This is a genomic window from Paenibacillus glycanilyticus NBRC 16618 (assembly GCF_004000805.1).
Lineage (GTDB): Bacteria > Bacillota > Bacilli > Paenibacillales > Paenibacillaceae > Pristimantibacillus > Pristimantibacillus glycanilyticus.
The window spans coordinates 1-103,132 of the sequence record NZ_BILY01000022.1; the positions used below are offsets into that span (position 1 = coordinate 1).

A 103,132-nucleotide genomic window follows, 5' to 3' on the forward strand; every position below is an offset into this window, starting at 1 on the left:
GGCGGGCGGAGTGACGATATTGCGGTATGACCCGGACAAGCCGTACTGCGAAGCCAATGTCCGGACGAACCGCGATCTGATCGTAACGGCTACCCGCATCCGCGGCGAGATCGTGGCAACCTGCACCTGCCCGGACTTTGACCCCGAAGATAAATATTGCGAACATGTCGCAGCCATGCTGCTGCATCTGTTGGAGCTGCCCGAACTGCCCGAAGAAGCGATGAACCTGGCCCGCATCTCGGCAAGCGACCAGCTGCTGTCGTCAAGCATATTGGACTTATTCGGCAGCCGCGAACGGGGACAGTCAACGCTTCTTGGCAGTACGCGTTATGTAAGAGACACCCGCATCCCCGTTGAAGTTCAGTTCACCTGCGTGATCTTCTCGAGCGGTTACCGGAACTACCGGATCGGAATCGAGCTGCGCACGGGACTTGGAAGACTGTACGTGGTGCCGGATATCCGCGCATTTATAGAAGGAATCGCTTTGAACGTTACTCGCACCTTCTCCAAGCAGTTTACGTTTCATCCCGCTGAACACCGTTTCCGTAACGAGGATTACGCTTTGCTGGGCGAATTGGCCCGAATCAGCAGAAACGAAGCGCTGTATCAGGAAGAGGCCGCGCCTTCTGGCGGGAAAGCGCGCGGAAAGCAAAACAACCGGATGCTGATGATCCCTCCTGCGGATTGGCCAACCGTGCTGCCTTTGCTTACTGCCTGCCCTTCCGTGCTGATTGATCAGGAAGGTACCGTTACCGCCGGCCTGCAAATAGACGAGGAGGCCTCCCCCGTCCGGTTCGAATTCGGCGAGCAGGACGAGAGCGGCTTTCAGCTAAATGTTGAAGGCTTGGACAAGATTACCGTTCTAACCGCCTACAACATGGTATTAAGCGAAGGCCGGATGAAGCAGCTTCCCGAAGCCTCATGCAAACAGCTGGCCGATTTCAAAAATATGCTGGACGCCTCGCACCGGCAGCATGTCGTCATCTCGCCGGAACAGATCGAGCCTTTTATGGAGAAGGTTGTCCCGGAGCTGATGAAGCTTGGAAAGGTTCAGGTAACCCGAAGCGTCTCGGAAAAAATCGTGCAAACTCCCCTGCAGGCAAGACTCTATCTGGACCGGATTCGGGAACGGCTGCTCGCCGAGCTGGAGTTTCAATACGGGGATATCAAGATTAACCCGCTGGCGGCCCATACGGACTATAAGACCGAGGACCGGATTCTTCTCCGGGACGGAGACAAGGAAAATCAGATCCTCGATATCATGGAGCAGAGCGGCTTCATTACAACGGAGCTTGGCTACTACATGCAGGATGAGGAAAGCGAATACGAGTTTCTGAGACATACCATTCCGAAGCTGGAAAAGCTGCTGCAGGTTCATGCTACCTCGGCCGTTAAGACACGGATCGTTGTCCCCAATACTCCGCCATTGCTGAAGGTTGAAGTGGACGAGAGGACCAACTGGCTGGAATTCAAGTTCGAGCTGACCGGCATTTCCGACGACGAGATCCGAAGCGTGCTTCGCTCTATCGTGGAGAAGCGCCGATACCACCGGCTCCAGGAAGGCGCGCTGCTGCCGCTCGAAGGCAAGGAATACGAGGCCATTACGAGGATTATTAACGAGACGGGCTTCCTCCGTACGGACCTGAATCAATCCGTCTTCCGTATCCCCGTGGCGCGCGGACTCCATCTGGGGGATTTCGAGAATGAAGGAAGAACGATTCAGCTCGGCAAATCGCTGCGCAAGCTTCTCGCTCATATCCGCAACCCGGATCACCTGGAATTTGAAATACCGTCTACCCTGCGGCATGTGCTGAGGGATTATCAGGCCTACGGCTTCCAATGGATGAAGACGCTGGCCCATTACCGGTTCGGGGGCATTCTGGCTGACGATATGGGACTTGGCAAAACGATTCAAAGCATCGCGTTCCTTCTCTCCTGTCTTCCGGAGATCCGGGAAATGGAGCAGCCTGCCATTATCGTTACGCCGGCATCCCTCATGTACAACTGGCTAAGCGAGCTGAAGAAGTTTGCTCCAGAGATCCGAGTCGTCATCGCGGACGGAACAAGACCGGAAAGAGCGGCCAAGCTGAGGTCTCTGAAAGGAATCGACGTCGTTATCACGTCGTACCCGCTGCTCCGCAGGGATGTCGAGCTGTACGTAAAACGCTTCTATCATACGGTTATCTTGGACGAAGCGCAGGCATTCAAAAATCATGCGACTCAAACCGCGCAGGCCGTAAAAGCCTTGCAGGCCAAGAACCGGTTCGGGTTAACCGGTACTCCGCTTGAGAACAGAGTCGAGGAGCTATGGTCCATTTTTGGCGCCGTGTTCCCCGAGCTGTTCCCTGCCCGCAAGGTTTTCTCCGACCTGCCGAGAGAAAACATCGCGCGCCGCGCGCGCCCTTTCCTGCTTCGCCGCCTGAAATCCGACGTGCTGAAGGAGCTGCCGGACAAAATCGAGACCCTCCAGGCCACCAGTCTGCTGCCGGAGCAGAAGAAGCTGTACGTCTCGTATTTGGCCAAGCTGCGTACGGAAACCGTCAAGCATCTGGATAATGACCGGAGCTTCCAGCAGAACCGAATCAAGATACTGGCAGGACTAACGCGGCTGCGTCAAATCTGCTGCCATCCCGCCCTCTTCATTACCGATTACGAAGGCAGCTCCGCCAAGTTCGAGCAGCTGTTCGAAATCGTGGAGGAATGCCGCAGCACCGGCAAACGGATGCTGATCTTCTCGCAGTTCACCGAGATGCTGGGTCTCATCAGCAAAGAACTGGTCCGCCAAGGCATCTCTTATTTCTACCTCGACGGCAGTACCAAAGCCGCGGAACGGGTAGAGCTGTGCAACCGGTTCAACGACGGGGAGAAGGACATCTTCCTCGCATCGCTTAAAGCGGGCGGAACAGGACTTAACTTGACCGGTGCCGATACCGTAATTTTGTATGATTTGTGGTGGAACCCTGCCGTTGAGCAGCAAGCAGCCGACCGGGCGCACCGGATTGGTCAGACCAAGGTCGTTCAGGTCATCCGGCTGGCCGCCCACGGCACGGTTGAAGATAAGATGTACGCGCTGCAGGAACGGAAGAAAAATATGATCGACGACATTATCCGGCCCGGCGAAGAGCAGCTGTCTTCGCTTACCGATGCGGATATCCGCGAGATATTGGCGATTGGCGCCGATGAGCGGGATTTGTAAGAGGAAATGCAATAGACAAAAAAAATGCGGCTGTGCAAATGGGGTCAGACCCAGCCTAAGCACAGCCGTTTTTTATATTCCGACATGACTACCTTAAATGCCGCGTAAGTTAAAAAAGCCGTTATAACGGCAAAATTTCTTTTGATTGAAGAATCGCCAGCTTGATCCGGTCCTGGGCGCTTTGCTGCAGCCGTTCCGCAATCTCTGGCGTCTCCCGGTAGACCGGAGGATGATGAACCGCGCGGAAATGAATCGGCACAAGAACATGAGCCTGCAGAACAACAGCCGCAGCTACCGCCTGCTCCGGAGTTAGCGTAATAGGCTGGCCGCTTGGGATCATACCCGGAAATTCCACAACGGCGCCATTTACCGGTAGGCAAGCAGCATCGAACGGTCCATACGCTTTGCTGAGCTTCCACCAGTAGCCATGCCATAACGTGTCGCCGCTATGAATCAGCTTCTTCCCTCCACCCTCCACAATCCAGGAAACTTGCGGATCGCCAAAACCGTCTACGGAAAAGCCAGCCGTAATCGTTAATTCGCCAACTTCTATCTGCTGCCCTAAGCTAACGCCTTGAATATTGGTCAATGGCGTATCGGTCATATGCCGTACGGATTCCTGCGGAACGTAGACCGGAATAGATGCGCCGTAGTAAGCGGCGATAGCTTTTGGATCAAAGTGATCCTCATGATGATGCGTAACGAAAACGGCATCCGCATGGCCGAATTCGTCCAATGGAAACAGTTCTTCATGGGATGAACCAAACTTGGCGGGAAAATGATACATCGGGTCAATGGCAATCGATGTTTCGCCGCTTAATACGCGAATACCCGCCCATGGCAACTTTTGAAGAAACATAAACGCATCATCCTTTATTTTTTAATGGGTACCCGAAGGTTCCGCCAATATCATAATAGGATCTGGATTTTATTGTCAATTCCGACCAAAGGGGGAAATTTCAATGATTTCTTTAGACCAAAAGGTTGGCAGGCTAAGAGATCAGGAGTTTAACTATTACATAAGCGGCAACGAGAACAAGGAAACGATCGTCATGCTGCATGCCGCTTTTGCTGACCACACCTTGTTCCAGGAGCAAATCCCTGATCTGATCGGGCATTACCGGCTGATCACTCTCGACATGCCCGGACACGGTATTCGAGCGGGAACGAAATCCAAGCTTACCATGCCAGACATGCCGGACATCATCAGCCGCATTCTCGCGGACAACCGGATCGCTTCCTGCCATCTGCTTGGCGTCTCGCTTGGCTCGCTGGTCGCGCAGGCTTTTGCGGAGAGATATCCCGGGCAGGCACGGTCCGTCATTATCGTTGGAGGTTACTCCATTCATAAAGCGAATAAGCGCGTCCGCAAAGAACAGCAAGCCGAAGGGCTCAGATGGATTGGATATCTGCTATTCTCCATGCCCAAATTCAAGCAGCATGTCTTGAATGCCTCTTGCGCTACCGAGCAAGGGCGCATCTTGTTTGACCAGGGAATCCGGCACTTCCGGCGCCAATCCTTTCAGGCGATGAGCGGCATGGGCTCCTTTTACACGGAGAAAACCGAACCCATGCCTTATCCGATGCTGCTCATTATCGGAGAGCATGACCGGAAGCTGGCCCACGATGCCGCGGAGGAACTTCATCGGTTGGAGCCGCAATCACAGCTTGTGACCCTTCCGGCTGCGGGTCATTGCGCCAATGCGGATGAGCCGGAAGCTTTTAACCGGACCGTCCGGCATTATTTGTCTAACGTTAATCGCTGACCGTCGGCAGGAATCAGAACCTGACCAAGCAATCCTTCCGTGCTTAACGCTTCCGCGAGAATGTCTCTTGTCACCAGACAATGATTGATCGTATCCATATGAACGGCAACCACCTTCGCAGACGGTGCGTAACGGCATACCCGGATGACATCCTGCGCATTCATCGTGATGGGATCGCCAACGGCAAATTGCGCCCCGCCCGCGTTCACGACCGCGACATCCGGATTGAAAGCATCCAATGCATGCTTCACTTCGTCGCACCAGATCGTATCGCCCGCGATATAAAGAGTGGGTTCGCCTTCCGCTTGAAGAACAAAACCGGACACCTGCCCCATTTTTTGGCCGATCTCTCCCGTCCCATGCCGGCCGCTTGTTCTTGAGATCGTAATGCCCTTATAGATGGCGGACTGGCCGATTTCCATTACGTTAGAAAAATGCTGTCCCGTGATCGCCGCGAAGTCTCCCGGTTGACAGAACAACGGAGTCGACGTCGGCAGCGCCTCTATTGCGGCGGCATCCCAATGGTCGGGATGGAGGTGGCTGACGAGAATAACATCGGGCTGCAGCAGTTTTTCCATGGGAAAAGGCAGCGGAACAAGCGGATTCCGCCGGTCGTTCGTTGCATTCATAATCGGCGGGTTTACGCCGGCATCGCTAAACATCGGATCAACAAGTAACTGTACTCCCGCATAGTCCAGCCACAACGTGGCATGCCTGATAAGCTGAATGTTCATATTTGTATCCCTCATTTCTAATCGTGTCTGATACAATTATAAAATAAGCCGCATCGCGCACGAATAACCTCGTGAAACGATATAGCCGCTTTTATTTTCATAATGAAAGGATTTCTTCCGACATGCTAAGCTCATACGGAATTGACGATATCGACAGACAAATATTAAGCTGCCTGATTGCGGATGCCAGCCAGTCCCACAAGTCCATTGGAGAGCAGGTGCATATGACCGGGCAGGCCGTAGGCGCCCGCGTCCGCAAGCTTCAGGACCTCGGCATTATTGAAGGCACAACGGTCAATTGGAATCCCGAGAAAATCGGCTTGACCGTCCATGCCTTTGTCACCGTCTTTTTGGCATCCAATACGGCGCATCAGGCGTTCCAGCAATTCGCGGGCAGCAGCAATCAGGTTGTCGAGATTCACCGCGTCAGCGGCGAAGGCTGCTATTGGATGCGCGTGCGCGTCGGCTCGCAGCTGGAGCTGACGAGTTTTCTCGACGAACTGCTTGGCTACGGCAACTATAAGGTAAGCTTGTCTATTGGGCAGATGAAATAAAGAAAGGAGCCGCGTATCGCTACGCGGCTCCTTTGCTTTATTCCAGTACGCTTTTGTAACGGTCCGGCCGATAGCCTGCTTTTTCCGCCATGATAGCGGCAAGCTCGTTGCCTTGCTCCCGCAGGTCATCCATGTACAGATCCGCTTCAACACGGCCTCTGGACATAATGAGCGCACGGTCGATAACCGTCTCGATCTCGTCAAGATGATGGGTAACGATCAGAATCGTCTCATCCCCCTTCAGATTGCCGATCATCAGCTTCAGGAAGTCCCGCCGCGTAAACATATCTTTGCCGAGGAAAGGCTCATCCATCAGAAAGTATTTGGCGCCTTTCGCCATCCCCGCACTGATCTCCAGCTTGGATTTCTGGCCTCTCGAGAAGGTCCGAATTCGCTTGTCGGGCTCCAGCTCGTAAAATTTCAGCAGCTTATGATAATACGCAAGGTCAAATTGCGGGTAAAAGGCGGAGAGAAATTCCGCATATTGAACCGGTGTCAACTTCGGAATGTAGCTTCCCTCTTCGGTTATATACGCAAGCTGCTCATACTGCTCCTCTACAGGACGGCCGTTCAGCAAAATATCCCGATGCTGGACCTCGCCCAGCCCCATAATCGCTTTGAGCAGCGTCGTTTTCCCGCTTCCGTTCTCGCCCAATACGCCAACAATTTCGCCGCTCGGAATGGTCAAATCCCGAATATGCAGGATAGGTCTGGCATCGCCGAACGTTTTCTCCACGTACTTTAATTCAAGCATAGCTATTCCCCCTTTCCCCGCTCAAGCTTCAGATGGTCGAATAAACGATAGTCGTAGAGTTGTAGATCATAAGACTCTCCTTCCGGCCAGTTAAAGGTATTAACCAGGTCGTCGTTCAAATCCGACACCAACTCGCCTTCATACAGAAGCTGATTTGCCTCATACACTCTTATCATTAAATGAATCGGCAGGTAGCCTTCAAACCGATCCTCTGGTCTAGGTTCCGTAAACGTATAAACCAGATACAGCCTTCCGTCCAGGTATTGCATGTTCATTCGGCTGCGATAATAATCCTTCCAGGTGCTTGCATAGTCCAGATTGGTTGCATCCGCCAGCTGCATGCCATTGTGAAAATCGATACTCCATACCGTTTTGCGATAAAAGGTATCATAATCCGTTTGAACGGAATTGTTCTGAAAGACAAGATTCAGCACCTTATCATTGGTAAAGGCCTCGTATTGATCCGAATACGAGCTGCCCGATGGATCAAGCCTGATATTGCCAAGCATCTTCCCGCTTACCGGATCGTAACCTCTGACAACGACATGCCCGTTCTCCTTTAATATAAGCGCAAGCTTGTCGCCCGCTGCCGCAAGTCCAAGCACGGCAAGGGAGGCACCCTCTTTATTCTGGTCCAGACTAAATTCCGTCACCGTCCGGGTCGTTCCATCTTCTGCAAAAGAAAGCTCGTAAATGCCGTTTGTGCCCGTGCTGTCCGCCGCAGTTGGCACGGTAAAATACAGATGATCTCCAACCTTTGCGAGTCCGTATTCCAGTGGATTGACATAATTGCCATCCGCATTCGCTTTCGCAATTTTCGTATAGACAAGCGAGGACTGGCCGTTATTCTTAACATTCAACACGTTCTTGTCGGTATACAAGACGTAAAACGCGCCTTCTCCGTGCACCTCGTACTCCAGATTGTCTATCCTTTTTTTGCCTCCGTTGACGTATTTGTAATGATCCGGAAGAAGTAACGGAGGATCGTACACTTCGGTATGCTTCGTTAATTTCCCCTTGTTTATCTCAAACGCCGCGCTCGTATACTGATCGCTAATATCTCCGGAGATTCTAATCGGGTCAATTGCCGACCGGTCGCCAAAATGATCTTTTATATACAAGGTCCCCGCATTCTGGTTGGCATGGTTCAGCCAGGAAAAGAACCCAATCAGCAGGATGGCAATTATGCCTGTGGGAATCGCAAGATGACGGGAAAGCTTCCGAACAATCATCATCGTATATCCCTCCTTATTCCGCTGGCCGGATACGAATATGATCAAATTCCCTATTATACGTCGGATCATAGCTGTAACTGGTTGAAAGATGCGCGACCCGGTTGCTGTCCTGGTTCCGGTCCGTTACAAGCTCGCCTTCATATTGAAGCCTCGCTGCCTTGTAGACCCTTATCATCAGGTGTTTGGGGCGGGCCATATCAAACAAGATATCGTTTTGATCCTTTGTTTCCGTTGACAAATAGATGACATACAGCTTGCCGTCTATATAGTGAATGCTTTTCATATTGCGCAGGTTGGACTCCATATCGTCCGGGTAGCTGACGGCTGTTTCGTCCAGCAGCTTTACTCCGTCCGCAAGATCAAAGCTCCATATCGTTTTGCGCACTTGTCCTTGGTCGGGACTGCTCATAAACGCCAGGCTTAGCCTGCCGCTGTCGGAATCCGAATACGCTTCATAGGATTCATAGAACGAACGGCCATGAGCCTTATCGGATCCCGAAATGGAAAAGCCGCTTACGGCCGCTTCCCCTACCTGCTCTCCGCTCTTGCTGTCGTAGCTCCGGATCACCAGCTTATGATCTTCCTCCAGCACTAATGCTAGCTTGTCGCCAACCGCTTCGAGTCCAAGCACCTGTATCTCAGAGGAGCCGTCACCTTTGTTTTTATCAAGACTGAAGGTAGCCAAGGCCTCCGATGCCGGCAATTCCCCCCGATAATCCCTGCCGTCAATAAAGTTTAATCGATAGATTCCGCTTGTACCGGCATAGCTGTTTGTCGAGGGAACGACGAAATAGTACTGGTCTCCAATGTTGGCCAGCCCGTATTCAAGCCGGTTCGTGTAAGTAGCGCCATTGCCCTTTCTCGGCTGCTTGTTCTCGTCATACTCGGTTATATTCGGATGTACCGATGCTTGCCAGTAGGATCCTGGGTCCTCGGGGTCTCTGGCCGTTATCGAGTCCGGCGAAAAGACGTTGTCAAATTTCCACTTCCCTTTTAACTTATCGGGCTGCGTGCTGTTGTACCAAACCGCCCGCGGCGGATCAAACAGCTTCGTATTCGTCGTTACCTCTCCATTAACCAGATTAAACCGGGTACTGTGAAAGCCGTCTCCGAGTTCACCGCTGATGGACACATCCGACAACGCTTCTTGGTCTCCCTCATGATCCTTTAAATAAAAAACTCCGTTATCCTTGTCCGCATGAACCAGCATGTATTGCGACGCGATCAGAAAGAGCGCCAGAATGAAAATCGGAAGGGCCGCATGGCGCGATATTGTTTTGTCTAAACGCAACATCAGGCGATAACCCCTCTCCGGACCAGCCTCATGCTATGCCAGATGAAGAAACCGCTCAAGAGAAACAGGGCTATGCTATACGCATACAGCTTTGCCATTGTCCAATCCAAATCCGGCGCGGCAATCTGAGCGTTCAGAATATGCCTCATGATCCACCCCGCGGCAATGACGAGAATGATGTACCAATGCCGTCTGCCCCGTTCGCACAGGAACGCATAATAGAGTCCGGTTGCCAGGCTTACAAGCATGCTGACCGAAGCCACCCAGCCGCTGATGCTAATGGGCAATAAAACCTTCAGGAAGTTGGATCGGATAAAAGCGAGGAACAACCCGTTATGCATCACGAACCTGCCATCCGCATAGCTGCCGATATGACTCGCATACGCCGAGTACCCCCAGCGGATCGCCAGCAAATGCCCCGCAAAAAGCAGCAGCAGCCCGATCGTAAAAGATATCAGATTGCTCCAATAAAACGCCTCGCGCTTTACCGGAAGGGTCAAGTACGTATAGATGCTTTTGCTTCCCCAATAAGCATTGTACTGCTTCACGAGAAAATAAACGCAGAACACGGCAATAAACGCGAACAACGCCGTCTTGCAGCCGGTTGTAGCATACAAGCTCTCGAATCTTGGATGAACGGAATTTTCGTTTAATTTCTCCACCGCGGATTGCAGCAGAAGATACGGCGTCACGATCATCCCCGCCGTCAGAATCAACAAAACGGGCAGCATGGACGCGAATTGAATATTAAGCAGCCGGTACAAACCTTTCATTTGCCAGCACCTCCTGTATTAATCGACTAATACAATGACTCTATAAAAAACTTACTCCCACAACTCCGTTAGAAGCTCCACGGTTTTCTTGAACGAGAGATTCGCTTCCTTGGCTTCCGCGATAAACGCCGCCACCATTTCCTTGGTCAGCTCGGTTTCGATCCGGCCGTATATCTCATCGTCCAGATAAATCACGCTTCCCGTAGTGCTGCTCGTTCGGACGTAGCCTTCATCCTCCATCAGCTTAAACGCCTTCTGAACGGTGTTCGGATTAATGTTCAGCTGCATCGCGATATCCCTTCTCGAAGGAAGCTTATCGCCGGATACGGCCCATTTTAGCAAAATACGCCGTTTCACATGCAGGGCAATCTGCATATAGACCGGCATTTTATTATTCAACTGCAAATCCTGAAACGTCAGCAATACCCTCACCTGCCTCCTGCTATGACTGTATTATGGCAGTAATACAATGAGTTGACAAGGGGCACTTGGAGGTTATCTTCCTCATTGCAGTATTTTCGAGACATTTGTTACTATTAAACTAAAAACAGATAAAGGAATAGATCATGATGTCTTCAACTTCTCTGGAAACGGTCGCTTATCGTGAAATTCGGGGGCGGATTATGCGCGCGGAATATATGCCCGGCTCCATGTTATCGGAAAATGAGCTTGCCGGACTGCTTGGCATGAGCCGGACCCCTATCCGTGCAGCCATCTCCCTGCTGGAGCGGGAAGGCCTTGTGGGAACCTTTCGCGGGCGGGGGGTCATGGTTAAGGAAGTGTCCGCCCATGATTTCAGCGAAATGTATGAAGTTCTAGTCTCTATGCAGCTGTTCGCGCTGGACACGGCCTTAAAGCGCCAGCTTGCTTTCGATGTGGATACGATGCGCCAATTACTCGAGCAGCAGCAGTTGGCATTGGAACAAAGCGATTACTACGGTTATTACAACCATACCCTTCTGTTCACCGAAGCGATTCTCCGGACGATTCATAACGAGAGCATGCTGCAAATTATGGAGCTGTACCGCGGGCGGTATGTCTTCCATACCGTTGCCTATCGCAAAAAATATCCGCAATACCAGCCAAGCCGCTCCGTTCAAACGAACCGCCGGATTTACGAAGCGGTTAAGAACGGTGATATCGCAGCGGCCAAGGCCGCCGTCACGGAGCAATACGCCGATGTCCATGAGCAGTTCATCCTCGGCGGACTGATGAGATAGACGCGTAAACCGGAAGCCTTAACGGCCTCCGGTTTTTTTATTTCTTTTACAAATATTCAACCTTTCGATTACACACAACAAATTGCTTATCGGCATATGGTATTATTTTTCGATTATGAAGAAACCCTTGGTAATCGTTACTTAGTAGAAAAGCATTAATTCTATTAAATATTTTTGTGAGATATTACCTAAACTGGTTCCTTCTTGCGAACCGTTTATATATACTTGATTTATAATTTCTCTGCCCTTTGCGTGACCACTATCTGTAGGAGGGTACATATGGAGAGGACTTTTTCGATTTCCCGCTACCCCGATGTAAAGGCCGTGACAAGCCAGCTGGACCGGCTCATTGATCAGCCGATTTATTCGATTATACCCGCTGCTTTGAAGAAATACGAAGAGGATTATTTTGAAGCGAAATGCGCGAAATCGAAAGAGATGATAGACGTTGCCAAGGAGATTATACCCGGCGGCGTCCAGCATAACCTGGCCTTTAACTATCCGTTCCCCCTTGTATTTACGAAAGCCGAAGGCGCTTACCTCTATGATGCCGACGGCAACCGTTATTATGATTTTCTCCAGGCCGGCGGCCCGACGGTGCTCGGAAGCAACCCGCCCGAGGTGCGCCGGAAGGTCATCGAGCTGCTGAACGATTGCGGCCCCTCCACCGGACTTTTCCACGAATACGAATATAAACTAGGCAAAAAAATTGCCGACAGCATCGACTCCGTCGAAATGTTCCGCATGCTGGGCTCCGGCACGGAAGCCTGCATGGCGGCTATCCGCGTGGCGCGTCTGGCAACCAAGAAGAAAAAGATTATCAAGATGGGCGGCGCTTATCATGGCTGGAGCGACCAGCTGGCCTACGGCATCCGCATCCCCGGCTCCAAATGGACGCAAGCGCAGGGCGTTCCTCGTTATATCTTCAAGCATACCCAGGAGTTTTTCCCGAACGATCTGAAGGATCTGGAACGAAAGCTCCGCTTCAATCAGCTGCGCGGCGGCACGGCAGCCGTCCTGATCGAGCCGGTTGGACCGGAGAGCGGCACAAGGCCGGTTGACCCGGATTTCAATAAAGGCGTGGAGCAGCTCTGCCGCAAATACGGCGCCCTTCTTATTTTCGACGAGGTGGTTACGGCCTTCCGTATCGGAATGTCCGGTGCGCAGGGCTATTACGGGGTATCGCCGGATCTGACGGTCTTCGGCAAAGTCGTTGCCGGAGGTTATCCGGGGGCTGGCGGCCTTGGCGGCAAGAAGGAATACATGAAATATTTGTCCGCGGGCATTGAAGCCGGAAGCAAGCATAAGAAGGCGCTAATCGGCGGTACGATGGCAGCCAATCCGCTCAGCTGCGTAGCCGGCTACTATACGTTATGCGAGATTGAACGGACGAACGCGATCCCGAGATCCGGCCGGATGGCCGACCGGCTGACCGAAGGACTGCAGGCTTTAATCGGCAAATACAAGCTGCCTTTTGTCGCTTTTAACCAAGGCTCGATCTGCCACCTCGAGACGGTAGGCACGATGCATTTTTCCATCAACTGGTCGAAGCCTTGGCAAATTCCGAAGGTATTGTCGGAGACGTCCAAACGGAAAAGAGAGATGGAGCATATGGGCGCGGCCTACATGGCCGAAGGGATCGTAACTCTGGCAGGCAGCCGGCTGTACACCAGCGGGGCTTACACGGAAGAAATGATTGACGACGTCCTTGTCCGCTTTGACCGTATTTTCAGCCATGTAGCCTTATTGGAGGGATAATTAGGATGCCCGTGACAGCTACCGAGGAAGCGAAGCAACGTGTTATCGAAGCCGGAATCAAGCTGATGGAAACCGGTCTGATTGCCCGCACCTGGGGAAACGTAAGCCACCGCATCGAGGGCGGCCGGTTCGTCATTACGCCAAGCGGCCGGGATTACCGCTCGCTAACGCCGGAGGATATCGTTACCGTACAAATCTCCGATTGCAGCTATAGCGGCAATATCAAGCCTTCCTCCGAGAAAGGCGTGCATGCCGAGGTCTACAAACGTTTTCCCAATGCCCATTTCGTCATCCATACTCATCAGGAGTATGCATCCGTCATCAGCGCCTGCAAGGTGGATGCCGTTCCGATTACCGGCGGCATGCTGGCAGGACAGGTATTATGCGGGGCTTACGCGCTCCCGAGTACCAAGAAGCTGCAGCGCAACGTTGCTAAAGCGCTTACTCTTACCACCAACAAAGCGATTATCATGAAAAACCACGGTGCCGTCTGTTACGGCGCCAACGATACCGAAGCCTTCGAAGCGGCCCTGCAGCTGGATCAGGCTTGCCGTCAATATATCGAGGGTACTTACAAAAGCTTGACTGGCGAGCAAGAAGCCGATGCGGCCGCGTTAAGCCGGTTTGCGCTTGGGCTGAGCTACTCTTCCCCGGAACCTGCTTCCCGGATGCTGTATCACAGCAGAAGGACCGAGGATGGTTTCCTGCTGTATGACGATTCCGGCTCCGAGCTCCTTGTCCGGTATGACGAGCTGGATGCCGCCATGTCGGAAGAAGCCTGGGTCTACCAGCAAATCTACCGTACGCATAATCAGATTAACCATATTCGCTGGAGCGGCATTCCGGAGATTACGGCATTGTCCCAGACCGGGCAGCCGCTGAAGCCGCTGCTTGACGACTTTGCCCAGCTGATCGGCACCTCGGCAAGAAACGCTGCGCTCTCCCCTTCCGAGGTAACCGCTGCTCTCAAAAGTTCCTCAGCCGTGCTGATCCGCGGAAAGGGCGCTTTATGCTGCGGCGCTACCTATGACGATGCTCTAGCCGTAGGCATGGTTTTAGAGAAAAACGGCAAGGCCCATATCGGAGCTAAGCTGCTTGGCCAAGTCAAACCTATACATTACCTGGAAAGCCTGTTAATGCGATTGGTGTATTTGAAAAAATATTCGAAGCAGGCTGCAGCGAGCTCCTAGCCGAAAGGTGGAATTGTTATTAAAAGAATCTTCCTCATGAAATGGATCATTCTTTTATCGATCGTCCCGGTTATCGTATCGACCGAAATGATGTGGCTCTCCCTCGCGCCAATCTCGAGCTTGGCGGAAGACTATTACGGCGTTGGCAGCATGTCCGTCACGTTATGCTCCATGAGCTTTATGATCATGTTTATCTTATTCTCCATGCCCGCCTCTTGGGTCATAGACAAATGGGGCTACAAAGCTTCCCTTCTGATCGGCGCAGGTCTGACTGCCGTATTTAGCTTATTGCGCGCCATGTATGCGGAGGATTTTACGCTTGTCCTGATCTTTCAGTTCATTCTGGCGATCGGCCAGCCCTTCCTGCTTAATATCGCTACGAAAGTAGCCTCGGACTGGTTCCCGCTTCGGGAGAGATCAACGGCAGCCGGCATTCTGACGCTTGCCCAGTATATCGGATTTATCGTTCCGATGGCGCTTGCTCCCGCAATCGCGGAAGCTTCCGGCATCCCCGGCCTGTTTATGTGGTTCGCGGCGTTTGCCCTTGCTGCCGCAGGTCTCGCCGCTGCGTTTGTTTTCGTGAAACCTCCCGCATCCCTGCCCAATTCCGCCCCCCGACAAGAGGTATTACGCTTCCAATCGATTGGTCTGCTCATCGAGAACAAAAGCTATTTTCTTATCCTGCTCGTCAGCTTTATCTGCATCGGCATCTTCAACACGATTCTTACCCTGCTGGAAACGATCCTTACTCCCCGGGGATTTACATCCGAGGAAGCCGGACTTGTTGGCGCCGTATTTATTGTCGCCGGGATTATTGGCGCAATTGCTCTGCCGATCCTGTCGGATAGACACCGGATTCGGGCGCCTTTTTTTATCGCGGCCATTACGCTGCTCATTCCTGCCTACTTGGGATTAACCTTTGCAGAACAATTCGTTCCGGTAACCATTATTGCCGGACTTGCGGGCTTCGCCATTATGGGCGTTGCTCCGATCTTGTTCCAGCATGGCTCGGAGCTTGCTTATCCCGTTCGGGAAGGCACTTCGCTTGGCATGATTTTGCTGATGGGGCAGGTTTCCGGCATTGCTTTCGTTTATCTGTTTGAAGTTCTGAACGAAGCACTGGACTCTATCGTCTGGCCGATGCTGCTGTTTGTCGTGCTGACGGTCGCTTTGCTTCCCGTTACGCTGCGCATTCCGGAATCGGCCTACCAGGCCAAGGAGGAAGATACCAATCAGTCCATGTAAAAGGTAAAGGCGGGTGCAGCAAATGAGTGCTTACGTGCTCTCTTACGATATAGGAACCTCCGGTGTCAAAACATGTCTTTACGAACTGTCCCCCTCCGTGTCGATTGTGGCCAGCGCTCTGCATGGCTATGAGCTTACGATTCTGGACAATGGCGGCGCGGAACAGGATCCGGCGGACTGGTGGCAGGCGATGAGGGTAACAACAAGGCAGGTGCTGGAGACGAGCAGCATCCCAGCCTCGCAGATTAGCGGCATCTCTTTTTGCGCCCAAATGCAAGGTCTAGTGCTTGTCGACGAACAAGGCGAGCCGGTCCGCAAAGCAATGAGCTACATGGATACCCGGGCTGCCGAGGAGCACCGCATAGGAATCAGGCATGGCATTCAAATTGCCGGGGCCAATGTATTCAAGCTGCTTAAGTCGCTTGCAATCACCCGCGCCGTTCCGGCCAGCGTCAAGGATCCCGTCTGGAAATACCGGTGGGTGCAGCGGCATGAACCCGAGGTGTTCCGCCGCGTTCACAAGTGGCTGGACGTCAAGGAATATCTGCTCTTCAAATGTACGGGCGAATTTGTCATGACCGAGGACACCGCATATGCTACGCTGCTGTACGACGCGAGAAACAACCGGTTCAGCAAGGAAATGTGCCGGATGTTCGGCGTCCGGAACGAGCATTTTCCAAAGGTAATCCCGTCCACGGCAATGGCCGGATTATTAACCGCCGGGGCTGCCGCGGAGCTCGGGCTTACGGAGGGCACGCCCGTATTCGGCGGAGGAGGCGATGCCTCTCTTATCGGCGTGGGAGCCGGTGCGGTTGCGGAAGGCGATACGCATATTTACCTGGGTACATCCGGCTGGGTATCGACGGTTGTGAACCGTCAGATTATCGATGCGGGCAGCATGATCGCTTCCATTGTAGGAGCAAGGCCGAAGCATTATCATTATTTCTGCGAGCTGGAGACGGCGGGCAAATGCCTGGAATGGGTCAAAAACCATCTGGCCTTGGATGAAATCGGCATCTATTTGGAGAAAAAACAAGTATCCAACTCCCAGGAAACGATGTACCGCAGCCTGTACGATTACATGATGCATGCGATCAAAGACGTGCCCGCGGGCAGCAACGGCGTTATCTTTACGCCTTGGCTGCATGGCAACCGTTGTCCGTTTGAGGACGCGCACGCACGGGGCTTGTTTTTCAATATCAGCATTGAAACGGGGAAAACCGAGCTCATTCATGCCGTGCTGGAAGGCATCTGTTACCATCTCCGGTGGCAGCTCGAAGCGCAAGACCGGAAGATTACGACCTCCCGGGCGATCCGTTTTGTCGGAGGCGGCGCGCTTGCCCCGCTTACCTGCCAGATCCTCGCCGATATTCTGGGACGGACGATCGAGACGGTTGACAGTCCGCAAAATGCCGGCGCCATCGGGGCAGCCATTACCGCGGCCGTTGGACTTGGCATCGTTCCAGATCTGGACGCAGCCAAATCTTTCGTGCGGGTACGAGCCTCCTATACGCCCAATCCCCGGAACAAAGCTATCTATGATACGTACTTCGGGGTATTCAAGTCCTTGTACAGCCGAAATAAAAAAGCATTTGGCATCCTAAATAATCTCAAAGGCGATTCAGATGTTTTTCATGCCTCGCTATGATACAATACTTGAATTGACGGGCTTTACACATTTAGGAGGCTTTAAGAACAACTATGCTTATTATTGGTATCGCTGGCGGCACCGGCTCGGGGAAAACCTCGGTAGCACGCTCCGTTATTGAACGGCTTGGCGAAGATAAGGTCACTTTTATCTCGCAAGATAATTATTACAAGGATCATCCGCATTTGAGTTTTGCCGAGCGCGAAGGCCTGAACTATGATCATCCTCTTGTTTTTGACAACGAGCTCTTAATCGAGCATTTGAAGCAGTTGAAATCCGGGCAGGCGGCCGAAGCTCCGGTCTACGATTTTCCCAACCACTCCCGGTTTAAGGATAAGACGGTTGCGCTCAAACCTTGCAAAATCATCGTTATAGAAGGACTTCATGTGCTGTCCGATGAAAATTTGCGCGCGATGCTCGATATCAAGGTGTTTGTGGACACCGATCCGGATGTCCGCATCCTCCGCCGCGTGCTGCGGGATATTGAAGAGCGCGGCCGTTCCATTCAATCGATTCACGATCAATACTTGAAGACGGTTAAACCGATGCATGAAGCCTTTATCGAGCCGTCCAAAAAATACGCCGACATCATTATTCCCGAAGGCGGACAGAATGAAGTAGGCATTCAGATGCTGTCCATCCTTATGGAGAAATATTTCTAAACATACGAAAGGGCTGTCCCGCTTTGGGACAGCCCTTTTCTACCAGATTGGCATGGACGAAAACATTAAACAAGCTTTTGAGCTTGTACTTTTTTCCGGTAAGACGAGTAATACCAGCCTAACATCACAATCGCTATGATTGGGCATACGAACAGCAGCTGATAGACATGGTTATAGGCGTGCTCCAGCGTAATGCTGCTCATCTTATGGAGCAATAGTCCGCAAATGGCCACCGACAAGGAGCCTCCGAAAAATTGAATGAGCTGCATCATCCCCATGCCGGAGCCGATCAAATGCCTTGGCAAAATGCTGGAGGTCTGGTTATTGAGAGAGGCCAGCGTTGCCGAGAATGCCGGCGAGAACAGCAAATACCCGCACATGATAACAAAAGGCGAGCTTCCTAGAGCCATCATAAACAAAGCCATTACGGCCGTTAAGACCGCTGTCCCGATAAACAGGAACCGTACATTGCCGTACCGGTCCAGCCAGCGCCCGACAAATGGCGTTAATACCGCCGATAGAATAGCACCCGGAGCAATCAGGAAGCCAATCAGCATCTCCGATTTATGGAACAGATTCGCCAGGACAAGCGGCATGAGGAACAGGTTGCCCAGGTTAATGATAAGCAGGCAGAAGCCTACCACAAGCAGCCGGATATAACCGGGCTGGCGGAACACTTCCGGATTCACGAAGGTTCCGTTGCCCTTCGCCTTCCGGATATGGAGCACGTGAATCACAATCGTAATCACGCTGACTAGAAGCCAGATGACGGACTGTTGCGTTACCGCTATCAGTAAGGAAGTTGCATTAATAACGGTCCATGCGGCCCCCCAATAGTCAAAGCTGGCCGGCTGCGGATTTTCCTTCGGCAGCAGCTTCAGCAAGACCGGCAATATAGCGAGCACCAGGCAAGTGACCACAAACAAGCCGTTCCAGCCAAAATATTCGCTGATGACGCCGCCTACAATCGGCCCAAGTCCAAACGCCATTGCGCTGCCGGCCGCGATCATCGAAATCGCCCGGCCTCTTCGTTCAACCGGGATATAGCGGCTGGCTAATACAAGCCCAAGCCCGGCCATTGTCCCCGCTCCCGCCGATTGAAGAATCCGCGCCGTCAGCAGCAGAGCGAAATTATGGGCAAAGATCCCAAGCACCGAAGAAAGACCCAATATAAGCAGCCCAATCGCTACCAGCCTGCGTATGGGAGCGATATCCGACAAGCGGCTGTAAATCACCGTTGATAAGGCATAACCGATCGAATAGCTGGATACGATCCATGAGCCGAGATCCGAAGTAATACCGAGATCGTTAATTATACTTGGCACCGAGACGTTAAACATGGTCGTATTCATGACCACGACAAACAAGCCCAGCATCCACACGGGCATTACGATTCTGTCATTCAAGTTGTCCACCTTGTTTCCCTGCGAAGTTACTTTACTTTGTTCAGTATAACACAAAAAAAGGCGAAGCAAGGTTTCACCCCCGCCGCAAAAAAACGAACAACGTTAAAACGCTATAAAGCTAAAGCATTGGGCATAGCCATTTTTTCATTTACAATTTATAGTAAAGAGTGAAATGTAATCGATTCCATAAACGTGAGGAGGTATGTTATGCCAAAGCTGTTCGTTGCGGAAGAGGAACATCTCCGTCTCAACCATTCAGCTTTACCAATGAATGAATTACCGTATGAAGAAATGAAGCACTTATTTGATCATCTTACAAATTGTCTTTCGGGAGCCATGGAAGAAGTAAAAAATTTGGAGCAGCAGTATTTGAAAATAATCGCTAGCGTTACCTACGGCCTGCCCAAACCAAATGTACATCAGCTGTATTTTTCTTATAAGGAAGCGTTAAAGGCTTTGGAGCAGCAATTTAACCAAGGTTCTAAATTGTATCGCAAGCTAAGCTTGAACCCGCATCGTACGCCAAAACGGAAGGTACAGCAGGCATTGAAAGCAATCGAAGCCTCCTATGCCGATCACGGGATGACTTTGGCCGGAGTCGCCAAGGCTTTGTTTGTCTCCAGCACCTATCTTTCCACGTTGTTCAAACAGGAGCTTGGCGTTAACTTTCTCGATTATGTCCATCAATACCGGATCGAGAAGGCCAAAGCGCTGCTGCAGGCCAGCGATATGAAAATCCATTCCGTTGCCAAGGAAGTCGGGTATTACGACGAGGCTCATTTTACGAAGACGTTCAAGAAATGGACCGGCATGCTGCCTTCGCAATACAAGAAGGACATGGCCGTTATTGGATGAAAAACAAAAAAGGACAAGCCAATTCCGGCTTGTCCTTTGCTCTTATACGCTCGTTAACTGATGGCGCTGACGATAAGCGAGCGGTGTCATCCCCATCTTTTTCTTGAACACCTGGAACAGGTAGTTCGTATTCGTAAAACCATGGTTGACCGCGATGGACTCCACCGTATTCGAGGTCTCGACAAGCTCCTCGCAAATGCGCTGCAGCCGGAAATCCTCCAAATAGCTGCTGAAGGAGCTGACCCCGTATCGGTGAAAGACGCGCTGCAGCTGCCTCGTGCTGATCTGGATCCGGTCCGCAACCTCCTGCAGGGTCAGCGGTCTTGCGTAATTGTCGTAAATATATTGCTGCGCCATCTCAAAGCGATGCGCTTGTATATCCCGCGCCGGAAGCATCTGCTGGCCATCCCGGTCAACGGTTGCTTTGGCGGCGCGCAGCAAGATTTGAATTAAGGACTGGCGGATCGTCGTATAAGCCCCAAGCTCGCCGGATCGCCAAGCCATGTAAGCCTGCAGGAAGCATGTCATGGCATCATGCTGATCCATAAACGGGCGAAGCGGAAAATCGGTCAGCGCCTGAATACAGGCTTCCGACTCTTTATTTTCCCACTCCGAGCCCCATTCTTCCCGTTCCTCTCCGTCCGGCAGACGCGTAATATCTACATGCAGACACAGCTCTTCCATGCCGGAACGGTTATCCGCCGTTTGCTGATGCACAACGCCGGGACCGGTCAAATAAAACATGCCGCTGTTCAGCTTGTAAATATGGTCAATCAAGGTGACCGTTCCTTTGCCGCGCGGCACGAAGTGGAATTCAAACTCCGAATGCTTGTGGAATTTGATCAGCTGTCCGGGCTTAAAGGTGGTCAGATGCCATTTGAGCACCCTGATCCCGTAACGTCCCCATCTGAAATGCAGATCAAGCCGTTCGAGCGCGTCCATCTTTTCTTTCATAATGGCATAAGGATACGGTCTTGCGCTTACCTTGCTGTCTGACTCCACGATCTGCTCCCGTTCATCCATGCCAGTCATCGTATTAGCGGATTTCTTCAATACGTACAGCCCGCTTCTCAGCAACCGAGCGGTTAGATGCTTCCATAAGCGCCGTCAGATCCTGCGCCATGCGGATGTTCTCTGCCGCAACCGTATTGTTCTGGATATGGTCAGCCCATTGCTCGAATGCCTTGATGCGGCCGCTTGCCTTATCCGCTTCCGTCCACTCCGATTCGCCGTTCTTATTGCTGCGGACCAGAATGCGGTCTTCCGGCGTACCGTACAAGAGCGAGCCTTCCGTGCCGTGAATCTCGATCGTGAATGGCGAATGGGCATTTACGAAGCCCGCTTCCACGATACCGATTGCGCCGCCGGCCGTCGTGAGAATGGATACCGCGTTATCCTCTACGTCTTTGCCGGTAACGTAACCGTACGAAGCTTGAACCTGAACCGGCATTTCGCCAAGGAACAGTCTAGTCAAATACATCGGATGGCAGCCAAGGTCGATCAGTGCGCCGCCGCCGCATTGCTCCAGGTTGTAGAAATGCTCAGGAAGCCAGTTTGCGGTTGCGCCGTTATGGGACAAGCGGACGCGAGTCAAGGTAACTTTGCCCAGAATGCCGGATTCCAGCACGTTCTGAATGGAAGGCGTATACCAGTCGTTAAGTCTTGGCAGCGATACGGTCAGCTTCACGCCCGCTTCTTCCACTGCCGCCAGGATCTCGTTAACTTCCTTCGTTGTAAGCGCCAACACTTTTTCCGTAAAGATATGCTTGCCGGCTTGAGCGGCTTTGACCATAACCTCGCGGTGAATATTGGAAGGCGCGTCCACGATCACTCCGTCAATATCTTCGCGGGCGAGGAGTTCATCCAGATTGGAGAAGAAAGGAACGCCCAGCTTGGAAGCTGCTTCTTCGCCTCTAGCCGGAATTTCATCCCATACCGCTACGATTTCCGTATCCGGATGCGCTTGCGCCTCTCTCGTATAATCCCATGCGTGAACATGCCAATAACTTAACATTGCGACTCTAATCATATAACTTCCACTCCTCAGACCGATTATTTGGGATAACTACATATTTGCGACTTATTTCTAAGGTAGCACACCATTTACCAAAGTAAAACTAGAACATAAAGACATTCTGACTATAATTATACGACACAGACAAGAACTTTTTTATAGCCTTATTGACTCTAAATATCGGTCAAACCTATAGTAATGGCATAAACACCTTTTTATATAAATCCAATTAATCGGAGGCTGGACATGAGTAAATTACTGAAGGTTGGCATCATCGGCTGCGGCGGTATCGCGAATGGCAAGCATCTTCCTGCACTCAGCAAGAACAAGAATGTTGAAATCGTTGCCTTTTGCGACGTTGTAGTGGAACGCGCTGAAGAAGCATCCCAAAAATACGGCGCTGAAGGCTCGAAAGTATACGCGGATTACCGCGAGCTGATTGCCGATCCGTCGATCGATGTTGTGCATGTATTAACGCCTAATGACTCGCACTCCTTTATTACGATAGATTCCCTTGAAGCCGGCAAGCATGTTATGTGCGAAAAGCCAATGGCTAAGACGGCTGCTGAAGCAAGAGCTATGCTGGATGCCGCGAAGCGCACGGGCAAAAAGCTGACCATCGGTTACAACAACCGTTTCCGTCCGGACAGCCAAGTCCTCAAAAAGGTTTGCGAGCAAGGCGAGCTGGGCGAAATCTACTATGCACGCGCTCATGCGATCCGTCGCCGCGCGGTTCCGACTTGGGGCGTATTCCTCGACGAAGAGAAACAAGGCGGCGGACCGCTTATCGATATCGGTACTCACGCGCTTGACCTGACGCTGTGGATGATGGACAACTACAAGCCGGTTTCCGTTACGGGCTCCGTATTCCATAAGCTTGGATCGAAAGAAAATGCCGCTAACGCTTGGGGCCCATGGGATCCTGCGAAATTTACGGTAGAAGATTCCGCTGTAGGCTTTATCAAGATGGAGAACGGCGCAACGATCACGCTTGAAGCAAGCTGGGCGCTGAATACGCTTGATATCGACGAAGCAAAATGTACGCTTTGCGGTACGGAAGGCGGCGCGGACATGAAGAACGGCCTTCGCATCAACGGCGAAGAGAACAGCCGTCTGTTCGTTAAAGAAATCGACCTTTCCGCCGGCGGCGTAGCGTTCTATGACGGCGCTTCGGAGCGCGATATCGACGTGGAATGCGCAGCTTGGATCAACGCGATCCTGAACGATACGGATCTGGTTGTAAAAGCCGAGCAAGCTCTTGTCGTAACCGAAATTTTGGAAGCGATTTACGAATCCGCCCGCACTGGCGAGACGGTATACCTCAATCGCGAAAAAGTAGCGAAATAAATATAAAAACGGTTGTGCCTGTTTTCAACAAGCACAACCGTTTTTTTTATACATTGTGAAGCTTATCCGGGTTGCGGACGATAAATAACCGGTGAAGAACACCTTCGCGCTGCTCAAGAAATACGACCGAATCCACGATTCCTTCCTGCCGGAATACGAAGGCGGGTTCTCCGTTTAGCGGCTTTACCTCTACCGTCATATGGCTCGTAATCTGGGATTTGCGGAAAATGCCCAGGAGGAACTGCGCCACGCGCTCCCTTGACTCGATTGGCCGGACAGCCGCCGACGCCTTGCCTCCTCCGTCGGAGATAAGCACGGCATCTTCCGCCAGCATGGACAGCACGGTGTCGACCTCGCCTTCGGATAAGGCCGCTACGAACCGGTTTATCCACGCCTGCTCAATTGTACCGCCAGATTGCAGCTCTTCTTCCGTTATTCCCATCTTTGCTCTAGCCCGGCTCATCAGCTTGCGGCAGTTTTGCTCGCTTTTTCCCGTTAATTCGGCAATAGCGGGATAATCGAACCCAAGCGCTTCGCGCAGAACAAATACGGCCCGTTCCGAAGGCGACAGCCTTTCGAGCAGAGCAAGCATCGCGTAGGACAGCAGGTCATGGCGAACCACTTCCTCCAGTCCGCCATCGTAGTATTGTGCTATTGGCTCAGGCAGCCAAGGACCGACGTATTGCTCCCGGCGAACCCTTGCCGAACGAAGATGATCCAGGCATCGATTCGTTATCATTTTGCACAAATACGCTTTGGGCTCGTGCAGCTTATCCGGGTTCATATTCTGCACCTTCAGGAATACGTCCTGAACCGCATCCTCCGCATCGGCGGCCGAGCCGGTTAACTGGTAAGCAAGGCTGAACAACAAGCCTTTATAACGTTCATACAGCTCAATCATATGACGTCTCCTTATGATTTCAGCATACTCGCGTAATCCCAGACGAAACGTTTGATTTTGTAAGATAAACTTCCCGAAATGATTATATCAAGCCCCCATTTGCGCGTCCATGTCATTCCCCGTCCCGGACCAAGTCCAATCGTAAAGCCATCCATCACCTGTTTATGGCGGGGAGCCTCGCTGCCGGTTTTGTCCGCCGCAATGATTTTGCCTAATCGCTGTGCCTGCGGAATCGCCTCTTTGCAGGTCATTCGGGCGGCTTCACCGTTACCCGGATCCACGATAAACGCGCAATCCCCAATGGCATACACGCCACGGGCATCCTTCACGCGGTAGCATTCGTCCACGATAAGCCTGCCATCCTTCGTTACGGGCAGCCCAATGCTGCGAATAGCCGGATTCGGGACAAGACCCCGCGTCCAAACCGTAAGGCCAACCGGCAGAGCCCCACCGCTTGAGAGCAGGAGATTGCCCTTCTCCTCTCGTACCGCTTTGCAACGATGATGGACGGATACGCCGCATTTCGCCAGCTCCTCCTCCAGCTTGCGGCTTGCCTTCATTGGTCCCTCCCGAAATAAACGATCCTGGGCATTCAGCAGATGGACCCGGATTTCTTGCGGGTTAAGTCCCTGTCTGGCTGCTTCTTCTCTCATGGCGTACACTAACTCCGAGGCCGTCTCAATGCCGGTAATTCCCGCTCCGGCCACGGCTGCCGTGAGCAGGCGACGGCGTTCCTCCACGTTGTTTTCCACCCTTGCAGCCTGCATATTATAGCCCCATGCTTCCCTGATTCGGACGGCCGACTCCATTCCCGTAAGGGATATACCCCCAAGACCGGGCTCCGTCTCACGGGCTACGCTGCCAACCGCAACAACCAGCGTGTCATAAGCAAGCCGTACGGAGTTGCCTTCCGCATCTTCATATTCGAGGATCTTTTCATCCGCATGCACATGCCGTGCTTTTCCTTGCACGTGTTCGGTCACTTCCGGCAAAATTTGCTTCCACGGTACCGTAATCTTGTCAGCCCCTACCGCCGGCTTGAACAAGAGCACCTTGCGCAGATGGTAAGGATTCGGATCCAATAATAGAAGGCGAAGCTTCCGTCCTTCCGCATGAGCGCTATACTGCTTCCAAACCGCTTTTACCGCATGAATTCCCGCATACCCGCCGCCAATGACAACCACTGTCCATTCCGTCATAGATGATCTCTCCTCTAAATGCTTTTGCAAATAGAACGAGGAGAGGTCTTTGTTTGTGACACCGGATTTTATCAATTGCAAAAATAACGTATCCTTCGTCTCAAGCCAACAATTAGCACAAAGTTAACGTTGACGTAAAGATTAATGTGGCGATACGATTGTTTCGTTTACTGCATCCGTTTCAAAGAGACTATACCAATTTATTTAAAGAGAGGGATAACACGAATATGTCTTCAACTGCTAAACCAGCAGCAGCCGCGGCTCCGCTTAAATCCGCCGAGTCCATGTTCAACCAGCCGATCGCCGTATGGGCGATTGCATTCGCAAGCATTATTGCCTTTATGGGCCTTGGTCTGGTAGACCCGATCCTGCCGATGATGAAGGATCAGCTTCACGCGTCCGACAGCGACCTTACGCTTCTCTTTACGAGCTACAATGCCGTCATGGCCGTAGCCATGCTGGTAACCGGCGTTATTTCCTCCAAGCTTGGCACGAAAAAAATGCTGCTTGCCGGTATCGTCCTCATCGCTATATTTTCCGCGCTTGCCGGAAGCGTCGACAATGTCATGTCCATCGTATGGCTGCGCGCCGGCTGGGGTCTTGGCAATGCGTTTTTTGTCGCAACCGCGCTGTCCGCCATTGTCTCCTTGTCCCGCGTTGGCGTTGCCAAATCGATTATTTTGTTTGAGGTTGCCGTAGGTCTAGGCATCTCCGTAGGTCCGCTTCTTGGCGGAGAGCTAGGCGCCATCTCTTGGCGCAGCCCGTTCTACGGCGTCGCCTGCTTAATGATTGTCGCTTTCTGCTTGATCACCTTCATGATGCCGAAGGCCAAAACTCCTGCTGCTCCTGCGGTGAAAAAGAAAGCTTCCATACTCGATCCGTTCCGTGCCTTGAAGCACCGCGCCCTTCTGATCTTTGGCCTTTCCGCGGCACTTTACAACTTCGGATTCTTTACTCTTCTCGTGTATGCCGCGCTGGTGCTTGGCCATCTGCATCATCTGGACGTTCACGGACTTGGTTATGTCTTCCTGGGCTGGGGTCTGCTTCTGGCCTTCACTTCCGTCTTTATGGCTCCTAAGCTGCAAAGACGTTCGGGCACAATCAAATCAATGTGCATTCAGCTTGTTCTCTTCGCTTGCACCTTGTTTGCGATGGGCTATTGGACAACGGAAAAAGCGGTCGTCATCTGCATGGTTATTCTTGCAGGGGCTTTCCTTGGTAACAATAATACCCTTATCACGACAGCCGTTATGAATGCCGCTCCGGTCGAACGGCCAACCGCATCCGCGGCTTACAGCTTCCTTCGCTTCATCGGCGGCGCGCTTGCTCCCTATTACGCGGTCAAATTCGCCGAATGGTTCGATTTCCATGCCCCGTTCTATATCGGCGGCGGCTTTGTTATCCTGGCCGTTATCCTCATTGCGTTCAACCATAAACATCTGAAGCATGTCGACCAGGCCGAAGCGCATTGATAAGTTAATAAAAATTTGGAACAAGCTGACCCGATTTTAACCGGGTTGGCTTGTTTTTTTTCTCGATTGGAAACATTATAGAGATAAGCAAACTTTGGAAAGGAGGTCGCCTCATGAAAAAAATCGTCCTGATCCGCCATGGGCAAAGCGTATGGAATGTCGAGAATCGGTTCACGGGCTGGACCGATGTGGACCTGTCAACGCAAGGTCTGGATGAAGCCCGAGAAGCCGGAGAAATCCTGAAAAAACACGGGTACCTCTTCGACGCCGCCTATACCTCCGTCTTGAAACGCGCCATCCGAACCTTATGGATTATCCTTCACGAGATGGATCTCTTATGGATACCGGAGCAGAAAAGCTGGTTGCTGAACGAACGGCATTACGGCGCGCTGCAAGGGCTGAACAAGGCGGAAACCGCCGCCAAATACGGAGAGGAGCAGGTGCATTTATGGCGCAGATCGGTTGATGTCCGTCCTCCAGCACTCGATGTAACCGACCCGCGATACGTTGCTGCCGACCCTCGTTACATCGGACTCAAGGAAGGCGAGTTTCCGTTAACGGAAAACCTGGAAGACACGGAGGCACGGGTTCTGAAGTATTGGAACGCGGAAATCGCTCCCGCTGTTTCCTCCGGAAAACAGGTTATTATAGCCGCTCACGGGAACACGCTGCGGGCGTTGGTTAAATATTTGGACCAGATACCGCCGGACGGCATTGCAGATCTGAATATCCCGACAGGTATTCCGCTTGTGTACGAGCTGGATGATCAACTGAAGCCGATCCGCCATTACTATCTCGGCTGGGAAGGGCCGTATCCGAACGGCCAGATTCCGACGCATATAGCGCCTGCGACAAGGTGAAACGGCTTCGCCGTCCTTTAGCGGCGGAACGCGTTTCAATCCGGAGAATTCAGAATAAGCAGTTGCATTCCCGTTGTCCATCTTCTACAATAGAATCCAATATTGCGTATAACCTCGGCAATACGGGCCGGGGGTTTCTACCGGGAACCGTAAACTCCCGATTACCAGCATGCTTCTTTCAGCATCGGCGGTAATCGGGAGTTTTTTTATTTTAGTATAAAAAAGGAGAGAATAGCTGTCATGCATACAAAAGACAAACTCACGAAGCGAATCGACGTAGCAGCCAAACGCGCTGCGGCAGATCTTATTATACGAAACGGAAAAATCGTAAACGTGTTTACAGGCAGCATAATGTCCGGCGATATCGCAATCGCGGACGGAGTGATCGCGGGGATCGGCCGGTACACGGAAGGCTCGGAAGTCATTGACGCGGCAGGACAATGGATTATTCCCGGCTTGATTGACGGTCATGTGCATATCGAGAGCTCGATGCTGACGCCGCGCGAATTCGCGAAGGTTGTTCTGCAGCATGGAGTTACGGCCGTTGTAACCGACCCGCATGAAATGGCTAACGTGATGGGCAGCAAAGGGATACAATACATGCTTGACCAATCCGCAGGACTTCCCCTCGACATTTACGTCAATCTTCCGTCCTGCGTACCCTCTACCCCGTTCGAAACAAGCGGCGCAGCCTTAGAAGCGGAAGATCTTCGCCCGTTCTACGCGCACCCGAAAGTACTTGGCCTGGCTGAAGTGATGGACTTTCCCGCACTTGCAGCCGGCAGTCCCGGCATGATCAGCAAATTGGCTGACGCGAACGAGCTTCATGCTCATATCGACGGTCACGCCGCCGGCATTGACCGGGAACAGCTCAATCTCTATATGGCCGCGGGCATCCGCACGGATCATGAAGCGATTGACGCGGAAGAAGCAAGGCACCGGCTCGAGCTGGGCATGTATCTGATGATCCGCGAAGGTACCGTGGCCAAGGACCTGGAGGCGCTCCTTCCTGCCGTTAACGCCGGGAACAGCCGGAGATGTCTGTTCGTAACCGATGATAAACTCATTGACGATCTGCTGGAGGAAGGAAGCGTCGACTACAGCATCCGGCTGGCCGTGAGCAAAGGGCTTGATCCGATTACCGCCATTCAGATGGCGACCCTAAACGCCGCGGAATGCTTTGGTCTGCGCCGGCAAGGCGCCATTGCTCCCGGCTATAAAGCCGATCTTGTGATCGTTGATGATCTGGAGAAAATGGCGATCAGCCAGGTATTTAAGGAAGGCGTATGCGTATTTCGAAGCGGAACTCTTCAGGAGGAGGCCTTTAACGTAAGCGCTGCGCAAGCCTCCCTGGAACCGATGCATTCATCCGATATAAAAGCGGGAATGAAGCCGCTAAGGCCGGATGCACTTGAGCTTCCGCTCGAGTCCGATACCTGCAATGTTATCGGAATCATTCCGAACTCTCTTGTGACCCGGCATTTGAAGGAACAGGTAGCAAGGGATGGGCAGCTGAAGTTCCTTCCTTCAACCGAACGCGACCAGCTTAAGCTCGCCGTCGTTGAACGTCATCACCGGACCGGCAATATCGGGCTTGCGGTTGTAAAGGGCTTTGGCCTCCGCAAAGGCGCGATCGTATCGTCGGTAGCCCATGATTCGCACAATATCATATGCGCAGGCGTAACCGATGAAGACATGCTGCTTGCTATCGGTCATGTGGCTGCGATGAACGGCGGGCTCGCGGTTGTCGCGGACGGTGAAGTTCTTGCTTCCTTATCCCTGCCAGTCGGAGGCCTGCTGTCCGAACAAAGCTATAGCGAAGTGAATCAACAAATGCTTGGCCTCTATGCGGCGCTTCGCACGATTGGCGCACCGGATGACTTCAACCCGTTCCTGACGTTATCCTTCCTGGCACTCCCGGTCATCCCCGAGCTCAAGATAACGGACAAAGGCTTGTTCGAATTCGCGTCAAACCGTCATATCGGAGTTCAAGCCTGATAGCGACACGTCTCCTCTGCTTGCTATAATAAGGTAAGGCATACAGCCTGCAGCACAGCCCTTATTTGTGAAATATTCATTATAAGAGGAGCGAAAATAGATGACTCGTTGGGTAGATCAATATATCCGGAATGAAGAGGAACAAGCCCGGGTATGGCAAGTAGATAAATTGGCGGCTGCTTTCGCGGAAAGAGCAGCCCGGCACGACCGTGAAGGTTCGTTTCCGTTTGATAATTTCGCGGACTTGCGTGAGGCGGGATATTTGAAGCTTACGGTTCCCAAAGTTTACGGCGGAGAAGAAATTTCTCTCTATGAGATGGTCATGCTGCAGGAAAGGCTGGCATACGGCGACGGTTCTACAGCGCTTGCGGTTGGCTGGCATATGGGACAAATGCTGCATCTGCGCACTTCACGAAAATGGCAGGAGCCTGTCTTCGCAGACCTATGCGCGGCCGTTGTCAAAGACGGAGCGATGATCAACACCTTCGCCAGCGAAGCGGCCTCCGGCAGTCCCAGCCGGGGCGGCAGGCCCGAAACAACCGCAACCGCCGTCCCGGGAGGATGGCTTATATCCGGGCGCAAAACCTTTAGTACGTTGTCCCCCATCCTCGACCGGTTTGTCGTAACCGCTTATATTCCGGACGAGGACGGAGTTAGCGATTTCATGGTAAGCCGGGACGAACAAGTCTCCATTATCGAAACATGGGATACGCTTGGCATGCGCGCGACCGGAAGCCACGATGTTGTGCTGGATCAGGTCTTTGTTCCCGCCGATCACCGGCTTACCGGGAAAGGGACGGATGACGGAGGCGGCTGGCTGCTGCATATTCCGGCCTGCTATCTTGGCATCGCGCTAGCTGCGAGAGATTATGCCCTGTCGTTCGCTAACTCCTATAAGCCCGGCCAGATGGATAAGCCGATCTCGTCTATTCCTTCCGTCCAGCATACGATTGGCCAGATGGAGCTTGAGCTTCGCACCGCCCATACGCTGCTCTATTCGATCGCGGAACGCTGGGACCGGGAAACGGAAAACAGGCCAGCTTTGAAAGCTGACCTGGGTCTCGCGAAATACTTGGCAACCAATAATGCCATCAAGATTGTTGATCTGGCCATGCGGATCGTCGGCGGCACCAGCTTATCCCGTCAGCAGCCGCTCGAGCGTTATTACCGTGATGTCCGGGCCGGACTGCATAATCCGCCGATGGACAATGTCGTCATTCAAAATCTGGCTGTGACTGCTTTAAGCGAATTTGAATAAGATTCCCCAAGAGGCGCTAGAACAAATCGGCTTTGCCGAGTTTGAGCGCCTCTTTGTTTCCTTTGATGAAATATTCATGATCCCCGAAACGGCTCATGGCCTGACGGTCAGGCAGCCATACCCATTCATCGATTTCCGTCTGGCAGCGGTGCGCGCGGAAAGCCGCAAGCTTCGCTTTTTTATAGCGGCTTACGTCAATCCGGGCTATCTCCTCCTGCGTATAACCATAAGCCTCGGGATAGGCCAGCGAATCCCCGAACGAAATGAAATACAAGGCTATCGCAAGTCCCGTGCGGGCAAGCGCTTCAATCGTAGCTTTGCCAATTGCGCAATGATCCGGATGCCCGCCCCATTTCTCATGAAAAGTAAGAATGGCATCGGGATTAACTTCCCGTATGAATCCGGCTATGCGGTCCGCCAATTGATCCGGATCCGCGAACTCCACCGTTTTATCGCGAATATCGAAGAAATGCAGATGCTTGACTCCGAGGCATTCGCACGCTTCCCGAAGCTCCTGCTCGCGGGCCGCGGCCATCGTCTCGCGGTTCAAATACGGCGGATTGCCCATTCGCCTGCCCATCTCGCCTCTTGTTGCGCTGACAAGCGTAATCTCCACGCCGCTGTCGGCATACTTCGCTAACGTACCGCCGCAAATAAAAGACTCGTCATCCGGATGGGCAAATACGGCGAGCAGCTTTCTTGGTTCTGTACTCATTCCGCAAACGGCTCCTTTCCGAGGTGCAGCGCAACATTCATTCGACCTCTATCATCGTAGCCGGCCAGCAGCAAGCGTCCTTCCGCATCAAGCTCGTAATGCGTGAGCGCTTCCATTCGCAGCCAGCCAATTTCATCGAATCGCAAAGCGATCCGGAACGGCCCCTCCCCGGCTGTAAAAGCCTGCGTAAGCTTCATCTTGAAGTTCCGCACAAAAACGTAGGATGTTGCTTCGCTATGGACGTAAATCTCTTCCCCAGTAAACGTTCGCAGCAAATCCTCTACTTCTAATGGATTTATCTGATTCATGATCGCCTCTCCCCGGACTCTTCCTTCGATTCCCGCTTCAGCCTTTCCAGACAAGCTTGGCATACGCAGGCTTTTCCCATTAATTCAGACGGAATCTGTTCAAACACCTTTTGCGGAAAAACCTCTTTGCTGCACCAGCATTCCCCGGCCGGCAGTCCTTGCAGATTGCCGCATTGATTGTTCCCCTTGCAGATCGGACATTCGTTTGCCATCGCTTTGTTTCCCTCTCCTTATGAGAAAACCTCTATCGTAAAAAGACTATCCGAGCGTTCCTCCCAAGCTGGAGCTGCGGATAGTCGGGATTCCCATCATTAGCCTTGTGGCTTCGGCTCCGTGCTGATCTGCCATTTGATGCCGAATTTGTCTTCTACCCGGCCAAACAGCGTACCCCAGAACTGCTTCTCCAGAGGCATGATCACCCGTCCGCCTTCCGACAGGTTGGCGAAGGCATGCTGAGCTTCCTCGTCCGTCTTGAAATCGAGATTCAGATCAAAGCTCGTACTGCGTCCCGGAGGCTCGTGCATCGTATCGGCAATGTAGAAGGTAACACCTGCGGCTTGAAAAACCATATGTATGATTTTGTCCTTCATCGATTCGTCCGTACCCGGAGCTTGCCCATACGTCATTTGATCAATGATTTTACCGCCAAGAGCCTGCACGTAAAATCCGGCTTGCGTTTTCGCGTCCTCGGAGTAAAAATACGGTGTGAGCTTTGCCATCTGACTATGCACTTCCTTTGTCGATAATGATCTTGCCCACTTATTCTAACCCACAACTCATTGTTTTTCGAGCAGGTTTACTGAAAAACATTCAAAACCGTGCAGGCGCTAAGCCTGCACGGTTTTGAACATTCCTATTCGTTTTTACAACGCCCTCACGGGCTCCTTCTCGCTCAGCGTTCTAAGATAGTTGGCGATAACCCTGGCCAGCTGCTCGGGAGCTTCGACCAGACTCATATGCGCAACGCCTTCGAACGTATTTTCCTGAATATGCGGATATTCGTAGGTTGTCTTCTGCGTCTCTTTTTCATTGACGGAGAAGGTATCGTCCGGGGATACAACCTCATCCTCCGCGCCGGCGACAAGCAGAATCGGATACTTGGCTTCATGCAGCATCGCGCTTCGGTCCGGCCTCATCATCATGCCTTCAAGCGTATGAATAGCTCCCTTTGCAGACATGTTGAGTCCGGCCTCTTTAACCTTTTCCACCTCATCAGGCATATCTTGCCTCTTGGATTCCTTGAACAGCTTCGGAATCAGCTCGTGTACGTAAGGCTCGATCCCTTCCTTCTGGATGAAGGAGATATCCTGGTACCTTTTCCTCTTCACTTCTTCCGTGTCCGGCAGGGCGGTGGAATGAATCAGTCCGAAACCTGCCAGCTTGTCAGGGTATTTATCCGCAATGGCGAGCGTTACATAGCCGCCTAGAGAATGGCCGAATACAACGGTTTTCTCGATTCCAAGCTTTTCGATCAATGCATTTATATCATCGGCCATCACTTCCATCGTATACACATTGTCTGGTGCCGATGTCTCGCCATGGCCCCTCAGCTGCGGCATAATTACACGGTAGTGATCGGTCAGCAGCGGACAAACATTATGCCAATAATGGGACGATCCGCAAAAACCGTGAAGCAGAATAATCGCTTTTTCGTTTTCCTGTCCACATTCTTCGTATACCATATCGATGCCATTGACATTTACCTTATGCTTATCCATCGATCCCACATCCTTTTCGATTTGAAATGCTATCATGTCATTACTTAACCAGCTATCGATGGGTTGAAACATTATTATCAGACAATTCTGAATTTATTTGCTGAAAACAAAAAACAGCCCTGGAGCGCTTAGCTCCAGAGCTGTTCTTCGCTGCATTACTTCGATACCGTTTTATTGTAGATATCGATTTTCTCCGTAATTTGTTTTGCTGCGCCGTCAAGCGCAGCCTTAACGTCCTTCTTGCCCGTGAACACTTCTTCAATCGCGCCTTCCACCGTCTGACGAGCGTCAGGGAACACGCCCATTACGGCGCCTTGGCTTGCCGTGCTTGGCTTGGAGGCATGAAGCTGGTCAACAGCGGTCTGGAACTGTGGGTATTTCGCCAGGTTATCCTTTACAATCTGCTCGTCGTAAGCTTTTGTCGTAATCGGGAAGTAACCGGTATTGATATGCCATTCCGCTTGCACGGCCGGCTCAGCCAGGTATTTCATGAATTCCCAAGCGGCCTTCTGCTCTTCCGCCGGCTTGTTGTTCAGAATCCAGTTGCTCGCGCCGCCGATGACAACGCCGCCTTCGGAGGAAGCGTCAGGCTTAGGCAGGAAAGCCGTGCCTACTTCGAACTTGCCCGCCGCGCCGTCAACAATGCCGCGCAGCGAAGCCGTCGAGTCCAGCGTCATGGCGATTTGGCCGGCCAGGAACGCTTTTTTCGTGTCATCCGTTTTGCGTCCAAGATTCAGAACCGATTTATTGTCGACCATGCCTTTCCACCAAGTGAGCGTATTTACGGCTGCTTCCTGATTTACGAGCGATTCCGTAGCGGCGCTCTCGCGGCCGTTCCCGTTATTGATAAGGTCCTTGCCTTGATTAGCCAGAAGCTGCTCCATAAACCAGCCGTAGATGGCGAAGGATGCTCCCGTCACGCCGTTCCCGGTCAATTTTTTAGCGTCGGCTGCTACTTCTTCGTATGTCGCAGGCGGCTTGTTTGGATCAAGACCGGCTTTTTCGAACAGGTCCTTGTTGTAGTAAAGAATCGGATTGGAGGTGTTGAAGGGCATGGAGTACTGCTTGCCGTCAAACGTATAGTATTTAGCAATATTCGGCTCCAGCGATGACAAGTCGTACTTCTCTTCGTCGATGAACTGCTGCACCGGCGTAACGGCGCCGGAATCGATCATGAATTTCGAACCGATCTCGTACACCTGGATTAAGGAAGGACCGGACTTCGAATCCATGGAAGCCTTCAGCTTGTTCAAGCTCTCGTCGTAGGTACCCTGGAAGACGCCTTCTACCTTAATATCGGGATGCGAAGCGTTGAAATCGCTGACCAGCTTGTCCACGGCTGTGCCGAGCTCGCCGCTCATGGAATGCCACCAGACTACTTTGACAGGCTCTTTGGCCGGTTCGGTGGATGCTGCGCCCGCATTGGCGCTGGTCTCCGTATTGGAAGCCGAGACGGTAGGCGACGGTTCGTTACCTCCGTTATTCGGATTCGATGCGCAGGCTGATAAAGGCAACACGAGCATAGCCGCCACAGGCAATACCATTTTCCAATTGCGTTTAACCATGGTTTCTTTTCTCTCCCTTGTAATAATGTTTTCTATATGGCAAGTCCGATAGGACAAGTACCCCGTAAGATCAACCCTTCACCGCGCCGGCCGTAATTCCCCGCACAAGCGGCTTCAGGCCGAGTGCCAGCAGGACAAACGACGGAACCAACACAAGCGCTACTCCGCACAGCACCAGATTCCAGCTTGTCAGCTCCTCGAACTGGAGCATCGCAATCCCGATCTGTACCGTTCGCATGGCGTCGCTGCTTGTAACGAGCAGCGGCCACAAGTATTGATTCCATCCGTTCAGGAATACATACACCGCAAGCGATGCGGCAGCCGGGCCGGATAAGGGAAGCACGATGGACAAAAAATGGCGGAAATGCCCGCAGCCGTCGATACGCGCCGCTTCAAAAAGCTCGCGCGGCAGCTGCATGAAGAACTGGCGAAGCAGGAACACGCCAAACGCCGAAGCGGCAAACGGTACGATAAGCCCTTGAAACGAATCGAGCCATCCCCAGCTTTTGACGGTCAAATAATTGGGAATAATCGTAACTTCCCATGGAATCATCATGGTGCTGATAAATAAAGCGAACCAGAACCGGCTGCCGGCGAACCGGATATACACAAATGCGTAAGCGGCCAGCGCCGCCGTCAGCACCTGAAGAACCATAATCGAGACCGCCAGAACAAAGCTGTTGAGAATAAAGCCGAATATCGGCACGGTATCGATGGCGTTCTTCAGCTCCCCCACATAAAGACCGGAAGGAAGAATCTTGGGCGGAAATTGGCTTGCTTCGTCGGGCGTCATGAAGATTTGGGCAAGCAAGTAAAGCAGCGGTGCCAGCACTAACAGCGACAGCAGGACGAGCAGGCCGTAAAGGCTGAATAAGCGGTATGGACTGCGCGGATGACCGAAAGCCTTCACTGGTAATGCACCTTCTTTCCGAGGACTAGAAATTGTACGGTCGTCAGCAGAAGCATCAGAATAAACAGGACGATCGCCAGCGCGCTGCCGGTGCCGAACTGATAGTTGATAAAGGCTTCACGGTAGATGGAGTACACCAGCACATCGGTTGAACCCGCCGGTCCTCCCCTGGTCAAAATATTGATTTGTCCGAATGATTGGAAGGCGCTCATGATCGAGACAACCGCTAGGAAGAAAAGAGTTGGCGACAGCAGCGGAAGCTTGATCGAGAAAAACGTTCTCCACATGGATGCGCCGTCGATTCGCGAGCTGTCCATGATATCGTTATCCAGCCCCTGAATAGCTGCCAGAAGCAGGACGAACGGAAATCCGGAGTTCATCCATACCGTCATAAGAGAGACGGAATCAAGCGCCGCACCCGGATCGGTCAGCCATTGGACTTGTCCGAAGCCGATCTGCCCAAGCAAATAGTTGAGCATGCCTAGCGACGGGTGGTACAGAATCATCCACAGAATGGATGCCGTTCCGACGGAGAGCGCCAGCGGAAGCGAGAAAATAAAGCGGAACAGCTTGCTCCCTTTGCCTGCGGAGTGAACAAGGCTGGCGCATAGCAAGCCGAGGATAAGACCGGCAGGCACTGTCATTAGCGTGAATTTCACCGTGATCCAGAGGCTGTTCCAGAAGGCGGATGATTCCATCATGCGCGAATAATTGTCCCATCCGGCATAGGCAGCCACCCTGCCGCGGGGGTCGGTAAGTTGAAAACTCAGATAAACGGAACGAGCCATCGGATAGAAGAAGAACAGGATGAATATAGCCACGCTTGGCGCCAAAAACAGGTACCCGAGGAGATGCTCCCGCATTCTTCTCAGCATGCCCGCGTTGATCCGGCTGCCAGGCGCTGCCGCGGATGCCGGAGACAAGACCGGCTTGGATTTGTCTGAATAGAGTGACGAATTCATGTGTGGCTACAACCGCCCTTTCAAGAAATTGCTGAACCTGATATGGCTTGGCAAGTCCAAGAATAACCGCCATTTGTAACTCCTATGTCAGCGTTTTATTAAGATTAGGAAATGTGATAACGCTTACTTGAAAATAAACCTGTCTTTCTAAAGATTTTTTTTAGATTTATAATCAATGAGGGACAGGTTAACCGTCCCAACCTATAATGAAGGCAAGCGATAGGGTAATCCATTGGATGTCGTTGGAGCCAGACTGGGAGGGATCTTAAGAATGTCGAGGGAAATCGAGCCAAATATTCATGCAAGCAGCCCCATTGTCATTGGACATAGAGGCGCAGCCGGAGAAGCACCCGAGAATACGCTAGCAAGCTTCAGGCTTGCGGCCGAGCAAGGCAGCCATATGGTAGAGCTGGATATTCACTTGTCGGAGGACGGCAAGCTTATTGTCTGCCATGACGATACGCTGGACCGGACAACGGACGGCTCCGGAGCGATCCGCTTGCTGCATTCGGAAGTCATCCGCAAGGCGGATGCGGGAAGCTGGTTCTCGCCTTCTTTTGCCGGCGAGAAAGTTCCGTTCCTGGAGGAAGTATACGATTTGCTGCCCGAACACATCGAAATCAATGTCGAAGTCAAGGATTCCGCAGGATCCCTTCTCGACCAGGTACTGCTGGATTATCTCCGCGGCGAAGGTCGCCTGGAGCGCACCGTTGTCTCTTCGTTCGACCATAAGCTGCTTCTAAGGCTGAAGCAGGCAGAGCCGGAGCTCCGTATCGGACTGCTCTATGCCGCCGACCTCATTCATCATGCTACGTACGCGGCGCTGCTGGAGACGGAGGTTTGGTCTCTTCATCCCCATCATGGCCATATCGGAGCCCAGGATACCGAGGACGCCCTCGCGGCCGGACTTCAGATCTATCCTTACACTGCCAATCATCCCGCCGAATGGGACAAGCTGATTTCCATTGGCGTAACGGGCATTATTACCGATTTTCCGGGTCTCTTGAACGAGCATCTTAACCGAATTTAACCGCCTGGCATGTCAAACAGCCCGCAGGGATAATCCCTAGCAGGCTGTTTTTTATTTGACTATTAATGAAGTAAAATACTTGACCGACTTTTTGAAGAAGAAGATGTTTCACCTTCCGCTATCATGGTTAAATACCTATCAAGCAAGACAAGCAAGACAGACAAAACAAGCAAGTATCCAATCGAAAGAAAGGTGATTCATATGTTAGGATGGGCTCTACTCTTCTTTATCTTCGCAGTCGTCGCTGGCCTGTTCGGATTTCTGGGCATCGCTTCCGCACTTGCGGGTATTGCGAAAATTCTATTCGTGGTCTTTATCGTCCTCTTTATCGCTTCTCTGATACTGGGACGAAGACGAGCATAACCCGCAAGCATCGTAACACCACCAATTTCATTAAAATCGAGGAGGAATTACAATGACAACTCAAACCATGACGACAAGAGTACACACGGTCAACAACATGCTGGAGGTACAGGAGCAGGTTCACCGCTTCGAACGTGACGGCTATGCGAGAGAGAATATCTTTGTACTGACTCACGATAAGGACCGTACGGAACGCATTGCCAAAAATACCAACGCCGAGCAAATCACCGTAGCGGCGGAGGGCGTCGGAACGGCTATCGCCAACATTTTCCGCTCCACCGGCAATGAGCTTCGCGCCAAGATGAGATCGCTTGGGATCTCGAAGCAATACGCGGAGCATCTGGAAAAAGAGATGGACAGGGATAAAATTCTGGTTATCGCTTGGGGCGGCAAAGAGTATAAGGATGACGATTACGACTCCTCCGTCTACTACTATCCGGAATACCGTTTATAACCGAGCAATCCAAAATCAAAGGCCTACTCCTACGGGTAGGTCTTTGATCTATGGTATAGTGTTAGAAGAATAGAAACAAAGAAAGGAGTGCTCCCGGATGAGTATTATCATTGTTGACGATAACGCGACCAACCAGCTTATCATACAGACCATCCTGAATAAGGCCGGTTATCGGAATCTATTAACGGCCTCGTCAGCCCATGAGCTTTACGATATGCTTGGCACAGGAGGCTCCACTACCTCAGCAGACCTGGATGTCGAGCTCATTCTGATGGATATGATGATGCCGGACATCGACGGAATCGAAGCATGCCGCACGGTATTGCGGGACTGCCGTTACAAAGACATCCCCATCATATTCGTAACCGCGGTTGGCGATTCGAACAAAATGGCCGAAGCACTCGATGCCGGAGCCTGCGATTACGTCATGAAGCCGATCAACCGCATGGAACTGCTTGCCCGCATCCGCTCGGCGATGCGGCTGAAGCAGGAAATCGACCGACACAAAGAACGCGACAAAAATATGAGATATAATCTGGAGCTGGCCAAGCAGGTGCAGCTCAGCGTACTCAGCACGGAGATTGACGATGAGAATATGCGGATTAACGCCGTCTACCAGCCTTCTTCGGAGTTGGCTGGGGATTTCTATAATTGGTATCGGATCGACAAGAACCGATACGGTGTAATCCTTCTGGATATGATGGGCCACGGCATCTCCTCTTCCCTTGTCTGCATGTACATTTCGTCCGTGCTTCGGGATACGATAACGCGCATAAACGATATGGAACAGGTGATGCATGAGCTTAACCGTTACATGAATCAGCTGCATATCAAGGATGAACTGATGAACTACTATTTTACCGCCATTTATTTGGTGCTTGACGCGGAGAACAAAACGATTGAATACGTTAATGCAGGCCATCCCCCGGGAATCGCCTTCCTGGACGGCAAGCCCGCCTTGCTTGAGCCTTGCTGCAGCGCTATCGGTTTATTTAATAAGCTGAAGGTAAGCAAAGGCAGTTTTCAATATGAGCGGGATGCAAGAATCGTCTTGTATACGGACGGATTAACCGACGGTATTGCAGCGTTAACCGGTGAGGAGCCCTCCAACGAAACGTTAATCGATTGGATGGGAAATAATGATCAATTAGATCCATCGGGGCTTGTAGCCGCCATGATCCCGCAGGATAGCGGCACCGTGCAGAAGGACGATATTTGTCTTGTAACCTTGTATACGAAATAATTTTTTACTCCAGCCTGTTTCAACTGCCCACTGCCCGGGTATTTGATAGTAAAGCAAATGACAACGGCTGGAGGGATAACTTATGAAGAATGCATTTATAGCATGTTACCTTGCAGGAGGAATTATCGGCGTCGTGCCGCTTGCTTACATGTCTCTTCCCCATCCCGTGCAAGAGCCGCAGGCAACGACCACGGGAGCAGCTTCCGAATGGGCGACCGTCTCGCATGCGGACTATACGGTATCCGACTTCCGGCTGCAATCCGTCAACGGGCTTTCTCTTTACGATGATAAAATAACCGTCGAACGCATGCTCGGCGAACCGAACCAAATCAACCAAGATGAATGGTTAACGGAGATGGAAACTTACGAATATCCCAATATGGACATCGTATTCCGTGACGGCATCATGGATGAAATCAAGGTAAGCGGCAGCGCAAGCACCATCTGGATCGATGACGAAGAAATCCCTGTCTCGATCGAAGCGTTAATCGACGCGCTCGGCGAACCTGATTATAAGGCAGAGGACGGTATTGTATACGAACGCCGGGAGAATGTCCTGAAGCTGTTTATCAACTACGATACCGGAACTCTTGAATCTATCGCTTATTACCATATCTCCTCCGTCTAACGGAGGACTATCTTAATATAAGGATCGGAGTGGATGAAATGAAGTCTCAGCAATTCCAGATTGAGCAAAAGGAAACAAACGACAGCTATATTTTATCGCTTGGCGGAGAGCTCGACCTATCGGTCGTTACACAGCTTAGAGCCGCGTTGGAGCCGCTGATGGAGCGGACGGACCGCGGTCTCGTGCTTAATCTTCGCGATTTGAAATACATCGACAGCACGGGCATCGGCATTATCGTATCCGTGCTCAAATACCGTGACGGCATTAATGCGCCATTCTCGGTCAAAGATATTCCCCCGTCCATTCAACGTTTGTTTGATTTGACGGGCATATCCGGTTATTTATCGGAAGGGACACAGGGATAATCATGATTAGATTACAAATCCCTTCCCATGCCGATTATATCGATATCGTTAGAGTGTGCCTTTACGGTATTGCGTCCAAGCTGAATTTCTCCTACGAAGACATCGAAGATATGAAGGTCGCGGTATCGGAGGCTTGCACGAATGCCGTGCTGCATGGAGGCTCCGAGAAGGAAGGCGGCAGCCTGATTGACGTTACCTTTCAGCCCTCGGAAGCAGGGATCACGATTACTGTCAAAAATGAGGGCCCTCCATTCGAGCATTCCGAAACCGAAATTGGAACTGGAACTGGCAGCCCTCCCCTGCAAGGGATCGAAATCAGCGAGCTGCCGGTCGGAGGCCTCGGCATTTATTTGATGGAGGCTCTCATGGATGAAGTATCCGTGCAGTCAACTGACAGCAGCACCGAAGTGATTCTAACCAAATACGTCAGTGAATAACAAAGACCGGCGAATGTTCGCCGGTCTTTGTATTTACCTCCATACATTGTTTTTACTAAGGACTATTGCCCGATTAAGACGGAAGAGAGGAATACTCCTTATTCAGCTTTTTTAGAAGAATAACCTATAAACAACAAAACTCCGGCTGCCGGATCTATCATCATCCAACAGCCGGAGCCGTATAAGTCTAATCCTTTTTCACAAACAGCCGCTCGCCGTCTGCAAGCTCCTCGTAATGCTGCTTCCAAGGAGCGATCAGGTATTCCATGCTGCCAAGTCCCAATATGCCCGCCTTGGTTAAGCTCTCATGGAACAGCCGGTGTACGCGGTCCTGCAGCTCGGGATTAAAGTAAATCATCACATTGCGGCATAGGATTACATGAAATTCATTAAACGTACTGTCCGTTGCCAGGTTATGCTGGGCGAACATCACATGCTGCGCCAAGGAAGGGTCAAATATCGCATAATCCCTTTCAACCGTGTAATAAGCGGAGAATTCCTTTGTTCCGCCGGCCTGCAAATAGTTTTTAGTAAACGTCTGCATCCGCTTAAGCGGAAACTTTCCTTCCTTCGCCTGCTCAATGGCGCGCTCGCTCATATCGGTCGCATAAATTCTGGCCTTCTCGAGCAGCCCTTGCTCCTGCAGCAGAATGGCCATGGAATATACTTCTTCGCCAGTTGAACAGCCCGCATGCCAAATCCGGATTTCCGGCAGCTTGTCCAGCAGCGGAACCGCCCGTTCGCGGAATGCCCGGAAAAAGCTTGGATCACGGAACATCTCCGTTACTTTGATGGAGAAATCATTGGTCAGCTTGTGGACATAGTCCGGCTCATGCAAAACCTTTTCCAGCATTCCGGTAACGGTCTGCACGCCGTCCATATACATCCGGTTCCGGATCCGCCGCCTGAGGGAGGATCTTAAGTAATGACGGAAATCATAACCGTATGCACGGAACAGCCCTTCAATCAACAGTTCGATCTCAATGTCTTCCCATTCGTTGGCCGGCAGTTCATCGAGCGTGTGATCCGGTAAATCAAAGTGCTGCTGATTGTCCATTTAGCCCCCCACCTGCTTCGTCAGCCATACCTGCATAAGCGAATACAATTGATCCATCTGCAATGGTTTACTGATGTAATCCGAAGCACCCGCTTCGAGACATTTATCACGGTCGGATTTCATCGCTTTAGCCGTCAGGGCGATAATCGGCATGGCCTGCAGCTCCGGCTGCTTGCGCATCTCCCTCATCGTCTCGTACCCATCCATAAGCGGCATCATAATGTCCATCAGAACAAGATCAAAGTCTTTATTATCTTTCAAAAGATCCATGCACGCCCTGCCGTTGCCCGCAACCGTCACTTGCATCTTCTTGTTCTCCAGCGCGTTAACGAGCGCAAACACATTGCGCGCGTCGTCTTCAACCAGCAGCACCTTCTTCCCTGCAAACACGCAGCCGGCGACATGCTCCTCCGCTGCTTCCTCTCCAGAGGACTGCGTCTGTTCTGGCTGCTCCGTTCCCGTAATCTCAATGGCCGCCGATGCTTCCATTTGAGCCATCTGAATGATATCAACCATTTCTTGACTAAGCAGAGGCAGATAGACGGTAAAGCAGCTGCCTTCCCCAAGCGTACTGTCGAGCTTGATGGACCCGCCCAGCAGCTTCACAAACTCGTTGCAGATGGACAACCCAAGTCCCGTTCCGCCATAAATCCGGTTTGTCTTGCCGTCCACCTGCTGGAAGGCTTCAAAGATCAGCTTCTGCTTGTCCTTAGGAATACCGATACCCGTGTCCGTCACGGAAATCGCCAGCATACCGTCATCCGTATGATCAAATCCTAATCGAACGGAGCCCTTCTCCGTAAACTTGAAGGCGTTGGACAGCAGATTTTTCAAAATCTGCTGCAGGCGCTGGCCATCCGTGTACCATACGGCAGGAAGGTTCTCGGCCATGTCGATCGCAAAGCCAACTCCTCTTTTTTCCGCTATTGGGTTAAAGGTCAGCTTCATAAGCTCCGGAATTTCGGTGAGATTCACTTCGTCCACGGTCAAAATAACTTTCCCCGCTTCAATCTTCGACAGATCCAGAATATCGTCGATGAGCTTGAGCAAATCCGTTCCCGAAGTATGGATAACTTTAGCGTAACCTTCTTCGTCTTCGCTTAAAGTATGGTTCTCATTCTCTGACAGCAGCTGCGATAAAATGAGAATGCTATTGAGCGGCGTGCGAAGCTCATGCGACATGTTCGCAAGGAAATTGGACTTGTACTGCGAGCTTTTCTCCAGCTGCTCGGAGTAATCCTCCAATTCTTCCTTTGCTTTCTCGAGCTCTTTCGTCTTCTGCTCGGCCACCAGATATTGCTCTTCCAGATGTTCGGTTGTCATCCGCATTTCTTCCTGCTGCATCTGCAATTCCTCGGTTAACACCTGAGATTCGCTTAGCAGACGCTCGACCTCCATACGTCCGGCTACATTGTTAACCGCTATGCCGAAGTCTTTCTCAACCTCTTCCATCAGCTTCAGGTGCTGGGTGGTGAATGACTCAAGCGAAGCGAATTCGATAACGGCTTCCAGCCTGTCTTCATACTCAACGGGAACGATTAGTATACTTCGCGGCTCCATCTGAAACAGTCCGGTTGAAATAAGAGGAGCATGGTCCTTCGTCTGATTTATAAGGAAAATGCGTTTTTCAATTGCGCATTGTCCTGCCAGCCCTTCTCCAAATCGGATTTCGGACTTGCCCGCATCCTCCCCGGAGCTGGCGTATGAGGCCAGCTTCTCCAGACGCTGCTGATCGCCTGCTCCTTTCCGGATGTAAAACACGCCGAAAGACGCGTTAACCATCGGTGCGACCTTCGTCAGAAACGTCCGGGCAAGCACCTGCAGGTCGTTAATCCCCTGCGTCATCGTTGCGACCTCTGCAACCTTGGTTTGAATCCAGCTTTTCGCCTCAAGGCTTGCAAGCAGCTCGTTGGTTGCATCCCCAAGATCCTTGATCTCGTCTTTCGAATTAACTTTAATCCGGGTTGCCAGATTGCCGCCGGAAGAAGCGATTTCCTTAATCGTCTCCACGACCTGCTTAATCGTTTTGACAATCGAACCGGACACAAACGACACGATCATAAACGATATAATGGTTGCAGCCAGCAGCAGCAGGTAGATGCCTACGGTAAGAATCCGGTTTTTGTTCTCCAGATCCATAATGTGCAGCTTTGTTGCCTGAACCTCTTGATTGCCGATCGCATCGAATTTGGAACGGAGGCTGTCCATCCGCTGCTTGCCGACGTCATTTTGGAAGAAGGCGATAATATCCGCCTCTCTTCCTTCCCTTTTCATCGCGATTGTCGGCTCTGCCGCTTTGCTGATCCATTCCTGGATGGTCAGCTTGATTTCCTCCAGCTGCTTCTGCGTGCTTGAATTGTCCGCGATGTAAGCATACAGGCTGTTATAATTGGACTCCCACTGCGACTTTCCTTTATCGTAGGGATCCAGGTAGCTTTCATCGCCCGTAATGATATATCCGCGCTGGGCTGTCTCCATGCTGACCGCATCGTATTGAATGGAAGCAATCAGGTTGTGAACCTCGACATCCCGGGTAGTTATCGTTTCAACTTCGTTTTGCAGTGCCTCTATGCGGTCCGTCACCGTTACAATCGAAGCCCCTAAACAAATAAGAATAAGGAAATACCCGATTGCAATCTTGGTTCTAATATTAAATTTGAATGCTCGCAGCATAGAAATCTCCTTCTCTCTTAATCTCTTAAATTAATTATACCATTATATTTACAATCACACGGCTGTTTCATTTACATATTTCTAGGGTATTTAAAAAGAAAAAAAGAGGATGTGATTGTAATGGATATTTTCATTCAGATCATTATTGCCGTCATTACGGTTGCTTTCGTCATCCTGATGTTTTTCCTTATCCAGACCATCAAAGCGTTGACCTCAACCTTGAACGAAGTACGCAATACGGTCGGCGAGCTTCGAACCGACGTCTCCGAGATCAGCGGGGACGTGAAGGAAATGATTCATAACACCACGGAGATGACCCTTGATGTCCGCACGAAGCTCCGCTCGCTAGATGTCGTATTCGCAACCGTGCATGACATCGGCCAGACCCTGCACAGCTTTACAGGCGTCATGAAGGAAACGGCCGCAGGCCTTGTTGCCACTGTCAAAAATAAAGCTCAGCGGGAAGTCTACGATAGCGGAACACCCCGGCCAAGCAATGGAAGGATTACAGGCGCAATAACAGACGGCATTATTTCCTCCTTACGAATTTGGAGAAAACTCAAACAACATTAAGCTATAATAGGATAAGCGGAGAGGAACGGGAACAATGATGAAACCATGGACTAGCTTAACTATACCGGCGAAAGCCGAATATATTGATATCGTGCGGCTGACCCTGTCGGGACTGGCCGCTAAGGAAGGCTTTTCTTACGAAGAAATAGAAGACATGAAGGTAGCCGTTACGGAGGCATGCAGCAACGTTGTCCTGCATGCCTACAACGGAGGGGAATTCGGGATTATTGAGGTCATCTTTGAAGCAGAGGAAGACTCCTTCCAAATCCGGGTCAAGGATTCGGGGAGCAGCTTTCATTACGAGCCGACCGTTATTGCGCATGCTTCCCTGCACGAAAAGCCGTTAATCGACGCGAATGTGGGAGGCCTTGGTCTTTTTCTGATGCAGGCTTTAATGGACCAGGTTGAGGTCCGCTCGGAATTAGGCACCGAGGTGATTCTAACCAAGCGACTTGGTAGGAAAGAGGAGATGGCATGAAATCACAATCATCCTGCCTGAATCAGCAGCAAATTAATGATCTGCTTCAAAGATACAAGGAAATGAGCTGCAACGATGCCGCAACGGCATTGTTGCAGCATTTTGAATCATTGGTCCGGATGGCCGTGTCAAAAATTTCGAGAAACCGCCCCGATCTCTACGAGGATTTGTATCAGGTCGGCCAAATGTCCATGCTGCGGCTGTTCAAGCAGTATGATAGCGACAAGGGCGTTCCATTCGAGGGCTACGCCATGAAAAGCGTCATTGGCCAGCTGAAAAATTATTTGCGCGACAAGTCCTGGTACATACAAGTTCCTCGAAATATGAAGGAAAAAGGCCTGCTCGTCCAAAAAGCCATCGATGAGCTGACGACAAAGCTCGAGCGCTCCCCCAAGATGGACGAGATTGCCGCTTATTTGGGATTATCGGTGGAGGAAACGATCGAAGTCCTGTCTTCCCGCGAATCCTATCAGTATGTCTCGCTTGACACCCCGCTCTCCAGCGAAGGGGACAGTGCGACAATTGGCGATGTCATAAGCGACAACAGCGATAATTACAGCCATGTCGATAACCAGATCGCCCTTAGCGATGCCATGGCGCAGCTCAAGGATGAGGAACGCAAAGTGCTCGTTCTCGTCTATCAGCATGGCCAATCCCAGAGGGAAATCGCGGATCAGCTTGGCGTATCCCAAATGAGCGTATCCCGCTTCCAGAAGCGCGCGCTTGATAAATTAAGACAGCTTCTACATCCGCCGCAAAGCGAAGGAGGCTGAACGAACCGCCCGTCTCGTCAGGAGACGGGCGGTTTTCTTTTGCCAATCCAAGCGCAAAAAAAGAGAGGTTGTCCGATGGACAACCTCTCCCTTCGATCCGCTTCTTAATTCGTTGTGGACCTCATCTTGTCTTTCATATCGTCCTTGGCGGAGCTGAAGGCATCCATGACATGCTCGTTGGATTTCTTCGCCCTATCCGTCAAATCCGACGCCTCTTCCCTTACGCTGGACAGAACATCCTTTGTTTTGTCCTTCGCCGTGGAAGCAAGTTCCTGAGTACGCTGGCTGAGTGCCTGGAACTTATTCGAGATATCCTCCCTCAGCTGCACACCTGTTTTCGGCGCTAGCAGAAGCGCCCCGACAGCACCAACCGCTGTCCCTACAATTGTACCTACCAGCAGACCGCTACCTGTGTTTTCCTTTGGCATAGTTATCTCTCCTTTATTCCGTTCTCGTATTCGAAACCGTATCCGATCTCGTATTATCTATTACACCTCTAGAGGTTAATTGAAACAGCAAAGTTTGCGCCCGTTCTTTTTTTAAAAAACCATTGCATCTTTTAATGTTTATATCATATACTGTTTACATAATAATCAGTGTACAACGTACACAGAAATGAGGCGCTTTGTGAAATCAATGGCGATTGAAGTATCGGGTCTCCGCAAAAGCTTCGGGAAACAATCCGTATTAAGCGGACTTGAACTGTCCGTACCGGCCGGATCCGTCTTTGCCCTGCTTGGTCCTAACGGAGCCGGCAAAACCACTCTCATTCATATTTTGTCTACTTTAATTGCACCGGATGGCGGAAAGGTTCTCGTTGGAGGTTATAATGTGCAGACCGAGCAGGAGCTGGTCAAGCAGCATATAAGCCTCACCGGCCAGTTCGCCGCAGTGGATGAAGTCTTGTCCGCCGAAGAAAATTTGCGCATGATCGGCAGGCTGTCCGGGCTTTCTTCGTCACAGTCCAGAACGCGTACGGAAGAGCTGCTAAAAGCATTTGATCTTGTTGACGCCGCAAAGAAACGGGTAAAAACCTATTCGGGAGGCATGCGCCGGAGGCTTGACCTTGCCATCAGCCTTGTGGTCGACCGCCCCGTTATTTTTCTGGATGAACCAACTACAGGTCTGGATACCGTCAGCCGGCGGGCATTGTGGGATATCATTAGCGAACTGGCGAGTCAAGGCAGAACGATCTTTCTGACTACGCAATATTTGGAGGAGGCCGATCAGCTGGCCGATCAGATCGCCGTCATTAATGGCGGCCGGATCGTGGCGACCGGCAGCGCCGAGCAATTAAAAGCGCGTGTCGGTGGAGAAGTCATCGAATTATTAAACGGCCATGACGAGGTTATTCATACGGTACCTACAACCGGAAGCATTCAGGATATTAGCCGGACGCTGAATGAACTTGTTCATTCGGTTCCGCCCGGGACGCGAGTCAATATCCGCCGGCCTAGCTTGGACGATGTTTTTGTTGCCTTAACAACTAACGGGAAAGAGGTGCTGTAAGTATGATCGCTTCAACTAAACCTGCAAAACCGGCATCGATGCTGACAACCAACCTTGTCTTCATCGGCCGCAGTCTCCGTCACAGCCTGCGTAATACGGAGGCTCTGATGATGGCGATAATGCTCCCTGTTATGCTGATGCTCCTGTTTACTTACGTCTTTGGCGGAGCTATCGATTCCGGCGGGGATTATGTGAATTACGTGGTTCCAGGCATTATTTTGCTCTGCGCGGGGTTCGGCTCTTCAAGCACGGCGGTTGACGTGTCCAACGATATGACCAACGGCATTATCGACCGGTTCCGGACGATGCCGATCAAGAGCCTCAGCGTTGTAACCGGTCATGTCGCCGCCAGCCTCGCCCGCAATTTATTCGCAACGGCCGTTGTTATTGGAGTCGCCTTGCTTGTAGGCTTCCGGCCAAACGCCAGCTTTATCGAGTGGGTGCTGGCGATAGGCGTTATTACCCTGTTTATATTGACCTTCACCTGGTTATTTGCAGCAATCGGCCTGGTAGCGGGAAGTCCGGCGGCAGCAAGCGGATACGGCTTTGCGCTTCTGTTCCTCCCTTATCTGTCCAGCGCCTTTGTGCCAACGGATACGATGCCCTCTTGGCTGCAAGGCGTAGCCAATCATCAGCCGATAACGCCGGTCATCGAGACGATCCGGGGATTGCTGACGGGTACGCCGCTGGATAATAGCGCTTGGTGGGCCGTTGGCTGGTGCCTTTTTATCCTGACCCTTGCGTTCGTCTGGAGCATCTTCTCCTTCCGCAAAAAAGCCGGACGCCGTTAATTGGATTTCCTGAAACAGAAAAAGCCAGCCATCCGATGAATTTTCATCAGATGGCTGGCTTTTTCGCATCTAACCTTTGGAAGCAAGATAATGCTCAATACCGTCCAGAATGCGCTCCAGGCCAAAATCGAAATCATTGCCGATCGGATTATCCGCCGGATTTTCCTCCGTGTATACGCCTGATGCGATAAGCGGCTGCAGGTCCGGATAATGCTCCTTCTTTACGAGTACCTTAAGCGCCTTCGTATAATCGAGTCCGCTGAAAGAACCCGGACTTGCCCCGCCTTCAATCGCCCGGACCATGTCCCTTTGAATCAGACCGGTGGAGCGCGCGTAATTGCTTAACAACAGAACGGTAGACATTTTCTCAAAGTCATTAAGCGGAAGCTTCCGCATCGGCCGCAGGGCCAAATCCACAAACAACAGATTATTAGGCGTTAGGGGCACGCCCGATACCGGGATATCCGCATACCAGGGATGCTTCAGAAATACTTGAATGCAATCCCGTACATACTGCCGCATGCCCTCACGCCAATCCGCGTCTTCGTCCAGCCTATCCGGAAGCTTACAGACCGATTCCTGCATAAGCAGCAGCAAATCATCTTTGCTTTGCACGTAACGGTACAGCGACATCGCCGTAAAACCGAGCGATGACGCAACCCGGCTCATCGAGACAGCCTGAAGTCCTTCCTTATCCGCCAGCTCAACCGCTGCAGCCACAATCTGGTCGATAGAAAGCTCGCGCTTGGGCCCTCTCTGCGATTCCTTCACCAGCCCCCATGCCAATGCAACTCCCCGCGGCAAGGATTTTAATACGTCTTCCTCGTCACCATGCTCCATCCCATTATCCTCCATACCGTTCAAGCCATAATTGTGTACTTAATAAACAGTATATCACAAAAGATGCGCAACAAAAAAACAGCTCCTGTAAAGGAGCTGTTTTTCTAATCCATGCCATGCTCTTCGCGGATCTTGTACAGTCCCCGAAGCAGCAATTCCGCAGGATCGCGGTTGATCAAAAGATGCGTATACAAGAGATGCAGGGAGAAAGCGCAAACATTATTGCCGTCGGAAATCGCCGGGAAACCCGTTTCGAATACAGGTCCTTTCAGCTCTTCGTTCCAGGCAAGGCCTGCATGAACCTTCTCCTCGGGGAATTCGTCTTCAACAGACTTGATGCAATGCGGGATGAGAACTTTATCGATTAAAGCTTTGGCATCATCTTCGCTTGCAGGAGGCTGCGGAAGCGGCTTACCTCCTTCGGTCTTCATCAATTCGTAGAAGAACGAAGCCATCCATTCTGTCGCCTCTTCGTTGCCCGCTTGGAAATTCGCGATTAACTCACGAAGGAAAAAGCCGCAAACGTAATCGCTGCCGGATTCATCCTTCACTTTGTAAACAAACACGGGACCATAAAGCTCTTGGTTCAATACTTGTCCTTGAACATCTTCGAAATGCTGTCTCAAAGCGACAAAGCCGTTGTGCTGGACCGCCTTGACAAGCTCAGCGAATTGCTTCGCTTCTTCCTCTGAATTGCCTTGGATCTCTTCGTTTGTCGTCTCATTATTCATTATTCGCTTCACCCGTAATCATCATATCATTCCGACAAATCATCAGTCTAGTCCAAAAGAAAAACCGCCCCCCAAAGGGACGGTTCATCATTCCTCTTTACTCTACGCCGTATTTCTGACGAAGCTTGGCCAATTGGACAAGAATCGTATCCGAAGGGTCGCGGTTCAATTGCATCATTTTGTACAGATAATGAATCGGGAAAACGCATTTCTCTTCCGGAACATCCTTGAAGCCAAGCTCAAGCACAGGCGTATGGTTCTCATCAAGCCCTCTGTTGCCCGTAATCGTAAGCGGCGCGAATTCCTCGCTGACCGCGCTAAGGCAATGCGGGAACAAAACATCATCGATGAATTGTTCTTCCTTCTGTTCGCTGTCCGGAGGAGGAGGCAGCTCTTTGCCGCCTTTGTTCGTCTTCATCAGCTCGTAGAAGAAGGAAGCCATCCATTCCCCTGCTTCACGGCCGCCATCCTGGAACTGTTCCGCCAGCTCGCGCAGGAAAAAGCCGCAGTCATACGTTTTCTTGAAGTCGTTCGTCACGCGGTAAATAAAGATCTGCCCAAATTTCTCATCGTTCACGACAAGACCTTCCACATGAGGGAAGTACGGCTTTAGAGTCGCGAGTCCCTTCTGGAAGATCGTCTTCATGAGCGCGTCCCAGACCTCGGTATTATCGTTAGTTTCGTTATTATTCGCATTCGTAATATCATTATTCATATTGTTTTCACCCTCAAGCATCATACCATCCGGCGCTTTATACCGTCCAGTGCTATACTTTTACAGCGTTAGCCCTTGCTTACGAAAAACGGCAGCTTCTCGATGCCAACCAGGCGTAAATAGACAAACAGCTGGCCTTTGTGATGAATCTCGTGGTCTTTGGCATTTTGCAGCAAAACAACGCCCGGAAGCGAGTTGCCGAAGAAATCGATTGGCGCTGCAAGCTGTTCCGGCGTAAGGGAACGGAGAACGGCTTCCGTCTGTTCCGTTGCCGTTGCCACGGCGCTTTTCAGTTCTTCAATCGTTGCAGGCGCAGCCGGCTTGGCGCCTGGCGTGTAAACGCCGTTTTGCACGGTCTTCGCGAACATATCCATCGCACCCGTAATATGCAGGACAAGCCCGGCAAGCGACATCCCTTTCTCCCACGGCTTGTAGGACAGTTGTTCCGTTGTTACATCGGTCAGCATGTCGTGCAGAACGTTACGATGGCTTTTCCAACCGGCAATAAACTCATTGATGTTCGTCATCTCATGATCTCTCCTCTGAATCGTCATTAACAGTATTCATTATAAGGGCTGTAAACGTCATTTTCATCTTTTAGGCTTTTTCCCGGTTGCACCAGTCAGCGATAAAAGCGGCCATCACCTTCGTATATTCAATAAGCTCCTCAATAGCAAGGCTTTCGTCTACGGCATGGGCCTTGCTTAACTCCCCCGGTCCGTAAATAACCGTCGGGATTCCTGCCCGCCCGATCCAGCCTGCATCCGTAACCGTTGGTGTCATTCCGACCTCCGCCGCGCGGTTCAGTACAGCATGGTGATTCGTTAACAATGTCTTCATGCCATCATTATCCGGATCAACTTCTAATGAAGGAAAAATTTCTCCCCGCTCCTCGATCATCGATCTCCCGCCCCATCGGAACGTTGGCGGATGATTCCGAAGCCATGGATCGCCCTGCGCCACGCGCGTCAGATGATCCTCGATTTCCGCGGCTACCGATTCATAATCTTCATCCGGGTAGAAATGAACCGTAATCCAAAGCGCGCAGCGGTCGGCAACAAACGCGGCATGGCGTCCCCCTTCAATAACAGCCGGATTAATCGTATTGGAGCCCGGCGGGAATCCCGGATAGGACTTCGTTACCGCCCAATGCCTCTCCAGCTCCTGCAGCCCGGCAATAAGCTTCGCCATCTTCTCGATCGCGCTTGCCCCATGCAGCCCGCCTCCCGCGTGGATCATCCGGGAGCGCATCGCATCGTGATGGGTAACCGGGCTTTGCACCGTAACCCAGCCGGTAATAACGCCTCCCTGTCCTTGAACAGCTAGATGGCTTGTATCCGCCACAATGGCGAAATCCGCATCGCAGCCGCGCTCCATGCAGGCTCTGGTGCCAGCTTCCCCTGCCTCTTCCCCGATAACCGATTGGAATAACAAATCTCCCTTAAGCTCGATTCCGGCTTCCGTCAACAGCTTGATGGCAAACAACAGAGCGGCAAGGCCGCCTTTCATATCGGCAGTCCCGCGTCCGTATGCACGTCCATCGTTAAGCGTTAATTGAAACGGCTGAACGGACCATTCCGTGCTGTCGCCTACCTCCGCTACGTCCATATGCCCGTTGAGAAGCAGGCTTTTGTAGGAACCGCTCTCCGTTCCCCGTCTGACTGCCGTTACATTCGGATCTCCCGGATAGACCTCCCACAGCTCCGTCTCAAAGCCAAGGTCATGCAGCTGATCCTTCATAAACAGCTGCGCCTGCATCGTATTGCGCGCCGGCGGGCTTACCGTCGGGAAAGCAACCAGTTCCGCGAGCAGGGCAAACAACTCATCCTGCCGGCTTTCCACCTGATCGAGTACATGCTTCAGTTTTGCTTCCTTCATCTAATACATCCTCATTTCATAAGGAAAATGTCACCCTTACTATAGAGGATTACAATCATGCGGACAACCTTAACAACTCTCAAAAAAATTTACATTGCGTTAACATGAATAACGTTTTGCGTTTACGTAGCCCAACTACAATAACTCATGTAAGCAAAACAAAAACAAAAGTTTGGAAGGGGAACCTACTTAAATGAAAAAATCTCTGATCGTCACTATGGCACTGACATTGTCTTTATCGCTCGCAGCTTGTGGCAATAACAATACAAACAACGGTGCAAAAAATGGTAATGCTGCCGCTACAAACAATGCAACAACAAATAACACAGCTTCCGCTGATCTGTCCGGATCGATTCTGGCAGCGGGCTCTACTGCACTTCAACCTCTGGTTGACCAAGTATCCAAAGAGTTCATGGACAAAAACTCCGGCGTATCGATTCAAGTTCAAGGCGGCGGCAGCGGTACTGGTCTGACTCAAGTATCGGAAGGCCAAGCCCAAATCGGCAACTCCGACGTATTCGCTGAAGAGAAGCTGGATGCCGACAAAGCAGCTGAGCTGGTTGACCATCAAGTAGCCGTAGTCGCTATGGCTGCCGTAACAAACAAAGACGTTGGCGTTGACAGCCTGACTAAGCAACAACTGGTTGACATCTTCACTGGTAAAGTAACGAACTGGAAAGACGTTGGCGGTAAAGACGAGAAAATCCAAATCGTTAACCGTCCTTCGAGCTCCGGTACTCGCGCTACTTTCGAGAAGTTCGCGCTTGGCACTAAAACAGAAGACCTTCAAGGTTCGATTCAAGAAGATGCTTCCGGTACGGTTAAGAAGCTCGTAAGCGAAACTCCTGGCGCTATCGGTTACCTGGCTCTGTCTTACCTGGACGATTCGATCGCAGCTGTTAAGTACGAAGGCGTTGAAGCAAATGTAGACAACGTAGCTAACGGCACTTACCCGGTATGGGCTTACGAGCACATGTATACAAAAGGCGAGCCTGATGCAGCTACTAAAGCATTCCTCGACTACATGGTATCCGAAGATGTTCAAGGTGACCAAGGCGACGTAGTGGAAATGGGCTACATTCCGGTAAGCAAAATGGAAGTTAAACGCGATGCTCAAGGCGCAGTAACGAAATAATTAATCTCCAATAAATAAAGGCATAGTCAAGAGGCGGGCAAGCTCGTCTCTTGACTGCATGCCTACATGTTAATTATGTAAAGGGTGGTCGCGATGAAGAAGTCTAATGATCGGGAAGTAGCCACGCCGCATCTTGCGGAGGAATGGGTTGGCAAAGTATATACATTCATCTGCATCTTGTTTCTTATCATCACCATTTTTTCGATGGTTTACTTCGTCGCTTCAAAAGGACTTAGCACCTTTATCGTAAACGGCGTAAACGTAAAGGATTTGTTAACAGGACTCAAATGGAAACCGGATGGCGAACCGGCGTTGTTTGGCGCCTTGCCGTTTATTTTTGGTTCGTTCAGCACATCGATTCTTGCTGCTATCATTGCTGCTCCACTCGGGTTTTGCGCGGCAGTATTTATGATTGAGCTCTCTCCGAAGTTGGGCCGGACATTTATGCAGCCGGTTATCGAACTGCTTGCAGGTATTCCTTCCGTTGTATACGGATTTGTTGGTTTAAGCGTCATCGTTCCATTATTCCGCAACCTGTTCCCTGGCCAAGGCGTCGGGATCGCAGCAGGCGCGCTTGTACTTGCCTTTATGATTTTACCTACAATTACGACTATAGCAACGGATGCGCTGGCTTCCCTGCCCGCGGGCCTGAAAGAAGGCTCTTACGCGCTTGGCGCTACCCGTTGGCAAACGATATATCGCATTGTCCTGCCTACTACGCTTCCCGCGCAAATGACAGGTATCGTGCTTGGTATTGCGAGAGCGTTTGGCGAGGCCCTAGCCGTACAGATGGTTATCGGCAACGCACCGCATATTCCGCATTCCCTATTCGAATCGACTTCAACGCTCACCAGTGCCATTACGCTTAGCATGGGCAATACGGCGATGGGCTCCGTTCAAAATAACGCCCTGTGGTCGCTTGCATTGATTCTGATGTTGATGACCTTTGTATTCGTCTTTATCATTCGCTGGCTGGAAGGAAGGAAGAAGCTATGAGTGCCAAAACAGTAGATAAAATCGCAACCGGCATTATTATTTTCATCACGGGCTTAATCGCTCTCGCCCTGATCGGACTTTTGGGCTACATTTTGTTCCGCGGTCTTGGCCATATCAGCTGGCACTTCCTTACTTCCCCGCCGGAAACGATTCGCAAAGGCGGCGGTATCGGTCCGCAGCTGTTCAACTCGTTGTTCCTGCTAGTACTTACGATGGTTATTACCGTGCCGCTTGGTATCGGCGCTGGCATTTATATGAGCGAATACGCAAAAGCCGGCAAAATCACCTCCGCGATTCGTCTGGTCGTCGAAGTATTGTCTTCCTTCCCTTCGATTATCGTTGGTTTGTTCGGCCTTCTTGTTATCGTTAATAAATTCAACCTGGGCTTCTCCCTGCTATCCGGCGCGATCGCGCTGACGATCTTCAACCTGCCGCTGATGGTGCGGATTACCGAGCAAGGTCTCCGCAGCGTACCGCTTCAGCAGAAGGAAGCAAGTCTTGCGCTTGGTATCTCCAAGTGGAAAACCATCCGTTCGGTTCAGCTCCCGATCGCACTGCCAATCGTGCTTTCCGGTTCGATTCTGGCTGCCGGCCGGATCTTCGGCGAAGCGGCAGCGCTTCTGTTCACCGCAGGCATGAGCAGCCCGCGTCTTGATTTTTCCGACTGGAACCCGCTCCACTCCGCTTCGCCGCTTAATCCTATGCGTCCGGCCGAGACTCTCGCCGTTCACATCTGGAAAGTCAACTCGGAAGGTCTTGCTCCGGATGCTACGCAAATCGCGGCAGGCGCTTCGGCCGTGCTGGTCATTACGGTTCTGCTCTTCAACCTGGGAGCACGGGCGCTTGGTCGTTACATGCATAATAAATTCACAGCTTCGAAATAAGGAGGGTTACAAGCATGACAGAAATCGCATTGGCCGCCAAACAATTAAATGTTCACTACGGAGAAAAACATGCCGTTCATGACGTCTCGCTTGATTTCGCCGAAAAAGAAGTGACTGCCTTGATTGGTCCTTCCGGCTGCGGCAAATCAACCTTCCTCAGAAGCTTGAACCGGATGAACGACCTGATCCCATCTTGCCGTGTTACCGGCGATATCTGGCTGAAAGAGCAGAAAATCAGCGGCACGGAAACGGATGTTGTAGCGCTTCGCAAAAAAATCGGGATGGTATGGCAGCGTCCTAACCCGTTCCATAAGTCGATCTACGAGAATATCGCTTTTGGTCCACGTTATCACGGCATTAAGAACAAGAAGCAGCTGGATGAGCTTGTCGAACAATCCCTGCGGAAAGCCGCGATCTGGGAAGAAACCAAAGACCGTCTTCACAAATCCGCTTTGGCTTTATCCGGCGGTCAGCAGCAGCGTCTCTGTATCGCGCGTACGATTGCGGTTCGACCGGATGTCATTCTGATGGACGAACCCGCTTCCGCGCTTGACCCGATCTCGACGTCCAAGATCGAAGAGCTGATCTCCGAGCTGAAGCAGGATTACAGCATCGTTATCGTAACCCATAACATGCATCAGGCAGCGCGCGTATCCGACAAAACCGCCTTCTTCCTGAACGGTCATGTGGTTGAATACGATAAAACGGAAACGATCTTCACCAATCCTGCGCATCAACGGACTAACGACTACATTACGGGCCGTTTCGGTTAATGAAGCGGCATAACGCATAAGGGCTAGACGAACCGGTCAGGTTCATCTAGCCCTTATTGTTATCGTTTAGAAATTAGAGCGATGGGAGTTTCAATGGCCGGCTTTTTCGGATGGAGACTGCTGCTGAAGTCAGGGCAAAAATGAGGATTAGACCGGCGGCTAACGGATTATAGAGGACGGTATCCTGCCAATTGACGACCAGTCCGCCGACGCTGGCTCCGGCGGCGATGCCGACCTGCGTGACGGAAATATTCAGGCTGATAATCAGATTCGATGCTTGCGGAGCACGCTCGATGAAATACGTTTGAGTTGCCGGTCCTAAGGTGAACATCGACATGATCCATAACGACAACAAGGTGATGGCAACCGGAAAGGAATGAACGGCTAACGGCAGCAGTAACAGGGCAATAACATGGATCGTGACTCCAATCAGTATTAACTTGGCGCTTCCCCATTTGTCTACGGCAGAGCCTCCGATCCTGGAGCCAACCGCACCGGCCAGCCCGAACACTAGCATCATTAGGCCGATTTCCGCGGAGCTTCTGTGAAGAATGTCGCCAAGGAAGGAAGCTATATACGTGAACATCACCGAGTTGCCCGCTTCTCTGAACAGCACAAGCAGCAAGGCGTAGAAGATTACCGGGTTAGCCAGCAGCCCCATTTGCTGCTTGAAGGGAACCGGAGCATCCCCCTCGATTTGCGGAAGCAAGAGAGCAAGACCGATAAGGATCACAATGCCTCCTATGCCAAGGAACAAAAAGATTGTCTGCCAGCTGTACATATTCGTCAAAGCAACGCCAAGCGGAACGCCCAAAATCATCGCGCTGCTGAATCCGAGGATAATCGTTCCGATCGCGCTGCCGATTTTTTCAACCGGCACCATCTTTGCCGCAGCGCTAAACGCTGCCACGATAAAGACGCCGGAGCTAACCCCAAGCAGCATCCGCGCTGCCATCAAAACCATGAAGTTCGTGCTTGCAATGGACAGAAAATTGCCGGCTATAAATACGACTATGGCGAGGAGCAGAAGTCGTTTTCGCGGTATTCGGACGGATAAGGCGATAATAACCGGCGTGCCAATCGCAAAAGCCAAAGAATAAACCGTGATCAACTGACCTGCCAAGCTCACCGATATATTCATTTGATTGGCTAGCACATTCAAGATTCCCGCAATCACCAGCTCTGAGGTGGCTGTAAAAAATACCGCTATCATCAAGACGTAAATCACAACACGATTCATAACGACACTTCCTTTTCCAAAACGATTTGTTAATTCGGATTATAAAGAGGTTGCTTACTTTTAGTAAGAACGCAATTTATTTTGGCATAATCCATCCTTTTGGAGTAACTAACCGTTCGGTAAGTAAGTGGAAGACAAAAAAACCGCAAGAGCTAATAGCTCTTACGGTTCGATTGCAACATTGCCGTTAGGAACGGCTAAGTCGGGGATTAGGGGAATCGCCCCATTTTTGCACCCATTTCTCCATCTCTCTAAGCGCAGCCTGAAAATCTTTTCCCTTCTCGGTCAGGGAATACTCTACGGTCACCGGCACTGTCGGAAATACCTGGCGCATGACAAGGCCGTTGTTCTCCAGATGACGTACCGTATTGGTTAACGATTGGGTCTTCACGATGGAGACGTTCCGTTGAAGCTGATTAAATCTTAACGGTCCGTTCATCAGCTCCTCCAATACAAGAAATGCCCATTTCGCCCCCAATATTTGAAGCACCTCGCAAATGCTCGAGCCTTTATCTTCACCGCTTATAGCTTCGTTGCTGCCATCCATGCCGCAAACCTCCTAACCTGACTCAGCTGCCGACTATATCGATCGGAGTCTCTTGTCCGTTAATCTTAACCTGTATCTTACTTGCCTCTTCATGCTTATTAAGCTTATAGATAGACAATGGCCTTATTCGTTTATCGTGCGGATCGGAAGTTTCCTGCACATCCAATTGTATCGTTAATACATCCTCCCGGATCTCTGCCGAAATACCCGAAAGGAACTTCTCCTTTTCGCCCTGCCGGGCCGTAGAGTAATTCACGATAAAATACTCTTTTTCTCCCGCCACCGAGTACAGATAGATCCCATTCTTGCTCTTATTCCGGTCTACGAAAGACTTCACCTTCTGATTCAGCTCACGCGAATCGGCTTCCTTTATCAATGCCGTTGATTGACTGCACCCCGCCAGTACAACGATAAGCATGATAAACACGCAAACGATCTTTTTCAATGGATCCTCTCCATTTGCAATGGAATTCGCATCTACTCAAACTTTACCACAATCATCCAGCCCTGCATAGAAAATGGACATGCAAATAAATTGCACGGCTATCAATGATTCTTTACGAATTGCCGGATGGCCAGTATCATAATATTTGGATAAAATGATTAGCTTGATCCATGATCATTGTTATACGGAAATCGCTTTGAGGACTGTGCTGCAATGCTGTCCGGTTAATATTTGTAGAAGATATTGCGTATTGCGGCTTAAACCGGGAGGATGTGTTAAATGAGTGGTGAGTTAGTAAATATTCGAGGCAGTAAACTTTACGTAGAACAATACGGCAAAGGGCAGTCTGACGCGCTCTTGTATCTTCACGGCGGTCCGGGAGCCAGCTGTCTCGATTTTTGTTACCATCAAGCAAAAGCGTTAGGCCAATCGATTTGGGTCATCGCGATCGATCAACGCGGCGTGCTCCGTTCGGATCCGCTAGAATTGGGAGACTCTTGTACAATAGATGATCTTATTGAAGACTGCGAGGCATTGCGCAATCACCTCGGCATTCAACAATGGTCTGTATTAGGCCATTCCTTTGGAGGTTTTCTAGCTTTTTCTTATGCTTACAAGTATCCGGACTCCATCAGAAAGATATTATATGAAGCCCCTTGCTTTGACGTGAAATCATCCATGGAATCTCTTATAAACGGGGCTTACCAACTTTCTCGAAATATTAAACGGAACACTGCCGAAGAGATTGGAAAGGTCCTGCAAGAAAAACATAGCGCAAAAGAGCTTTGGGAAGCGCTAGGGCATGTATTTCAAACATTGGGCAGCAGACATAAGGATAGTCTTTACTTGCACTCCATTGATCCCGATGATTTTAATGCAATCTACAAAGACCCTTCCGTTCCAGAAGAAAATTGGTCGAGATCCAGGGCACATACAGCTTCGCTTGTTGTTGAAGGTCGTTTTTTCGAAAATCTGATACCTTTATTCCCATCCATAACGCAACCATCATTATTATTACACGGACAATATGATCCCGTATGTGCCGATGACCAGAAGACAGCCTTTATAGAGAAAACCCCATGGGCAGATATCATTGTTTTTGAAAATAGCGCTCATTTCCCTAGAATTGAAGAAGCGGATAAGTATACGCGTGTAGTAGAGCAGTTTATATTATCGCATGATTAAAAAGAGGCTGTGCCGATAAACCGGCACAGCCTCACTTATTTTTACTGGGCAAACCGCTCATGGAGCTCGTCAAACAATGCTTTAAGGTTCGGAGCGGCATTGCCCGAGAACATCAGCTTCAAATTATCATCGGACGATTGTGCTGACTCCGCGGAATACTCGTACATTTTCTCCTCATAGGCTTGAATGGCCTGATCAGTATCCTCATGACCGGCAATGGCAAGCGCAAGCTCGGCTGCGTCGCGCATAGCGAGGTTTACGCCTTCGCCCGCAAACGGGGACATCAGATGCGCAGCGTCACCAATAAGCGTAATCCCCGGCTTATGCTCCCATTTCAGTCCAACCGGAAGCATATAAATTCGTCTTGGAAGTACAAGATCTTCCGACTTGTGAATATAGTTCTGGAGCGGCTCTGCCCAATCATCGAAATACGCGAGAAGCTGCTGCTTGGCTTCCTTGGGCTGGTCAAACGGGATGCCGCAGGTATCCAGCCAGCTCTGCTCGGCCGTAAAGGTCAGGTATACTTTAATTTTACCGTCCCCATTTAGCTGTGCAAGTATTCCCTTGTTATCATCAAGCGCAAATACTTTGCCTCTTGCGTTAAAAGCCGCCTGATCCGGATGCGCCTCCTCATCCACATGAAGCTCCACCATCGTTAATCCGGAGTATGAGGCTTGCGCATCGGTCAGCAGCGGACGAAGCTTGGAGAAAGCGCCGTCCGCCCCTATGACAAGATCAGCCGTCACCTTCTCGCCATTGTCAAAATGAAGCTCATGCCGACCGCCTTCCATAGCAGCCGCTTCCGTCAACTTGTAACCGTAAAGAATCGTACCCGGTCGCAATGCGTTCAGCAGAAGATCACATAATACGCCGCGGTCAATCTCCGGACGGTCGCCTTGCTCTCCATCCTCCGCCCTGTCGTCCATATAGATTTTTCCGGTTTTATCAAACAGGCGGAAATCTTCTCCCTCATAGCGGGCAATCGCCTTGAACTGCTCCAGCAGCCCCGCTTCCTTCAGCGCCATCTGCCCCGAATCCTCATGTATGTCGAGAGAGCCGCCGCGCTGGGCATTTCCATCCTGGGCTTCCCGTTCATAGACCGTTGCGGCAATGCCATGTCTTTGCAGGATAAGAGCCAGTGTAAGCCCGCCTGGTCCACCGCCGATAATCGCGATTTTCTTTGTGTTATTTATATGATTTGTTGTCATGCTAATCATCTCCTATATCCATGCTTGTTGTTTTTTCCTTACACAGATATAGTAACGCTGCTACTTAAACTGAATTTAAACCGCTCAGGATTTACCCTCTTAGGATGACAAAAAGAGATGGCGATTATGCCATCTCTTCCAATGAAGCAATTCCTATGTCCGGCGCATGTAAGCGCGAACCGTAATTGGAGCAAATACAGCTACGATAGCTATTGCGCCTACCAAGGACCAGACCATATCCGATCCAACCGTGCCGGAATTGGTCAACTCGCGGACCGCCGAGACAACGTGGGAAACCGGGTTAATGTTTACGAACCACTGCAGCCAATTCGGCATCGTATCTGCCGGTACGAATGCATTCGACATAAACGTTAACGGGAATAATACGAGCATCGATACTCCCTGCACGCTGGAAGCCGTACGAGAGATAACACCAAAGAACGCAAAGATCCAGCTCATCGCCCAGGAGACAAAAATAACGAGCAAAGCCGCAAGAACAACGCTGCCGATACCGCCGTCAGGACGGTACCCCATAATGAAGCCCATGGAAAACGTAAGCACGGTAGCGATCGTATACCGGATCGTATCGGCCAACAAGGCTCCCGCAAGCGGGGCTATCCGGGCAATCGGCAACGACTTGAACCGGTCGAAGACGCCTTTGTCCATATCCTCCCGGAGCTGGACGCCGGTTACGATGGACGTGGTGATGACCGTCTGAACAAGAATACCCGGGATGATCACCGGCAGGTAGCTTTGCACGTCTCCGGAGATCGCGCCGCCAAAAATGTAAGTAAACATCAAGGTGAAAATGATCGGCTGCAGCGTTACGTCAAACAGCTGCTCCGGCGTGCGGCGGATTTTCAAAATCCCCCGGTATGCCATGGTAAGCGAATGACGCAAGGATTGAATAAAACTCGTGTGATTTTTCAGATGACCTGTTTTTACCGATGAACTCATACGTTTACAGCCTCCGCTCTTTTTGTTTCGGTTCCCGTTTCTTTCGCTTTCTCTTCAACGCCATGACCGGTAATAGTCAGGAACACTTCATCAAGAGTTGGCTTCTGAACGCTGACTTCGGATAAAGTAATGCCCTTCTCGCGAAGCGCGATTAACAGATCCGTAACCAGGTCGGCATTGGCCATAGGGGCCGTAATTTTGGCAGCTTCACTGGATAAGGTCGCTTGCACCCCAAGCACATGCTCGACGGTTTGGCGAGCCATTTCAATATCGGATGGATCCAGAACTCTGAGCTGCAACGAAGAAGTTCCTACCGATTGCTTCAATTCGTCTACGGTGCCCTCCGCCACGACATGACCGCGGTCGATAACGGCGATCCGGTCAGCCAGCTGGTCCGCTTCATCCAGGTATTGGGTCGTGAGCAGAACCGTGGAACCCGTGCTCACCAGACGACGGATCGTATCCCACATTTGAGCGCGGGTACGCGGATCAAGACCTGTTGTCGGCTCATCCAGGAAGATAAGCGGCGGCTGCGCGATTAGGCTGGCAGCGAGATCCAGACGGCGTCTCATGCCGCCGGAGAAGTTCTTAAGCGGGCGCTTGGCCGCTTCCGTCAACCCGAACTCTTCCAGCAGATCAGCGGCTTTCTTCCGCGCTTCCGCACGTCCCAGTCCAAGCAGACGGGAGAAAATAATCAAGTTCTCCGTTGCGCTGAGCGATTCGTCAACCGATGCGTATTGGCCGGTAACGCCAATCAATTGGCGGACAATCTGAGATTCCTTCTGAACATCGTGGCCAAAAATCCGGGCCGAGCCCGCATCCGGACGCAGAAGCGTCGCCAGCATGCGGATCGTTGTTGTTTTGCCTGCCCCGTTTGGACCAAGCACGCCATAAATGGAGCCGGCTTTCACGTTCAAGTTGACGCCGTCCACCGCTTTGTTATCTCCAAACACTTTGACTAGACCGTTAGCCTCAACCGCCCAGTCGCCGTTGTTTGGCTTTTTCCCATTCTTATATTCCATTCCTGTTTCCTCCCAAGAATTGTTGATGTCATCATCTTACCGTTCATTTTTAAACTGAATTTAAACAGTCGTTACATTTCGAATCAATGTTTCAATCTTAAGCTAATCCCTTTACTGGTAAATCAGTCTGCGGATGTATTCGCGTATAGCCCGCAGCAGGAAAAAAGAAAAAACCGCCCGAGTTCACGGGCGGTTTACCGCTTAGTTCGACAAGCCGGCGGACCGGAGCGTCTTCATTATTAACACCGTTGCCTGCTCTTTGGTGACGGTTGTTTGCGGAGCAAGACGATGCGCGGATACGCCTTTCATAATTCCGCGTTCGACGAGAAGAGCAAGTGAAGGCACCGCGTAGCCCGACACCTTTGAGCGGTCCGCGAAGTGGTTCAGTACGGAAGAATCCGCCTGCGCTGTTACCCCGGCATAAGCCAATGCTTTCGCGAGAATAACCGCCGTTTCTTCGCGAGTGATTGAGGCCTCTGGATCAAATTGGCCGTTGCCTTTGCCGTTTACCAGACCGGCCTTCTTCGCCGCCGCGATATCCGCGGCAAAAGCGGAATTTGCCGCCACATCTTTAAATGCCGTATCTGCGCTTGAATAGTCAGGCAGGATACCTAACGCTTTTACGATAAGAGCAGTTACTTCCCCGCGATTCAGAACTCGCGCTCCGTTAAACTTGCCGTCAGCGTCTGCGCTCACGATCAGCTTGGAGGCTGCCTGCCATACCTCCTGCTGAGCCCAGGCAGCCAGCGTATCCGCAAAGGATACTGTCGTCTTCACCAGACCGTAAACGCTATTGCCTTTCCTCTTCAATTCCGCGGTTACCGTGCCATCGGCATTGTCCGTGAACCATACAGGAACCGGACGAAGCTCATTCGACTCAGGCAAATAAACGACACCGGCTGTTAGAGCTTTGTTGATATCCGAGCCTTGCACGGTAAAGCTATGCGATAAGAAATAATTACCAAAATTAGTTATTTCCTTAAATGCGCCATCCGCCTGTTTGCCCTCTATCTTGAAGGACAGCGGAGCCGTCACAAGCGGGATTCCGCTCTGCTGCAGCAGCTTTGTATCCAAGGTCTCCATCGAGATCCGGATATCCGTGCCCGCAGGCAAAGCGGCTGCCGGAATCGAGAACGCCGCGCCCCTCCAGCGGATAACAATAACCGAATCACTGCCTTTAGCCGCGATTGCCGCCGTAATTTCTTTTGGCAAAGCAACCTCAAGCTGCTTGCCATCGCCCTCCACAATAATCGGGAATGTTGTGGACGCAGCCGAAGCGATTTCTTTCAGCGCGGCATCGCTTGGCAGGCTGACTATTAGCTTATCGCCGTCTTTTGCAACCTGCGTATGCAAGCCTTCCTGCCCTTTCACCGGCTCTGGCGGTGTTGTCTTCACCGGCGCTGTCTTGGTTGTCAGCGGATTGCTGAAGGCCGATACGTTTACGAGCTTACTGTTGTCTTTCTGAATCGCAAGCACTTCAATTGCGTAATTAGTGTCCGGAGTAAGACCCGTCAACTCGAACTCCGTGCTCGCCGTAGTCCCAGCCAACACCTTCCCTAGGTAAACCTCGTAGGCCGTCGCATGCTCGGAAGCGTTCCATTTGACCTTGATGCTTCCGCTGCTGATGGATGCGGCCTGCAGTCCGCTTGGCGCGGACAGCGCATCGGGATCCGGTACTCCTGTAATAGGCAGATCCTTGGCGAGCCTTGTCGTTAGGGTCCGATTGCGGTCGCCGCTAATATCCCAGCTCATGACGCCGGACAAATCAAGAGACTTCGCGAGCGAAGCAATATACATCATTGAGGACTCGTCATTGTAAGTAAGGAATACGCCGTTGTCCGCATTGTACAAATAAGAAACCTTGGCTTCGTTATTCCATTGATGCTCGTAACCCTCATCATCCAAGTAATTCTCTTGTATGTCGGTAAAATCGAAAATACCGTTTTCCCAAGTACCGAATGGCGTTCCGCCTGCGCAGGTCTGATATTGACCGCCCGGTTGGCAGCCAACCCAGCCCTTGCCGTAGAACGGAATGCCTATATTCACTTTGTAGTTCGGCACGCCTCCGTTCAGCTCGGCAAGCACGGCGCCAAGCACGTTGTTGCGCTTCGCGTAATCCTTAGGATGGTTCTTATCGTAATAAAGCGGGGAGTTATGGTGTGCGAGCGTATCCCAGTTTCCGCTGTAGTCGTAAGTCATAATGTTGATAAAATCAAGATTGTCCGAGGATTCGCCCAAATTCGAATTAACCACAAAATTATCCCCTTGGCCCGAGGCAATCGTCTGCAAATAATATTTGCCGTCTTCCGAGCCAGCCGCATCCAGCGCTTCCCTTACGGCTTGCGCCATAAGTCCGAAGTTTTCCTTATCCAGCGGGCTCCGGGAATTATCGTCCTCGCCGCCTTCAACCGGGTATTCCCAGTCGATATCGACTCCGTCGAGCTTATAGGCGCGGAGAAATTTTACAACCGAATTGGCGAAGGCACGCCGGGTTTCTTCCGTGCCGGCCATATTCGAGAAGTTGTTCGACCAAGACCAGCCTCCGACGGAAATCATAAGCTTCAGATGCGGGTTCGCATCCCGAATGGCTGCCCATTCCTGGAAAAGCGCCAAGTCCGCCGACGGATCCCCAACAATCATTTCGCCGTCATAGACATAATCGGTTTGCGTTGGAACAGCGGCATTCTGGCAAGCCTTCGCCCCTGATCCAAAACCTCTCCAGCAAAGATCCGCAAATGCAAGATTCACATGGGTAATTTGCGAGACATCCACGTCGGACGGATGGTAGTTCCGTCCCGTACTGCTCGGAGACCAAAGCGTATAGTACGTGACGATATTGTAATCGGCTCCCGGAACAACCGTAATTGGCGAGCTGTCCGCCGAACGCCAAACCGCGTTTTTCGCTACAACCGTAAAGACGTAGCTTGTTCCTTCTTGAAGACCGGAAGCCACATAACGGTTCTCGAGACTGGAACCGATAAATTGGCCATTTGCATATATATCGTAACCGGTGGCACCGGGGGTCTCCGCCCAGCCAAGCGCAGCCGCCGTTCTGGTCGCTGTAACCGCCTGCAGGCCGATTGGTGCTGCCAGCCCGCCCCATATTACCGTTACGGCATTGCTGCTTGCCGATACCTTCGGCAGGTTCTGGGCTGCAACCTCGAACTTATACGCGGTACCGGCTGCATTGCCTCCATCGGGAAGCGTATAGGTTACCGTATTGGAACCGTCCCATATGCCTTGTTTCCAGGCGCCGTTAACATACAAATCATAACCGTTAGCGCCAGGGCTTCCGGTCCATTTCAAGGTGATGCTGTTATCGGTAATCGCGGCGGTGCGGAGATGTCCCGGAGGAGCAAGCGGCGGCTCGGGATATTCGCTTGTATCGGGAGCGGTCGTAAACTCGATGACATTGCTTTTATAGTCGAGCGAAGGGCGGTCCGCATACCAGGTAATATAGACCCTGTAAGTCGTTTCCGGCGTTAGCCCGCCGATTTCCTGTTTGCTTCGGTCTCCCCAAGTCATCCAAGTGTTCGTATCCGCGTTCCAGATGTCGATATCATTGTTATTGGTCTCGTCGCCTATCATGTCCCATGCAATTTTCGCTGTATTATGAGTAATGAGATCCTTGCCGTTCTCGTCTTGTGCTATGCGCAAATTAGCAGGTCCGGTTTGAGCAGCTGGTACAGCCTGCCCCTCCTCCGCATGCGCATTAGGCGTAAAAGTTAATATTCCGGCGAGGATTGAAACCACTAACAACAAGGGGAGATTCCATAAAGATCTTCTCATCATCGATAAGTTCAATTATTTCACCTCTATTGGATTTGAATTAGGATTGGATTTTAACCTCGGCTAGCTGCTAGTCCCCGCTGCAAGTCATTTTGCTGCATAACGTAAGCAATCTCCCATTCATCACCACCGATGTATTTAGTGACATTAAGTTGTTAATTTCTAGTAAATCTATCATGGAACAGGAAGCGAATTAAGGTAAGGTGGAAAATTCCACTATGAGGGGATATTATAACGTTATAAGGTTTTTAGAGGGAGAAATTTATTTGAATCCAAAAAAAGAAGACGTTACTCTCTCGAACAAAGAGAGTAACGTCTTCTTTTTTTTGCCCTATTTTTTTGTGAGGTCAACCCGCTTCTCCTGCCCGTTCCATTGCACCTTCGCGCCAAGCGCTTCGGCCAACGTACGGACTGGCACGTAAGTGATGCCTTTGGAATCGTCGTATAAGCCGTCATCTATTTTTTTGCCGTTCACATAGACGGTAATAGGCTCCATTTCCTCTTCCCCTCTTTCCTCTTCTACTTCGGCCTCTATTTCTATGACATCAAATGCCGTCAGGTTATTAGCTCTAATGATCGACATCAGCTTTGCCGCATAATCGGGATCGGTAGCGTATCCGCAGGCATACAGAGCTGTCGTCTGCTGTTCCGGAGTCTTGGCTGACCGTACGCGGTCATAACGGTTTTTGGTAAACAACAGATCCTGGTCTTTGTAAAAGTCATAGATGGAGTCGTAAGCCCGCCAATCTGCCTTCTGGGTCACCCTGGTCCCGTTATAGACCTCCCAGGTTGAGGTGCACACCGTACGGCCTTTCCAATAGGCATTCGGAATTCCGCTGCCAACCTTATAGCCGCCAAGATTGTTCCATTCATGAATTTTCCCGCCGGTCTCCAGCCAGTTCTGAGCCATTCGCACGCTTGGCAAGAGCGGCGATCCTTCCTTCCACACCTTCACAACGGTAGCTGACAGAAAGGCGAAAAACGCCTGTTTCGTTAGCTGCTGCGCCATATCGCAAAGCACCTCCTTCTGCTTTTAGAGAGCGACTATTCCAGTAAAAGCTCATACCCTGAAATCGCAAGGCCAACTTTGCTGCCATTCGGATAAAGCGACAGCTTGCCGTCCCGCCCATAGTAATAAGTTGATCCCGCCCGAAGAGGAACCTCTACCTCCGCAATTCCTCGGATCGCTACCTCTACATACTCTCCTGAAGCACCATTAGAGCCGGCTATCCCCTGCGGGGTTAGACATGGCTTCCCGTAAGTTAATTGTTCACCATTGCTGTAAGCGGTCATATAGATCTGATTGCCGTCCGGATCGGTACCCATGCAGAAATAACGCTGACTGTCCAGCGGGAGAAATACAGGCAACGTGCCTTCCGAGCATGGGAACGGATAATGGCGGTCTTCCGGATTAGAGCCCGCGTTCATATCCAGCAAACCAAGCACCAGGTTTTGATGCGGCTCTGCAAGAGTTGAGCTCCTGCCGCTCTGCCATCTGGCCTGATAGAATAACGCGGCTTTGCCATCAGCACCAACTTCCACTTGTACATCTAACGTTGTCTTGTTAACCGATCTGGTGTCAGCATATTGAAATAGCTTGTCGTTTCCGAAACGGTACGGGGTAAGCTCCAGTAATTCCTGATTGATGTTATGGGTGGTCACCTGGATAAACCCGCCTCTGCCATCGGCGATGATTCCTCTTGTTGTCCGATCCTGCAGCTGGAAATAGTGATCTGCCAGCTTGCATAATAAGCCGTTTTCGCCTACCTCTACCACGATCATTTTAGAATCGGTCTGGATTGCAGCCAGGTTGGGACCAATTCGTATGGCAGAAGCATTCATTCGCTGGTAATCCAGGTACTCGACCTGATCGAGAGGCGTAAAGGTCACACTGGTATCATTAATCACACAACGGATTACTCTGGCTGTAACGACGTAATTCGAAGTTACGCCTACATGCAGCAAATATCCATTATCCAGCTTCACAATTTGACTGTTAATATAGGCCTCTTCGGGTTTGAAGCCAGTCGTTATTTTACCGCTGAGTCCCGTGCTCGAGACGCTGCCCGTAAGTAACTTCAACTCTTCGAACGTATTGTCGCTATTAAGCTGCTTGGAGTCGTAAGAAGGGTTAATTCGCTGTTTATATTGAAGCGCAATGACGCCGGGAGTCAGTTCCACGATAGATAGATTATCAACATGACTGTAAGAAAAGGTATGCGATTGTATCGGCTTATAACTGCCTTCAAACGGCTCTAAGACGGACAGCTTGCCATGCCATGTATCCCGCTCCCGATAAGCGATAACTACATATCCGTTGGACAATACGACCGATGCCACTGTTCTCCAGATTCTGTCATGGTCGCCGGTGACCCTATTAAATTCGCCAACTCCTGAGCTGATAAACCGGGTAGGAGACCACCCGCAGCGGAACAGCTTCAGCCTGCCTTGACCAGCGGCGATAAAACCGCTTGCTGCAGTCGGGCAAAAGATAAAGCCGTAAGCAGCAGCGTCCCTACTCCAAATCGTTGTCAGCTGTTCTTTCCAATTGAGATCATCGATTACATTCTGATCAGGAGCCATCTTAAACATTAAAGCCTGGGTATAAGCATAATCCCGTTCAGGCTCATGGTTAAAAGCAAGCACAAACAAGGATTGCCCGATAGCAGTCAGCGTCAGCTTATTGGAACTGCCTTTCACCGAGGTTAAGACAGCTTTGCCGGCTATCTGCTTAATATTCCCGTCCGTGGTTTCAAAGAGATTCAAGACAAGCGCTCCCGATTCTTTATAGCAGACGGCTGTCACAAACCGTTTTTCCGATATTTTAACCGCGTCGTAAAAGGAATCTGCCAAATTGCCTGTGGTTGGGCCTCCGTTAACCGGGATATTCGCTGCTTCGCGCAAAGTAATCGGATGGAAGGTTAACGTAGTATCCAGTTTAAGGCTTAAAATGAAATGGACGGATGACAGCACCAAATGCTTAACCTCGCTCTGCCAGCTCCCCGCCGTAGGGATAACAGTCTTCTCGCCTAGCGCAAGCCTCTCTCCGTTCCAGGTGACCATTTTAGTTGCCAAGGAACCCTTTGTATCCGATTCCTTTACCCAATAGCTGGCCGCAAACATCCCTACGGAAAGCTTGCTGAAGGCAAATTCCGCATACAGATTAGCTGCGGAGTCAATCTCGGTTGCATACCCTTCAAGCGTTATAAGATCATTAAGGCCAATATGGCATACGGATGCCTTCAGTCTCCAAGGCGCTACCTTCGTGCAATGCCATACCAGCAGAAATTTATTGTCGCTTAAGCTCTCAATCGCCGGAAGCGAACCCCCCGAGTACAGCTCCATGCGGGATGATTCGCCAAGCTGCAAGCCACTATCATTCCACCGGATCGTCAGCATCGTCCATATCGATGTATTGGATTCCAGGTAACAAAGGATGCCCATATCTTCCGAAAGAGGTTTGAATTGAAACTGGTTTATCCCCTCTACTCCATAAATCGGCAGCTTTTTTACAACGGACACAGACATCCTGCTTGCTTCCAATTCCACTCGATAAATAGAAATTACCTTCTGCGTCGTCCCGATGTACAGATAGCTGTTTCCGCCTATCGGATGAATGGAATTGCTGTATTCCTCGCTGTTCAAATAAAGCACATCCGGACTAAACCGGGGCAGCCCGTCAACAGGCATTTCGGCATTTCTATAAAGCATGTTGTCAAAAATCGTAACGACGTCATCCTTCTCGATCGTCTCTCCCGGCGCCACAGGGAAGCTTCGTTTAATGGATGACGTTCCACCCCCGCTGGTCAAACCCTTTAAGGAGCTATACACCCGGAATCACCTCTACTCCGGATATATCGATCGACAATGCACCGGCAATGGCTTGGGAAGCCGCAATCTTTGTTCCTTTCGGCAGCACCGTCTCAAACGAAAACTTGACCGTATCCTCGCTGCCGATGCTGGTACCGATCCGCTGTGTCTCGGCATTCGCCGTTTTTCCCGGCCGGATAATATACAGCTTCAGCTTGGCGCCTATGCTTGTTGTGTTATGAATGACGATGCTTTTCAGAATCGTCTTTTGCTGCAGCGTTACAAGATCCGTCAACGTTACGCCTGGCTGTCCCGCATACAAATCCACCGCGGCATAGACTTCATACGCCATATGCTATCCCCCCATCCAATGCAGGCAAAGCGCGTTGCTTATTTTAACGTTCATTTCCTTCTTCAGCTGCTCCAGCTGCTCTTCCGTCTCATCCAGCGCCTGATTCACCTTCTGCGCACCGGCATATAAGCTGTCCGGGGCAGCCGGATCCAGATTGATTCGGTTCGTCTTGCTCATCGCTACTCCCCCGCTCCTCCTAAGATAAAGTCACCATCAGCCGCTTGGCCCGCGGCGTCTCCGCCTGGCTGTTTACCGAATTCGATTGTTTAATGCGAATCCGGACCTTCTGCGAGGCTGTAACCGTTGCTTCATATTTAAATTGCGTATAGACGCCTAACTGCTGGCTTACCTTCCCCGTAGGGAAAGCCACCCAAGTCGCTGCCCCGTCAACGCTGTATTCCACGTTTTGCGAAGTACCTGACGGCGTATGAAAGTCAACGTAGACGGTTATCTTCGTAAACGTCTCGTTCGTGAACCACTCCTTGCTGACATACGTTCCGTTTGCTTTATAGGACAATGCCCCTGCACCAATCGCGCCGGTCTGGATGACCGGCGAGCTCTTTGCGTTGCCCGACAGCAAAGCCCGTACATAAACATCCTTGGTCATCGCTCCAAGTGCGGTTACTCCCGCATCGTTAAGCGCATACCAACTTGCCCGGTCGAGCGACCACTGCCATTGCAGATTGCTGCTTTGCGGAACCACCTGACTTGTCGAGAGCAGCAGCTGGGAGACGGCAATCGGCAGCGGCAGCTTTCCGAAATTCAGAATTCCGGTCGGCTTCTTGAACTCCGCTGCATACAGGCGGAACTTCAAATCCATATCCTGATGAGGGGTCCAAGCCGTAGCGTTGGAGCTTGAGAAGAGCAATCCAACGGTATACGGCTGACGCGAGACGATATTGCCGCTCGCGAGATCCTTCCCGGACATTTTTGCAACAAAAACCCGATATTGGCTTGAGCCTGTCAGCACCACTACGGCATATTCCACATTGGCCTGCAGCAGTACCGGATCGCTGAACGCAAACTTGGTCGGCACGTCGCCCTTCAGCGATACTTTTACCGAGCTGGCTTCCAGCACTTTGGAGGCGAGGACGGTTGTTCCCGGATAGCCGTTCACCACGTTGCGAAGCTGTACCGTAACCGGCTTGGCCTTATAAGCGCTGCCTCCCGATGCATCCAAGTCCCTTGTTTCGAAAAAAAGCTCTATGCTTGTAACGAACCGCTCCTCCGGGAGCAAAAAGGTTTGCGCGAGCGGATCAATTTGATTCCACCAGGGCACCTGCCAGAAGGTCTGCTCGATAATCTGCTTGCGACCGACGCCGACATAAGAGGTCCTTGATTCATTTTGAATCTGAGCCACTTCTACCCCTCCTATACATAGTTAAAAATACGGACTTCCCTTGTACCTGTCCGGATATTCGGCGGAATGGCAAAGGTAGCGGCAAATTTGCCCGCGCCATTGGCTTTTATCGTCCCCGGCTTTGTTCCCGCTTCATAGCTAGCAGCCGGAACCAGCGCTACGTCCACGCCGTCAAAGGTCGCCTGCAGGTTGTTGCTGTTAGGCTCAAAGCCTTCGCCGTAAACCGTTACAACCCGCTGACGGATAAACGGAATATTCTCATCCAGAATGACGCGGGTCTCCGAACGGTTGCCGGTCCACCACGCATCCCACCAGCCCCAAACGGTCTGATAGATGTAGGATGTCTCCACCCAGGAATCCTGGGAGGGCGTCAGCCGAATCGTGGCCTGGGAGCCAAACACCTGATACGGATTGACGTTAAGCGCCTCTGTTCCATAGCTCTGATCGATAATGAGCTGCTCCGCATACTCAAGGGTTAAAAGCCGTTCATGCTGGTGCACCGAATCGAGACTTTCGGCTTCCATTTCAAAGAAAAGCTGGTTCACCGGGAGCTGCAGCGTTTGATTCGACGGGTCAATCATGGCATCGAAGCCTCTCTCGAGGTCGGCACGTTCAAAGTTCGTGAAGTTATCGGTAAAAAAGCCCTTCTTAAACGTAGCCGGATCCGAAATCTGCGCCGTACGGTCCAGCTCCAGCATCGCCTGGTTATACTCCGCCCTCTCGAGGCGATCCAGCAGGGAGCGAAGCTCAAGCATCGTCAGCCGTTTCGGCTTGTTGTTCACGACAATAACGTCGGAGCTTGCCGGCGGATATTGCAGCTCGCCCAGCTCCAGCACATCCGGCGGAACAGGCGGCGAAGGCGGGTGAACGTCCGATTGCCCGGTTACAATCCGGATCTGCCCGTCAGCGGTCAAATAGAATGCGTCTTTGCGGGATAAATAGTAATCGTAGGTCACGTTAAAGATCGAGCCGGCAACCGGAAGATCGCCGCTTAGCCAGGTGACTTCATTTTTACCGGCCTCCAGCTTGTAGTCCGTGCCCTGCGCCATCTGCTTCATATATTCAAAGGTCACGCGGTACGTCTCGCCGATAGCAGGCCGGGCTGTGCCTATGGACCAGTCAACGCTATTCTCGGTAAGCTGATAGTCTTTGCCTTTCGCATAGGTTTTTGTCCCTTGCACGATGCTCACAATATCAACGACGGCATCCGCGGGAAGCGCATCCTGCAGGGATGAACCGCCTCTCGTTATGCCGATACTCGGCAATTGCACCCTGGCGGTAATTTCCTGAATGGCCTTTACCGGCTTGCTGTTCAGCGAATAACGGGTCGTACCGGCAACGAAGGTTTTCACCTCATCCGATACTCTGCGCGAATCGAGCGACTTCTTCAGCTTAATCCGGGTCGGAACCAGTCTATTGATCTCGTAGCCCAGCACATAAGCTTTGCCCGCTTCAATGACCAGCGTTACATCATCGCCTTCCGCCGGCTCAATAAACCCGTCCATCCCCGAGACGAGGAAGCTTCCGCTTGCATCGTAGGTTCTTCTGGCAAGCACCGGCGTAAAGCCTTCCAGCTCCGGAGGGACCTTGGCCGTAACGACTTCCCCGTCAGCCAGCCGGTACATCGGAATAGCGGCTGCGTCGTTCAACACCCATTCCGGCGTTGCCACCAGGCGGTCCATCCCCGGGGAACCAAAATTCGCATAGCCTACGGCCGGATCCAGCAGCTCTTTCTGCATTTCATAGGTGATGGTTGTATATGTAATTTTCAAGCCAATGATCTCTTCCCCATGACCCGTAAGCGGAATGATCCTTTCTCCGATATCGTGGATAACGCCGTCGAAATAGACGGTTGCGGGAAAAATAATGACCTTTTTCTTATCATCCTGGACATAAATTTGTCCGCCTTCGATAATATGGCCCGAGCCAAAAATAACGTCGCCCATCCGCTTATCCCGGTATAGGGAAAGCGACTGAATCTCGTTTAATTCGGCCGACTGCAAACGTCTGCCGCTTTGCGCCTGCAGAGCGATCCAGCGTTTGTCCGGGGCGAAACGGTTGTATATGCTCATGAACGTTCCTCCTAGAACTCTACGATAAATTCGAGAAACTCCCGCTGATCCTCCGTCCGGTGAATCGGCGAGCGGTTATTGACGACCAGAGCATAACCGTGGCTGCTGACTTCCTCCGCGGTAACGGCAAGCTTGCCGGGCAAAGTCGTTTCCGCCAGCAGCAGATCCGTTACGATAGCGCTTTGCCGATAGCTGACCGCCGGAAGCTCCGTTCCGGTAATCCAAGCCGCTACATACACCCAACGGACAAGGCCGGACACCGCTTCCTCTTCGGAAATTATTTTCCAACGCTGATCAAATTGGATAATGTCCCCCTCAGGGTCAGGGATAACAAAGCGTACCTTCTCCGCCTTTTTGTAGCCGATCGGCTCATTAAGCAGCGAGGAGCCCGATACCTCGGGTACCGTGTCAGTCTCATTCCATGGTGATTGCCTGCCGATTCCGATCCATATATTGTCGGTGCGGACGAGATGAAGCGCCTGAAACGCCCGCATCCCGGCAACCGACGCCGTGTAACTGACTCCCATGTTAGATTCCTCCTAAAAAGAATATCGCGTTCTCCGCGATAATTCTTACGCGTAAGCATTTCCTATGGATTTGCCGGAGCAATGGTAACAGCGGATTGCTGTATCCGCAGCTCCTTTTCCGTAAAGTACAGCTCATCGGTGAAGAATACGCCCGGCGACCACCACGCCCCCCGCTCTGCCTCTGCCTTGCTGCTGCCTGCATAAATCGCCGTCGCAAATCCCGTGCTTACCTTATATCCGCTGACCTCTTCATAGTTCAGCTTCGTTTCCCGGTCCGGCCCCGGATACAAGCTGCGAAGCGTTCCCGCCTTCGCAGTGTCCAGCTTCACCGTTTGCTTCAGCATAACGGCAAGCCAATACTTGAAACCCGCAAATCCGCTGATCTGAATCAGCTTGCGGACAACCTCAACTTGATCCGGATTGACATAGATCGCTGTTATTAAAGGTCCAAAAAACTCGCCGTCCGGAAACATTGCATCGTCGCCCGATAAGGTATACCCGTCATCCGGGCTTAAACGAAACGTCTCGAGCGCCGACAGGCCAAGCGCATCAATGGTCTCCCGATTTAATGTTCCGGAAGAGCGCAGCTTGGCAAGCAGCGCCTCCCGTTCTTCCTCCTGCAGCTCCTGCTTCCACAAATAAAGCCACTCGTCCGGGGATTCGGACAGAAACAACGAATGCAGCAGCCGCCCTTCCACATCAGGAATATCCGGCGCCGCTGCATCCATAATCGCGTTCATCTGCCTGCTCTCGTGATAATAATCAGGCAAATATTGAATAAGCGGCGAGGTCATACGATAATCACCTCCGCCTGAAGGCTCCGGTCAATCGGCAGCTCCAGATTGGCAATGGGCTCAAGAATGGAGGCATCCTCCGCCCCCGCCGCAATAAGAGCCGCGACAATCTTGGACAAATAAATCGTTCCGCCGATGTCGACCGTTCTCAAGTAGGCGTATACGGCATTTTTCGCCGTTGCTTCATTTAGCCCGATTACCTTCGCTTTTACGGTCATCGGCTCCGGAATAACCGGCTTCACGATGACATCCACCCCAAGCGGTTTTTTCAACTCGATCAGCTTCCGCACCTCGAGGCATACATGCTCCAGATCGCCGTCCGCGCCAACGACAACATCCACCGTACCTAATCCGCGGCCGAAGTTGATCGCCTCCGCGTAGGTTACGCCGGTAACGGACAATGCCCAGCGCTTGTAATCCGATTCGGTACCGCCATGCTCGGGATTCCGCTTCTGATACAAAATACGGCCGCGAAGGGATTCATCCGATTCCTGGTTCAAGCCGCCTGCAGCCGGAGCTATATGGTTAACCGTCCAAATATCCTTGACCGGATCGAATAAGAGACGGATCGTATCCGCTTTTACATTGCCGATTACACCGGGCTGCTTGCACCGCGCCGTCACCGTTGTTTTCCCTTGGCTTCCGATAACCGCCTCCGCGGTCGTAGCAAAGGAGATATCCGAGTTCTCGATCCCGACGGTTGTCCCTTCCGGAATAACCGCATCCGGGATACCGGTAAACGTCAATTCGACCCAAGCTGCCGCAGCCGGCGTCCGTTCAAGACCGTAATCCTTCGCGATTAAATCGAGAAAACGCCCCTCTGCCGTTACGGCGAAAGCCTGCTCCAGTATGCTGCGGAATTTGCTTTCCTCAATCCATAGCTGCATGGCGATGGGCGCAAGCGCATCGTAGATAATGGAGCCTTCGCTTTTGTCCAGCCCGTTATCCACCCGGTCCAGCAGCTGCTGCAGCTTCGACTCGAAGCTAAGCGTATTTGTACCGACCAAGCTACAACACTCCTTCGTACCGGATCAAACCCGACGTTGAATCAACGTTGAACGCAGCTTTTACTTCGTCGTTCTCCCAGGCAATCTCGAAATCATAGACACGGTTAATTCGCTCATCATAAACAAGCGCTTCCGTTATCATCCGGCTCATCTCTACTTGAATAAAACCTTGCGTATAAGCCTTGCCCAGCATCAGCTGCACCTCGCACCCATAGTCCCGCGAATAGATGGGATAAGCAAAGCGGATCGTTTGAATCGCTTTATGTATAAACTGCTTAATGGCATCCAGGCCATCGATTTGCCGGCCGATTTCGCCCGTCTCCAGATCAAGACTGTAGGTGCGCAAGACCGGCTTTTTCTTCACGATAACATCCGGAAACCCGATATCGGGGGTAAGCCCCATTTACTCTCCGCCTTCCCATCATCGATTAATAGGTAACCATTCGGTCGAAAATAAAAAACTTCTGCCCGCCCTCGAAGGTAATCACCATCACCTTGTCGCCTTTTTTAAGCAGATCATCCTTCTTGTCGTCATTGATGTAATGGATTTCTCCTTCCTTCAAGGTGAAATCCCGATCCTTGAGGCTAACCTCAACGGAGTAGGGATGGACGTGCGCGAAGGTAGGCGAATTTTCCGTATTACCGCTAAAGGTCTGAGCGCCAATCGTTGTCGCTCCGCTGTTCGTCAGATTCACCTTGCGCTTAACGCGGCACAGCCTCTCGGCAACCACGATCAGCTCCTTCGGAATAATCAGCTTGTCGCTGCCCTTCAGCTTGATCTTCAAATCGGGAGGGTCCGAGACAACCTCGGCTTCCATCAGCTCCGGCAGCTTCATCGCCTGGATGCTTTTGACGCTATGCTGTTTAATCAAGTCCCCAAGCGACATGGACGCACCTGCCTTCGTTAATATTGGACAATCCGGTCGATGATGAAAAACTTCTGCCCGCCCTCAAAGGTCATCACCATAACTTTGTCGCCCTTTTGCAATAGATCATCCTTCTTGTCGTCATTAATGTAGTGAAGCTCGCCTTCCTTCAGATCAAAGCTCTTATTCGTCAAAACTACCTCAAGCATCGTTTTTGGATGACCATGGGGAGATGTATCGGGAGTAGGAGGCGGCACCGTGTGCGGCACTTCCGTAATGGTCATTTCAAAAGATTGCTTCCCCACTTCCGTCTGGCCGTCCGCATGCACGTTGATTTGCTGCTTCACCTCGCATAAATGCTCGGCGACAACGATCAGCTCTTTCGGAATGATCAGCTTATCGCTGCCTTTCAGCTTGATCGAAAGCTCCGGCGGAGCCTTCGTGACCTCGGCCTCCATGAGCTCCAGCATCTTCAGCGACCTGGCGCTCTTCATGCTGTGCTGCCTGATCAGTTCCCCCAGCGACACTGCGGTTCACCTGCTTTCCTTCCATTCAGGTCATCTCGGTTAAGGTCAAGGACATCTTGTGATATCGCCCGTTAAACTGATGATTGTCTTCCTCTACGGCATACGTCTGCTCAATGCCGAGTTCCGGCACCTTCACCACGATAGCGGTACCGGCGATGACCTCGGATATCCCGACAACCTCGTCAAGCTTGAGCGATTTCTTGACTTTCCCCTTCTCAGCGAGCAAGAGATCCGCCGCTTCCTGGAGCTGCGCGCGGTTCTGCTTTTCCTTCACCTTCTCGTAATGCTGAAGGACGCCAAATTGCTTCTGCAGGGATTTGTTCTCCGCGGTGGCAATAATGGTCTGCTTCTCTTCGCCGCCCTGGAGCTTCACCTTCGTCACTGTCTCTTCAATGGATTCGCCGTACGAATAATCGATCAGGTTGATACCGGTCTCGATGACCCAGTTGCGGCTGTTTTTCTTGTAAGGCACAAGCTGCACTTTCCCTTCCTTGGAATACAGCGAGTAGCGGATGCCTTTCTGCCGGTAAGTGATCGCAAGCGCTTTTTTCACCATATCGAACAAGGTCTCTTCATCGCAGACCAGGTAGGGGATGACATACTCCGAGTTTTCAATGGTACCGGCCGGAATGGAAAAGTCCGTGCACAGCTTGCTTAATATTGCCGAAGCTTTCATGCTCTTGAACACATAAGAATCCTTGTTGTTCGAGAGATAGATCAGCTGATCGTAGGCGGTCAGGCTTAGCTTCCCGGGCTTGTATTCGGCGTTAAAGACAATCCCGCGGAACAGCTCCTCTTCCCCGTCGTGCAGCATAATGCCGGTTCCGTTAGGGACCATCGAAGGGCTGGCCCCGCCTTCCTTGGCAAAAAGCAGACTGACCGACAGCTTCCGTACCGCCTTTTGCGAGCTGCCGGACCATTCCACCGTTTCTACCAGAGTAGTAACATCCGTTGTTTTGCCGTTGTCGACAAGCATGACCCGGATCATGGAATCACCAGCACTTGGTTCGGATAGATAGTATAGGGCGGTTTAATGCCGTTGGCCGCGGCAATCTTCTCGTAAGGCACCCCGACCATCCGGTCGATGGCCCATAACGTATCGCCTTTTTTGACGGTATAGGAGGCAGGCTTTACGGTCTGGTTCGGCCGCTGCCCCTTGCTGCTGATCTCCGCAACCTTTTGCCCGTTCTCTTCCTTGGTCTCGATCGCACGAGGCTTTGTATACTTGAACTCCCGAAGAGACAGATCATAATAGATGCTGCCGATATCGCCGGCAATCTCTCGGTAGGACAGCGACTCGATCGTTACCGCCACGGTCAGCTTCTGCCCTTCGGGATTAATAATGACGAACTGGACGGGAAAGCCGCTGAACTTCCAGGTTTCAAGCTGGTCGACGCATTTCTTGGGAGGAGGAATATCCTTGTAAGCGCAATACGGACCGTAATGCTGGGGAAAATGGGAGGAGAATTCGTAAGTCTTCAGCACCGGATCCTGAATGACCGTCACCTGGCCAAGTCCCTGAACGGTTACCGTTTCATTTGCGGAGCCTGCCGTCACTTTCAGCTCGGAAGGATTGACGGGCAGCCACAGCGATTCCGCTCCGTTGTTATAGGTGAACCAGAACTCAACCGGCATACACGCCTTCTCCTTCCGTTAATAAATCCTCTTCCAGCATCCGTTTCAGCTTGTCGATAAAACGGTTCTCGTCCGCCTCGTCATGCACATGGATCTCGCCAACCAGGTTCGCAATTTCAACCGACTTCGAATTGTTCACCGAGCCTCCGCCGGAAGGGCTGTAAGGCTGAAGCATCGCGCTTTGCTGCTCGGCCGAAAGCTGACCGCCGCGGTACTGATTCGCCTGCTCCGAGGTGAGCACCATCTCGCCTTGGTGGAGCTCGGCAATGTAGCCGTTGAAAGGTACCCGGTTCAAGCCGTTCAGGTGGCTGCCGTTAATGGGCGTAACCGCCATATTTACCGTTGCCGTGGCGCTGCCAAAGATCGACTTGACCGAATCCCATATTTGCTGCACCGTCTGGACAAGCGTTCCCCACATCGATTGGAAGCCTTGAATGAGACTTTCCATAAATTGCGTCCCGAAGGACATCGCCTGCTGAACGAAGCCGGTCATCAGGTCATAGACGATTCGCACTCCCCACGCAAAGGCGCCAACAACGATTCCCCACATCAAAGTGGTAAATTCGCCGATGCCTGTTAGTACGGGAGATATAACCCCCCATAGAGCAGTGAGCGTGCTGGCCGCCCAGTTGTACATCGTTGTAAAGGCGCTCACGACAGCCGCGGAGACAATGCCCCAGGTTTCGATAAAAAAGCTTTTAATCGCCGTCATCGTGTTTGTAATGACCGACCACAGTGCCCGCATAGCCGATCCCAAACTCTCCACCACCGTAAAGAAAGCTTTGACGGAGGCTTCTATAACCGCTTCAAAGGTTCGTTTGATAAAATCGACAATTGCCGGCCCCGCGGCTTTCATAAAGTCCACAAACGAATGAAAGCTTTGTATCGCAAAGGCAATAGCCGCCGCAATGGCCGTGTCCAGCCATTGCTTGATTGCTTGAACGGCCGTCTTCACAAAGCCGATCATGCTCCAGAAGCCCCGACGGATCGCATCAGTGGCCGTATGGAAGGCATTCACAACAAAGGCGGATATCGAATCCCATGCCTTTTGAATGGCCGACCAGGCGGTTTGGACAGCCGATGCGACAAAGCTCGAGATAGCGCCCCAAACCTGCGTAACGATTTGCCATACCGGCATTACTGCGCTTTTTACGGTCTGATAGAGTTGACCAAGCCCGGACACATAACCGTATACGAAGGCTTTGGCGTAATTCACTGATTTCGAGGCAAAGCCGGCGAGCAGGCTGCCTACTTTGCCGATTGCTCCCATAACCGCATTTCGGATCGTCTGTACGGCTCCTTGGTGATCGCCGGCTGCTCCCTGCCATACGCCCTTGAAAATGCCTCTCAGCATATCCATCGCCGCCTGCCCGATCCCAACGATGGTGTCAAAAGCGGAGGTGATGATGCCGCTCACCGACTGGAAGGCGGAACGGACGGTATTGATAATAAAGGACCCCGCTCCGGCGACGATCTTCACCATTCCGTTCCAGATAAGCGCGTAGAATTGGAAGATTCGCATCATGACGCCGGAAACGGTTGACCATACGGATTGGAAGGCTGTGCTGACCGCCTGCCAGGCCTGCGAGAGCAGCTGCGTCGTCACCGATACGATATTGCTCCAGGTTTGGGTCAGCCAGGCTTGCAGCTGCGCGCCAAGCTGCGTAACCGTGCTGACGAGCTTGTTCCAGCTGGTAATCGTACCCGTTACCAGCTGGTTCACAAACTGCTGTACGCCGGTTACGGCACTCGACCATAGGTGATTCATCCAGGCGCTAAGGTCGGAGAACAGCTGCTTGGTATCCGCTATAAACTGCTTCATGGATTGAACAAAGCCGTTATAGGCAGATACAATCCAAGCGATAGCCGCCTTGGTCTTGTCTTGAATGCCGCCCCAGTTGCCCGTCCAGGCTGCCGTAAGCAGGCCAATGGCGGCAACCACCCAGAAGATCGGATTGGATAAGAGGCCAATAAAGACGCCTATCCCCGAAATGATAGAAGCAACGGTAGAGATAACCGTAAAAGCAGCGAATGCCGCGATAAGTCCGTTCAGAACAGGCCTTAACGAATCAAAGTTGGCGCTTACCCAGTCGAGTGCCTTTTCCAGCCAGCCAAATACCGGACCCAGCACGTCGGCAAGCCATAGGAAGCTTTTCACCAAGACATCAACGGTCTTGGCCGCTATATTCTCCAGCTTCTTGAAGCCGCCGTTCGTAAGCCAGGTTACAAGCTTCTGCATAATCGGCTTCACCTGATCCAGCGCGGCAACCCCAGCATTTTGCAGGGAGCCCTTAAGGCCTTCCGTCACGATCTCCCACATGCCGCTTGCCGATTCGTTCAGCTTTTTGGAGCCACCATCAAACCATTTGCCCGCATCCGTCAGGAACTTGTTCCAGCTGCCCTTTTTGAATTCGAAGCCGAATTCCTCCAGCTTCTTGTAATCTTTGCCGTTCGCGGCTTCTATCGCTTCCATGGCTTCGGCGACGGTCTTGCCGGGGTTAAAGCCCGCCATATCCTCCGCCAGCTTAACCAGCTGCATCGCCTTTCCCGTATCGCCTTTGGTCAGCTTGATGGCCTGCGTACCGCCTTTTAGCACATCATTAGCCGAGAACGCGGTTGTCTGGGCATTATCCCGAAGCGCTGTCCAGTAATCGGCAAAGGATTTCTGAAGCGCAGCCGCGCTTGCCGCTCCCTTCCCTTTCCCGCCCTTACCCCCGGGCGGCTTCAGCTTACTGACCACAAAGTCGAAGCCAATCCTGTCGGTTTCCAGGTCAGCAGCTGCGCCAACGGTAGCGGTGCCAAAGCTTTTCAGCTGCTCGCCTACGCCGCCGAACACCTCCTGCATGCTCTTCAGGTGATCGGCGAAGGTTGGCTTCTTCTCTTCGGCCCCGGCAGGAGGCTTAGCGGCCGTCTTCTTCCCGAAGATGGCCTGCACCGCTTGCTTGCCGAAGCCTTGCTTTTTGAAGGATTTGAAGCTGTTCAGAAAAACGGAGGCCCCTTTTTTCTTTGCGCCTTTTTTGAGTGCCAGTTTAAACCCCGTACCTGTCAGTGCGGCTGCGGCTGCCATTCATAACCGCCTCCTTCCTCTCCCGCTTGCATGGGCTCATTTGCGGCCCTGCGCGCGCGCAGCCTTTCGTTCCGCCTCCATCTCCGTAAACTCGGAGGCATAAATAAAAGCGCGGTGGTAATCATCCATTTGCCAAAGCTCCTGCGGGGGGAGATGATGCTTCTGCCAGACCCGGTGGGAGATCAGCGCATGATAATCGCCACTGCGGATTAGTTTTTTGCTTCATCCACCAGCTCTTCGAAGTCCGTGTCAAAACCGTTCACGCGCTGAACCGCTTGAATCAACTCGGCGTATTCGCCGCCTACGTTCAAGATTTCTTTTACCAGATCGCAAGAGTCCACCAGGCCGTAGCTGCTCAGCAGCTCCTGATCCCGGAAATCCGGATATACCGTTGTCTCAACGGCCAAGCGGCAAGCGAACCGTTTCCAATCGACTTCTTCGCCGACCTTCTTGCCTTTTTTGAATTGCGGTACCGTACACTCGTCTTGAAGCTCTTCAATACGCTTGGTGTCCACGGCCTTGAGCCGGAATGGAATCGGGTTGCCGTCCTCGTCCTCGTAACGCCGCGATACGATAATCTCCTCGATGACCGCCTGCTTCGCCTTGCCTTTCATGAACACATTCATCGATTTTGTTGCTGTTGTCATGGTCCATTCCCCTTCCGAGTTAGAGAGTATTATTCAAAGCCGTCCTTAAGGGCTTCCGGAATTTCGGCACCTTCGAAGGTAAACGGAATTTCCTCCTCCAGCACTTCGGCTTCTACGTTGAACTGCCCGATCTTTACCGAATCGATATTGCAGTTGAGCAGCGTAATACGCTCCGTTCCGCGGCCGGAGCCCGGATCGTCCAGCACGCCCTGCAGCGTGAAGTATACGTCTTTGCCCGAGGTTGCGTATTCCAGCAGCATTTTGGAGAACTTCGTCGTTACTTTATATAGCGTCAGCGTACCCGTGCCGCTTAAGCTGGTCGTTTTTTTTCCGAGCCAACGGTTGCCGAGAACCGCCACATCCACCTTATTCTTCTCGATTGTCGCTTCAAACGACTTGGCGTAGCCGATTTCCTCGCTGTCGATAAAGAGCCTTGCTTCCCGGCCGTTGATCGTATTATCCGCACGGAACTTTGCCATCGATTATCGCACCTCCACCGTAAAGAAAAATTTCTCCATGCTGTCAACCGGCTGAATGCCAAGATTGACGTACACCTCGTCGCCAACCGAACGGATTGTATCGATCTCGAAATCTTTTATAAAATCAACGTTCTGAATCGCGCCTGCATCCTGCAAATCTCTCAAATATTGATTAGCCGCGGCCTTCAGCAGCGCATGGCCATCCCCGTTATTATCGATTTTGCCGATATAGCTGTCGTTGGCGACACGGGCAAAATCATTCGCAATCGCGTCCAGCACGCGGACTACGCGGTTTTTCGAGAAACGGCCGTTGCGGGTTTGCGAGTAAGAAACAAGCGAATTAATGTCCTGCTCGACTTTTACCTTCACGCCGTCATGGACAAAAACGAACTGGCCTTTCTTAAGCGCTTCGATCACCTGGCTGTTCTTCAGTCGCGGATTCGCGTCAACCGCTCCTTCATAAGCGCTGTACGTATTGGACTGAATAATCGAAGCTCCGGCCGTTGCTCCGGCTACCCAGGCAACGGCATCCAGCGCGCTCAGCGTGGTGCCGTCCAGCAATACCACGCCGTTGCCAACGCTGACGATTCCTTCATAGTCGGAAATATTGGAGAACGCTCCGTCCTTTACCGGCGACGCGATAACGCCTTGAATCTTCTTCCCTTCCTCCTCGCGCATCCGTTTGATAAACGAGATAAACGAGATTTTCAGATTATCATCCGAGAAAGGATAAGCGATAACGTCAAAATGCTGCGTCTCCGTCGCTTCCAGATACTCCGTATGGTCCCCGCCGGTAACCGAGCTGTTTGTACCGCCTGTCAGCGGAGAGCCTGCCGTTTTGTCTACGCCCCCCGTACCGGAAAAGGTTACCCAAGCGTTCGCTTTAAGCTCGGATGCGCTGCCGACAACCTGCTGGTCAACAACGCGGCCGCTCACCAGCGTCTTAACCAGCTTTTTCGCGGCTCCGGATGGATCATCCTCCGATGCAATCGCAATATCATTGCCTCTTGTTCCGGTATGTATGGCGGTTGCCGTTACGGCATTAGAGTCCGCGCCAAATGTCGCTTTCGCACGGTCACCGGCATTCAGCCTGTAGAGAAGCAGCGTCTTTGCCCGTTTCTTCGCTTCGCGCACTTTGATCATTTTGGGATCATTGATATCGTAACCGAGCAGCTCCAGCACATCGCCGTCCGTTTCAATCTTCAGGAAGGTTTTGGATTGGCCCCAGCTCAGCTCAAGCGGCATCGTCACCGTGCCTCGCTCGCCGGATTTGATCCGCTCCAACGCTGCGATTTTGAAGTTCATATACAATCCCGGTCGTACCTTCTCCACGCCTTGAATCCATGTTCCTCCCGCCATCTTAACGAACCTCCCTTTGCATATAGGCCTTGATCAGCGCTTGCGCTTCCGCAATGGTCAGCTCATGAGCGCTTGTTCCGTATAAAGCACCGTCAACCACTTCCGGATTCACCCGGAACAGCTCCCGCGCGTTTCGTCGCAGGCTTTCCGCCGTATAACGCGTCTCCGCCGTTTCTAGTCCGGCAGCAGCCGGCGCGCTTTCGAGCGCATCCGCGGGTACTTGGGCCGGTGGCGGCTGGACCTCGATTTTTCTAGGTCTAGGCATCGCTTTTCATCCTTTCCGTAACCGTTACTGTATTTACTTTCTCGTACGTCTCCCTTTCAAAGCTGATCTGTCTGGACCATTCCAGCGTTAATTGGGCCTCTCCGGTACCGCCCATCTGCAGATCCAGCTTGTCGACGCGAATAAATTCACCGGTCAACGATCCATCCTCCGCGAGACATGGAACACGGTAACGGGGAGCCCGGATTCCATCCGCTATAATCTCGGCAGCCATAAAGGCCTTGCTGTCGGTCTCCTCAAATACCTTGATGACCAGCGTATACGTCTTGCGGAACGACACCAGGTTGCCAGGACTGTCTACCACCCTCGGTGGAGGAAAGGCCAATGCGGGGAATGTCTTCTCCTCCGGCACATCGCCGATGTACTGCTCGGCGCTGATCAACTTCCCGCACAAGGACGCAATCGACAAGATGTCGGCAAACAAAATCGACCAGCCCCTTCATGAACGTAATCTGTTCCAGTGTAAGCGGAGATGAGCTTATTTTCGGTACATGGCTTGTATGAGTTGCGTATGAAAATCGCCTAAGGAATGCCTAGATTTTGACTATAAGGAAGCGAAATACGTTTATAGACAATAAAAAAAAGCCTCCCGCAGGAAGCTTTTGTTATCATATCGTCTGTCAGATCATATTAGCTGCTTTTAAAATGGAGGATATCGTATGTACAGCTCTTGATTTGTAAACATCGTAAGTGCTCTTGGGTATCTTCAGCACAAATTCGTATATGTACTTATCTTTCTTCTGCTCAAAAAAACACCGGGTCAAAATTTCCTTTCCTTCATAAGGCAGCGCCTCCAGCGCCCGTTCGATCGCTTTGCATTTTCCGGCATATTCAGCAATTTGGTCAACCCTATGATCCCACGCGGAAATATCGACTACCGCTTTCATTGACGGGTAAGCTTTCAGCAGCTGCTTCACCTTCCGGCGATCGGAGTCCGTCACCTTAACATGAGCCTCAAGCAGCATGCTATTACATTCCTCCATCAGAATCAAAATGAGCTAGCTTACCTATCTGAACATCACCATCCATTTAAAGGTAATACCTATTCTACCAAAATTTTCTGTTTTGTGAACAGTTCCTTTGGACTATAAAAAACGGGAATAGTCACCGTGGCGTACCACGCGATCTACTCCCGTTTGCTTCAGCAGGCTGCTATTTCACCCACAACTCAAACAGCCCTTCCGTAACCCCAAGGTTGTACATATAATAAAGGCCGAACAAAAAACTTACCGTGCCCGCCGCTTGCATCAAACCGCGGTTCAGCTTTACGCTCGTCTTGCTATATACAAACGGAATGCCCAGAATCGTTGTGAATATCAGCATGCCCGTGATCGTTCCGACTCCAAATACAAGAATGTACAAGGCGCATTCCCATACCGACTCAACCGTTGACAAGGTCAGAATAACCATCGCCGCGCTTCCGGCAAGACCATGGATAAAGCCGATAACCGTCACCTTGATAAGGGAGGATTTGTCATGCCGATGGGAATGCTGATAAGCACGCTTTACGGATACTACATTTTTATAACCCAAGTAAACGAGCATAATGCCTACCAGAAACTCCAGCGACATTGCCCAAACTTCAGGCAGCTCTCCCTTTAAGAGGACGAGCACCATTCCTACGATAAACAACGTGCTTGTATGCCCGATCCCCCAAAAGATTCCCGTTAACGTCGAACGCCACAGCTTCTTTTGATTGCTTACCATCGTCGATACCGCGATAATGTGGTCGGGTTCAATGGAATGCTTGATACCAAGCACCAGACCAAGCAGCAGAACCGTTATTAAACTCCCCATCCCGTATAGCCTCCCAAGCGTTCCTGTCTCTCTACTATTTAACCATTTTGTTCCATCCGAACTCTATCATAAACTTGTTTAAGAGGAATGCCAAGCGTGCTTGCGATTTTTTTGCAATCCTCGTATTCCGGTGCCCATTGAACCACTTCTCCGTTATACAAGCCTTTCTTGACGGTGACCGGTCCCCATTCGGTCTGGACCGTTTCGAATACCCGCTCCAGCCGGTGAACGGTAAGCGGATAATAGCGGATGCCCAGCGTAGTTGTCTCGCGGAACAAAATCGCTTTCATCGCTTCTAATCTATCCTGCGGGCATAACAGCTGCAGCATGGTTCCCGGCCTGTTTTTCTTCATATAAATCGGCGTATAGAACACGTCATTAGCGCCTTCCTCAAACAGCAAGTCCATCACATACCCGAGCCATTCGCCCGAAATATCGTCCAGATTCACTTCGAGCTTGATCATACCGCTGTCTTCATGCTCATATGCCGGCTGATTGAACATTTCGTCCGACTCCTATCCCCTTCAACTATTCGCCAATGACAACGCGCAAAACATTCGGATGGTCCGGGAACGTCTTGGTCCCTGCTCCATAACCGATTGCCTCCACCTTGAAGGATGGCATAGGTCCAAAGCTTTCGGCAAGCACTGCCGCAAAAGCTGCGCCGGTAGGCGTAGTAAGCTCCGCACGAATCGTCGACTGCTCGATCGGAATGCCCTTCAGCATTTCGAGCGTTGCCGGCGCCGGCACTGGGTAAATACCGTGATCAATCCGGATTTTTCCGACTCCAACCGGTACGGGCGCGCATTTCACCGTTGTAATCTGCAGCTGGTGAAGCAGAATCGCAGCTCCAACGATATCAACGATGGAATCAACCGCGCCTACCTCGTGAAAATGAACCCGTTCAAGCGGCAGGCCATGAATCTTCCCTTCGGCCTCGCCAATCTTCTTGAAAATTTGAAGCGCGGTTTGTTTAATCGCGTCCGTCAAGGCAGACTTCCCGATCAGCTGGACAATATCCTTGTACGCCCGATGATCATGGTGGTGATGACCGTGATCATGCGAATGGCTGTGGCTGTGGTCGTGCTCATGATCGTGCGAATGACTGTGGCTGTGATCGTGGTCGTGCTCATGATCGTGCGAATGGCTGTGGCTGTGATCGTGATGGTGGCTGTGACCATGACCATGACCGTGCTCATGATCATGACTATGCGTATGCTGGTGATGGTCATGATGATCATGTCCGTGTTCATGCTCATGGCTATGCTCATGATGATGATCATGAGCATGGCTGTGCCCCTGCCCCTCCTGCTTCAGCTCGACATCAAACTTCAAAGCCTTGATGCCGTTCTTCATCACATGCTTCCAGGCAAGCTCGTATTCGTCGCTGATCTGAAGCTTCTTCAGTTCTGCCTGCAGATGAGCGGCATCGCCTCCCGCATCCAGTAGGGCGCCGATAAACATATCTCCGCTGATGCCGGAGAAGCAATCGATATATAAGGTTTTCATAGGCCAGCGGCTCCTTTGTTTATAAGCTGGTGGATCAGCGCGGCGTTATATCCGCCGCCAAATCCATTGTCGATGTTGACTACGCTGATGCCGGAGGCGCATGAATTGAGCATGGTGAGTAGTGCAGACAGACCGTTAAAGTTAGCGCCATAGCCCACGCTTGTCGGAACCGCGATAACCGGATGGGCGACAAGGCCGCCTACAACGCTTGGCAGTGCTCCTTCCATCCCGGCAACGACGACCGAAACGGCGGCTTGCTGAATCTCTTCCGCATGATGCAGCAGGCGGTGAATGCCCGCAACCCCAACATCGTAGAAGCGGCGTACGTTGCTTCCCAGAACTTCAGCCGTTACAGCCGCTTCTTCGGCAACAGCCAGATCCGATGTGCCTGCCGCTACAACCGCAACATACCCGTTCAGCTTGCTCTCTCGATTGTCCGCATGCTTCCAGAACAGCAGTCTAGCTACGGCATCGTATTGATAATCGGAACACACAATCCGGATCTGGTCCGCTTTTTCCCGAGACACGCGGGTAATAAGAACCTCATGATTTTGCGCCTGCAAAGCTTTGGCAATCCCGATGATTTGTTCCGCCGATTTGCCTTCCCCATAGACGATTTCAGGGAAGCCCTGACGTTTTTTCCGGTGATGGTCCACCTTCGCAAAGCCCAAATTCTGGAATGTCGCCAGCTGCTTCGCCGCATCCTCGACGCTAAGCCTGCCGTCCTGTACCTGTCTTAGCACTTCTTCAAGCATGTATTCACCTCTTAAGCCTTTTTGGATCTTTAGAACAATGCTGCAATACCGGCTGCCAATTTCTCGTAGCGATCATAAATGGCTTTATATACCTTGCTGTTCCCGGGATTCGGATGCACGGCTTCCCCCATCGGGATATTAGACTTAATAGAAGCCAGATCCTTCTCTTCCCCGATTGCGACCAGCCCAATCCAGGCGGCTCCCCAAGCTGCGCTATGATGATTCTCCGAAACGTAAATTTCCGCATCGAAAATATCCGCCATCATCTGCAGCCAGAACGGCGAACGCGCTAAACCGCCGTTTACGTAAATTTTCCGGGAAGGACCGGCAAGCTGCTCCAAGGCCCGTCCAATCTGATACAAATTAAACGTAATGCCTTCCAGCACGGCGCGAACGTAATGCGCCTTCGTATGGGCTACGGTCATGCCGTAGAAGTTGCCTCTTGCACGCGGATTCCACAGAGGCGCTCTCTCCCCGTTAATATACGGGAGGAACAGCAGGCCTTCGGCTCCGGGAGCGGACTTATCCGCCTCCGCGAGGAAGCTTTCATAGCTGCCGTGATCATTCAGAAGCTGCTTCAGCCATTGGAGCGCGATGCCGCCATTGTTCGTAGGTCCGCCGATAATATAGGAATCCTCGGTAAAAGAATAGCAGAACGTCTCGCCGCGGCTGCTGACCTTCGCCTCATGGGTTACTTGGCGAATTGCTCCGCTTGTCCCGACTGATACGGCAACTTCTCCGGGCAGCAGCGCGCCAATTCCCAGGTTGGCCAGCTGGCCGTCCGCGGCGCCAATCGCCACGGGAAGCTCCGGCGCGATTCCCATTTCTTCGGCAATCTCCCTATTAATCGTACCTAGAAGAGTCGTAGGGGCAACAATTTCGGATAGCTGGTTCGCCTGAATACCGACCAGTTCCAGCATTTCCCCATCCCACTCCCGCGTATACGGATTAAACAATCCGGTAGCGGAAGCCATCGAATAGTCGATAACCCGCTTGCCGAACCAGCAATAAATCAAATATTCCTTGATCGACATGAAAAAGGCAGCCTGACGGTAAGGCTCGTATCCGGCGTCCTTCATCCACAGCAGCTTCAGGAAGGGCGACATGGGATGGATCGGCGTACCCGTTCTCTCGTAGTAACGCTGACGCTCTTCCTCCGTCAGGCGTTCCGCCTGATCCGTTCCCCTTCCGTCCGACCAGATCAAAGCAGGGGATAACGGCTTCCCCTCTCCGCTTACCGGCAAGAGAGAATGCATAGCCGCTGAAAATCCGAGAACGGCAACCTCGTCCTTCCCGATTCCCGCTTTCTGAATCGCCTTGCTTACGGCCAGAACGGCAGAGCGTTCAATAGCAGCCGCATTCTGCTGGACCCAGCCTACCTGCGGGTATTCGGAGTCAACAAGCTCCTCCGCCTCCGCAATAAGATGGCCAATGCGGTTAAAGATGCAGGCTTTAGCGCTGGTTGTGCCCAGATCAAGCCCAATGACGTAATTTGACATTTGATAATCCTTCCTTTTCCCCAAGGTGAAACGGCTTGCCCGAATTATAGATTAAGCGATCGATTCATGCTGCCGCTCTTGTATCCAAGCAAATCAAGGGTTACGTATTTATAACCGAAGGCTTGAAGCTGCGCCACGATTGCCTCGTGATGAGCGAGCACTAGCGTCATATCGCCAGGTTCTACCTCTATTCTAGCAATCTCGTCGTGAGTACGCACGCGAACTTGGCGAATACGGAGCGATTTCAAATAAGCTTCCGCACGTTCCACCTTCAGCAGCTTCTCGTTCGTAATTCTCTCGCCGTAAGCAATCCTTGAGGACAAGCAGGCGAAGGAAGGTTTATCCCATGTCGGCAGGCCAAAGACCTTCGACAGCTCCCGAATTTCCTGTTTATATAAATCCGCCTCCAGCAGCGGGCCTCTGACGCCTCTTTCCTTGGCCGCCTGCATGCCGGGACGGTGTTCGTTCTTGTCATCCGCGATAACGCCGTACACCAGATTGGCGAAGGATCGCTCTTCGAGCAGCGGGAACAGGTGGTCAAACAGGCTGCTTTTGCAAAAATAACAACGGTTCTTATTGTTCTCCGCATACCCCGGAATGGCAAGCTCCGAAGTCGAAACGACTTCGTGCTGTACGCCGATTTGCTTCGCCAGCGCCTTGGCTTCTTCCAGCTCACTCGTCGGGTAGGTTTCCGAATCGGCCGTGACGGCAAGCACGTTCTCCGGTCCAAGCGTCTCAACCGCCGCTTTTAACAGAAAGGTACTGTCCACCCCTCCGGAAAAAGCAACCACAACCGATCCCATCTCGCGAAGAATGTCCTGCAGGGCAACATATTTTTCAGTCTGCATTTCCATTCCCCTCTCTAGATCGTCATGCTGCCGAAACCGCCGTCCACGCGGATCAAGGTTCCCGTAACGAAGCCCGATGCTTTCTCCGAAGCCAGCCATACCGCTGCGCCTTGAAGCTCCTCCGGCGTTCCGAACCGGTTCATCGGCGTATGACGCATAATAGAGGCAACACGTTCCTCGCTTAATATTTTACGGTTCTGTTCAGCCGGGAAGAACCCCGGAATAATCGCATTCACCCGGATGCCTTGCTCGGCGAACTCGCGGGCGAGAAATTGCGTAACGCTGTTAAGACCGGCTTTGGATACCGAATAAGTAAACACTCTGGACAACGGCGTAGTGGAGGATACGGAAGAAATATTAATTATGCTGCCCGTCCGCTGCTGCTCGATCATTCGTTTGGCGAAGATTTGGCAGGTGAGTATAATTCCTTTCAGATTGACGTCCATGATGTCGTCATACTCTTCCATTTCCAGCTCGAAGAATGGAGTTGCGCTGTTTTTGCCCGGAGCGTTGAGCAGAATATCGCATCCGCCTCTCCACGCTTCAATCTCCGACTGTACCTTAAGCAGCGATTCCTTGGACATTACATCCGCCTGGAACGCCTTCGCGCTGCCGCCGTCGCTGATAATGGCGTTCACGACGTCCTGCGCCTTTTCGATATTCCGTCCAACAATCGCAACATGCGCGCCGTGAGCGGCAAGACCCGCTGCCATGGAAGAACCAAGCACGCTGTTGCCGCCGATGACAACCGCCGTTTTCCCCGTCAAATCAAATAAGTTAGCCGTCATTTTTCTTCTCTCCCCATTGTCTCTGATCTAAAACAAGTTTCCGTCGTTATTGAAATCAAGCTCATATAAATCCTTCACGACTTCCATGCGCGGATGATGCTTCACATATTCCAGGAGAGCTTCCGATACTTCGATCTCGCCAATCTCCAGCGTGTTTTTGATCCGTACCATTTTTACCTGGTCAAAATGCAAAATATTGCACGTCTTGATCGACGCCTGAATCGTCTCCCGGTCATTCGGAAGCGTAGTGGCAATCTTGGTTGGCGCCACAACCGTCGAAGTCAGACCGTTTGCGTACGTTTTCTCCAGGTCCATCTTGTCTACGAGACGCTGCGTTGTAAAATCAGCCGTTCCAACGCCATTTGCGTTGCCTTCCGTTTGATGCGTCAGGTCAAGCACGGCCATTTTGTTCACGTCCGGCCCGCCATGCGCGTATGGCGTCGGGTAACGGCCCGTAATGTTCGGATCCATTCCGTCGCCGCTGATGTTTTTGCCGATCTGATCAATAATGAGAACATCCAGCTGGTCGAAGAACAGCTTCGGCAGCAGCTCCTTCGCTTGGGCGAGGAATTGCGGCTCCCGCTCTACGATCTCATCCGGGGTAAGCGTTTCGATGTACCGGACTTTATCGAAAGCATTCTCAATCGACGCTACGCCAAACAACACCGGCTTCTGCTCCATAATAAGCTTAGCCATAGCCGGAACATTCTCCGCCATATATTTGAAGCCAAGCTGGTGGCACGCCTCCGCGCCTCTTTGCTTGCCAAGACCGATGCTGATCATCTTCATGATACCGCTTTCCACATGGCCTCTAAATGCCGTATGCGGCTTCACGCGGTTAATCACGACAATACCGTCCGCCGCGGCAGCGAATTTATCCAGATAGACGGGAAGGCCGTTCGGAAGCTCGCCAAGCTGCACGACTTCCATCGAAGAGCGGATCTCGCATCCAGCCGTCTCTTCCGTTACGCCCAGATGAGCCAACACCTCGCGTTGCCCTTCCGCCGTCGCTCCGCCATGGCTTCCCATGCTCGGCACGATAAAAGGTTTCGCTCCGGCATCCTTCAGGAACTTCACGGTAACCGCCGTAATCTCCACGAGACGGTCAAGTCCGCGGCTGCCTACCGCGATTGCAATCTCCATGCCCGGTTTGACGCGGCTTGTAATTTGCTCCCGCTGAAGCTTCGGCAGCAGCTCGCTTGCGATATCTTCAATTTTTGTATCGTCGAAATTGACTTTCACCTTGGCCATGCGCGGAATCGGAATATCCTTGACCAAATCCTGCAAAATACCCATCCAGTCATCGCTCCTTTTTACGCTCTAAGAATTTGTTTGTTTAATGAACAAATTAATTGTATTATAAATGTAACAAGCACTATCTCCATTGTCAATTCCGTATTTATGCTGCTAGGAGGATAAAGATGATTACCGGCGACGCTTCTTATATAAAGAAAATGAATCGGTCTTTGATTCTGAAAGAAATTTTGAAGGAAGGCATGTTATCGAGAGCCGACGTCTCCAAAGTAACCGCCCTAACCCGGGCGACGGTATCGGGCCAGGTCTCGGATCTGCTTGACGAGGAATTGGTTATCGAGAAAGAAATCGAATACAACCAGGTCGGCCGCAAACCGATTATGCTGTCCATTAACGCGGAGGCCGGTTACGCGATTGGCATCGATCTGGAGTATGATCGGATTTCCTTTGCGATCTCGGATCTTCAAGGCTCTCTTGTCCTCTCCGACGCCATCAAATTGCAAAACAACGCTTACGCGGATATCCTGACCTTGCTGACCGGGCAGATCAAGCATTATCAGGAGCGCTTCGCTGCCAGCCGGTACGGCATTGTCGGCATTGTCATCGCCATTCACGGCCTAGTCTCAACGGATGAAGTCATTCATTATATCCCGTCCTTTGACTGGCATGACGTCCCGCTGAAGAGCGATCTGGAGAACGCTCTTGGCCTGCAAGTCAAGCTGGAGAACAATGCGAATCTCAGCGCTTTCGCGGAGCGCGTTTTTTTCCATCACGAGACTAACGATCTGTTAAGCGTCACGTTGCATTCCGGCATCGGGATGGGCATGATGATAAATCATTCCTTCTTCCGGGGGCAAGACGGATTTGCCGGGGAGATTGGTCATATGATTGTTATGCCTGGCGGCCTTCCGTGCAATTGCGGCAATCAAGGCTGCTGGGAGAAATACGCTTCCGAGACAAGCGTCCTCCAGCAATTGCGCGCCAAGAAGCCGGACGCGGACATCACCTACGCGCAAATCGAACGCTGGATGGAGGAGAAGGACCCGGACGTGACGGAAATAATGGAGCAGTTCATCTATTATCTGTCCATCGGTCTAAATAACATTATTAATATTTATAACCCGGAGGTTGTTATTCTGGACAGCGAATTGCTGCGGATTTATCCGGACTCCCTCCCGCTCATTGAATCGAATTTAAACTCCAGAGTCAGCCACTACCGGGAAATCAAGATTTCCACCATCGGGAAAAAATCCTGCGTGCTTGGCGCATGCGCGATTGCGATCCAGAACTTTCTGCAGGTTCCTGTCTTAAATCTTCCATATAAAGGTTAACGCAAAAAAGCGGTGCAGAGGTTGTTCTCTGCACCGCTTTGCTGTTAGTCGTGGAAGTTCGTTCCGTCCGTTACAGCCTTCACGTAACCCGCACGGATAACAAAGTCGCCAAAATTCTCGCCTTGGTTCCGTTCAGCTGCATAACGGTTGATGATAGGTGTAAGGGTATCAATGATTTCGTCTTCGCCGATGTTTTCTTTGTACATCTTGCTGAGACGGTCGCCCGCGAAGCCTGCGCCCATGTACATGTTGTATTTGCCAGGCGATTTGCCGATAAACGAAATTTCGCCAAGCGCCGGACGCGCGCAGCCGTTCGGGCAGCCCGTCATCCGAATGTTGATCTCTTGGTCCCGGAGTCCCGCGTTTGCAAGGATTGGTTCCAGACGATCGATCAGCGACGGCAGGTAACGCTCTGCTTCCGCCATGGCAAGACCGCAGGTTGGAAGGGCTACGCAGGACAATGCGCTGCGGCGGAGCGCCGAATAGTTCGAGCCTTCCGCAATGTCGAATTCCTTCAATATAGCAACGATTTTGGTCTTCTTCTGAGCCGTAACGTTCGCGATAACCAGGTTCTGGTTAGCCGTTAAACGGAAATCCCCCGTATGAATCTTCGCAATTTCGCGAAGCGCCGATCTCAGCTTATTGTCTTCCGTATCGACCACACGGCCGGCTTGAACATACAGATTCAGATTCCATTTGCCGTCTTTTCCTTTAATCCAGCCGTAACGGTCGCCCGTATGCTCGAAGCGGAATTCGCGGGCAGGAGCAAGCTCCCAGCCCAGACGGTCCTGCAGTTCATCCATGAACCAAGGAAGGCCGTGACGGTCAATCGTATATTTGAAACGAGCGTATTTGCGTACAGAACGGTTTCCGTAGTCGCGTTGAATCGTCACGACTTTTTCCGCCAGATCCAATACTTGATAAGGGGTTACAAAGCCGATGACTTTTGCAAGCTGCGGGTAAGTCGCCGTATCGCCATGCGTCATGCCCATGCCGCCGCCAACGCTGACGTTAAAGCCGGCAAGCTTGCCGTCTTCGCCTAGGATCGCAATAAAGCCAAGATCCTGCGAGTACACGTCCACGTCATTAGAAGGAGGTACGGCAATACCGATCTTGAACTTACGAGGCAGGTAGACCGGACCGTAAATCGGTTCAACCTCGCCTTGCTCCGCGCCGTCTACGACCTTCTCGCCATCCAGCCAGATTTCATGGTAAGCAGGCGTTTTTGGCGCCAGATGCGATGTCAGCTGCTGCGCCCAGTAGAATACTTCGCTATGAAGCTCCGACTGGTACGGATTCGGGTTGCACATCACGTTACGGCTAACGTCGCCGCAAGCGGCAAGCGTCGTTAGCATCGCTTCATTGATCTCTTGAATGGTTTTCTTCAGGTTCCATTTCAATACCCCATGCAGCTGGAACGCTTGACGCGTAGTCAGCTTCAGGCTGCCTGTACCGTATTTGTCAGCCAGGCTGTCCATCAGAAGCCATTGCTCCGGAGTCGCTACACCGCCCGGTGTAACGACGCGAAGCATAAATTGATAATACGGCTCGAGCTTTTGCTTCTCGCGCTCGTTGCGATAATCGCGGTCGTCCTGCATGTAGCTACCGTGGAATTTCAGAAGTCGGTTATCCAGCTCGGGAAGTCCGCCTGTAATCCGGTTTGCCAGCGAGTCGGTCAACGAACCGCGCAAATAGTTACTTTCGAGTTTCAGATGTTCCACGTCGCTCGGCGGTCCGCCGACGGGCTCGACTTTATGGTTCTTTGCCATTGCTGTTAGCTCCTTTGCCCCATGTAATGGGCCCATACTTATCTATTTGCTATGCGCTGCCGATCGAGCGCCTAGTATACGTCGCGTTGGTAGCGTCCTTGCTCTTGCAATGCGGACAGGTAGGCCGCCGCATCCTCAGGCGATTTGCCGCCGTATTGGCCGATAATCGTCAGGAGCGCGGATTGAACGTCATGCGCCATGTGCTTCTCGTCGCCGCAGACATAAACATGAGCGCCGTTTTCCAGCCACTTGTACAGCTCTTCGCCATTTTCCAGCATGCGGTGTTGCACGTAGACCTTCTCTTCCGTATCGCGGGAGAATGCTACGTCCAGCTTCGACAATACGCCGTCCTTCAGCATGCGCTGCCAATCGGTTTGATACAGGAAGTCCGTTACGAAATGGCGATCGCCGTAGAACAGCCAAGTCTGGCCTTCGGCACCCGATTCCTCGCGCTCTTCCAGGAAGGCGCGGAACGGTGCAACGCCAGTACCCGGACCAACCATGATCACCGGCGTTTCCGGACTAACCGGCGGCTTGAAGTTCGGGTTCTGTTGGATAAAGATCGGCAGCTTGTCGCCAGGCTGCAGACGTTCGGATACAAATACCGAGCATACGCCTTTGCGGTCGCGGCCATGCGCTTCGTATTCCACCTTGCGGATGGTCAGATGCACTTCTTCCGGATGCGCTTCGATGCTGCTTGCGATCGAATATAGACGCGGAGGCAGCTTGCGGAGCAAGTTTGCGACATCCGCTGCTTTCAGTGTCCAAGGCGCGAAATCATGGAGCAGGTCAAGCAGATCGCGTCCGTTCAGGTACGCCTTCAATTCTTCTTTATTTTCCGGTTTAACAAGCTCGGCAAACTTGGCATTGCCCGAGAAAGCGACGGCTTTTTCCAGCAGCGGCTTCGTTAATACCGTAATTTCATAATGGTGGAGCAGAGCTTCACGCAGCGCTGAAGTCTCTCCGGCTTTACCCGTTACAACCTTCTCATTCGCATCCCAGTTAAGAAGCGCGATGATATCGTTTACTAATGCGGGATCGTTTTGCGCGTATACGCCAACCGCATCGCCAGGCGCATAAGTCAGACCGGATCCTTCGAGCGACAACTCCAAATGGCGCGTCTCGCGATCGGAGCCTCTGCCGTTCAGGTTCAAGCTGTCCAGCACTTCGGCCATAAACGGATTCGAACGGGAGTATTCGGACTCGCCGGCTGCTGCCGGGGAAGCCGATACCGCAGCTCCTTGCGGAGCTGCCGCTGCCGATGGCGCAGCACTAACCGCTCCGCTGACTGCCGCAAGCCAGCCGGCTGCCGCATCTTCGAAATCAACGTCGCAGTCCACGCGGTCTACGATACGTTCAGCGCCAAGCTCAGCGAGACGGGAGTCAAAGTCTGCGCCTGTTTTGCAGAAAAATTCGTACGATGTGTCGCCAAGAGCCAGCACGGAGAACTTCATGCCCTCCAGCTTCGGTGCACGTTTGCCATGCAGGAATTCGTAGAATGTCAAGGCATTATCCGGCGGATCTCCTTCGCCATGCGTGCTTGCGAGGATAAACAAATAGCCGACTTCTTTTAATTTGTTGGTCTTGAACTTGTTCATCGCCGACAACGTTACGTCAAAGCCTTGGGCTTTCAGCTTCTCGGCAAGACGGCCAGCCAATCTTTGCGCATTGCCTGTTTGCGATCCGAACAAAATGGTAGCATCCTTAGGACCTTGCGGCACGGCAGGTACTACGGAAAGTGCAGTCGCAGGCGCTTCCGCGATAGCAGCTCCCGCGGCAACCGATGCCAGAGCCGTGTTATTGCCCGCGCCGTAAAAAGCTAAATAACCGCTCAGCCATTGCATTTGAGATCCTGTTAAAGTTGGGAGCAGCTTGTTAAGCAGTTCTGCCTGCTCGCCCGTAAACGGACTATTCGTCACTTGAAGTTGCAAACAACATCCACCTCACATCAATCTATAAAATCCGACTTCGACACTCTGTTTTTACTATACTTAATACTAACGCAGGCTTTCGTTAGGTTCAATGCGTTCGTCGAAAAATGTCTATAAGATATTCTGTAATATTAATCACTTTTATTTATAAAGCTGCGTATACGGACTGATATGACATGATTTTTCCCTAATTATGGCTGTAAAATGCTTTTTCCTCTCTTCCTGCAAGGCATCAGGCAGCGGTAAGAGGTTTCAACTTGTTCCGGATTGGGGTAAAAATCAATATAAAAAATGCACCTCATTAAATGAGGTGCATCGATGATCTTATCCTGTTATCTTGCGAAGTTGTGTCCGCCGATTCTGGCTACAACCTCGAGGCTGCTCCAGAACGATCCTCTGGTGACGTTCGGATTGTAGAAATAAACGGCGTCATAAACGTTATTTCTCCCGTTCAAGGCATCCTTGGCTGCGCGAAGCGCGCTAGCGTTCGGCTTGCTCTTGTCTAGCAGGCCGTTGTGGGCTGGCGGGAATTGCTTGCCGGAGTAGATTACATCATGAATGGAATCCGGAAAACGGGAGTCCTTCACCCGGTTCAGAATAACATTCGCAATGGCAAGCTGTCCTTCGTAGGAGTCTCTGCCTGCTTCAATTTGGGAAATCTTCGCAAGCAGCGTTAAATCGCTTTGCGAATAAGAAGAAGCCGGATTATCCAGGAATGAAGGGATAACGACTTTTAATTTTGTTCCGGGCTTTACCTGGTCCTTGCTGTTTAATCCGTTGCGCTTGAGCAAAGTCGCGGCGCTGATGCCGTATTCCTTGCTGATCTCGGCAAGACCGTATTCATCGGTTACAGCTGCACGGTCCACATCGGTAAGCTTTGCCGTATTCGAATCGGTATCCCATGTCAGATCTGCGTGAAGCACGTCAGCCAGCTGGCGGAGAGGCACATACATTCTGCCGTCTTCCATGAACGGTACCGCATCCATCTTGTAACGGTTGTCGTTGAAATATACGACAGGTACGCCATTGCCGAATACAATTTCATCATTATAAGCTGTATCTATTGTAAGTTCTTCATTATTGCTGTCCCAACTGATCTCGGCGCCAAGCATCGTAGCAATGCGCGCTGCCGGTACATACATTCTGTTCTTTTGTGTAATAATGGAATCTGACAGCTTCGCGTTCTCGCCATTTACCCGAACCGTTGCGCCCGCTTCTGCCGCAGAAACGCTTGCAAGCGGTCCAGCACTAAGCCAGAGAAGCGCTAAAGCCATTACACAAGACATGATCTTCACAGATTTTTGCATGCTATGTATGATCATATATACCTCCTTGAATAAATGTAGGTATAAAGCCCTGAACCATTCATGCTCTGGGTAATTGTACCACATGGAAATATGAAGTTTGGATTAACATTTTCACAGAAAAGCTGAAATAAGCTAGAAATTCTTTCATTTTTCTCATAAAAGAGCGATTTGTTTCTCATTTATTATTAATTTATACTGTTAATAAATAGTTGGTCGTGAAGCACACGCCGTTTTGATTTCCGTTTTATCTCCGTGATAAGACGATTTCGAAGCGGCGTTTTTGTTTGTCTTCACGCCCCTTTTCAGAAAAGGATGTGATGGTCATTATCAAATTCGAACAAGCTTTTGAGGAATGGATGCAGAGCATGATTCGCGAAGAAAACAACCCACGAAGACGCGAATTGCTGGAAAAAGGACTAGGACACGGCACGATCGAATTTCTGCCTTTAGTCTGGTTCCCGGCAGTCGGCAGCTTCAAACACCTCTACCCGGAGTGGGAGGTGCAAGATTTCCACAACGGTTATCGCTATCTCGATTTAGCTTATATGCCCGGAGGAGACGCAAAAGGCGGCATAGAAATCCAAGGCTACGGGCCTCATGCCCGGGACCTGGATGTGCGGCGGTTTAAGGATCTGTGCTGGCGGCATTGCCTGCTCGCTTTGGACAACTGGCTGTTCCTTCCGGTTGCTTACCTCTCCATCGTTGAGGAACCTAAGCGCTGCCAACAGCTCGTGCTTTCTTTTATAGGCAAGTTCATTGCATCGGATGCTCCGGAGTCGTTGGGCTGTCTTGAAGCAGAGACCATCCGTTACGCCAGAAGACTGCTGCGGCCGTTTGTTCCTTCCGAGCTCGCTGCCCATCTGCGGGTTTCGGACCAATATGCACGCCGGATTCTAGCCAATCTGGTCGACCTCAGACTTCTAATAGTAGCCAGCGGTAAACAACGGTATCGTACGTACGCTTTACGGGTGTGATGATGGTCCGTTCGCGAATTGCTGCTGCTGTTGCTGTTGCTGCTGCTGTTGCTGTTGCTGTTGCTGTTGCTGTTGTTGCTGTTGTTGCTGTTGTTGCTGTTGTTGCTGTTGTTGCTGAGGAGCTAACGAAACTACGTATCGCTATTCGCCCGATTTTGGGTCTTTTGAAATTCTAACGAAACTACAGATCGCTATTTACTGCTTTTGAGCACCATGTGGTCTCTAATGAGCCAAATAACGTTACCAAGTTTCGTTAGATTTGGCAGACAGCTAAATTGTCACAAATAAGGTTACTACGTTTCGTTAGCGAGTGAAGGACAGCTTGACTCGGACGGACTGCTTGGCTCGG

The 103,132-nt window shown here is 51.6% G+C and carries 102 protein-coding genes and 1 riboswitch; of the genes, 35 read left to right on the forward strand and 67 right to left on the reverse strand.

Features of this window, described 5'->3' with window-relative positions:
* Positions 1-3,196, forward strand: a 3,196-nt coding sequence (locus PGL01S_RS17860) for a DEAD/DEAH box helicase (RefSeq protein WP_127495940.1), incomplete at its 5' end; no start/stop codon positions are given.
* 121 nt (positions 3,197-3,317) lie between these two features.
* Here PGL01S_RS17860 and PGL01S_RS17865 read toward each other — a convergent pair.
* The gene (locus PGL01S_RS17865; protein WP_127495941.1) at positions 3,318-4,055 is read right to left on the reverse strand and encodes an MBL fold metallo-hydrolase; all 738 of its coding nucleotides are present in this window, start codon (positions 4,053-4,055) and stop codon (positions 3,318-3,320) included.
* A gap of 103 nt (positions 4,056-4,158) precedes the next feature.
* Here PGL01S_RS17865 and PGL01S_RS17870 point away from each other — a divergent pair, with 103 nt between their 5' ends.
* On the forward strand, positions 4,159-4,962 hold the full coding sequence (locus PGL01S_RS17870; protein ID WP_127495942.1) for an alpha/beta fold hydrolase: 804 nt from the start codon (positions 4,159-4,161) through the stop codon (positions 4,960-4,962).
* Here PGL01S_RS17870 and PGL01S_RS17875 read toward each other — a convergent pair.
* Complete coding sequence (locus PGL01S_RS17875) at positions 4,938-5,696, reverse strand: MBL fold metallo-hydrolase (protein ID WP_127495943.1); 759 nt, start codon at positions 5,694-5,696, stop codon at positions 4,938-4,940. The genes PGL01S_RS17870 and PGL01S_RS17875 overlap by 25 nt on opposite strands.
* A gap of 122 nt (positions 5,697-5,818) precedes the next feature.
* Here PGL01S_RS17875 and PGL01S_RS17880 point away from each other — a divergent pair, with 122 nt between their 5' ends.
* On the forward strand, positions 5,819-6,250 hold the full coding sequence (locus PGL01S_RS17880) for an Lrp/AsnC family transcriptional regulator (protein ID WP_127495944.1): 432 nt from the start codon (positions 5,819-5,821) through the stop codon (positions 6,248-6,250).
* A gap of 37 nt (positions 6,251-6,287) precedes the next feature.
* On the opposite strand, the gene PGL01S_RS17885 is transcribed toward PGL01S_RS17880, so the two are convergent.
* The 5 genes from PGL01S_RS17885 to PGL01S_RS17905 are packed head-to-tail and all read right to left on the reverse strand — an operon-like array spanning position 6,288 to position 10,738.
* On the reverse strand, positions 6,288-7,004 hold the full coding sequence (locus PGL01S_RS17885) for an ATP-binding cassette domain-containing protein (RefSeq protein ID WP_127495945.1): 717 nt from the start codon (positions 7,002-7,004) through the stop codon (positions 6,288-6,290).
* A 2-nt stretch (positions 7,005-7,006) separates the two neighbouring features.
* Positions 7,007-8,239: a hypothetical protein gene (locus PGL01S_RS17890; RefSeq protein ID WP_127495946.1), complete on the reverse strand. Its 1,233-nt coding sequence runs from the start codon at positions 8,237-8,239 to the stop codon at positions 7,007-7,009.
* A 13-nt stretch (positions 8,240-8,252) separates the two neighbouring features.
* Positions 8,253-9,533, reverse strand: coding sequence for a hypothetical protein (locus PGL01S_RS17895; RefSeq protein WP_127495947.1), 1,281 nt, complete (start codon positions 9,531-9,533; stop codon positions 8,253-8,255).
* On the reverse strand, positions 9,533-10,306 hold the full coding sequence (locus PGL01S_RS17900; protein WP_127495948.1) for a hypothetical protein: 774 nt from the start codon (positions 10,304-10,306) through the stop codon (positions 9,533-9,535). The genes PGL01S_RS17895 and PGL01S_RS17900 overlap by 1 nt, the downstream gene beginning before the upstream one ends.
* A gap of 51 nt (positions 10,307-10,357) precedes the next feature.
* Complete coding sequence (locus PGL01S_RS17905) at positions 10,358-10,738, reverse strand: GntR family transcriptional regulator (protein ID WP_127495949.1); 381 nt, start codon at positions 10,736-10,738, stop codon at positions 10,358-10,360.
* A gap of 134 nt (positions 10,739-10,872) precedes the next feature.
* Between PGL01S_RS17905 and PGL01S_RS17910 the strand changes: the two genes are divergently transcribed.
* From PGL01S_RS17910 to udk, 6 genes are all read left to right on the forward strand, one after another.
* On the forward strand, positions 10,873-11,526 hold the full coding sequence (locus PGL01S_RS17910; protein WP_244935644.1) for a GntR family transcriptional regulator: 654 nt from the start codon (positions 10,873-10,875) through the stop codon (positions 11,524-11,526).
* Between the two features lie 279 nt (positions 11,527-11,805).
* Positions 11,806-13,284 (forward strand): aspartate aminotransferase family protein, encoded by a 1,479-nt coding sequence (locus PGL01S_RS17915; RefSeq protein WP_127495950.1) that lies wholly within the window; start codon positions 11,806-11,808, stop codon positions 13,282-13,284.
* Between the two features lie 5 nt (positions 13,285-13,289).
* Positions 13,290-14,474, forward strand: a complete 1,185-nt coding sequence (locus PGL01S_RS17920) for a class II aldolase/adducin family protein (protein WP_127495951.1) — start codon at positions 13,290-13,292, stop codon at positions 14,472-14,474.
* Between the two features lie 36 nt (positions 14,475-14,510).
* The gene (locus PGL01S_RS17925) at positions 14,511-15,719 is read left to right on the forward strand and encodes an MFS transporter (protein ID WP_127495952.1); all 1,209 of its coding nucleotides are present in this window, start codon (positions 14,511-14,513) and stop codon (positions 15,717-15,719) included.
* A gap of 22 nt (positions 15,720-15,741) precedes the next feature.
* Positions 15,742-17,367, forward strand: coding sequence for a xylulokinase (locus tag PGL01S_RS17930; RefSeq protein ID WP_127495953.1), 1,626 nt, complete (start codon positions 15,742-15,744; stop codon positions 17,365-17,367).
* Positions 17,368-17,420: 53 nt separating this feature from the next.
* A complete protein-coding gene (gene udk / locus PGL01S_RS17935) occupies positions 17,421-18,029 on the forward strand; it encodes a uridine kinase (protein WP_127495954.1) in 609 nt (202 codons plus the stop codon).
* Between the two features lie 65 nt (positions 18,030-18,094).
* Here the strand turns inward: udk and PGL01S_RS17940 are convergent, their stop codons facing one another.
* Positions 18,095-19,444 (reverse strand): MFS transporter, encoded by a 1,350-nt coding sequence (locus PGL01S_RS17940; RefSeq protein ID WP_373864165.1) that lies wholly within the window; start codon positions 19,442-19,444, stop codon positions 18,095-18,097.
* Between the two features lie 198 nt (positions 19,445-19,642).
* On the opposite strand from PGL01S_RS17940, the gene PGL01S_RS17945 reads away from it, so the two are divergent.
* Positions 19,643-20,290 (forward strand): helix-turn-helix domain-containing protein, encoded by a 648-nt coding sequence (locus PGL01S_RS17945; protein ID WP_127495956.1) that lies wholly within the window; start codon positions 19,643-19,645, stop codon positions 20,288-20,290.
* 42 nt (positions 20,291-20,332) lie between these two features.
* Here the strand turns inward: PGL01S_RS17945 and PGL01S_RS17950 are convergent, their stop codons facing one another.
* Positions 20,333-21,343 carry an AraC family transcriptional regulator gene (locus PGL01S_RS17950; RefSeq protein WP_307719640.1) on the reverse strand — a complete coding sequence of 337 codons (1,011 nt, stop codon included), beginning with the start codon at positions 21,341-21,343 and terminating at the stop codon, positions 20,333-20,335.
* Positions 21,327-22,319 (reverse strand): Gfo/Idh/MocA family protein, encoded by a 993-nt coding sequence (locus tag PGL01S_RS17955; RefSeq protein WP_127495957.1) that lies wholly within the window; start codon positions 22,317-22,319, stop codon positions 21,327-21,329. Before PGL01S_RS17955 ends, PGL01S_RS17950 begins: the two co-directional genes overlap by 17 nt.
* Positions 22,320-22,550: 231 nt before the next feature.
* Here PGL01S_RS17955 and PGL01S_RS17960 point away from each other — a divergent pair, with 231 nt between their 5' ends.
* Positions 22,551-23,651, forward strand: coding sequence for a Gfo/Idh/MocA family protein (locus tag PGL01S_RS17960; RefSeq protein ID WP_127495958.1), 1,101 nt, complete (start codon positions 22,551-22,553; stop codon positions 23,649-23,651).
* Between the two features lie 46 nt (positions 23,652-23,697).
* On the opposite strand, the gene PGL01S_RS17965 is transcribed toward PGL01S_RS17960, so the two are convergent.
* Positions 23,698-24,552, reverse strand: coding sequence for an RNA polymerase sigma-70 factor (locus PGL01S_RS17965; RefSeq protein WP_127495959.1), 855 nt, complete (start codon positions 24,550-24,552; stop codon positions 23,698-23,700).
* Positions 24,553-24,563: 11 nt separating this feature from the next.
* The gene (locus tag PGL01S_RS17970; RefSeq protein WP_127495960.1) at positions 24,564-25,751 is read right to left on the reverse strand and encodes an NAD(P)/FAD-dependent oxidoreductase; all 1,188 of its coding nucleotides are present in this window, start codon (positions 25,749-25,751) and stop codon (positions 24,564-24,566) included.
* A 227-nt stretch (positions 25,752-25,978) separates the two neighbouring features.
* Here PGL01S_RS17970 and PGL01S_RS17975 point away from each other — a divergent pair, with 227 nt between their 5' ends.
* The 4 genes from PGL01S_RS17975 (at position 25,979) to PGL01S_RS17990 (ending at position 31,339) form a co-directional block, all read left to right on the forward strand.
* A complete protein-coding gene (locus PGL01S_RS17975) occupies positions 25,979-27,223 on the forward strand; it encodes an MFS transporter (RefSeq protein WP_127495961.1) in 1,245 nt (414 codons plus the stop codon).
* Positions 27,224-27,336: 113 nt separating this feature from the next.
* Positions 27,337-28,083, forward strand: coding sequence for a 2,3-diphosphoglycerate-dependent phosphoglycerate mutase (gene gpmA, locus PGL01S_RS17980; protein ID WP_127495962.1), 747 nt, complete (start codon positions 27,337-27,339; stop codon positions 28,081-28,083).
* Positions 28,084-28,169: 86 nt separating this feature from the next.
* Positions 28,170-28,267: riboswitch (purine riboswitch) on the forward strand.
* A 56-nt stretch (positions 28,268-28,323) separates the two neighbouring features.
* Positions 28,324-30,081 carry an adenine deaminase gene (ade, locus tag PGL01S_RS17985; RefSeq protein ID WP_127495963.1) on the forward strand — a complete coding sequence of 586 codons (1,758 nt, stop codon included), beginning with the start codon at positions 28,324-28,326 and terminating at the stop codon, positions 30,079-30,081.
* Between the two features lie 100 nt (positions 30,082-30,181).
* Positions 30,182-31,339: an acyl-CoA dehydrogenase family protein gene (locus PGL01S_RS17990; RefSeq protein ID WP_127495964.1), complete on the forward strand. Its 1,158-nt coding sequence runs from the start codon at positions 30,182-30,184 to the stop codon at positions 31,337-31,339.
* A gap of 16 nt (positions 31,340-31,355) precedes the next feature.
* On the opposite strand, the gene PGL01S_RS17995 is transcribed toward PGL01S_RS17990, so the two are convergent.
* The 8 genes from PGL01S_RS17995 to PGL01S_RS18030 form a co-directional block, all read right to left on the reverse strand.
* The gene (locus PGL01S_RS17995; protein ID WP_127495965.1) at positions 31,356-32,054 is read right to left on the reverse strand and encodes a PIG-L family deacetylase; all 699 of its coding nucleotides are present in this window, start codon (positions 32,052-32,054) and stop codon (positions 31,356-31,358) included.
* Positions 32,051-32,362, reverse strand: coding sequence for a DUF1806 family protein (locus PGL01S_RS18000; RefSeq protein ID WP_127495966.1), 312 nt, complete (start codon positions 32,360-32,362; stop codon positions 32,051-32,053). Before PGL01S_RS18000 ends, PGL01S_RS17995 begins: the two co-directional genes overlap by 4 nt.
* On the reverse strand, positions 32,359-32,574 hold the full coding sequence (locus PGL01S_RS18005; protein ID WP_127495967.1) for a cysteine-rich CWC family protein: 216 nt from the start codon (positions 32,572-32,574) through the stop codon (positions 32,359-32,361). The genes PGL01S_RS18000 and PGL01S_RS18005 overlap by 4 nt, the downstream gene beginning before the upstream one ends.
* A gap of 99 nt (positions 32,575-32,673) precedes the next feature.
* Positions 32,674-33,081, reverse strand: a complete 408-nt coding sequence (locus tag PGL01S_RS18010) for a VOC family protein (protein WP_127495968.1) — start codon at positions 33,079-33,081, stop codon at positions 32,674-32,676.
* Positions 33,082-33,225: 144 nt separating this feature from the next.
* Positions 33,226-34,080, reverse strand: a complete 855-nt coding sequence (locus PGL01S_RS18015) for an alpha/beta fold hydrolase (protein WP_127495969.1) — start codon at positions 34,078-34,080, stop codon at positions 33,226-33,228.
* A gap of 155 nt (positions 34,081-34,235) precedes the next feature.
* Positions 34,236-35,645: an ABC transporter substrate-binding protein gene (locus PGL01S_RS18020; RefSeq protein WP_127495970.1), complete on the reverse strand. Its 1,410-nt coding sequence runs from the start codon at positions 35,643-35,645 to the stop codon at positions 34,236-34,238.
* A 70-nt stretch (positions 35,646-35,715) separates the two neighbouring features.
* The gene (locus tag PGL01S_RS18025; RefSeq protein ID WP_127495971.1) at positions 35,716-36,555 is read right to left on the reverse strand and encodes a carbohydrate ABC transporter permease; all 840 of its coding nucleotides are present in this window, start codon (positions 36,553-36,555) and stop codon (positions 35,716-35,718) included.
* The gene (locus PGL01S_RS18030; protein ID WP_127495972.1) at positions 36,552-37,517 is read right to left on the reverse strand and encodes a carbohydrate ABC transporter permease; all 966 of its coding nucleotides are present in this window, start codon (positions 37,515-37,517) and stop codon (positions 36,552-36,554) included. Before PGL01S_RS18030 ends, PGL01S_RS18025 begins: the two co-directional genes overlap by 4 nt.
* A gap of 271 nt (positions 37,518-37,788) precedes the next feature.
* Here PGL01S_RS18030 and PGL01S_RS18035 point away from each other — a divergent pair, with 271 nt between their 5' ends.
* The 7 genes from PGL01S_RS18035 (at position 37,789) to PGL01S_RS18065 (ending at position 42,037) form a co-directional block, all read left to right on the forward strand.
* A complete protein-coding gene (locus PGL01S_RS18035) occupies positions 37,789-38,547 on the forward strand; it encodes a glycerophosphodiester phosphodiesterase (protein WP_127495973.1) in 759 nt (252 codons plus the stop codon).
* Between the two features lie 201 nt (positions 38,548-38,748).
* The gene (locus tag PGL01S_RS18040) at positions 38,749-38,910 is read left to right on the forward strand and encodes a DUF1328 domain-containing protein (RefSeq protein ID WP_127495974.1); all 162 of its coding nucleotides are present in this window, start codon (positions 38,749-38,751) and stop codon (positions 38,908-38,910) included.
* A gap of 52 nt (positions 38,911-38,962) precedes the next feature.
* Positions 38,963-39,364, forward strand: coding sequence for a YflT domain-containing protein (locus PGL01S_RS18045; protein ID WP_127495975.1), 402 nt, complete (start codon positions 38,963-38,965; stop codon positions 39,362-39,364).
* Between the two features lie 97 nt (positions 39,365-39,461).
* Positions 39,462-40,607, forward strand: coding sequence for a fused response regulator/phosphatase (locus tag PGL01S_RS18050; RefSeq protein WP_127495976.1), 1,146 nt, complete (start codon positions 39,462-39,464; stop codon positions 40,605-40,607).
* Between the two features lie 82 nt (positions 40,608-40,689).
* Complete coding sequence (locus PGL01S_RS18055; RefSeq protein WP_127495977.1) at positions 40,690-41,235, forward strand: hypothetical protein; 546 nt, start codon at positions 40,690-40,692, stop codon at positions 41,233-41,235.
* 38 nt (positions 41,236-41,273) lie between these two features.
* The gene (locus PGL01S_RS18060) at positions 41,274-41,600 is read left to right on the forward strand and encodes an STAS domain-containing protein (protein WP_127495978.1); all 327 of its coding nucleotides are present in this window, start codon (positions 41,274-41,276) and stop codon (positions 41,598-41,600) included.
* Positions 41,601-41,602: 2 nt separating this feature from the next.
* The gene (locus tag PGL01S_RS18065) at positions 41,603-42,037 is read left to right on the forward strand and encodes an ATP-binding protein (RefSeq protein ID WP_127495979.1); all 435 of its coding nucleotides are present in this window, start codon (positions 41,603-41,605) and stop codon (positions 42,035-42,037) included.
* 187 nt (positions 42,038-42,224) lie between these two features.
* Here PGL01S_RS18065 and PGL01S_RS18070 read toward each other — a convergent pair whose 3' ends face one another.
* A complete protein-coding gene (locus PGL01S_RS18070; protein ID WP_127495980.1) occupies positions 42,225-43,094 on the reverse strand; it encodes a CheR family methyltransferase in 870 nt (289 codons plus the stop codon).
* Positions 43,095-45,767, reverse strand: a complete 2,673-nt coding sequence (locus PGL01S_RS18075; protein ID WP_127495981.1) for a CHASE3 domain-containing protein — start codon at positions 45,765-45,767, stop codon at positions 43,095-43,097.
* Positions 45,768-45,887: 120 nt separating this feature from the next.
* Here PGL01S_RS18075 and PGL01S_RS18080 point away from each other — a divergent pair, with 120 nt between their 5' ends.
* Genes PGL01S_RS18080 through PGL01S_RS18090 form a run of 3 tightly spaced genes read left to right on the forward strand, consistent with a single transcriptional unit; the run spans position 45,888 to position 47,591 of the window.
* Positions 45,888-46,340 carry a DUF948 domain-containing protein gene (locus PGL01S_RS18080; RefSeq protein ID WP_127495982.1) on the forward strand — a complete coding sequence of 151 codons (453 nt, stop codon included), beginning with the start codon at positions 45,888-45,890 and terminating at the stop codon, positions 46,338-46,340.
* Between the two features lie 37 nt (positions 46,341-46,377).
* Complete coding sequence (rsbW, locus tag PGL01S_RS18085) at positions 46,378-46,818, forward strand: anti-sigma B factor RsbW (RefSeq protein ID WP_127496037.1); 441 nt, start codon at positions 46,378-46,380, stop codon at positions 46,816-46,818.
* On the forward strand, positions 46,815-47,591 hold the full coding sequence (locus tag PGL01S_RS18090; RefSeq protein WP_127495983.1) for a sigma-70 family RNA polymerase sigma factor: 777 nt from the start codon (positions 46,815-46,817) through the stop codon (positions 47,589-47,591). Before rsbW ends, PGL01S_RS18090 begins: the two co-directional genes overlap by 4 nt.
* Before the next feature lie 104 nt (positions 47,592-47,695).
* On the opposite strand, the gene PGL01S_RS18095 is transcribed toward PGL01S_RS18090, so the two are convergent.
* Complete coding sequence (locus tag PGL01S_RS18095) at positions 47,696-48,019, reverse strand: YtxH domain-containing protein (protein WP_127495984.1); 324 nt, start codon at positions 48,017-48,019, stop codon at positions 47,696-47,698.
* Positions 48,020-48,218: 199 nt separating this feature from the next.
* Here PGL01S_RS18095 and PGL01S_RS18100 point away from each other — a divergent pair, with 199 nt between their 5' ends.
* Entirely contained in the window at positions 48,219-49,100 is an 882-nt protein-coding gene (locus PGL01S_RS18100) for an ATP-binding cassette domain-containing protein (protein WP_127495985.1), read from the forward strand.
* Between the two features lie 2 nt (positions 49,101-49,102).
* Positions 49,103-49,891, forward strand: a complete 789-nt coding sequence (locus PGL01S_RS18105) for an ABC transporter permease (RefSeq protein WP_127495986.1) — start codon at positions 49,103-49,105, stop codon at positions 49,889-49,891.
* Positions 49,892-49,960: 69 nt separating this feature from the next.
* On the opposite strand, the gene PGL01S_RS18110 is transcribed toward PGL01S_RS18105, so the two are convergent.
* The 5 genes from PGL01S_RS18110 to PGL01S_RS18130 form a co-directional block, all read right to left on the reverse strand.
* Entirely contained in the window at positions 49,961-50,731 is a 771-nt protein-coding gene (locus tag PGL01S_RS18110) for a TetR/AcrR family transcriptional regulator (RefSeq protein WP_127495987.1), read from the reverse strand.
* Between the two features lie 104 nt (positions 50,732-50,835).
* Positions 50,836-51,462, reverse strand: a complete 627-nt coding sequence (locus tag PGL01S_RS18115) for a hypothetical protein (RefSeq protein WP_127495988.1) — start codon at positions 51,460-51,462, stop codon at positions 50,836-50,838.
* A gap of 97 nt (positions 51,463-51,559) precedes the next feature.
* On the reverse strand, positions 51,560-52,177 hold the full coding sequence (locus tag PGL01S_RS18120) for a hypothetical protein (protein WP_127495989.1): 618 nt from the start codon (positions 52,175-52,177) through the stop codon (positions 51,560-51,562).
* Between the two features lie 68 nt (positions 52,178-52,245).
* Complete coding sequence (locus tag PGL01S_RS18125) at positions 52,246-52,704, reverse strand: DinB family protein (protein ID WP_127495990.1); 459 nt, start codon at positions 52,702-52,704, stop codon at positions 52,246-52,248.
* A gap of 70 nt (positions 52,705-52,774) precedes the next feature.
* Positions 52,775-54,055 (reverse strand): acetylornithine deacetylase, encoded by a 1,281-nt coding sequence (locus tag PGL01S_RS18130; protein ID WP_127495991.1) that lies wholly within the window; start codon positions 54,053-54,055, stop codon positions 52,775-52,777.
* A gap of 193 nt (positions 54,056-54,248) precedes the next feature.
* Between PGL01S_RS18130 and PGL01S_RS18135 the strand changes: the two genes are divergently transcribed.
* The 4 genes from PGL01S_RS18135 to pstB all read left to right on the forward strand — a co-directional run bounded on the left by PGL01S_RS18135 (position 54,249) and on the right by pstB (position 57,843).
* Positions 54,249-55,190: a phosphate ABC transporter substrate-binding protein gene (locus tag PGL01S_RS18135; protein WP_127495992.1), complete on the forward strand. Its 942-nt coding sequence runs from the start codon at positions 54,249-54,251 to the stop codon at positions 55,188-55,190.
* A 93-nt stretch (positions 55,191-55,283) separates the two neighbouring features.
* A complete protein-coding gene (gene pstC, locus PGL01S_RS18140) occupies positions 55,284-56,186 on the forward strand; it encodes a phosphate ABC transporter permease subunit PstC (protein ID WP_127495993.1) in 903 nt (300 codons plus the stop codon).
* Positions 56,183-57,070 (forward strand): phosphate ABC transporter permease PstA, encoded by an 888-nt coding sequence (gene pstA, locus PGL01S_RS18145; RefSeq protein ID WP_127495994.1) that lies wholly within the window; start codon positions 56,183-56,185, stop codon positions 57,068-57,070. Before pstC ends, pstA begins: the two co-directional genes overlap by 4 nt.
* A 14-nt stretch (positions 57,071-57,084) precedes the next feature.
* Positions 57,085-57,843, forward strand: a complete 759-nt coding sequence (gene pstB / locus PGL01S_RS18150) for a phosphate ABC transporter ATP-binding protein PstB (protein ID WP_127495995.1) — start codon at positions 57,085-57,087, stop codon at positions 57,841-57,843.
* Between the two features lie 73 nt (positions 57,844-57,916).
* Here pstB and PGL01S_RS18155 read toward each other — a convergent pair whose 3' ends face one another.
* The 3 genes from PGL01S_RS18155 to PGL01S_RS18165 form a co-directional block, all read right to left on the reverse strand.
* A complete protein-coding gene (locus PGL01S_RS18155; protein ID WP_127495996.1) occupies positions 57,917-59,083 on the reverse strand; it encodes an MFS transporter in 1,167 nt (388 codons plus the stop codon).
* Positions 59,084-59,270: 187 nt separating this feature from the next.
* Positions 59,271-59,630 carry a winged helix-turn-helix transcriptional regulator gene (locus PGL01S_RS18160; protein WP_127495997.1) on the reverse strand — a complete coding sequence of 120 codons (360 nt, stop codon included), beginning with the start codon at positions 59,628-59,630 and terminating at the stop codon, positions 59,271-59,273.
* Positions 59,631-59,652: 22 nt separating this feature from the next.
* Entirely contained in the window at positions 59,653-60,075 is a 423-nt protein-coding gene (locus PGL01S_RS18165) for a hypothetical protein (protein ID WP_127495998.1), read from the reverse strand.
* Between the two features lie 279 nt (positions 60,076-60,354).
* Here PGL01S_RS18165 and PGL01S_RS18170 point away from each other — a divergent pair, with 279 nt between their 5' ends.
* A complete protein-coding gene (locus tag PGL01S_RS18170) occupies positions 60,355-61,260 on the forward strand; it encodes an alpha/beta fold hydrolase (RefSeq protein WP_127495999.1) in 906 nt (301 codons plus the stop codon).
* A gap of 41 nt (positions 61,261-61,301) precedes the next feature.
* Here PGL01S_RS18170 and PGL01S_RS18175 read toward each other — a convergent pair whose 3' ends face one another.
* The 33 genes from PGL01S_RS18175 to PGL01S_RS18330 all read right to left on the reverse strand — a co-directional run bounded on the left by PGL01S_RS18175 (position 61,302) and on the right by PGL01S_RS18330 (position 95,513).
* Positions 61,302-62,468: an FAD-dependent oxidoreductase gene (locus tag PGL01S_RS18175; protein ID WP_127496000.1), complete on the reverse strand. Its 1,167-nt coding sequence runs from the start codon at positions 62,466-62,468 to the stop codon at positions 61,302-61,304.
* Positions 62,469-62,621: 153 nt separating this feature from the next.
* The gene (locus PGL01S_RS18180; RefSeq protein WP_127496001.1) at positions 62,622-63,425 is read right to left on the reverse strand and encodes an ABC transporter permease; all 804 of its coding nucleotides are present in this window, start codon (positions 63,423-63,425) and stop codon (positions 62,622-62,624) included.
* Positions 63,422-64,447 carry an ATP-binding cassette domain-containing protein gene (locus PGL01S_RS18185; protein WP_127496002.1) on the reverse strand — a complete coding sequence of 342 codons (1,026 nt, stop codon included), beginning with the start codon at positions 64,445-64,447 and terminating at the stop codon, positions 63,422-63,424. The genes PGL01S_RS18180 and PGL01S_RS18185 overlap by 4 nt, the downstream gene beginning before the upstream one ends.
* Positions 64,448-64,648: 201 nt before the next feature.
* Positions 64,649-68,200: a glycosyl hydrolase family 18 protein gene (locus PGL01S_RS18190; protein WP_244935646.1), complete on the reverse strand. Its 3,552-nt coding sequence runs from the start codon at positions 68,198-68,200 to the stop codon at positions 64,649-64,651.
* A 367-nt stretch (positions 68,201-68,567) separates the two neighbouring features.
* Positions 68,568-69,245 (reverse strand): glucosaminidase domain-containing protein, encoded by a 678-nt coding sequence (locus PGL01S_RS30885; protein ID WP_164775503.1) that lies wholly within the window; start codon positions 69,243-69,245, stop codon positions 68,568-68,570.
* Positions 69,246-69,280: 35 nt separating this feature from the next.
* Positions 69,281-72,067, reverse strand: a complete 2,787-nt coding sequence (locus PGL01S_RS18200) for a hypothetical protein (protein ID WP_127496004.1) — start codon at positions 72,065-72,067, stop codon at positions 69,281-69,283.
* Positions 72,060-72,398, reverse strand: coding sequence for a hypothetical protein (locus PGL01S_RS18205; protein WP_127496005.1), 339 nt, complete (start codon positions 72,396-72,398; stop codon positions 72,060-72,062). The genes PGL01S_RS18200 and PGL01S_RS18205 overlap by 8 nt, the downstream gene beginning before the upstream one ends.
* A 3-nt stretch (positions 72,399-72,401) precedes the next feature.
* Complete coding sequence (locus tag PGL01S_RS30890) at positions 72,402-72,575, reverse strand: hypothetical protein (protein WP_164775504.1); 174 nt, start codon at positions 72,573-72,575, stop codon at positions 72,402-72,404.
* A gap of 19 nt (positions 72,576-72,594) precedes the next feature.
* Complete coding sequence (locus tag PGL01S_RS18210) at positions 72,595-73,758, reverse strand: hypothetical protein (protein ID WP_127496006.1); 1,164 nt, start codon at positions 73,756-73,758, stop codon at positions 72,595-72,597.
* Positions 73,759-73,769: 11 nt separating this feature from the next.
* Positions 73,770-75,830, reverse strand: a complete 2,061-nt coding sequence (locus PGL01S_RS18215) for a DUF4815 domain-containing protein (protein ID WP_127496007.1) — start codon at positions 75,828-75,830, stop codon at positions 73,770-73,772.
* An 11-nt stretch (positions 75,831-75,841) separates the two neighbouring features.
* Positions 75,842-76,357, reverse strand: coding sequence for a BW3TFN family phage tail fiber component (locus tag PGL01S_RS18220; RefSeq protein ID WP_127496008.1), 516 nt, complete (start codon positions 76,355-76,357; stop codon positions 75,842-75,844).
* Positions 76,358-76,419: 62 nt separating this feature from the next.
* Positions 76,420-77,151: a hypothetical protein gene (locus tag PGL01S_RS18225; protein ID WP_127496009.1), complete on the reverse strand. Its 732-nt coding sequence runs from the start codon at positions 77,149-77,151 to the stop codon at positions 76,420-76,422.
* Entirely contained in the window at positions 77,148-78,158 is a 1,011-nt protein-coding gene (locus PGL01S_RS18230; protein ID WP_127496010.1) for a baseplate J/gp47 family protein, read from the reverse strand. Before PGL01S_RS18230 ends, PGL01S_RS18225 begins: the two co-directional genes overlap by 4 nt.
* A gap of 1 nt (position 78,159) precedes the next feature.
* The gene (locus PGL01S_RS18235) at positions 78,160-78,561 is read right to left on the reverse strand and encodes a DUF2634 domain-containing protein (RefSeq protein WP_127496011.1); all 402 of its coding nucleotides are present in this window, start codon (positions 78,559-78,561) and stop codon (positions 78,160-78,162) included.
* Positions 78,562-78,586: 25 nt separating this feature from the next.
* Positions 78,587-79,045 carry a DUF2577 family protein gene (locus PGL01S_RS18240; protein ID WP_127496012.1) on the reverse strand — a complete coding sequence of 153 codons (459 nt, stop codon included), beginning with the start codon at positions 79,043-79,045 and terminating at the stop codon, positions 78,587-78,589.
* A gap of 17 nt (positions 79,046-79,062) precedes the next feature.
* The gene (locus PGL01S_RS18245) at positions 79,063-79,551 is read right to left on the reverse strand and encodes a DUF2577 family protein (protein ID WP_127496013.1); all 489 of its coding nucleotides are present in this window, start codon (positions 79,549-79,551) and stop codon (positions 79,063-79,065) included.
* A 25-nt stretch (positions 79,552-79,576) separates the two neighbouring features.
* The gene (locus PGL01S_RS18250) at positions 79,577-80,539 is read right to left on the reverse strand and encodes an XkdQ/YqbQ family protein (RefSeq protein WP_127496014.1); all 963 of its coding nucleotides are present in this window, start codon (positions 80,537-80,539) and stop codon (positions 79,577-79,579) included.
* The gene (locus PGL01S_RS18255) at positions 80,536-81,186 is read right to left on the reverse strand and encodes a LysM peptidoglycan-binding domain-containing protein (RefSeq protein WP_127496015.1); all 651 of its coding nucleotides are present in this window, start codon (positions 81,184-81,186) and stop codon (positions 80,536-80,538) included. Before PGL01S_RS18255 ends, PGL01S_RS18250 begins: the two co-directional genes overlap by 4 nt.
* Entirely contained in the window at positions 81,176-84,253 is a 3,078-nt protein-coding gene (locus tag PGL01S_RS18260) for a phage tail protein (protein WP_127496016.1), read from the reverse strand. Before PGL01S_RS18260 ends, PGL01S_RS18255 begins: the two co-directional genes overlap by 11 nt.
* A gap of 209 nt (positions 84,254-84,462) precedes the next feature.
* On the reverse strand, positions 84,463-84,900 hold the full coding sequence (locus PGL01S_RS18265; RefSeq protein WP_127496017.1) for a phage tail assembly chaperone: 438 nt from the start codon (positions 84,898-84,900) through the stop codon (positions 84,463-84,465).
* A gap of 29 nt (positions 84,901-84,929) precedes the next feature.
* Entirely contained in the window at positions 84,930-85,379 is a 450-nt protein-coding gene (locus tag PGL01S_RS18270; RefSeq protein WP_127496018.1) for a phage tail tube protein, read from the reverse strand.
* Between the two features lie 3 nt (positions 85,380-85,382).
* Entirely contained in the window at positions 85,383-86,738 is a 1,356-nt protein-coding gene (locus PGL01S_RS18275) for a phage tail sheath family protein (protein WP_127496019.1), read from the reverse strand.
* 1 nt (position 86,739) lies between these two features.
* On the reverse strand, positions 86,740-87,003 hold the full coding sequence (locus PGL01S_RS18280) for a YqzN/YkzM domain-containing protein (protein WP_127496020.1): 264 nt from the start codon (positions 87,001-87,003) through the stop codon (positions 86,740-86,742).
* Entirely contained in the window at positions 86,996-87,445 is a 450-nt protein-coding gene (locus PGL01S_RS18285) for a hypothetical protein (RefSeq protein ID WP_127496021.1), read from the reverse strand. The genes PGL01S_RS18280 and PGL01S_RS18285 overlap by 8 nt, the downstream gene beginning before the upstream one ends.
* A 196-nt stretch (positions 87,446-87,641) precedes the next feature.
* Positions 87,642-87,986, reverse strand: a complete 345-nt coding sequence (locus PGL01S_RS18290) for a hypothetical protein (RefSeq protein ID WP_127496022.1) — start codon at positions 87,984-87,986, stop codon at positions 87,642-87,644.
* A gap of 187 nt (positions 87,987-88,173) precedes the next feature.
* Complete coding sequence (locus PGL01S_RS18295; protein ID WP_127496023.1) at positions 88,174-88,818, reverse strand: HupE/UreJ family protein; 645 nt, start codon at positions 88,816-88,818, stop codon at positions 88,174-88,176.
* 38 nt (positions 88,819-88,856) lie between these two features.
* Positions 88,857-89,321 carry a nickel pincer cofactor biosynthesis protein LarC2 gene (gene larC2 / locus PGL01S_RS31470; protein WP_127496024.1) on the reverse strand — a complete coding sequence of 155 codons (465 nt, stop codon included), beginning with the start codon at positions 89,319-89,321 and terminating at the stop codon, positions 88,857-88,859.
* A 25-nt stretch (positions 89,322-89,346) separates the two neighbouring features.
* Positions 89,347-90,327, reverse strand: a complete 981-nt coding sequence (larC, locus tag PGL01S_RS31475; RefSeq protein WP_127496025.1) for a nickel pincer cofactor biosynthesis protein LarC — start codon at positions 90,325-90,327, stop codon at positions 89,347-89,349.
* Positions 90,324-91,082 (reverse strand): nickel pincer cofactor biosynthesis protein LarB, encoded by a 759-nt coding sequence (gene larB, locus PGL01S_RS18310; RefSeq protein ID WP_127496026.1) that lies wholly within the window; start codon positions 91,080-91,082, stop codon positions 90,324-90,326. Before larB ends, larC begins: the two co-directional genes overlap by 4 nt.
* Positions 91,083-91,111: 29 nt before the next feature.
* The gene (locus PGL01S_RS18315) at positions 91,112-92,581 is read right to left on the reverse strand and encodes a gluconokinase (protein ID WP_127496027.1); all 1,470 of its coding nucleotides are present in this window, start codon (positions 92,579-92,581) and stop codon (positions 91,112-91,114) included.
* Positions 92,582-92,625: 44 nt separating this feature from the next.
* Entirely contained in the window at positions 92,626-93,429 is an 804-nt protein-coding gene (larE, locus tag PGL01S_RS18320; RefSeq protein ID WP_127496028.1) for an ATP-dependent sacrificial sulfur transferase LarE, read from the reverse strand.
* A gap of 14 nt (positions 93,430-93,443) precedes the next feature.
* Complete coding sequence (locus PGL01S_RS18325; RefSeq protein ID WP_127496029.1) at positions 93,444-94,217, reverse strand: SDR family oxidoreductase; 774 nt, start codon at positions 94,215-94,217, stop codon at positions 93,444-93,446.
* Between the two features lie 27 nt (positions 94,218-94,244).
* On the reverse strand, positions 94,245-95,513 hold the full coding sequence (locus PGL01S_RS18330; protein ID WP_127496030.1) for a nickel pincer cofactor-dependent isomerase, group 22: 1,269 nt from the start codon (positions 95,511-95,513) through the stop codon (positions 94,245-94,247).
* Positions 95,514-95,638: 125 nt separating this feature from the next.
* Here PGL01S_RS18330 and PGL01S_RS18335 point away from each other — a divergent pair, with 125 nt between their 5' ends.
* Positions 95,639-96,802 (forward strand): ROK family protein, encoded by a 1,164-nt coding sequence (locus PGL01S_RS18335; RefSeq protein ID WP_127496031.1) that lies wholly within the window; start codon positions 95,639-95,641, stop codon positions 96,800-96,802.
* Between the two features lie 44 nt (positions 96,803-96,846).
* Here the strand turns inward: PGL01S_RS18335 and cysI are convergent, their stop codons facing one another.
* The 3 genes from cysI to PGL01S_RS18350 all read right to left on the reverse strand — a co-directional run bounded on the left by cysI (position 96,847) and on the right by PGL01S_RS18350 (position 101,824).
* Positions 96,847-98,571: an assimilatory sulfite reductase (NADPH) hemoprotein subunit gene (gene cysI / locus PGL01S_RS18340; RefSeq protein WP_127496032.1), complete on the reverse strand. Its 1,725-nt coding sequence runs from the start codon at positions 98,569-98,571 to the stop codon at positions 96,847-96,849.
* Positions 98,572-98,642: 71 nt separating this feature from the next.
* On the reverse strand, positions 98,643-100,502 hold the full coding sequence (locus PGL01S_RS18345) for an assimilatory sulfite reductase (NADPH) flavoprotein subunit (RefSeq protein ID WP_127496033.1): 1,860 nt from the start codon (positions 100,500-100,502) through the stop codon (positions 98,643-98,645).
* Positions 100,503-100,834: 332 nt separating this feature from the next.
* Positions 100,835-101,824, reverse strand: a complete 990-nt coding sequence (locus PGL01S_RS18350) for a cell wall hydrolase (RefSeq protein ID WP_127496034.1) — start codon at positions 101,822-101,824, stop codon at positions 100,835-100,837.
* Positions 101,825-102,126: 302 nt separating this feature from the next.
* Here PGL01S_RS18350 and PGL01S_RS18355 point away from each other — a divergent pair, with 302 nt between their 5' ends.
* Both PGL01S_RS18355 and PGL01S_RS30895 read left to right on the forward strand, forming a co-directional pair.
* Positions 102,127-102,783 carry a transcriptional regulator gene (locus PGL01S_RS18355; protein WP_373864166.1) on the forward strand — a complete coding sequence of 219 codons (657 nt, stop codon included), beginning with the start codon at positions 102,127-102,129 and terminating at the stop codon, positions 102,781-102,783.
* Complete coding sequence (locus PGL01S_RS30895) at positions 102,783-102,959, forward strand: hypothetical protein (protein WP_164775505.1); 177 nt, start codon at positions 102,783-102,785, stop codon at positions 102,957-102,959. Before PGL01S_RS18355 ends, PGL01S_RS30895 begins: the two co-directional genes overlap by 1 nt.
* The last annotated feature ends 173 nt before the right edge of the window (positions 102,960-103,132 follow it).

What these genes read in the sequence shown, in the direction of transcription:
- PGL01S_RS17865 (WP_127495941.1), bottom strand. Translation starts at nt 4,055, where the DNA reads ATGTTTCTTCAAAAGTTGCCATGGGCGGGTATTCGCGTATTAAGCGGC.
- PGL01S_RS17870 (WP_127495942.1), top strand. Translation starts at nt 4,159, where the DNA reads ATGATTTCTTTAGACCAAAAGGTTGGCAGGCTAAGAGATCAGGAGTTT.
- PGL01S_RS17875 (WP_127495943.1), bottom strand. Translation starts at nt 5,696, where the DNA reads ATGAACATTCAGCTTATCAGGCATGCCACGTTGTGGCTGGACTATGCG.
- PGL01S_RS17880 (WP_127495944.1), top strand. Translation starts at nt 5,819, where the DNA reads ATGCTAAGCTCATACGGAATTGACGATATCGACAGACAAATATTAAGC.
- PGL01S_RS17885 (WP_127495945.1), bottom strand. Translation starts at nt 7,004, where the DNA reads ATGCTTGAATTAAAGTACGTGGAGAAAACGTTCGGCGATGCCAGACCT.
- PGL01S_RS17890 (WP_127495946.1), bottom strand. Translation starts at nt 8,239, where the DNA reads ATGATGATTGTTCGGAAGCTTTCCCGTCATCTTGCGATTCCCACAGGC.
- PGL01S_RS17895 (WP_127495947.1), bottom strand. Translation starts at nt 9,533, where the DNA reads ATGTTGCGTTTAGACAAAACAATATCGCGCCATGCGGCCCTTCCGATT.
- PGL01S_RS17900 (WP_127495948.1), bottom strand. Translation starts at nt 10,306, where the DNA reads ATGAAAGGTTTGTACCGGCTGCTTAATATTCAATTCGCGTCCATGCTG.
- PGL01S_RS17910 (WP_244935644.1), top strand. Translation starts at nt 10,873, where the DNA reads ATGATGTCTTCAACTTCTCTGGAAACGGTCGCTTATCGTGAAATTCGG.
- PGL01S_RS17915 (WP_127495950.1), top strand. Translation starts at nt 11,806, where the DNA reads ATGGAGAGGACTTTTTCGATTTCCCGCTACCCCGATGTAAAGGCCGTG.
- PGL01S_RS17920 (WP_127495951.1), top strand. Translation starts at nt 13,290, where the DNA reads ATGCCCGTGACAGCTACCGAGGAAGCGAAGCAACGTGTTATCGAAGCC.
- PGL01S_RS17925 (WP_127495952.1), top strand. Translation starts at nt 14,511, where the DNA reads ATGAAATGGATCATTCTTTTATCGATCGTCCCGGTTATCGTATCGACC.
- PGL01S_RS17930 (WP_127495953.1), top strand. Translation starts at nt 15,742, where the DNA reads ATGAGTGCTTACGTGCTCTCTTACGATATAGGAACCTCCGGTGTCAAA.
- udk (WP_127495954.1), top strand. Translation starts at nt 17,421, where the DNA reads ATGCTTATTATTGGTATCGCTGGCGGCACCGGCTCGGGGAAAACCTCG.
- PGL01S_RS17945 (WP_127495956.1), top strand. Translation starts at nt 19,643, where the DNA reads ATGCCAAAGCTGTTCGTTGCGGAAGAGGAACATCTCCGTCTCAACCAT.
- PGL01S_RS17955 (WP_127495957.1), bottom strand. Translation starts at nt 22,319, where the DNA reads ATGATTAGAGTCGCAATGTTAAGTTATTGGCATGTTCACGCATGGGAT.
- PGL01S_RS17960 (WP_127495958.1), top strand. Translation starts at nt 22,551, where the DNA reads ATGAGTAAATTACTGAAGGTTGGCATCATCGGCTGCGGCGGTATCGCG.
- PGL01S_RS17965 (WP_127495959.1), bottom strand. Translation starts at nt 24,552, where the DNA reads ATGATTGAGCTGTATGAACGTTATAAAGGCTTGTTGTTCAGCCTTGCT.
- PGL01S_RS17970 (WP_127495960.1), bottom strand. Translation starts at nt 25,751, where the DNA reads ATGACGGAATGGACAGTGGTTGTCATTGGCGGCGGGTATGCGGGAATT.
- PGL01S_RS17975 (WP_127495961.1), top strand. Translation starts at nt 25,979, where the DNA reads ATGTCTTCAACTGCTAAACCAGCAGCAGCCGCGGCTCCGCTTAAATCC.
- gpmA (WP_127495962.1), top strand. Translation starts at nt 27,337, where the DNA reads ATGAAAAAAATCGTCCTGATCCGCCATGGGCAAAGCGTATGGAATGTC.
- ade (WP_127495963.1), top strand. Translation starts at nt 28,324, where the DNA reads ATGCATACAAAAGACAAACTCACGAAGCGAATCGACGTAGCAGCCAAA.
- PGL01S_RS17990 (WP_127495964.1), top strand. Translation starts at nt 30,182, where the DNA reads ATGACTCGTTGGGTAGATCAATATATCCGGAATGAAGAGGAACAAGCC.
- PGL01S_RS17995 (WP_127495965.1), bottom strand. Translation starts at nt 32,054, where the DNA reads ATGAGTACAGAACCAAGAAAGCTGCTCGCCGTATTTGCCCATCCGGAT.
- PGL01S_RS18000 (WP_127495966.1), bottom strand. Translation starts at nt 32,362, where the DNA reads ATGAATCAGATAAATCCATTAGAAGTAGAGGATTTGCTGCGAACGTTT.
- PGL01S_RS18005 (WP_127495967.1), bottom strand. Translation starts at nt 32,574, where the DNA reads ATGGCAAACGAATGTCCGATCTGCAAGGGGAACAATCAATGCGGCAAT.
- PGL01S_RS18010 (WP_127495968.1), bottom strand. Translation starts at nt 33,081, where the DNA reads ATGGCAAAGCTCACACCGTATTTTTACTCCGAGGACGCGAAAACGCAA.
- PGL01S_RS18015 (WP_127495969.1), bottom strand. Translation starts at nt 34,080, where the DNA reads ATGGATAAGCATAAGGTAAATGTCAATGGCATCGATATGGTATACGAA.
- PGL01S_RS18020 (WP_127495970.1), bottom strand. Translation starts at nt 35,645, where the DNA reads ATGGTTAAACGCAATTGGAAAATGGTATTGCCTGTGGCGGCTATGCTC.
- PGL01S_RS18030 (WP_127495972.1), bottom strand. Translation starts at nt 37,517, where the DNA reads ATGAATTCGTCACTCTATTCAGACAAATCCAAGCCGGTCTTGTCTCCG.
- PGL01S_RS18035 (WP_127495973.1), top strand. Translation starts at nt 37,789, where the DNA reads ATGTCGAGGGAAATCGAGCCAAATATTCATGCAAGCAGCCCCATTGTC.
- PGL01S_RS18040 (WP_127495974.1), top strand. Translation starts at nt 38,749, where the DNA reads ATGTTAGGATGGGCTCTACTCTTCTTTATCTTCGCAGTCGTCGCTGGC.
- PGL01S_RS18045 (WP_127495975.1), top strand. Translation starts at nt 38,963, where the DNA reads ATGACAACTCAAACCATGACGACAAGAGTACACACGGTCAACAACATG.
- PGL01S_RS18050 (WP_127495976.1), top strand. Translation starts at nt 39,462, where the DNA reads ATGAGTATTATCATTGTTGACGATAACGCGACCAACCAGCTTATCATA.
- PGL01S_RS18055 (WP_127495977.1), top strand. Translation starts at nt 40,690, where the DNA reads ATGAAGAATGCATTTATAGCATGTTACCTTGCAGGAGGAATTATCGGC.
- PGL01S_RS18060 (WP_127495978.1), top strand. Translation starts at nt 41,274, where the DNA reads ATGAAGTCTCAGCAATTCCAGATTGAGCAAAAGGAAACAAACGACAGC.
- PGL01S_RS18065 (WP_127495979.1), top strand. Translation starts at nt 41,603, where the DNA reads ATGATTAGATTACAAATCCCTTCCCATGCCGATTATATCGATATCGTT.
- PGL01S_RS18070 (WP_127495980.1), bottom strand. Translation starts at nt 43,094, where the DNA reads ATGGACAATCAGCAGCACTTTGATTTACCGGATCACACGCTCGATGAA.
- PGL01S_RS18075 (WP_127495981.1), bottom strand. Translation starts at nt 45,767, where the DNA reads ATGCTGCGAGCATTCAAATTTAATATTAGAACCAAGATTGCAATCGGG.
- PGL01S_RS18080 (WP_127495982.1), top strand. Translation starts at nt 45,888, where the DNA reads ATGGATATTTTCATTCAGATCATTATTGCCGTCATTACGGTTGCTTTC.
- rsbW (WP_127496037.1), top strand. Translation starts at nt 46,378, where the DNA reads ATGAAACCATGGACTAGCTTAACTATACCGGCGAAAGCCGAATATATT.
- PGL01S_RS18090 (WP_127495983.1), top strand. Translation starts at nt 46,815, where the DNA reads ATGAAATCACAATCATCCTGCCTGAATCAGCAGCAAATTAATGATCTG.
- PGL01S_RS18095 (WP_127495984.1), bottom strand. Translation starts at nt 48,019, where the DNA reads ATGCCAAAGGAAAACACAGGTAGCGGTCTGCTGGTAGGTACAATTGTA.
- PGL01S_RS18105 (WP_127495986.1), top strand. Translation starts at nt 49,103, where the DNA reads ATGATCGCTTCAACTAAACCTGCAAAACCGGCATCGATGCTGACAACC.
- PGL01S_RS18110 (WP_127495987.1), bottom strand. Translation starts at nt 50,731, where the DNA reads ATGGAGCATGGTGACGAGGAAGACGTATTAAAATCCTTGCCGCGGGGA.
- PGL01S_RS18115 (WP_127495988.1), bottom strand. Translation starts at nt 51,462, where the DNA reads ATGAATAATGAGACGACAAACGAAGAGATCCAAGGCAATTCAGAGGAA.
- PGL01S_RS18120 (WP_127495989.1), bottom strand. Translation starts at nt 52,177, where the DNA reads ATGAATAATGATATTACGAATGCGAATAATAACGAAACTAACGATAAT.
- PGL01S_RS18125 (WP_127495990.1), bottom strand. Translation starts at nt 52,704, where the DNA reads ATGACGAACATCAATGAGTTTATTGCCGGTTGGAAAAGCCATCGTAAC.
- PGL01S_RS18130 (WP_127495991.1), bottom strand. Translation starts at nt 54,055, where the DNA reads ATGAAGGAAGCAAAACTGAAGCATGTACTCGATCAGGTGGAAAGCCGG.
- PGL01S_RS18135 (WP_127495992.1), top strand. Translation starts at nt 54,249, where the DNA reads ATGAAAAAATCTCTGATCGTCACTATGGCACTGACATTGTCTTTATCG.
- pstC (WP_127495993.1), top strand. Translation starts at nt 55,284, where the DNA reads ATGAAGAAGTCTAATGATCGGGAAGTAGCCACGCCGCATCTTGCGGAG.
- pstA (WP_127495994.1), top strand. Translation starts at nt 56,183, where the DNA reads ATGAGTGCCAAAACAGTAGATAAAATCGCAACCGGCATTATTATTTTC.
- pstB (WP_127495995.1), top strand. Translation starts at nt 57,085, where the DNA reads ATGACAGAAATCGCATTGGCCGCCAAACAATTAAATGTTCACTACGGA.
- PGL01S_RS18155 (WP_127495996.1), bottom strand. Translation starts at nt 59,083, where the DNA reads ATGAATCGTGTTGTGATTTACGTCTTGATGATAGCGGTATTTTTTACA.
- PGL01S_RS18160 (WP_127495997.1), bottom strand. Translation starts at nt 59,630, where the DNA reads ATGGATGGCAGCAACGAAGCTATAAGCGGTGAAGATAAAGGCTCGAGC.
- PGL01S_RS18170 (WP_127495999.1), top strand. Translation starts at nt 60,355, where the DNA reads ATGAGTGGTGAGTTAGTAAATATTCGAGGCAGTAAACTTTACGTAGAA.
- PGL01S_RS18175 (WP_127496000.1), bottom strand. Translation starts at nt 62,468, where the DNA reads ATGACAACAAATCATATAAATAACACAAAGAAAATCGCGATTATCGGC.
- PGL01S_RS18180 (WP_127496001.1), bottom strand. Translation starts at nt 63,425, where the DNA reads ATGAGTTCATCGGTAAAAACAGGTCATCTGAAAAATCACACGAGTTTT.
- PGL01S_RS18185 (WP_127496002.1), bottom strand. Translation starts at nt 64,447, where the DNA reads ATGGAATATAAGAATGGGAAAAAGCCAAACAACGGCGACTGGGCGGTT.
- PGL01S_RS30885 (WP_164775503.1), bottom strand. Translation starts at nt 69,245, where the DNA reads ATGGCGCAGCAGCTAACGAAACAGGCGTTTTTCGCCTTTCTGTCAGCT.
- PGL01S_RS18205 (WP_127496005.1), bottom strand. Translation starts at nt 72,398, where the DNA reads ATGGCGTATGAAGTCTATGCCGCGGTGGATTTGTATGCGGGACAGCCA.
- PGL01S_RS30890 (WP_164775504.1), bottom strand. Translation starts at nt 72,575, where the DNA reads ATGAGCAAGACGAACCGAATCAATCTGGATCCGGCTGCCCCGGACAGC.
- PGL01S_RS18215 (WP_127496007.1), bottom strand. Translation starts at nt 75,830, where the DNA reads ATGAGCATATACAACCGTTTCGCCCCGGACAAACGCTGGATCGCTCTG.
- PGL01S_RS18220 (WP_127496008.1), bottom strand. Translation starts at nt 76,357, where the DNA reads ATGGGAGTCAGTTACACGGCGTCGGTTGCCGGGATGCGGGCGTTTCAG.
- PGL01S_RS18225 (WP_127496009.1), bottom strand. Translation starts at nt 77,151, where the DNA reads ATGACCTCGCCGCTTATTCAATATTTGCCTGATTATTATCACGAGAGC.
- PGL01S_RS18235 (WP_127496011.1), bottom strand. Translation starts at nt 78,561, where the DNA reads ATGGGGCTTACCCCCGATATCGGGTTTCCGGATGTTATCGTGAAGAAA.
- PGL01S_RS18240 (WP_127496012.1), bottom strand. Translation starts at nt 79,045, where the DNA reads ATGTCGCTTGGGGACTTGATTAAACAGCATAGCGTCAAAAGCATCCAG.
- PGL01S_RS18250 (WP_127496014.1), bottom strand. Translation starts at nt 80,539, where the DNA reads ATGATCCGGGTCATGCTTGTCGACAACGGCAAAACAACGGATGTTACT.
- PGL01S_RS18255 (WP_127496015.1), bottom strand. Translation starts at nt 81,186, where the DNA reads ATGCCGGTTGAGTTCTGGTTCACCTATAACAACGGAGCGGAATCGCTG.
- PGL01S_RS18260 (WP_127496016.1), bottom strand. Translation starts at nt 84,253, where the DNA reads ATGGCAGCCGCAGCCGCACTGACAGGTACGGGGTTTAAACTGGCACTC.
- PGL01S_RS18265 (WP_127496017.1), bottom strand. Translation starts at nt 84,900, where the DNA reads ATGACAACAGCAACAAAATCGATGAATGTGTTCATGAAAGGCAAGGCG.
- PGL01S_RS18270 (WP_127496018.1), bottom strand. Translation starts at nt 85,379, where the DNA reads ATGGCAAAGTTCCGTGCGGATAATACGATCAACGGCCGGGAAGCAAGG.
- PGL01S_RS18275 (WP_127496019.1), bottom strand. Translation starts at nt 86,738, where the DNA reads ATGGCGGGAGGAACATGGATTCAAGGCGTGGAGAAGGTACGACCGGGA.
- PGL01S_RS18280 (WP_127496020.1), bottom strand. Translation starts at nt 87,003, where the DNA reads ATGCCTAGACCTAGAAAAATCGAGGTCCAGCCGCCACCGGCCCAAGTA.
- PGL01S_RS18290 (WP_127496022.1), bottom strand. Translation starts at nt 87,986, where the DNA reads ATGCTGCTTGAGGCTCATGTTAAGGTGACGGACTCCGATCGCCGGAAG.
- PGL01S_RS18295 (WP_127496023.1), bottom strand. Translation starts at nt 88,818, where the DNA reads ATGGGGAGTTTAATAACGGTTCTGCTGCTTGGTCTGGTGCTTGGTATC.
- larC2 (WP_127496024.1), bottom strand. Translation starts at nt 89,321, where the DNA reads ATGTTCAATCAGCCGGCATATGAGCATGAAGACAGCGGTATGATCAAG.
- larC (WP_127496025.1), bottom strand. Translation starts at nt 90,327, where the DNA reads ATGAAAACCTTATATATCGATTGCTTCTCCGGCATCAGCGGAGATATG.
- larB (WP_127496026.1), bottom strand. Translation starts at nt 91,082, where the DNA reads ATGCTTGAAGAAGTGCTAAGACAGGTACAGGACGGCAGGCTTAGCGTC.
- PGL01S_RS18315 (WP_127496027.1), bottom strand. Translation starts at nt 92,581, where the DNA reads ATGTCAAATTACGTCATTGGGCTTGATCTGGGCACAACCAGCGCTAAA.
- larE (WP_127496028.1), bottom strand. Translation starts at nt 93,429, where the DNA reads ATGCAGACTGAAAAATATGTTGCCCTGCAGGACATTCTTCGCGAGATG.
- PGL01S_RS18325 (WP_127496029.1), bottom strand. Translation starts at nt 94,217, where the DNA reads ATGACGGCTAACTTATTTGATTTGACGGGGAAAACGGCGGTTGTCATC.
- PGL01S_RS18330 (WP_127496030.1), bottom strand. Translation starts at nt 95,513, where the DNA reads ATGGGTATTTTGCAGGATTTGGTCAAGGATATTCCGATTCCGCGCATG.
- PGL01S_RS18335 (WP_127496031.1), top strand. Translation starts at nt 95,639, where the DNA reads ATGATTACCGGCGACGCTTCTTATATAAAGAAAATGAATCGGTCTTTG.
- cysI (WP_127496032.1), bottom strand. Translation starts at nt 98,571, where the DNA reads ATGGCAAAGAACCATAAAGTCGAGCCCGTCGGCGGACCGCCGAGCGAC.
- PGL01S_RS18350 (WP_127496034.1), bottom strand. Translation starts at nt 101,824, where the DNA reads ATGATCATACATAGCATGCAAAAATCTGTGAAGATCATGTCTTGTGTA.
- PGL01S_RS18355 (WP_373864166.1), top strand. Translation starts at nt 102,127, where the DNA reads ATGGTCATTATCAAATTCGAACAAGCTTTTGAGGAATGGATGCAGAGC.
- PGL01S_RS30895 (WP_164775505.1), top strand. Translation starts at nt 102,783, where the DNA reads ATGATGGTCCGTTCGCGAATTGCTGCTGCTGTTGCTGTTGCTGCTGCT.